General features: G+C 30.7%; 113 protein-coding genes. 10 read left to right on the top strand and 103 right to left on the bottom strand.

The window, feature by feature from the left end; genetic code table 11:
* Nucleotides 1–133: 133 nt before the first annotated feature.
* The 30 genes from GKG00_RS05430 to GKG00_RS05285 form a co-directional block, all read right to left on the bottom strand.
* Nucleotides 134–550 (bottom strand): sigma factor-like helix-turn-helix DNA-binding protein, encoded by a 417-nt coding sequence (locus GKG00_RS05430; protein WP_154254628.1) that lies wholly within the window; start codon nucleotides 548–550, stop codon nucleotides 134–136.
* Between the two features lie 283 nt (nucleotides 551–833).
* Entirely contained in the window at nucleotides 834–2,210 is a 1,377-nt protein-coding gene (locus GKG00_RS05425; protein ID WP_154254626.1) for an MATE family efflux transporter, read from the bottom strand.
* 1 nt (nucleotide 2,211) lies between these two features.
* Nucleotides 2,212–4,692 (bottom strand): PEP/pyruvate-binding domain-containing protein, encoded by a 2,481-nt coding sequence (locus tag GKG00_RS05420; RefSeq protein WP_154254624.1) that lies wholly within the window; start codon nucleotides 4,690–4,692, stop codon nucleotides 2,212–2,214.
* A 23-nt stretch (nucleotides 4,693–4,715) separates the two neighbouring features.
* Nucleotides 4,716–5,312, bottom strand: a complete 597-nt coding sequence (locus tag GKG00_RS05415) for a TetR/AcrR family transcriptional regulator (protein WP_154254622.1) — start codon at nucleotides 5,310–5,312, stop codon at nucleotides 4,716–4,718.
* A gap of 126 nt (nucleotides 5,313–5,438) precedes the next feature.
* Nucleotides 5,439–7,280 (bottom strand): recombinase family protein, encoded by a 1,842-nt coding sequence (locus GKG00_RS05410; RefSeq protein ID WP_143568401.1) that lies wholly within the window; start codon nucleotides 7,278–7,280, stop codon nucleotides 5,439–5,441.
* 39 nt (nucleotides 7,281–7,319) lie between these two features.
* Nucleotides 7,320–8,372: a type IV secretory system conjugative DNA transfer family protein gene (locus GKG00_RS05405; RefSeq protein ID WP_154254620.1), complete on the bottom strand. Its 1,053-nt coding sequence runs from the start codon at nucleotides 8,370–8,372 to the stop codon at nucleotides 7,320–7,322.
* Nucleotides 8,365–9,099 carry a phage antirepressor Ant gene (locus GKG00_RS05400; RefSeq protein WP_000625112.1) on the bottom strand — a complete coding sequence of 245 codons (735 nt, stop codon included), beginning with the start codon at nucleotides 9,097–9,099 and terminating at the stop codon, nucleotides 8,365–8,367. Before GKG00_RS05400 ends, GKG00_RS05405 begins: the two co-directional genes overlap by 8 nt.
* Entirely contained in the window at nucleotides 9,096–9,581 is a 486-nt protein-coding gene (locus tag GKG00_RS05395) for a PcfB family protein (protein ID WP_000606597.1), read from the bottom strand. The genes GKG00_RS05400 and GKG00_RS05395 overlap by 4 nt, the downstream gene beginning before the upstream one ends.
* The gene (locus tag GKG00_RS05390) at nucleotides 9,574–10,401 is read right to left on the bottom strand and encodes an ATP-binding protein (RefSeq protein WP_000793094.1); all 828 of its coding nucleotides are present in this window, start codon (nucleotides 10,399–10,401) and stop codon (nucleotides 9,574–9,576) included. Before GKG00_RS05390 ends, GKG00_RS05395 begins: the two co-directional genes overlap by 8 nt.
* Nucleotides 10,398–11,171 (bottom strand): replication initiator protein A, encoded by a 774-nt coding sequence (locus GKG00_RS05385; RefSeq protein WP_001008418.1) that lies wholly within the window; start codon nucleotides 11,169–11,171, stop codon nucleotides 10,398–10,400. Before GKG00_RS05385 ends, GKG00_RS05390 begins: the two co-directional genes overlap by 4 nt.
* A gap of 83 nt (nucleotides 11,172–11,254) precedes the next feature.
* Nucleotides 11,255–11,536, bottom strand: coding sequence for a CD1845 family protein (locus tag GKG00_RS05380; protein WP_001267200.1), 282 nt, complete (start codon nucleotides 11,534–11,536; stop codon nucleotides 11,255–11,257).
* A 63-nt stretch (nucleotides 11,537–11,599) separates the two neighbouring features.
* A complete protein-coding gene (gene lysS / locus GKG00_RS05375; protein ID WP_154254618.1) occupies nucleotides 11,600–13,510 on the bottom strand; it encodes a lysine--tRNA ligase in 1,911 nt (636 codons plus the stop codon).
* 2 nt (nucleotides 13,511–13,512) lie between these two features.
* The gene (greA, locus tag GKG00_RS05370; protein WP_094207265.1) at nucleotides 13,513–13,992 is read right to left on the bottom strand and encodes a transcription elongation factor GreA; all 480 of its coding nucleotides are present in this window, start codon (nucleotides 13,990–13,992) and stop codon (nucleotides 13,513–13,515) included.
* A gap of 83 nt (nucleotides 13,993–14,075) precedes the next feature.
* Entirely contained in the window at nucleotides 14,076–15,008 is a 933-nt protein-coding gene (dusB, locus tag GKG00_RS05365; RefSeq protein WP_154254617.1) for a tRNA dihydrouridine synthase DusB, read from the bottom strand.
* Nucleotides 15,001–15,789 carry a type III pantothenate kinase gene (locus tag GKG00_RS05360; protein WP_110058073.1) on the bottom strand — a complete coding sequence of 263 codons (789 nt, stop codon included), beginning with the start codon at nucleotides 15,787–15,789 and terminating at the stop codon, nucleotides 15,001–15,003. Before GKG00_RS05360 ends, dusB begins: the two co-directional genes overlap by 8 nt.
* A 5-nt stretch (nucleotides 15,790–15,794) precedes the next feature.
* Nucleotides 15,795–17,393: a CTP synthase gene (locus tag GKG00_RS05355; RefSeq protein WP_154254615.1), complete on the bottom strand. Its 1,599-nt coding sequence runs from the start codon at nucleotides 17,391–17,393 to the stop codon at nucleotides 15,795–15,797.
* Between the two features lie 14 nt (nucleotides 17,394–17,407).
* On the bottom strand, nucleotides 17,408–19,462 hold the full coding sequence (locus GKG00_RS05350) for a glutamine synthetase III (protein ID WP_154254613.1): 2,055 nt from the start codon (nucleotides 19,460–19,462) through the stop codon (nucleotides 17,408–17,410).
* Nucleotides 19,463–19,576: 114 nt separating this feature from the next.
* Nucleotides 19,577–20,041 carry a DUF5673 domain-containing protein gene (locus GKG00_RS05345; protein WP_154254611.1) on the bottom strand — a complete coding sequence of 155 codons (465 nt, stop codon included), beginning with the start codon at nucleotides 20,039–20,041 and terminating at the stop codon, nucleotides 19,577–19,579.
* Complete coding sequence (gene ftsH, locus GKG00_RS05340; RefSeq protein ID WP_154254609.1) at nucleotides 20,041–21,954, bottom strand: ATP-dependent zinc metalloprotease FtsH; 1,914 nt, start codon at nucleotides 21,952–21,954, stop codon at nucleotides 20,041–20,043. The genes GKG00_RS05345 and ftsH overlap by 1 nt, the downstream gene beginning before the upstream one ends.
* The gene (hpt, locus tag GKG00_RS05335) at nucleotides 21,954–22,514 is read right to left on the bottom strand and encodes a hypoxanthine phosphoribosyltransferase (RefSeq protein WP_154254607.1); all 561 of its coding nucleotides are present in this window, start codon (nucleotides 22,512–22,514) and stop codon (nucleotides 21,954–21,956) included. The genes ftsH and hpt overlap by 1 nt, the downstream gene beginning before the upstream one ends.
* Complete coding sequence (tilS, locus tag GKG00_RS05330; protein WP_154254605.1) at nucleotides 22,504–23,859, bottom strand: tRNA lysidine(34) synthetase TilS; 1,356 nt, start codon at nucleotides 23,857–23,859, stop codon at nucleotides 22,504–22,506. The genes hpt and tilS overlap by 11 nt, the downstream gene beginning before the upstream one ends.
* A 37-nt stretch (nucleotides 23,860–23,896) precedes the next feature.
* Complete coding sequence (locus tag GKG00_RS05325) at nucleotides 23,897–24,319, bottom strand: S1 RNA-binding domain-containing protein (protein WP_094224835.1); 423 nt, start codon at nucleotides 24,317–24,319, stop codon at nucleotides 23,897–23,899.
* A gap of 68 nt (nucleotides 24,320–24,387) precedes the next feature.
* On the bottom strand, nucleotides 24,388–24,762 hold the full coding sequence (locus GKG00_RS05320) for a septum formation initiator family protein (RefSeq protein ID WP_154254603.1): 375 nt from the start codon (nucleotides 24,760–24,762) through the stop codon (nucleotides 24,388–24,390).
* Between the two features lies 1 nt (nucleotide 24,763).
* On the bottom strand, nucleotides 24,764–25,009 hold the full coding sequence (locus GKG00_RS05315; RefSeq protein WP_094203802.1) for an RNA-binding S4 domain-containing protein: 246 nt from the start codon (nucleotides 25,007–25,009) through the stop codon (nucleotides 24,764–24,766).
* On the bottom strand, nucleotides 24,996–25,886 hold the full coding sequence (locus GKG00_RS05310) for an HAD family phosphatase (protein ID WP_154254601.1): 891 nt from the start codon (nucleotides 25,884–25,886) through the stop codon (nucleotides 24,996–24,998). Before GKG00_RS05310 ends, GKG00_RS05315 begins: the two co-directional genes overlap by 14 nt.
* A gap of 34 nt (nucleotides 25,887–25,920) precedes the next feature.
* Nucleotides 25,921–27,678, bottom strand: a complete 1,758-nt coding sequence (gene pyk, locus GKG00_RS05305) for a pyruvate kinase (protein ID WP_154254599.1) — start codon at nucleotides 27,676–27,678, stop codon at nucleotides 25,921–25,923.
* Between the two features lie 12 nt (nucleotides 27,679–27,690).
* On the bottom strand, nucleotides 27,691–28,650 hold the full coding sequence (pfkA, locus tag GKG00_RS05300; RefSeq protein WP_094207277.1) for a 6-phosphofructokinase: 960 nt from the start codon (nucleotides 28,648–28,650) through the stop codon (nucleotides 27,691–27,693).
* 9 nt (nucleotides 28,651–28,659) lie between these two features.
* Entirely contained in the window at nucleotides 28,660–32,145 is a 3,486-nt protein-coding gene (locus GKG00_RS05295) for a DNA polymerase III subunit alpha (RefSeq protein WP_154254597.1), read from the bottom strand.
* A 64-nt stretch (nucleotides 32,146–32,209) separates the two neighbouring features.
* Nucleotides 32,210–33,127 (bottom strand): DNA-binding protein WhiA, encoded by a 918-nt coding sequence (whiA, locus tag GKG00_RS05290; protein WP_094207279.1) that lies wholly within the window; start codon nucleotides 33,125–33,127, stop codon nucleotides 32,210–32,212.
* Nucleotides 33,128–33,131: 4 nt separating this feature from the next.
* Nucleotides 33,132–33,536, bottom strand: coding sequence for an NUDIX domain-containing protein (locus GKG00_RS05285; RefSeq protein ID WP_002836712.1), 405 nt, complete (start codon nucleotides 33,534–33,536; stop codon nucleotides 33,132–33,134).
* 163 nt (nucleotides 33,537–33,699) lie between these two features.
* On the opposite strand from GKG00_RS05285, the gene GKG00_RS05280 reads away from it, so the two are divergent.
* The 4 genes from GKG00_RS05280 (at nucleotide 33,700) to GKG00_RS05265 (ending at nucleotide 37,608) form a co-directional block, all read left to right on the top strand.
* Entirely contained in the window at nucleotides 33,700–34,779 is a 1,080-nt protein-coding gene (locus tag GKG00_RS05280; RefSeq protein WP_154254595.1) for a 5-bromo-4-chloroindolyl phosphate hydrolysis family protein, read from the top strand.
* On the top strand, nucleotides 34,779–35,897 hold the full coding sequence (locus tag GKG00_RS05275; protein WP_154254593.1) for a toxic anion resistance protein: 1,119 nt from the start codon (nucleotides 34,779–34,781) through the stop codon (nucleotides 35,895–35,897). Before GKG00_RS05280 ends, GKG00_RS05275 begins: the two co-directional genes overlap by 1 nt.
* Nucleotides 35,898–35,990: 93 nt before the next feature.
* Nucleotides 35,991–37,271, top strand: coding sequence for a DUF1576 domain-containing protein (locus tag GKG00_RS05270; RefSeq protein WP_154254591.1), 1,281 nt, complete (start codon nucleotides 35,991–35,993; stop codon nucleotides 37,269–37,271).
* The gene (locus tag GKG00_RS05265) at nucleotides 37,264–37,608 is read left to right on the top strand and encodes a hypothetical protein (RefSeq protein WP_094207284.1); all 345 of its coding nucleotides are present in this window, start codon (nucleotides 37,264–37,266) and stop codon (nucleotides 37,606–37,608) included. Before GKG00_RS05270 ends, GKG00_RS05265 begins: the two co-directional genes overlap by 8 nt.
* 53 nt (nucleotides 37,609–37,661) lie before the next feature.
* Here GKG00_RS05265 and GKG00_RS05260 read toward each other — a convergent pair whose 3' ends face one another.
* From GKG00_RS05260 to GKG00_RS05245, 4 genes are all read right to left on the bottom strand, one after another.
* A complete protein-coding gene (locus GKG00_RS05260; protein ID WP_094207286.1) occupies nucleotides 37,662–38,597 on the bottom strand; it encodes an ABC transporter permease in 936 nt (311 codons plus the stop codon).
* The gene (locus GKG00_RS05255; protein WP_154254590.1) at nucleotides 38,597–39,697 is read right to left on the bottom strand and encodes an ABC transporter permease; all 1,101 of its coding nucleotides are present in this window, start codon (nucleotides 39,695–39,697) and stop codon (nucleotides 38,597–38,599) included. Before GKG00_RS05255 ends, GKG00_RS05260 begins: the two co-directional genes overlap by 1 nt.
* Nucleotides 39,687–41,219, bottom strand: coding sequence for an ABC transporter ATP-binding protein (locus GKG00_RS05250; RefSeq protein ID WP_094207288.1), 1,533 nt, complete (start codon nucleotides 41,217–41,219; stop codon nucleotides 39,687–39,689). Before GKG00_RS05250 ends, GKG00_RS05255 begins: the two co-directional genes overlap by 11 nt.
* A gap of 65 nt (nucleotides 41,220–41,284) precedes the next feature.
* A complete protein-coding gene (locus tag GKG00_RS05245) occupies nucleotides 41,285–42,361 on the bottom strand; it encodes a BMP family ABC transporter substrate-binding protein (protein WP_154254589.1) in 1,077 nt (358 codons plus the stop codon).
* Nucleotides 42,362–42,600: 239 nt separating this feature from the next.
* On the opposite strand from GKG00_RS05245, the gene GKG00_RS05240 reads away from it, so the two are divergent.
* Nucleotides 42,601–43,626 (top strand): FAD-dependent oxidoreductase, encoded by a 1,026-nt coding sequence (locus tag GKG00_RS05240; RefSeq protein WP_154254587.1) that lies wholly within the window; start codon nucleotides 42,601–42,603, stop codon nucleotides 43,624–43,626.
* Between the two features lie 22 nt (nucleotides 43,627–43,648).
* Here the strand turns inward: GKG00_RS05240 and GKG00_RS05235 are convergent, their stop codons facing one another.
* From GKG00_RS05235 to GKG00_RS05180, 12 genes are all read right to left on the bottom strand, one after another.
* On the bottom strand, nucleotides 43,649–44,998 hold the full coding sequence (locus tag GKG00_RS05235) for a nucleobase:cation symporter-2 family protein (RefSeq protein WP_154254586.1): 1,350 nt from the start codon (nucleotides 44,996–44,998) through the stop codon (nucleotides 43,649–43,651).
* 121 nt (nucleotides 44,999–45,119) lie between these two features.
* Complete coding sequence (arcC, locus tag GKG00_RS05230; RefSeq protein ID WP_154254585.1) at nucleotides 45,120–46,052, bottom strand: carbamate kinase; 933 nt, start codon at nucleotides 46,050–46,052, stop codon at nucleotides 45,120–45,122.
* Nucleotides 46,053–46,180: 128 nt separating this feature from the next.
* A complete protein-coding gene (locus tag GKG00_RS05225) occupies nucleotides 46,181–46,519 on the bottom strand; it encodes a LysR family transcriptional regulator (protein ID WP_094208787.1) in 339 nt (112 codons plus the stop codon).
* The gene (locus tag GKG00_RS05220) at nucleotides 46,503–47,387 is read right to left on the bottom strand and encodes a hypothetical protein (RefSeq protein ID WP_154254584.1); all 885 of its coding nucleotides are present in this window, start codon (nucleotides 47,385–47,387) and stop codon (nucleotides 46,503–46,505) included. Before GKG00_RS05220 ends, GKG00_RS05225 begins: the two co-directional genes overlap by 17 nt.
* A gap of 53 nt (nucleotides 47,388–47,440) precedes the next feature.
* Nucleotides 47,441–49,135 carry a phosphoenolpyruvate--protein phosphotransferase gene (gene ptsP / locus GKG00_RS05215; protein WP_154254582.1) on the bottom strand — a complete coding sequence of 565 codons (1,695 nt, stop codon included), beginning with the start codon at nucleotides 49,133–49,135 and terminating at the stop codon, nucleotides 47,441–47,443.
* A gap of 59 nt (nucleotides 49,136–49,194) precedes the next feature.
* Nucleotides 49,195–49,455, bottom strand: a complete 261-nt coding sequence (locus GKG00_RS05210) for an HPr family phosphocarrier protein (protein ID WP_002836732.1) — start codon at nucleotides 49,453–49,455, stop codon at nucleotides 49,195–49,197.
* Between the two features lie 67 nt (nucleotides 49,456–49,522).
* Nucleotides 49,523–50,530: a LacI family DNA-binding transcriptional regulator gene (locus tag GKG00_RS05205; protein ID WP_094207296.1), complete on the bottom strand. Its 1,008-nt coding sequence runs from the start codon at nucleotides 50,528–50,530 to the stop codon at nucleotides 49,523–49,525.
* Nucleotides 50,531–51,436, bottom strand: a complete 906-nt coding sequence (locus GKG00_RS05200; protein ID WP_154254580.1) for a diacylglycerol kinase family protein — start codon at nucleotides 51,434–51,436, stop codon at nucleotides 50,531–50,533. It lies immediately after the preceding gene.
* Between the two features lie 158 nt (nucleotides 51,437–51,594).
* Nucleotides 51,595–52,035, bottom strand: a complete 441-nt coding sequence (locus GKG00_RS05195; protein WP_094205903.1) for a hypothetical protein — start codon at nucleotides 52,033–52,035, stop codon at nucleotides 51,595–51,597.
* A gap of 7 nt (nucleotides 52,036–52,042) precedes the next feature.
* Nucleotides 52,043–52,666, bottom strand: a complete 624-nt coding sequence (locus tag GKG00_RS05190) for a YtxH domain-containing protein (RefSeq protein WP_154254579.1) — start codon at nucleotides 52,664–52,666, stop codon at nucleotides 52,043–52,045.
* A 91-nt stretch (nucleotides 52,667–52,757) separates the two neighbouring features.
* Nucleotides 52,758–53,999, bottom strand: a complete 1,242-nt coding sequence (locus tag GKG00_RS05185) for a zinc ribbon domain-containing protein (protein ID WP_154254577.1) — start codon at nucleotides 53,997–53,999, stop codon at nucleotides 52,758–52,760.
* 348 nt (nucleotides 54,000–54,347) lie between these two features.
* Nucleotides 54,348–55,169 carry an RluA family pseudouridine synthase gene (locus tag GKG00_RS05180; RefSeq protein WP_154254576.1) on the bottom strand — a complete coding sequence of 274 codons (822 nt, stop codon included), beginning with the start codon at nucleotides 55,167–55,169 and terminating at the stop codon, nucleotides 54,348–54,350.
* 64 nt (nucleotides 55,170–55,233) lie between these two features.
* On the opposite strand from GKG00_RS05180, the gene GKG00_RS05175 reads away from it, so the two are divergent.
* The gene (locus tag GKG00_RS05175; protein WP_002836745.1) at nucleotides 55,234–56,055 is read left to right on the top strand and encodes an NAD(+)/NADH kinase; all 822 of its coding nucleotides are present in this window, start codon (nucleotides 55,234–55,236) and stop codon (nucleotides 56,053–56,055) included.
* A 50-nt stretch (nucleotides 56,056–56,105) separates the two neighbouring features.
* Here GKG00_RS05175 and GKG00_RS05170 read toward each other — a convergent pair whose 3' ends face one another.
* The 16 genes from GKG00_RS05170 to GKG00_RS05095 all read right to left on the bottom strand — a co-directional run bounded on the left by GKG00_RS05170 (nucleotide 56,106) and on the right by GKG00_RS05095 (nucleotide 76,670).
* Nucleotides 56,106–57,524: a penicillin-binding protein 2 gene (locus tag GKG00_RS05170; RefSeq protein WP_154254574.1), complete on the bottom strand. Its 1,419-nt coding sequence runs from the start codon at nucleotides 57,522–57,524 to the stop codon at nucleotides 56,106–56,108.
* Complete coding sequence (locus tag GKG00_RS05165; RefSeq protein WP_154254572.1) at nucleotides 57,514–58,848, bottom strand: FtsW/RodA/SpoVE family cell cycle protein; 1,335 nt, start codon at nucleotides 58,846–58,848, stop codon at nucleotides 57,514–57,516. Before GKG00_RS05165 ends, GKG00_RS05170 begins: the two co-directional genes overlap by 11 nt.
* Complete coding sequence (locus tag GKG00_RS05160) at nucleotides 58,838–59,344, bottom strand: FHA domain-containing protein (RefSeq protein WP_154254571.1); 507 nt, start codon at nucleotides 59,342–59,344, stop codon at nucleotides 58,838–58,840. Before GKG00_RS05160 ends, GKG00_RS05165 begins: the two co-directional genes overlap by 11 nt.
* Nucleotides 59,345–59,432: 88 nt before the next feature.
* Nucleotides 59,433–60,005, bottom strand: a complete 573-nt coding sequence (locus GKG00_RS05155) for a xanthine phosphoribosyltransferase (RefSeq protein WP_094205910.1) — start codon at nucleotides 60,003–60,005, stop codon at nucleotides 59,433–59,435.
* Nucleotides 60,006–60,121: 116 nt separating this feature from the next.
* On the bottom strand, nucleotides 60,122–61,819 hold the full coding sequence (locus GKG00_RS05150) for a phospho-sugar mutase (RefSeq protein ID WP_154254569.1): 1,698 nt from the start codon (nucleotides 61,817–61,819) through the stop codon (nucleotides 60,122–60,124).
* 9 nt (nucleotides 61,820–61,828) lie between these two features.
* Nucleotides 61,829–62,446 (bottom strand): hypothetical protein, encoded by a 618-nt coding sequence (locus GKG00_RS05145; protein WP_154254567.1) that lies wholly within the window; start codon nucleotides 62,444–62,446, stop codon nucleotides 61,829–61,831.
* Nucleotides 62,446–64,254: a type I pullulanase gene (gene pulA / locus GKG00_RS05140; RefSeq protein ID WP_154254565.1), complete on the bottom strand. Its 1,809-nt coding sequence runs from the start codon at nucleotides 64,252–64,254 to the stop codon at nucleotides 62,446–62,448. The genes GKG00_RS05145 and pulA overlap by 1 nt, the downstream gene beginning before the upstream one ends.
* Nucleotides 64,255–64,263: 9 nt before the next feature.
* A complete protein-coding gene (locus GKG00_RS05135; protein ID WP_154254564.1) occupies nucleotides 64,264–66,357 on the bottom strand; it encodes a glycogen/starch/alpha-glucan phosphorylase in 2,094 nt (697 codons plus the stop codon).
* Nucleotides 66,354–67,778 (bottom strand): glycogen synthase GlgA, encoded by a 1,425-nt coding sequence (gene glgA, locus GKG00_RS05130; RefSeq protein WP_094207308.1) that lies wholly within the window; start codon nucleotides 67,776–67,778, stop codon nucleotides 66,354–66,356. The genes GKG00_RS05135 and glgA overlap by 4 nt, the downstream gene beginning before the upstream one ends.
* A 10-nt stretch (nucleotides 67,779–67,788) precedes the next feature.
* Nucleotides 67,789–68,901, bottom strand: a complete 1,113-nt coding sequence (glgD, locus tag GKG00_RS05125) for a glucose-1-phosphate adenylyltransferase subunit GlgD (protein ID WP_094208802.1) — start codon at nucleotides 68,899–68,901, stop codon at nucleotides 67,789–67,791.
* 9 nt (nucleotides 68,902–68,910) lie between these two features.
* Entirely contained in the window at nucleotides 68,911–70,050 is a 1,140-nt protein-coding gene (locus GKG00_RS05120; RefSeq protein ID WP_154254563.1) for a glucose-1-phosphate adenylyltransferase, read from the bottom strand.
* A gap of 8 nt (nucleotides 70,051–70,058) precedes the next feature.
* On the bottom strand, nucleotides 70,059–71,963 hold the full coding sequence (gene glgB / locus GKG00_RS05115) for a 1,4-alpha-glucan branching protein GlgB (protein ID WP_154254561.1): 1,905 nt from the start codon (nucleotides 71,961–71,963) through the stop codon (nucleotides 70,059–70,061).
* Between the two features lie 38 nt (nucleotides 71,964–72,001).
* Nucleotides 72,002–73,621, bottom strand: coding sequence for an MBL fold metallo-hydrolase (locus GKG00_RS05110; protein WP_154254560.1), 1,620 nt, complete (start codon nucleotides 73,619–73,621; stop codon nucleotides 72,002–72,004).
* Nucleotides 73,622–73,702: 81 nt separating this feature from the next.
* Complete coding sequence (locus GKG00_RS05105) at nucleotides 73,703–74,029, bottom strand: YerC/YecD family TrpR-related protein (protein ID WP_094207313.1); 327 nt, start codon at nucleotides 74,027–74,029, stop codon at nucleotides 73,703–73,705.
* 304 nt (nucleotides 74,030–74,333) lie between these two features.
* On the bottom strand, nucleotides 74,334–76,193 hold the full coding sequence (gene typA / locus GKG00_RS05100; protein WP_154254558.1) for a translational GTPase TypA: 1,860 nt from the start codon (nucleotides 76,191–76,193) through the stop codon (nucleotides 74,334–74,336).
* A gap of 90 nt (nucleotides 76,194–76,283) precedes the next feature.
* Nucleotides 76,284–76,670: an ATP-binding protein gene (locus tag GKG00_RS05095; RefSeq protein ID WP_225559831.1), complete on the bottom strand. Its 387-nt coding sequence runs from the start codon at nucleotides 76,668–76,670 to the stop codon at nucleotides 76,284–76,286.
* Between the two features lie 172 nt (nucleotides 76,671–76,842).
* Between GKG00_RS05095 and rd the strand changes: the two genes are divergently transcribed.
* Complete coding sequence (rd, locus tag GKG00_RS05090) at nucleotides 76,843–77,004, top strand: rubredoxin (protein ID WP_002836766.1); 162 nt, start codon at nucleotides 76,843–76,845, stop codon at nucleotides 77,002–77,004.
* A gap of 110 nt (nucleotides 77,005–77,114) precedes the next feature.
* Here rd and yihA read toward each other — a convergent pair whose 3' ends face one another.
* The 3 genes from yihA to GKG00_RS05075 all read right to left on the bottom strand — a co-directional run bounded on the left by yihA (nucleotide 77,115) and on the right by GKG00_RS05075 (nucleotide 78,654).
* Entirely contained in the window at nucleotides 77,115–77,720 is a 606-nt protein-coding gene (gene yihA / locus GKG00_RS05085) for a ribosome biogenesis GTP-binding protein YihA/YsxC (RefSeq protein WP_094205921.1), read from the bottom strand.
* Nucleotides 77,721–77,826: 106 nt separating this feature from the next.
* Nucleotides 77,827–78,318, bottom strand: coding sequence for a ferritin (locus tag GKG00_RS05080; RefSeq protein ID WP_110058041.1), 492 nt, complete (start codon nucleotides 78,316–78,318; stop codon nucleotides 77,827–77,829).
* Between the two features lie 60 nt (nucleotides 78,319–78,378).
* Nucleotides 78,379–78,654, bottom strand: coding sequence for a hypothetical protein (locus tag GKG00_RS05075; protein ID WP_094203845.1), 276 nt, complete (start codon nucleotides 78,652–78,654; stop codon nucleotides 78,379–78,381).
* A 106-nt stretch (nucleotides 78,655–78,760) separates the two neighbouring features.
* Between GKG00_RS05075 and GKG00_RS05070 the strand changes: the two genes are divergently transcribed.
* Nucleotides 78,761–79,954, top strand: a complete 1,194-nt coding sequence (locus tag GKG00_RS05070) for a S41 family peptidase (RefSeq protein ID WP_094223597.1) — start codon at nucleotides 78,761–78,763, stop codon at nucleotides 79,952–79,954.
* Nucleotides 79,955–79,984: 30 nt separating this feature from the next.
* Here GKG00_RS05070 and GKG00_RS08970 read toward each other — a convergent pair whose 3' ends face one another.
* From GKG00_RS08970 to uraA, 21 genes are all read right to left on the bottom strand, one after another.
* Nucleotides 79,985–80,584 (bottom strand): cation transporter dimerization domain-containing protein, encoded by a 600-nt coding sequence (locus GKG00_RS08970; RefSeq protein WP_241673657.1) that lies wholly within the window; start codon nucleotides 80,582–80,584, stop codon nucleotides 79,985–79,987.
* Nucleotides 80,585–80,635: 51 nt separating this feature from the next.
* Nucleotides 80,636–80,881, bottom strand: coding sequence for a cation transporter (locus GKG00_RS09040; protein WP_277752815.1), 246 nt, complete (start codon nucleotides 80,879–80,881; stop codon nucleotides 80,636–80,638).
* Nucleotides 80,882–80,903: 22 nt separating this feature from the next.
* Nucleotides 80,904–81,125, bottom strand: a complete 222-nt coding sequence (locus tag GKG00_RS09035; protein WP_257993122.1) for a cation transporter — start codon at nucleotides 81,123–81,125, stop codon at nucleotides 80,904–80,906.
* A gap of 10 nt (nucleotides 81,126–81,135) precedes the next feature.
* Entirely contained in the window at nucleotides 81,136–81,681 is a 546-nt protein-coding gene (locus GKG00_RS05060) for a glutathione peroxidase (RefSeq protein ID WP_154254556.1), read from the bottom strand.
* Between the two features lie 9 nt (nucleotides 81,682–81,690).
* Nucleotides 81,691–82,140, bottom strand: coding sequence for a MarR family transcriptional regulator (locus GKG00_RS05055; RefSeq protein WP_102163979.1), 450 nt, complete (start codon nucleotides 82,138–82,140; stop codon nucleotides 81,691–81,693).
* A 43-nt stretch (nucleotides 82,141–82,183) separates the two neighbouring features.
* On the bottom strand, nucleotides 82,184–82,915 hold the full coding sequence (locus tag GKG00_RS05050) for an aminotransferase class IV (protein WP_102163980.1): 732 nt from the start codon (nucleotides 82,913–82,915) through the stop codon (nucleotides 82,184–82,186).
* Nucleotides 82,912–84,240: an anthranilate synthase component I family protein gene (locus GKG00_RS05045; RefSeq protein ID WP_154254555.1), complete on the bottom strand. Its 1,329-nt coding sequence runs from the start codon at nucleotides 84,238–84,240 to the stop codon at nucleotides 82,912–82,914. The genes GKG00_RS05050 and GKG00_RS05045 overlap by 4 nt, the downstream gene beginning before the upstream one ends.
* A complete protein-coding gene (locus tag GKG00_RS05040) occupies nucleotides 84,227–84,820 on the bottom strand; it encodes an aminodeoxychorismate/anthranilate synthase component II (RefSeq protein ID WP_094223601.1) in 594 nt (197 codons plus the stop codon). The genes GKG00_RS05045 and GKG00_RS05040 overlap by 14 nt, the downstream gene beginning before the upstream one ends.
* 87 nt (nucleotides 84,821–84,907) lie before the next feature.
* Nucleotides 84,908–86,113, bottom strand: coding sequence for an ABC transporter permease (locus GKG00_RS05035; RefSeq protein ID WP_094223602.1), 1,206 nt, complete (start codon nucleotides 86,111–86,113; stop codon nucleotides 84,908–84,910).
* Nucleotides 86,103–86,786 carry an ABC transporter ATP-binding protein gene (locus GKG00_RS05030; RefSeq protein ID WP_094205934.1) on the bottom strand — a complete coding sequence of 228 codons (684 nt, stop codon included), beginning with the start codon at nucleotides 86,784–86,786 and terminating at the stop codon, nucleotides 86,103–86,105. Before GKG00_RS05030 ends, GKG00_RS05035 begins: the two co-directional genes overlap by 11 nt.
* Before the next feature lie 2 nt (nucleotides 86,787–86,788).
* The gene (locus GKG00_RS05025) at nucleotides 86,789–87,925 is read right to left on the bottom strand and encodes a biotin/lipoyl-binding protein (RefSeq protein WP_094205935.1); all 1,137 of its coding nucleotides are present in this window, start codon (nucleotides 87,923–87,925) and stop codon (nucleotides 86,789–86,791) included.
* A 47-nt stretch (nucleotides 87,926–87,972) separates the two neighbouring features.
* Nucleotides 87,973–89,370 carry a beta-Ala-His dipeptidase gene (gene pepD / locus GKG00_RS05020; protein WP_346962834.1) on the bottom strand — a complete coding sequence of 466 codons (1,398 nt, stop codon included), beginning with the start codon at nucleotides 89,368–89,370 and terminating at the stop codon, nucleotides 87,973–87,975.
* Nucleotides 89,370–89,816: a GatB/YqeY domain-containing protein gene (locus GKG00_RS05015; RefSeq protein WP_154254553.1), complete on the bottom strand. Its 447-nt coding sequence runs from the start codon at nucleotides 89,814–89,816 to the stop codon at nucleotides 89,370–89,372. The genes pepD and GKG00_RS05015 overlap by 1 nt, the downstream gene beginning before the upstream one ends.
* Nucleotides 89,817–89,826: 10 nt before the next feature.
* Nucleotides 89,827–90,456, bottom strand: coding sequence for a phosphatase PAP2 family protein (locus tag GKG00_RS05010; RefSeq protein WP_094209954.1), 630 nt, complete (start codon nucleotides 90,454–90,456; stop codon nucleotides 89,827–89,829).
* A gap of 100 nt (nucleotides 90,457–90,556) precedes the next feature.
* Nucleotides 90,557–91,192 (bottom strand): phosphatase PAP2 family protein, encoded by a 636-nt coding sequence (locus tag GKG00_RS05005; RefSeq protein WP_154254551.1) that lies wholly within the window; start codon nucleotides 91,190–91,192, stop codon nucleotides 90,557–90,559.
* Complete coding sequence (locus tag GKG00_RS05000) at nucleotides 91,189–92,214, bottom strand: molybdopterin-binding protein (protein ID WP_154254549.1); 1,026 nt, start codon at nucleotides 92,212–92,214, stop codon at nucleotides 91,189–91,191. Before GKG00_RS05000 ends, GKG00_RS05005 begins: the two co-directional genes overlap by 4 nt.
* A gap of 90 nt (nucleotides 92,215–92,304) precedes the next feature.
* Nucleotides 92,305–94,260, bottom strand: a complete 1,956-nt coding sequence (locus GKG00_RS04995) for an ABC transporter permease (RefSeq protein WP_154254547.1) — start codon at nucleotides 94,258–94,260, stop codon at nucleotides 92,305–92,307.
* Nucleotides 94,250–95,014 carry an ABC transporter ATP-binding protein gene (locus GKG00_RS04990; RefSeq protein ID WP_154254546.1) on the bottom strand — a complete coding sequence of 255 codons (765 nt, stop codon included), beginning with the start codon at nucleotides 95,012–95,014 and terminating at the stop codon, nucleotides 94,250–94,252. Before GKG00_RS04990 ends, GKG00_RS04995 begins: the two co-directional genes overlap by 11 nt.
* A gap of 92 nt (nucleotides 95,015–95,106) precedes the next feature.
* Nucleotides 95,107–96,012 (bottom strand): sensor histidine kinase, encoded by a 906-nt coding sequence (locus GKG00_RS04985; RefSeq protein ID WP_154254544.1) that lies wholly within the window; start codon nucleotides 96,010–96,012, stop codon nucleotides 95,107–95,109.
* Nucleotides 95,996–96,673, bottom strand: a complete 678-nt coding sequence (locus GKG00_RS04980) for a response regulator transcription factor (protein WP_241673656.1) — start codon at nucleotides 96,671–96,673, stop codon at nucleotides 95,996–95,998. Before GKG00_RS04980 ends, GKG00_RS04985 begins: the two co-directional genes overlap by 17 nt.
* Before the next feature lie 95 nt (nucleotides 96,674–96,768).
* The gene (uraA, locus tag GKG00_RS04975) at nucleotides 96,769–98,025 is read right to left on the bottom strand and encodes a uracil permease (protein ID WP_110058025.1); all 1,257 of its coding nucleotides are present in this window, start codon (nucleotides 98,023–98,025) and stop codon (nucleotides 96,769–96,771) included.
* A gap of 122 nt (nucleotides 98,026–98,147) precedes the next feature.
* Here uraA and GKG00_RS04970 point away from each other — a divergent pair, with 122 nt between their 5' ends.
* Together GKG00_RS04970 and GKG00_RS04965 are read left to right on the top strand one after the other, a co-directional pair.
* Nucleotides 98,148–98,570, top strand: coding sequence for a Fur family transcriptional regulator (locus GKG00_RS04970; RefSeq protein ID WP_094207331.1), 423 nt, complete (start codon nucleotides 98,148–98,150; stop codon nucleotides 98,568–98,570).
* A complete protein-coding gene (locus GKG00_RS04965) occupies nucleotides 98,563–99,408 on the top strand; it encodes an AraC family transcriptional regulator (protein WP_154254541.1) in 846 nt (281 codons plus the stop codon). The genes GKG00_RS04970 and GKG00_RS04965 overlap by 8 nt, the downstream gene beginning before the upstream one ends.
* Before the next feature lie 39 nt (nucleotides 99,409–99,447).
* Here GKG00_RS04965 and yaaA read toward each other — a convergent pair whose 3' ends face one another.
* The 17 genes from yaaA to GKG00_RS04880 form a co-directional block, all read right to left on the bottom strand.
* Nucleotides 99,448–100,182, bottom strand: a complete 735-nt coding sequence (yaaA, locus tag GKG00_RS04960) for a peroxide stress protein YaaA (RefSeq protein WP_154254539.1) — start codon at nucleotides 100,180–100,182, stop codon at nucleotides 99,448–99,450.
* A 94-nt stretch (nucleotides 100,183–100,276) separates the two neighbouring features.
* Nucleotides 100,277–100,927, bottom strand: coding sequence for a V-type ATP synthase subunit D (locus GKG00_RS04955; RefSeq protein ID WP_094205949.1), 651 nt, complete (start codon nucleotides 100,925–100,927; stop codon nucleotides 100,277–100,279).
* The gene (locus GKG00_RS04950; RefSeq protein WP_094205950.1) at nucleotides 100,927–102,315 is read right to left on the bottom strand and encodes a V-type ATP synthase subunit B; all 1,389 of its coding nucleotides are present in this window, start codon (nucleotides 102,313–102,315) and stop codon (nucleotides 100,927–100,929) included. Before GKG00_RS04950 ends, GKG00_RS04955 begins: the two co-directional genes overlap by 1 nt.
* Nucleotides 102,315–104,078, bottom strand: a complete 1,764-nt coding sequence (locus tag GKG00_RS04945) for a V-type ATP synthase subunit A (RefSeq protein ID WP_154254538.1) — start codon at nucleotides 104,076–104,078, stop codon at nucleotides 102,315–102,317. Before GKG00_RS04945 ends, GKG00_RS04950 begins: the two co-directional genes overlap by 1 nt.
* 13 nt (nucleotides 104,079–104,091) lie before the next feature.
* The gene (locus GKG00_RS04940; RefSeq protein ID WP_154254536.1) at nucleotides 104,092–104,403 is read right to left on the bottom strand and encodes a V-type ATP synthase subunit F; all 312 of its coding nucleotides are present in this window, start codon (nucleotides 104,401–104,403) and stop codon (nucleotides 104,092–104,094) included.
* A complete protein-coding gene (locus GKG00_RS04935; RefSeq protein WP_154254534.1) occupies nucleotides 104,396–105,394 on the bottom strand; it encodes a V-type ATP synthase subunit C in 999 nt (332 codons plus the stop codon). Before GKG00_RS04935 ends, GKG00_RS04940 begins: the two co-directional genes overlap by 8 nt.
* 8 nt (nucleotides 105,395–105,402) lie before the next feature.
* On the bottom strand, nucleotides 105,403–105,957 hold the full coding sequence (locus tag GKG00_RS04930; protein ID WP_154254533.1) for a V-type ATP synthase subunit E: 555 nt from the start codon (nucleotides 105,955–105,957) through the stop codon (nucleotides 105,403–105,405).
* Nucleotides 105,958–105,968: 11 nt separating this feature from the next.
* Complete coding sequence (locus GKG00_RS04925) at nucleotides 105,969–106,445, bottom strand: V-type ATP synthase subunit K (protein ID WP_094224889.1); 477 nt, start codon at nucleotides 106,443–106,445, stop codon at nucleotides 105,969–105,971.
* A gap of 9 nt (nucleotides 106,446–106,454) precedes the next feature.
* A complete protein-coding gene (locus GKG00_RS04920) occupies nucleotides 106,455–108,395 on the bottom strand; it encodes a V-type ATP synthase subunit I (protein WP_094224890.1) in 1,941 nt (646 codons plus the stop codon).
* Nucleotides 108,395–108,706 (bottom strand): hypothetical protein, encoded by a 312-nt coding sequence (locus GKG00_RS04915; RefSeq protein ID WP_154254532.1) that lies wholly within the window; start codon nucleotides 108,704–108,706, stop codon nucleotides 108,395–108,397. Before GKG00_RS04915 ends, GKG00_RS04920 begins: the two co-directional genes overlap by 1 nt.
* An 81-nt stretch (nucleotides 108,707–108,787) precedes the next feature.
* Complete coding sequence (upp, locus tag GKG00_RS04910; RefSeq protein WP_094203873.1) at nucleotides 108,788–109,417, bottom strand: uracil phosphoribosyltransferase; 630 nt, start codon at nucleotides 109,415–109,417, stop codon at nucleotides 108,788–108,790.
* Between the two features lie 44 nt (nucleotides 109,418–109,461).
* On the bottom strand, nucleotides 109,462–110,490 hold the full coding sequence (locus GKG00_RS04905) for an L-threonylcarbamoyladenylate synthase (RefSeq protein WP_094208835.1): 1,029 nt from the start codon (nucleotides 110,488–110,490) through the stop codon (nucleotides 109,462–109,464).
* A gap of 1 nt (nucleotide 110,491) precedes the next feature.
* Nucleotides 110,492–111,478, bottom strand: a complete 987-nt coding sequence (locus GKG00_RS04900; RefSeq protein WP_094208836.1) for a YvcK family protein — start codon at nucleotides 111,476–111,478, stop codon at nucleotides 110,492–110,494.
* The gene (gene rapZ / locus GKG00_RS04895; RefSeq protein WP_094205957.1) at nucleotides 111,447–112,304 is read right to left on the bottom strand and encodes an RNase adapter RapZ; all 858 of its coding nucleotides are present in this window, start codon (nucleotides 112,302–112,304) and stop codon (nucleotides 111,447–111,449) included. The genes GKG00_RS04900 and rapZ overlap by 32 nt, the downstream gene beginning before the upstream one ends.
* Nucleotides 112,305–112,312: 8 nt before the next feature.
* Nucleotides 112,313–113,062, bottom strand: a complete 750-nt coding sequence (locus GKG00_RS04890; RefSeq protein WP_346962833.1) for a PHP domain-containing protein — start codon at nucleotides 113,060–113,062, stop codon at nucleotides 112,313–112,315.
* Complete coding sequence (gene murB, locus GKG00_RS04885; RefSeq protein ID WP_154254530.1) at nucleotides 113,052–113,957, bottom strand: UDP-N-acetylmuramate dehydrogenase; 906 nt, start codon at nucleotides 113,955–113,957, stop codon at nucleotides 113,052–113,054. Before murB ends, GKG00_RS04890 begins: the two co-directional genes overlap by 11 nt.
* A complete protein-coding gene (locus GKG00_RS04880; RefSeq protein ID WP_154254529.1) occupies nucleotides 113,944–115,191 on the bottom strand; it encodes a folylpolyglutamate synthase/dihydrofolate synthase family protein in 1,248 nt (415 codons plus the stop codon). The genes murB and GKG00_RS04880 overlap by 14 nt, the downstream gene beginning before the upstream one ends.
* Between the last annotated feature and the right edge of the window lie 152 nt (nucleotides 115,192–115,343).

Raw genomic sequence — 115,343 nt, 5'->3', positions numbered from 1 at the left:
CTTTCTTTTTAATTGTTCTTCTCTTCTTCTAAATTGTTTTTCTTCTTCATTTTATGTTCCTCCATCTAATATTCTTCTGTTCTCTAAAGAAAGGCTAAGCACCTTTCTTTGATATTTAACCTTTCATCATTTTTTAGATTTTATCTTCTAAAATCTTTCTCAGTTTTTCTAAAATTCTATCCCTCCTCCCACTGATTGCTTGATGTGTAACTTTCTCTTTTCTGCTGATCGACCTTAGACTTTCTTCCCTGTAAAAGATGGCTTCTATTAACTCTCTTTCTTCTTTTGTTAGTGTAGCTAATGCCTTGTTTAGTTCTTCAATTTGCATTTTTACTTCTACGATTTTTTCCAAGTCTATTCTTTCATCTGTTATTGTTTCTACAAAGTGTCCATCATGATCCAGTGCTGAAAATGGAATTACATTATGCTTCCAATCTTTTCTTTGGAGATACTTTTTATGCTCTGTTATTTTCCAGTAGGCTTTATAAACCTCTTCACTTACAGGTACGGCTTTGCCTTTTACATAAAGGTAGTATTCTTTCTTATCCATGGTGTGTTCCTCCTTTTTAAGTTCTCTGTTTTGCTTTTTGAGAATAAAAAAGGAGGACTTCTACACTTTGGCGTAAAATGTCCTCTCGGCTCAAAAACTAATGTTTTATATGATTTATTATTTTGTTGGTTTCGATAAAGAGTTATTGCTATGTGTAAGTAATCCCAACCATAAAAAAGGATAAATGTATCTTATGTGAATAACAGAATTTAGTGTTCCCATTATTTATCCCTCCATTACTTAGCTACATATTTTTCCCTCCTAAATAAATCTTTTATAAACTTTAAATGCCATCTTTTTTGCATTTATCATTAGCAAATTTTATTTTCCTAACTAAGATAACAGCTAAACCAAATGACAAAACATCTGCCACTGGTTGAAGCAAATATATTCCAAATTGCCCAAATATATTTGATAAAATATACAATAACGGAATATAAAATATTCCTTGTCGTGAAATTGAAATTATTGATGCCCAAAAATATTGTCCAATATTTTGCATTAGCATACTACTAATCGCAAAGTATCCTAAAAGTGGCATTGTAATACATTGCATACGCAGTATCTCTGTACCGGCTAAAATAACTTCATTATCATTTGACATTGTTCTAATAAGCGGTTCAGAAAAAACATATAACAAAATAGCCGCTATAATTAAAAATAAAGTACCTCCTGTTACTGCAAATTTAAAAGCCTTTTTTACTCTATCATATTGCTTTGCCCCGTAATTCATCGCACAGATAGGCTGAAAACCCTGACCCCAGCCTATCATTATCATATATGCTAATGCTAATATCCTTGAGCTTATTGTTAATGCTGCTATAACACCATCACCGTATTTTGCGGCTACAACATTCAGTAAAATTAAAGCGATACTTGTGATAAATTGTCTTGAAAAATTAGGCATTCCTCCTGCCAGAATATGATATACTCTATCTTTATTTATTCTTACTTTTTTTAAATCAACAGCAGTATTTCCATTTTTTTCTGATAAATTCGTTAATACGATGCAACCTGTAATTTGTCCTATCAATGTTGCATATCCAGCTCCAATAAAGCCGAATTTAAACCCAAACATCAATACAGGATCCAGAACCATATTGACAACCATTCCTATCAATAATCCTATCATTCCATCTTTCACATTCCCACAAAGTCTTAATTGATTGTAAAGAGTAATAGAATAAAGACCAAATGGTATGCTGACAATAATCACCTTTAGATACTGCACTGTAAAATTCAACAAACTTTCAGAAGCACTTCCACCTATAAATTTTGACAACGGTAAAACAAAAAACCATGATAAAATAGCTATTAAAATACCAATGACAATAGCAAAGAGAATTCCAATAGACGATATAATTTCTGCTTCCCTTTCTTCATTTTCTCCAATTTTTTTTGACATTATGTTTCCACTTCCATACCCAAACCAAAATCCAATAGCTTGAATAAAACTCATAAAGCTAAACACGATACCGATAGCAGCTGTCATGGATTTATTATTTAAAATACCGACAAAAAATGTATCAGTCAGATTATAAATTACCATGACAAGCATACCTATAATGGTAGGAATAGAAGTTTTCACTAATAATGGCAGAAGATTATCGTTTAAAATGGCTTTTCTTTTCAATTCTTTTTTATTATTACTTGAGTTCATACTACAAACCTCTAACTACACCTTTATTACCGTCTACTTGAATCATATCCCCATCTTTGTATTTTGTAGTTGCAAAGCCCACTCCAAGCACTGCCGGAATATTAAACTCTCTTGCAACAATTGCAGCATGGCTTAATGCCGCTCCCGTATCAGCCACAACTGCACTTGCCAGCTTAAATAATGGTGTCCACTCCGGATCAGTAAGATGGCAAACTAAAATATCGCCTTTTTGCATCTTATAAAATTCTTTCGGACTATTTATTATGCACACTTTTCCGGCTGCAATACCGGCACTTCCACTTACCCCCTTTAGGACATCGCCATTTGTTTCAAAAATTAACAATTTTGATGCATCCCATACTTTTATTGCTAAAGGAAATTTTTCATTTCTCCTATTTATTTTTCTCTTATCCGATTCATTTAAGCTACCCCTATTCATCACTTCCAAAAGTTCTTTATGAAACAGATTTGCAATCCCAACTTCATAATCTTCACTGCCAAGAAGAATGTAGTTTATTCTTTTGACACATTGTCTTACATAATAAAATAAGGTTTCCCAGATATATTGGCTTTCTTCACGAACCACATGAAAATATCTGAAATATTCTATTTGTTTTTCTATATCTTGATACTTGTTTCCATAAATTTCTTTTAGCCTTATCATTAACTTGGAAAAATCTTTCCCTTGCTTAATCTCATCACTATTTTCATCCGTATTTAATATAGGTCTTAATATATTTATTAGCCTATCAGGATCTTCAATAAATGTTTTTGCAGATAAACAATAGCAATTATAATCAGATTTAAATCCGTTATCTCGCATAAACTTATCTGTTATATCTCTAAAGTCATCATAATTTTCATATAATTCTTTATAACTTTCTCCGGATATAATAGTTCTTTTTAAAGCTTCATTTTTTCTTATCTCACGAGCCATTTTATAGACATCATTTGTAACCACTGATGTTTTATTATCTAAGTCCCAATAAAAATCAAATGATGAATAATTAGCATTTACTTTTTTGATTATTTTAGTGAATTTTTTATCGTTTAAAACAGATGGGAATAAAGCGTATTTGAATCTGTCATAAGCCAATTTTTGTAAAAGAATATAGCTATCTTCCATAAAATTTTTGCATTCTTCTAATGTCATGTTTTCAAAATTTAAATGCTTAATTTTTTCTATTTTAGACTCATATATTTTCATAAAATCGTTGCACTTATGATAGCAACCATTAAAATCTTTCATATTTTTTAAAATCTTAAAAAACTTAAATATATTTTTATTGATTCGCTTACCTGCGTCAGAAAAAGTTTGTATTCCATCATCATCTATAATTGGATTTCTTGGTAAAACAATTCCGCCTTCTAATAAAGTATTAACTTTCTGATCATTTATTGCTGCCAGATAGTCGAAGTCAAGCGCTCTATGTGCAAAAGGCATTTTTTCTAAAAAAAATGACATCACTTCTCGTGTACTTTTATTGATTTTTTTACCCTTTGTATATTTTTGTACTAAACTATCTTCAGATATGTGATTGGTAGAACTTTTCAATGTAGTAATAGCTCTTGCCTGTAAAATATATACTTCATCATCTTTAATTGCCCACTCAATATCCATTGGCATTTTATAATGCTTTTCAATCTTCAAACCAGACTTTATTAGCTCTGATATTTCTCTATCATTTAATGCTCGTTTTTTTCGATCATTGTCATCTACCGTTACCTCTACCGTGTTTTTCTCTCCATATATAATCTGTGTTTCCTTGCTTCCAATAGCTACTTCAATAATTTCTCCATTTTTGCCAACAATATAGCTATCTGCTGTAACTCTTCCGCTTACAACACTTTCTCCTAAACCATAACTCGCATTGATTTGCATCTCATTTTCTTTTTTACTTACCGGATTCACAGTAAACAAAACACCTGCTTTTTCGCTTTCTACCATTTCCTGAATAACAACAGCAATCGAAACGGAGCTTTGGTCATAACCTTGATGTAATCTATAGCTTACAGCTCTATTCCCCCAAAGTGAAGCATAACAATTACGCACCCCATTTAATACACTTTCAATACCTTGAACATTTAAATAAGTTTCTTGTTGCCCTGCAAAACTGGCATCCGGTAAATCTTCTGCCGTTGCTGAAGAACGCACTGCAACTCTTGTATTATTTCCAAGATTAAAATATTTTTCTCTTATTGCATTTTCCAATTGCTCAGGAAATTTCCCAGACTTTATCTTTCCTCTAAAATGCTCAGCTTCATTTAGAAGTGTTTTTTCATCATCTGCTGATTTTTTAATTCCATTTTCAATGAGGCTATCAATATCATTTACTTTTAAAAAATCTCTATATGCGTCTGCTGTTATAACAAAACCACTTGGAACATTTATTTTAGCCGAAGTCATTTCTCCAAGATTAGCTCCCTTACCTCCAACAATTAATACATCTTCCTTTTTTATCTCATTAAAATCCAGAATCATTTCTATCACCTTCCTTTTTACAATTAAATTTCTATATATTTAAAAACAATGCTTTGTATATAAATATTAAGTACTTCCTCAAATGTATCTTCATTAAAATGGAAATAATTTGAACATAGAACAAAGCTTCCAACAAAGGCATTTGATAAACCTTGCTTATCTACACTTTTTACTACATTGTTTTTGTACCAATAATCTATTAACCTATCCAAAAAATCCCCATATAGATTTTCTACTCTATTCACTTTCTTTGAATCTTGACTCGCAAATATTCTAAATGCCTCTTGATAAATTTCCTGATTTTTAATTTTCTCAGTCATGTCTATTGAATACTTGAAAATTACCTCTGAAAGGTATTTTTTAGGATTCGTAAGTGAATTTGAAAATTCTTTTTCAATGTTCTCCAATTTTTGTATTGCCCTATATGCCATTAAGTCAATGACAAGAGATTCTTTATCTTTCCAAAAATTATAGAAACTCCCTTGAGCTATTCCGACTCTTTTTGTTAATTCCGAAATACTAAGTGATTTTGTACCTTTCTCATGAAATAAATCAAGAGCAGTTTCCATAATACTTTCTTTAATTTTTATCTTTTCTTCTTCTGTAAATGCTTTTGCCATTTTAAGCCTCCAAATATTATAAATATATCTATGAATTTTCTATTTTTTATTCATAGATATCATAGCATAAGCAAACACAAAAGTCAATGAATATTTTATTTTTTATTCATTGACTTCCCCGATATATTATTTAATTAAAATGTTCTGCATTTCACATACCGGTATCCCCGCTCTTTTCAAAACCTTTAACTTCTCCTGTTTTTTCTGCTTTCGCCTTGCTTTATACCTTTCCTCATACTCCTGTTGTTTCCCATTTGCTTTACGCTTTAGATAATTTTGATGAAGTCTGTCCCTTCTCTCATTAATTTTTCGTTCTTCTTCCTCAAGTTTTAAACGTTCTTCTTCGCTTAATTCTTCTTTTGGAACTTCATAATTTCCGATGAAGTTAAAATATATTTCTATCTTTTGCTTTGATGTTTGACTGCCTTTTCTATCCCTTTCATGAATGATAATCTTCTCTACAAATTCATTTATCATTGTGTTTGTGAGTTCATCAAAGTTTTCATAACGACTAATAAGGGATATAAATTTTCTTGTCTTGTCTGTTTCTTTTTCATATCTTGATATCGCAAGATCTAAGTCTTCAATCTCTTTGCTTAGGACTCTTTGCTCTGTTTCGTATTGGCTATTAAGTATCTCATATCTACTACTTGGTATTTTTTCTAGTATCATATCCTCGTAAATACGGCACATAAGCCTTTCTAACTCTTGTATCCTCGACTTATTATTAATTAGCCTTACTCTTTGTTTTTCTATCTCTACTTTTTCCTTTTCTTCCATTTCATTTTGAATGGAATGAATAAATGCTTCATTATCCTCATTAAGATAATTTTTTATATCTTTTAATGTTTCTTGGATAAGGTTTATGACTACTTCTGCTTTTATCCTGTGAGCTGATGGACATAGCATTCCGCAAGGCACTTTCTTGTAATTACTACAAACATAATAAGGGATATTCTTATAGTTATTTGTCCTATGAACATACATCTTGCTTCCACAATCTGCACAATACATCAGTCCTGTTAGTGGGTGATATTCTCCCCAGCCATCAGGATACCTTTTTACATTTCCTCTTATCCTTTGCACATTATCAAAGGTTTCTTGGTCTATGATGGCTTCGTGAGTATTTTCAAAGATGAGCCAATTATCTTCGGATACATATTTACTTTTCTTATCCTTGAAATGCTTTCTTGTTTTAAAGTTAACTGTATGCCCTAAGTATTCTTTTTTCTTTAAGATACTTGCAATTGTGGAACTACACCAACGATAAGGATGTTCAAAGTTTTTGCTTTGATGTAATCCATATCCCAATTTTTGCTGATGATAAGCGGGTATATCTATCTTATCTGCTTCCAGTATCTTTGCTATTTTGTATGGTCCTGCTCCGTCCATTGTAAGATTAAATATTCGTCTTACTATCTGTGCTGCCTTTTCATCTACAATCCACTTATCTTTGTCTTTTTCATCTTTTATGTAGCCATAAGGCGGTGTGCTTGCCGTATGCTTTCCGCTTTCTCCTTTTGATCTAAATGTAGATTGTATTTTTCTTGAAGTATCTCTTGCATACCATTCATTCATAATATTTCTAAAAGGGGTAAAATCATCTTCTCTGTAAAAGCTGTCTACATTGTCATTTATAGCAATCAGTCTTACGCCCTTTTGTCTTAATATCTCCATACATTGACCGACTTTGAGATAATCTCTGCCGAGTCTACTCATATCCTTTACGATGATACAACCGATATTTCCAGTATTTACTCCATTCATCATTTCCATAAAGCCTGGTCTATCAAACTGTGTCCCGCTTATTCCGTCATCTGTAAAATGGATGATGTTGGTTAAATTATTCTTACTTGCATATTCTTCAAGGATTTTCTTTTGATTAACGATTGAGTTACTTTCTCCTTCAAGTTCATCATCTCGACTTAATCTCTCATAGAGTGCTGTTATCTTTTCAAAATTCCTCACTTTTTCCTCCTTCCTCTTAATTTCCTAAATAAAAAAGAATTAAGAAGTACATGTTTCACTAAAACAGTGATTAAGTGTTCTCCTTAATTCTATTACTCCTGCTGCCAGCTTATATTTCTTGTATTGCTTAACTGCAAAATGACTTGGATCTTTCTTTTCAAGAGCTTCAAAAAGCCTATCAATTGGGTTCATATAGGTTTCGTCATCTTCTCTAACCTCACTTGCGTCAATCATATCTAAGAGTGTTTTAAAATTCTTTTCTTCTTCAGGTGCTTCATAATAAATATACCCAATAAGAGCAGTGTAATATAACTTTTCAGCCTTTACCCAAAAATCTTCTCCTGCCTTTTCTCCATCTCCCTTGGTGTTAGCAATTATGGTTTGGACAAGCTTTAAAATATCTTTTTCACTTCTCAAGTATGCAAAGGGATTGTATTTCATAGATTTTTTAAAGTTTATTGTGTTTAATATCTTTATGTCGTAACCATTTTCATAAAGCATTTTTCCACATTCTAACACAAGTGTGCCTTTAGGGTCTGTTACTACATAGGAAGAATGCATTTGCATTAGATTTGGCTTTACATAAAATCTCGTTTTACCTGATCCAGAACCACCTATTACTAATACATTTTTATTTCTGGCATATTTAGGGTTTTTAGGTCTTGAGTTCATTGTTAGTCTTTCGGTATTAGTTATGAGAACATTGTTTTCAAACTTAGGGTCAATATATGGAGCAATATCCTTACTTTCTCCCCATCTTGCAGATCCATATTCCTTGCCTTGCCTATATTTCTTTTTGTTTTTACCTTTGCTGTAAACAATTAACTTAACAAGACCAGCAACTGAAATACCTACTAACAAGTCCCTTGGATTAAGGCTTGGTATATAAGATAAAGTTCCTATATCAGAAATTCCCACCATTATTTTATCAATAATATCTCCTCCTACATAAGAATTGATGTGCTTAGAAAAGATATTTCCAATGTAGAAGAATGATAGATAGGGAATGTTTGATAATATAAATTTCTTTGGGTTGTCTATTTTAATTAGGTTTTTAATATCAGAAAGAATGGCTTCTAATATCTTATTCATCGTAGAAACCTTCACTATCTAATAAAATTAGTAGGTAGTGTCTTCCCTTTGGTGTTATTAATGTTTGTATTCCTACAAGTGTACCTAGTGGATCAATCCATTCTTTTACTTCAAAATATCCCTTGTTCTTATCTGCATAAGGTAAGAGTTTCTTTTTCTTATCTCTGTAAATTAATCCCTTATCCATTAGAAAACTTATAAATTGATTTTGTGGTATTCCTAACTCTTTGGCAGTATTTCTAAAGTTTGTAAGTAGGTTATAATCTACTAATTTGTCATAATAATCTGCCTTTGGTCTTAATTCTTCAATTTCTTCTTCTCTTTCAGCAATAATTCTATTGGCTACAAGAATTGCATCTGCAAGTAGATCTTCATTAGTTTTCTTTTCTTGCCCTACTATATATCCTCCGTTTTTTCTAATACTTGGTAAGACTTCTCTAGTTACCCAAGCTTTGAATATTTTTGCTTGTGGTAGTTTTGATGAGAGGATAAGTGAATACAATCCTGATTCGTTAATTATTGAAATATTCTGTATTCCTCCAGGGGTGTTCCATTTCGTTACACCCTTATCTTCTTCGTCTACATGGTCATAAATAGCTTTTCTGGGATTGACATATCCTAGCATAGTTGCTACTTCATTTGCTATAAAGAAAAACTCACCGTCTTTTTCTATAACAGTGAGTTTCCCAAAATTCTTATTTTCAAATGTTTTTAAATTACTTATCATAAGCTTTGCTCCTTATGTTTATTTTTAACCTTATCCTTACTGATGGTGTCCTTAGCCATATCTTTAAACTTATTTATAGTCTTCGTTATTGAATCTTTTCTATCGGCCTTTTTTTCAGAAGCCTTAACTGCTTTTTTAAAGGCGTGTTCCATTACTTTTATATCCTTAGATTGAAAAAACACAGAGTGGTTACCAGTTTCCTTATCTTTCATAACAGAAAACTTCACTCCGTGTTTGTTTAAAATTTTCTTTAATTCTTTTAACTCAGGATCTTTTAGATTAATTTCTTCTAACTGTCCCTTTTTAACCATATCCTTTAGTTTTACTTCTTCTCCATTATTTTTTATTACATTTTTCAAGCCTCCTTGATCTTCTATTTGCTTGTGAACTTTCTTTAAGGCATCAAGAATTGCTTTACTTGTTGCTTTTGCAAGCCTTACTTCAAGGTTAAGACTCGACCTAGATACTTCTTCATTAATCATCTATTCCACCTCCATATAAAAGTAACTCTTTGTATTTTCTTAACTTCTCTTGATGGATTTTTCTTCTAAAATCTTCTCCCGTAACTTTAACTGGTATTGTCATTTCAAGTATTCTTGAATATATCCTCTGATACTCAAGTTCAATATTAGGATTTTGAATAATTTCCAATGATAAGTTTGTAGTAAAAATTGTCGGCCTACCTTTTAAGTATCTTGAGTTTATAATGTTATATACTTGTTCTCTTGCATAAGATGTATCCCTTTCAATTCCAAGATCATCTAAAATTAACAACGGAATGTTTGATAGGTTATCTATAATTTCATTTGAATCTAGCTTAAATGCTGATTTTTGTATTTGATTTATAACCTGAGATAAATTCATAATCTTAACTTTAACTTGTTCTCTTTCAATTAATTCATTTGCAATAGAACAAGCAAGATAAGTCTTTCCACTGCCAACATCTCCATGAAATAAAAGTCCAACATTGTCTTCCTTCATTTGTTCAAAACTTTTAGCATAATTGTAAGCAACCTTGTAAGCTTGACCTTTTTCATTTAAGAATCTCTCAAAATTATATTGGTGTTGGAGTGGCGATGAGAAACAATCTCTTTTTAGCGATGATATTTTCATTAGTCTTTCTCTTTCTTCATTTTCCTTATCTCTTTTTATTTCACATTCACATTTAATTCTGGGAATAAACTTTGTAAAGCCAAGGTCAAGTAATTCTCCATCGACTCTTTTATCACATACCTTACAATAAATATGTCCATTTCTTTCAATATCATTTTCTCTTAATACAAAATCTTTTAAGTTCTTCATAAACTCTCTCCTATATCGTAATTCATTTTCCTTGTTGTATTATCATTAATGTTTTTTGCCTGATCATTAAGATACCAATTGATTATCGTTGCCTTGTAATCTTGATACACTCTGTTATTTGCTTTCATATATGACGACAACCTATCAATGTAGTCACTAATTCTACTTCCTAACTCATTTGTTAAGTCCTTGTATTCTTCATCAGTCAAAAATATGTTTTTATATATTCCATAAGGCTTTTGTCCCTTACTAAAATCATTCTTTCTTAACTCATTATTACTAATATTGTTATAGTTACCTTCCGATTTTCGGAAATCTTGAAGTCTGTTATTAGGAGTTCTTGAATTCCGATTATCGGAAGTCTGGACTTCTGCTTTTCGGAAATCTGGATTTCTATTATTTGAATCGGAGAAAACACTCATAAAATCTTTAACATATATCCTATTTGGTTTTCCAAGTCCTTGTCTTTTCTTTTCTATCAATCCAATTCCTGATTTTATATCAAGCTCATTTATAATCTTTAAGGCTTTATCATTAGCACAGTTAAATTGCTCTTTAATAGCATCCATTGTGTAGTAAATAAAGACTTTTCCATCTTCATCTATCCAGCCATTTTTATATGAAAGACCCATTCGATTAAGCATATATGAATACAAAACTTTAGCTTCAATAGAAATGCTCTCAAAAATCTCATCTTCCATTAATACCATAGGTAACCTAATGAAGTTATACATCTCAGATTGCCTATTATAAAAATAATCAAAATTCATTCCTACCTCCTCTCTTTAAAATAAAAAAAGACGACAGAATTATTGCTTTCTATCGTCTACGGTTGTCTTATATTTATTTTTCTTCAAATTGATTTTATTGTATAGTTTAATAATTCTAATAATCCAATAACATATATACCTAATTTAGGTAATCCAAATGGACTAAATAAAAATGCTAATATTAGTGCTTCAATTACAATTTGCTTGTCTCCTTGAAAAATGCTAGCTATTCCAATTATAAAAATCAAAGTAGAAACTACGCTTAACAACGCAGTACTCAAACTTAATATGAAGGTTAAAAAAGCTATGAGCAAACTCAACACTAATCTTATCGGTAATAAAATTATTCTAATTATCCATCTCATACATACTCCTAAAAATTAAACTGGGATTCATAACAAACCCCAGTTTCATAATTAGCGTGTCCTTTAATATAATTTTGATCCTGCTGGAATATTATCATCCAGCATTATTAAGTTAAGTTTTTCTTCACCGTCATACTCACAAATTGCAGATATAATCATACCTTCTGAGTCGATTCCCATCATCTTACGAGGAGGAAGATTACAAATTGCAAGTAGTGTCTTTCCAATTAAGCTCTCTGCGCTGTAATATTCCTTAATACCAGATAAAATAACTCTTTCTTTTTCAGAACCATCATCTAATGTAAATTTCAAAAGTTTTTTTGACTTAGGAACTTCTTCGCAGTTTTTAACCTTTACAACTCTAAAATCAGATTTTGAGAAAGTTTCAAAGTCTACCATATCTTCAAATAATGGTTCAACTTTCACTTTTGAAAGGTCAATTTCTTCTGTCGTAAGTTTGTCGTAAGTTTCGTAAGTTTCTTTTGACAAACCCCCATTTTCTGCCTTTTCTAAGCCTATTGGCTTCATTGTTGGGAACAACATTATATCTCTTATAGATTCGTTGTTAGTTAACATCATTATAAGTCTATCAACACCAATTCCCAAACCGCCTGTTGGTGGAAGTCCTACTTCTAATGCATTCAAGAAATCATAATCCATCATTTGAGCTTCGTCATCGCCATTCTCTCTAGCTTCAACTTGCTTTAAGAATCTTTCTTTTTGATCTATTGGGTTGTTCAATTCGCTAAATGCGTTTGCGATTTCTTTTGTACATACAAATGCTTCAAATCTGTGAGTATATCTTTCATCATCTGGATTTCTCTTAGCCAATGGACTTACTTCAACTGGATGACCCAATACAAATGTTGGTTGAACTAATTTTTCTTCGCAGAAATGTTCGAAACATTCGTTGATAATTTCGCCACGTGACATATTGTCTGAGATTTCAACATTGTTTGCTTTAGCAACTTCACGAGCTTGTTCATCTGTTTCAATTTCATCAAAATTTATGTCTGCGTATTCTTTTATTGCATCAACCATTGTTATTCTTTTCCATGGTGGTGTAAAGTCTATTTCTGTTTCTCCAAATTGAGCCTTCATAGATCCATTAACTTTTTCACAAACAAAAGCAACTAATTGTTCTGTGATATCCATCATATCATTGTAGTCAGCGTAAGCTTGATACAATTCTATTGCCGTATATTCTGGGTTGTGAGTGTGATCCATTCCTTCATTTCTGAACATTCTGCCCATTTCATAAACTTTGTCGAATCCACCTACAATTAATCTCTTTAGGTATAATTCGTTTGCTATACGCAAATACATATCGATATCTAATGTGTTATGGTGAGTTATAAAAGGTCTAGCATTTGCTCCACCAGCTATTGTGTTCAAAATTGGAGTATCAACTTCTAAGAATCCTTTTGTATCCAAAAATTCTCTGATTGCTGAAATAATTTTAGATCTTTTTATGAATGTATCTTTGATTTCAGGATTCATAATTAAATCCACATATCTTTGTCTATATCTCAAATCCGGATCTTTTAGTCCGTGCCATTTTTCAGGTAATATTTGTAATGATTTAGATAATAAATCTACAGTTTTTGTTCTAATGGATACTTCTCCGCTTTGTGTTTTGAAGATACATCCTTCTACACCAACGATATCTCCGATATCCATATTTTTTACTTTTGCATAATTTTCTTCGCCTAATTCATTTACTTTATTAAATAATTGAATTCTGCCAACAGAATCTTGTAAGTCCATGAAGTTAACTTTTCCATGTCCTCTTTTACTCATAATTCTTCCGGCTATTTTAACTTCTTTTCCGTCAAATTCGTCAAAGTTATCTAGGATTTCTTTTGTATTATTAGCATTGTCAAATTTTTCATGAACGTAAGGATTTTCATTTGCATCTAATAATTCTTGTAACTTTTGTCTACGAATTTGTAGCATTTCGTTTAAATTTTCCATTTTTATCCTTTCTTGACAGTTAATACCTTTAATTCTACGATTCCACCTGGCGTTTCAACTGTAGTAGTGTCACCAACTTTTAGGTTTAACAGAGCTTTTCCTGTTGGTGATTCATTTGAAATTCTACCTTCAAAAGGATCAGCTTCTGCTGTTCCTACTATTTTATATGTCATTTCTTTGTTTGACTTTAAATTTTTATAAGTTACTGTTGATCCCACTGTCACAACGTCTTTTTGATTTTCATCATCTTTAATAACTTTTGCATATAATAGCAAGTTTTCAAGATAGTTAATTCTTTCTTCTACTTGCGCTTGTTCATTCTTAGCTTCATCATATTCTGCATTTTCAGAAAGGTCGCCAAATCCTCTGGCAACTTTGATTTTCTCAGCTATTTCTGTTCTGCGAGTAGTCTTTAAAAACTCAAGTTCTTCTTTGTGTTGATCTAATCCTTCTTGAGTTAATAAAAATTCTTTATCTGCCATAATCTATTCTCCTTATTTTAACCATATATTCTAAAATTATATAACAAAAGGCATAATTGTCAAGTTTTTAGTATATGATTAAACTATTCATTTTTAAATTCATCTAGTATTTTGTATATTTCAACAAGATCTGTCAATTGATTGATTTTGTTCTTAACTTTATTAGAATTTCTAAATCCTTTCAGATACCATTGAATGTGCTTTCTCATTTCCAAAATCGCACGTTTTTCTTCGTAAAATTCCAATTTCAATTGCATGTGTTTTTTTATTGTGTCGATAACTTCTTCTTTAGTTTTGATTTCATCATCACTAAAAATAAATGGATTTTGCATTGCACCTCTTGCCAACAAAACTCCATCGCAATTTGAGTATTCCATATTTTTTCTAATGTCTTCTTTTGTAAAACAATCGCCATTGCCAAATACAGGTATGTCTACATTTTCCACTAATCTTTTTATATGAGACCAATCAGCTTCTCCTGAATAAAACATTTTTCTTGTCCTAGCGTGAAGTGTAATATAATCTACTTTCAATCTCTCACAAATTTGTCCAAGCTGCATGTAATTCATGGAATTTTCATCGATTCCAAGTCTGAATTTTACAGAAACTGGCAAATCAGTGTTGTTCTTACAAGCTCTGATAACATCTTCCGCTAAGTTCAAATCTCCCATTAAAGCTGAGCCGTCACCGTTTTTGAAAATTTTCGGTGCAGGACATCCCATATTTATATCAATTGATTTGAAATTGTAATTTTCAGTCAAAAATCTAGTTGCATATGCAATGATTTCTGGTTCGTGTCCAAATATTTGAACAGATGTATTGTTCTCTCTTGGATCTGTATCTAAAAGTTTTTTAGTTTTCTTGTCATCATAGTAAAGTGCTTTGGCACTTATCATTTCTGTAAAGCACAACCCCGCTCCCAATTCTCCACAGATTATTCGAAATGGAATATCTGTAACTCCAGCTAATGGTGCCAAAAACAAATTACTATTTAAGTTTAATTTTTCTTTAATCATTTCTATTTAATTCGTTAATAATTTTTAAGCCATCTAAAGTGATTAGTTTGTCAATAATTGTAATATACTTTGATTGTTTTGCAATCAAATAAGAAAAACCACCAGTTGCAATAATTGTAACTTCATCTTTTGTTTTGTGTTTTTCTTCTAGGATTTTTTCAATTATATAATCTATTAATCCTATAAATCCAAATACAACTCCTGATTGCATACTTTTTACGGTGCTATCTCCAATAACTTTATCCGGCATTTCTATTTCAATCTTTGGTAGTTTTGCAGTCTTCATAAATAATGCTTCTGATGAAATTGCAATCCCCGGAGCTATTGCTCCTCCCAAATATTCTTTATTTTCAGAAATATAATCAAAAGTAATCGCCGTTCCAATATCTACGATAATAACTGGAGTAGAATATTTTTTACAAGCACTTACTGCGTTGATTATTCTATCTACGCCGACCTCTTTTGGACTTGCGTATTTATTAACTATTCCCGTCTTTATATTTTCATCTACTATCAATGGTTCAATTCCCAAATATTTTTTTACTGCTTTTGGTATAGTTGGCATCAGATTTGGTACTACAGAACCAATAATAGCTTCTTTTATATCAGATTTTTTAATATTTGAATATTCCAAAGCTTGTCTTAATGTTAGAGCGTATTCATCACTAGTTTTGTGCAAATCTGTGGATATTCTCCATTCAAAAATCAACTCATCATTTTTGAAAATACCCAATACAATATTAGTATTTCCAATATCTATTACAAGTAAAATATCTTCCACCTTCTTTATTTGTTTTCAATGGATGCTTTTATGAATCCATCGAATAAAGGATGAATTTTGTTAGGTCTTGATTTGAATTCCGGATGGAATTGGCAACCTAAGAAGAATTTATTTTGTGGTATTTCAAGCATTTCTACCAAGTTGTATTGGTCATTAATTCCTGAGAATACAACATTATTTTGTTCAAATTGTTCTCTGTAATCGTTGTTGAATTCATATCTGTGTCTGTGTCTTTCTTGAATAAATTCTTCACCGTACAATTCTTTTGCCAAAGATTTATCTTTCAAGTGACACTCGTAGTTACCAAGTCTTAATGTTCCACCTATATCTTCAATATCTCTTTGTTCTTTCATTAAACTTATTACAGGGTTTTTGCAATCAGCAACAACTTCCGCTGTATTAGCATCAGCTAAACCAAGTACATTTCTAGCTATATCTATTGCTGCAATTTGCATTCCCAAACAAATTCCGAAATATGGCATATTGTTTTCACGACAATATTTTGAAGTTTCAACCATTCCTTCCATGCCTCTGCCACCAAATCCGCCTGGGACGATAATACCATTCAATCCTTCGAATGATTCTTTTATATTATCTTTACTTAGTTCTTCGGAATTAATCCAACGTATATTTACTTTATGATTGTTTGCATATCCAGCATCTATCAAAGCTTGTTCTACAGAAAGATAAGCATCGTGAAGTTCTGTGTATTTCCCAACTAAACCTATATTTACAGTTTCAGTCGCTTTTCTGTAGTTTTCAATCATTTTTCTCCATTTTCCATCTTCTTCGCCTTTGGATTTTAGTTTCATTTTTCTCATTATATATTTATCCAAATTTTGTTCTTGGAATTTCAAAGGAACTTCGTAGATAAAGTCAACATTAAATGATTGAATAATAGCCTCAACTGGAACATCACAGAATAATGAGATTTTTTCTTTTAATTCATCTGTAACTATTCCCTCACTTCTAAGGATTATTACATTTGTTTTGATACCTAAACTCATCAATTCTTTATAAGAATGTTGTGTAGGTTTTGTTTTTAGTTCATTGCTTCCAGGAATTGTTGGAACTAAAGTTGTATGAATGAATAATACATCTTCTTTTTCGTTTTCAGCGTGGATTTGTCTGATTGCTTCCAAGAATGGCAATGATTCAATATCACCTACAGTTCCGCCGATTTCAGTTATAACAATATCTGCTTGAGATTCTTCAGCTGCTTTGTACACTGCTTTTTTTATTTCATCAGTAATATGTGGAATAACTTGTACAGTTTTGCCGTTATAATCTCCACGTCTTTCTTTTTTGATAACGTCGTTGTAGACTTTTCCTGTCGTAATGTTAGATCTTTGAGTTAATTCTTCGTTGATAAATCTTTCATAATGGCCTAAATCTAGGTCAGTTTCTGCTCCGTCTTTTGTTACAAAAACTTCTCCATGTTGATAAGGACTCATAGTACCTGGGTCTATGTTCAAGTAAGGGTCAAATTTTTGCATGAATACAGAAATCCCTCTATCTTTTAGCATTCTTCCAATACTTGCTCCGCTAATTCCCTTACCTATACCAGAGACAACTCCTCCAGTAATAAAAATAAATTTACTCATTACTCCTCCTATAATTATATTAATGATGAATATATGTCTTGAATATCACACAAACTATAATTTTCTTTGTAGACAAATTTTTCAAGACCGTCGTGTATTTCTCTGATTTCTTCAATTAATGGACTAATTTTATATTGAAAATATTTAGCCTTTTCGTATTTAGATTCAAAATCAGATTTTTGTATCATTTCTTCCAAATTATTTCTTTTGTCAATAATTTCATTCAAACCATTTTTCAATTTTTCTTGTGTAGAATCCAAACTATTAATTCCACATTTTTCGATTAAATTGCTGTTTTGAATAAGTTGCTTTGAGAAAGCATTAATAACGAATTTATCTAACATATAAATCAAAGTCTTCGCTTCAATTTCATGAGTTGTTATTACATCTTCCAATCCAACATCGTAGATTGCGTGTAATTCTTCCTCACTTAGTATACCACAAAAATCCTTGATAGATTCTTCTGAAATCAAGGAATATAAAGAATCAAAATAATGAACTAAATCCAATAAACCTCTCTTCTTTGCTTCTTCTCTCCAAAGTTCTGTGTAGTTGTCTTGTCTGTACAAAATATGTTTGTGATTTTTCAAAATATTGACAACTTCTGATTTAATAAATTGTTCTATATTCTCATTTTGAGATTTGAATTTTTCATATACTCTTTTAATTGCATTTGCATACATTGTATTTAAAACTATGTTCACATCGCTTGCACTATTTGAAGAGCCTAACATTCTAAATTCAAATTTGTTTCCACTGAAGGCAAATGGACTTGTTCTATTTCTGTCTGTCATATTTGGTGGAATGTAATCAAATCTATTTATCGAAAATTCAGGATAATTTCTGACAATTTCTTCTTCATTCATAAGCGAATTAAATGTTTCTTCGATATCTTGTCCCAAATCCATAGATATTATTGATGGTGGAGCTTCATCTCCTCCTAATCTATAATCGTTGGAAGTAGTGGATGATGCTGATCTTAAAAGTGCTTGTGATTTGTCTACAGCTTCTATCAAACATGCTGTGAATATCAAAAATACAAGATCATTTTCCATGTCAGCTTTTGGTGAAAATACATTTCTACCGTGATTAGTAACTAAAGAGTAGTTATTGTGCTTACCCGATCCATTTACTCCTTTAAATGGTTTTTCGTGCAATAAGCATACTAAATGATGTTTTCTTGCAGTAGTTTTAAGTATTTCCATAACTAAGTGGTTATCGTCTACAGAAATATTTGCGTTTTCAAAAAGTATTGCTACTTCAAATTGATTTGGAGCAACTTCATTGTGTTCAGTCTTAGCATATATTCCAAGTCTGAATAATTTCTCGTCAAAATCTTTATAGAATGCTTCAACTCTTTGTGGAATTGAGCCGAAATAATGGTCAGTAAGTTCTTGCGATTTGGGAGCTTGTGCTCCTAAAAGAGTTCTTCCTGTATTAATCAAATCAATACGTTGTTTGTATACATTTTCATCTATAAGGAAAAATTCTTGCTCCAATCCGATTTTGACTTTCATTCTGTAACAGTGCTCATCAGAAATTTCATTGTAAAGTTTAGTAGCATAATCTGACAAGTAGTCCAAACTTTTAAGTAGTGGTAATTTTTTATCTAAAGTAGTTCCATCATAAGATACAAACACTGATGGTATATACATTATATTATCTACTATAAAAGTGTTAGATGTGCAGTCCCAATAAGTATAACCTCTTGCCTCAAACGTAGATCTAATTGATCCTGTAGGAAATGATGAAGCATCTGGTTCTCCTTTAATTAATTCTTTTGCTGAAAATCTATTAATCGGAGTATTATCGTCTCCTCTATCCAAAAATGAATCGTGTTTTTTTGCTGTTAAACCATTTAATGGTTGGAACCAGTGACAAAAATGAGTAGCTCCTCTTTCAATTGCCCATTTTTTCATAGCATGCGCAATTATTTCTGCTGTTTCAATATCAAGTAAATCTTCTTTTCTAACTGCGTTTTTCCATTTTTGATAAATCGGAAATGGTAGTGAATCTTTCATTTGTCTCTTATCAAAAGTGTCAATCCCAAAAATTTTATTTGTATCCATAATACCTCCATGTATTAAAATAAAAAAAATTGGCAATCAAAGAAAGCCAATTTATGAAAAACAAAAATAGTGTTTTTTTTATTATATTTAATCACAGTTTTGTTGTCAAGTATTTTATTGTTTTTTCTTATTCTTTTTTATGATTACTAGCATTTCAGAAGCATCGCTTGGATTGATCGGAATAAGTTTGTTAGTAGCTTTGGAGTTTTTCAAAGTTAATTCCAAAAACCTCTTATCTTTGGAGTATTTCCATTGTTTGATGTCTTCATACTCAGCCAAAAATCCATTGAAATAAATCCCTTTATCTGTGAATGAGATTTTTTCGTATGTTAAATAAATGAATATAACTCCAAGTAATATATAAATTAATGGGAACCATGTTTTTTGTTGGTTAAGATACAATAATCCCAATATTACAATTGAATATGATGCAACCATCATTAAAACTCTTTTTCTTTGGTTAAAGTTTTTGATGACTCTACCAATATTTTTTTTGACTTTATATACATTGTACATTTGCTTCAATCCAAAAAGCAAAATCAATATATACATCACATTAATAATATTTTGTGCGCTCATTATTTCTCCTGATTTTCTATATTGTTTTCTATTTCCTCGTCTTTTTTTCTTACATCGACTAATTCTTTTGGTTCATTTTCGTGAATTTTAGTCTTAGTGTATTTGTCGAATATAGCTTCGAATTCTTCTTGTCCAATAGTTTCTTTTTCTAAAAGTCTGTTTGCCAATGCATGTAACAAATCGATGTTTTCATTTAAAATATTTAAAGCTTTGTTGTACGCTTCATCGATTAGTTCTCTCATTTCAGAATCAATTTCATAAGCTATTTTGTCAGAATATTGCTTGTTCTTACCAAGCTCTTCACCTAAAAATACCTCAGCGTCATCTCCACCGTACATCATAGGTCCCAATCTTTTACTCATACCGTATTTTGTTACCATTGCATGTGCGATTTTTGTTGCTCTTTCAATATCGTTACTTGCTCCAGTGGAAATATCGTCAAGCACAACTTCTTCTGCTGCACGTCCACCTAAAAGCGAAATCAATTTGTGTTGCATTTGTCTTTTAGTCATAAATTTTGCATCTTCTTGTGGAAGATATGCCGTAAATCCTCCGGCTCTTCCTCTAGGAATAATTGTAATCATGTGAACTTTGTCATTATCTTCCAAGAATCCGGATACAATCGCATGACCAGATTCGTGATAAGCTGTAAGCACACGTTCTTTTTCTATTACAACTTGTGATTTTTTTTCTGGACCAGCAACAACTTTTATAGATGCTTCTTTGAACACTTCATTTGAAATTTCTGCTTCATTATTTCTTGCTGCAAGAAGTGCTGCTTCATTGCACAAATTTTCCAAATCAGCTGGAGAAAAACCAGTAGTTGTTTTTGCAATATTCTCCAAATCCACATCTGATTTAAGTTTTTTGTTTTTTGTGTGAACTTTTAATATTTCTAATCTCTCTCTCACATCTGGAAGTCCCACATAAATAGTTCTGTCAAATCTTCCAGGTCTCAACAATGCCTTGTCCAAAATATCAGGTCTATTAGTAGCACTCATTACAATTACACCTTCATTTTTTCCAAAACCATCCATTTCAACAAGTAATTGATTCAACGTTTGTTCTCTTTCGTCATGGCCTCCGCCAAGTCCTGCTCCTCTTTTTCTACCTACTGCATCTATTTCATCGATGAAAATGATACAAGGAGCATTTTTCTTAGCTTGTTCAAACAAATCACGAACTCTCGATGCACCGACACCAACAAACATTTCGACAAAATCAGAACCAGAAATACTGAAAAATGGAACCTTTGCTTCACCTGCGACTGCTCTCGATAAATATGTTTTACCAGTTCCTGGAGGCCCCACTAACAAAACTCCTTTAGGAATTCTTGCACCAATGTCTATATACTTAGAAGGATTTTTCAGAAAATCTACGATTTCCATCAATTCTTCTTTTTCTTCTTTTAATCCCGCTACATCAGCAAACACAACCTTTTCTTTTGAATCTTGGTTGAGTTTTGCTTTTGATTTTCCAAAATTCATAGCCTTAGAATTTCCAGAGTTTTGTGTTTGATTCATAAACATAAACCAAATTATTCCAAGCCCGACTATAATTAATATAGTTGGCATTATATCAACATACCATGGTTTGCCAGGATCTTTTTCAGTCTTCAATACGATCTTGTTGTTTTCAACAGATTCCTTCAGATAATTATTGTAAAAAACTTCCCACATTTCGGGGGGCATATACATTCTAAAAGGAGTACCCTTGCTATCTTTTAGAACGCCTTTTATATCATTTCCTCTTGCAACAATTTCTTTAACATTATCTTTCTTGACATTTACAATCATTTCGTTGACAGTAAAATATTTTGTGCTCAATGTATTGTTTTGAGTCATAGTCACGAAAAAAGCTATTAAAATAATTGGAACAAGATATATCGCTAAACTTTTAGTTACTTTTTTCATTAAATCTCCTTTTCATAAAAAGATTTCTTCAACACGCAAATATCTTCAATATTTCTAAATTGTTGTGCAAAATCTAATCCATAACCAACTATAAACTCGTTTGGTACAGTAAAACCTTTGAATTGAACATCAACTTCGTTAGTTCTTCTTTCAGGTTTATCCAAAAGACTCGCTATCTTAACTGATTTTGCTTTTCTATCCATTAAGTTTCGAACCAAGTAATTTAATGTGCGACCACTGTCCACAATATCTTCAACTATAAGGATATTTTTGCCGGCGATGTCTTCTTCCAAATCTTTGATGATTCTTACAGTTCCACTAGATTCTGAAGAATGTCCATAACTTGATACTGCCATAAAATCTATTCCAACTTCTAAGTCGATATTCAATGTTAAATTACTCATAAACATCGCTGCGCCTCTTAGAATACCAACTACGATAAGTTCTCCCTTATCTCTGTATTCTTCAGTGATTTCTTTTCCTAATTCTTCAATTCTTTTGTCGATTTCTGATTTTGGTATTAGCACCTTTTCGACTGCATCACATAAATTACTTTTCATAAGTCACCTCTATAACTAAAACTTCTTTGCTGTTAGAATTTTTCATGTACAAATTTGATCTTTTCAACGACAAAATGGCATATATATTTTCTTCATCGCTCAAAATGGGATAATTATCGCGTTCAATTTGTAAAACTTTATTATCAATAAATACATCTTTAATTTTCTTGGTAAATCCCTTTAATTTAATTCTATCTCCATTTTCTCTTCTTCGTAAAACAAGATTATGTGATAGAATTTTAGAATCAAAAATCATTTTATTTCTTGAAGGTTTAATATTAGTATTTTTCGTTAGATAACTGCTAATTTTAAAATCCCCAAAAATAATTGTCCCAAGTTCAAATTTAACACTTTGACTTTTTTTGTTGTCTACAATTTTCTTAATTATTACTTTATCATAACTTTTGAAAAAACTGTAGTCTTTAAATATATATTCCCTTCCGTTTTTTAAATCAAATAATTCTATAATATCATCTATATAAGCCATTCTAATGTTTTGGTTAGACCCATTTAATTCAATTAAAAGTTTTCTAATTATATTTCTTTGAATAGAGGTCTTTTCGATTTCAAATAATTTTACATCTATAGAATATTCACCATTTCTTTGACTAACTAATTTTTCGAATTTAAGATTAGTAATATCATCAATTATTTCTTTTGAATCTTGTAAAATATTTATAGTCCTATATATCGATTCATTTATAGAATTATTGAAATTTTCTTGAATATATGGCAACATTTCAAGTCGAATTTTATTTCTTTTAACATCGGCTATGAAATTTGTCTCATCAGTTACATACTCAATATTATTGCTATCTAAATAATTTAGGATTTCATTTTTTGATACATCTAAAAGTGGCCTTATTACATTTTTGTTTCGATATTGTATTCCACACAATCCATCAATTCCACTTCCCCTAAACAAATGTAAGAAAAAAGTCTCCACTTGATCGTCCAAGTGGTGTGCTACAGCAATCTTATTGAAATTCTCTGTTTCTAAAATTTTGTTGAAACAATTATATCTTAAAATCCTACCGCTGTCTTCCAAACTAATAGAATTATCGATGGAAAATTGTTTCATATCTACTTTTTTTGAAAAAAATTGAATATTATTTTCTTCAGATATTTCCCTTGAAAAATTTTCATCTCGATCGGCAGTAACTCTGTAAGAATGATTAATGTGGCATGTTTTTATCTCAAAACCTAAATCATCTTTTAGTTGGTATAAAACATTGAATAATAATACTGAGTCTGCCCCACCTGATAATCCTATCAAAATTTTGTCGTTCTTCTGTATTAAGTTTTCTCTGATGATAGTATTTTTTATTTTGTGTATCAAATCCATAATAATAAAAAAGCCGCATAAATCTGCGGCGTTACTCCTAATTATACTTTCTTTTCTTCGAAAACTTTTTATTCTCTCTTTGTCTAATAGAATCTAATCTCTCGTTACTTTCTTTCATAAACTTAGAAAGTAAATCATCAAAACTTGATTCTTTGCTAGATTCTTTGTTTGAATTCTTATCATCTTCTGAATAAGTTTTCTTTGAAAATTCTTTTTTGTGTTCTTTTTTCGGAAGACATTCCTTTATTGAAAAGCTAACCTTATTATCTTCAATGCTCATAACTTTACATTTTACTACATCATTAACTTTTAACACATCTTCAACTTTTTCTATGTAATCATTAGAAATTTGTGAAATATGAACTAATCCTTTAGTTCCGTCTTCGCATTCTACAAATGCCCCAAACTTAGTAATTCCTGTTACTTTACCTTCAACAATATCGCCCACTGATATAGACATACGCAATATCTTCCTCCTAATATAATACTATATATCAGTATATACTACTAAAAAAACGGTGTCAATAATTATTTATCAGGCTTTTTGTCAAAAGTTGGCGACGGTGTAAAATTTGTATCTTTTTTTGGTTTTTCCTTTTCATCCTTAATCAAAACTTCGTTAGGTTTTACCATACCTAATTTTTCTCTGGCATATTTTTCTATCAACTCAGGATTGTCTAAGTTTTTGGAATCTTCAGATAATTTTTTTATTTCTTTTTCAAGTTCATCCTTTTTTGTTTGTTGTTCCAACTTAACATTATTAATGTTTCTGATTTGAATTTGTTGTTTAAAAATTGTAAATAACAACGTAACACAAGCAAAAATAGTTATTGCAGAAACTATTATTCTAAATTTATTAACGTTTTTTCTTCTTTTTCTTATCTGATTATCCCTGGCATTCATTTTAATCTCCTAAAGTTTCAAACATTTTATCTGCATCGTCTTTCTTTGGATTATCTATCAATTCAGTAACCTTTGCCTTTAAAACCGATTGAGCAAAACTTATTTCAATTATATCTCCGACTTTTACGTTGTCTCCAGGTTTAGCGATTTTGTCATTGATTTTCACTCTTTGGGATTCACAAGCAGTTTTTGCTACAGTTCTTCTTTTAATAATCCTTGAATTTTTTAAAAATTTATCTAATCTCATCTATTTCCTTATTTTCTATTCCTTCTAGTATTAATTTATAATCCAACTCTGATTCTACATTCTTATATATTATTTTATCATGTTTTTTTATGATTGCAGATTTCATTTTATCATTTCGATATAAACAATAAATATCACAATCATCCACATTATCATTGAAAGATTCTCGATCAATAAAAAACATTGCTTTTACAAATTCTTTTGATTTTCTTCTGATTTTGTAAACGCCATTTTTTTCTTTTTCAAATTTTTCCAATATAAGCTTAATATCTTGTAAATTATCGACAATAAAATCAGCTTTGTCTTGTTTAAAATTAAATCTATTCTCTCTTCTGGCAATTACTGTTAATCCTGCATTCTTTGCAGAATCAATACCGTAATCAGAATCTTCAATTGCAATAGCATCTTTGGGACGTACTCCCAAAATCTCACATGTTTTAATGTAAATTTCGGGATTTGGCTTTGATTCTTCAAAATCCTCACCGCTTATTACCGCATCAAATTCATCCTTTATATCTAATTCTTCTAAAACATTGTTAATAGTTTTTTTTGGTGATGAAGATGCTAATGCAATCTTGAAATTTTTTCTTTTTAGTTCTTTTAGTAATGGATAAAATCCATCCATTACTATAGAACTGTAGTTTATTTTATCATCATCGATGTATTTTTTCATCAAACTATATACTTCCTCAGGTTTTCTATGAAGTTTTGATTTCAAAAATTCATCGGTTTTTTGTTGACTCAAACCAGCAAGAGAAAACAAATCTTCTTCAGATATTTCGACGTCAAAATCTTGAAGTACTTTTTTGAAAAAATCAATATAAATTACTTCGCTATCAATTATTACGCCATCCATATCAAATATTACAGTATTCATTTTCTACCTCTAAGTTTATTGTACCACATTACCGTTATAAAATCTTGGCTGCTCCGCGATAAACTAACCCAGCTATTGGATCAATAGTCAAAATTTCTTGATCTTTGATTTTTCTTACAGCATCTTTACATCCTACAATCGTTGGAATTCCCAAATGCAATCCAACAATTGCAGCAGGTGATGTTAGTCCACCTTCTTCCACAATAATTGCAGAAGCTTTTTGAATATATGGAACGAATTCTCTTTCCAAACTGTACAATACAATTGCATTTCCATCTTCAAATTTAGAAGCCAAATCTTCTACACCTTTAGCAACTCTTGCTTTTGCAGTAACGGATTTTTTACCAATTCCTGTTCCTTCAATCAAAATATCTCCAATTGTGTGAACTTTTAATAAATTTGTAGTTCCAGAAACTCCAACCGGAAGGCCTGCTGTGATTATAATTAAATCTCCTTCGTGAACCAAATCTTTTTTAATACCCGCAGAAATTGATCTATCAATTACTTCATCAGTGTTTTCACTTAATTCGCTAAGAACTGGATGAACACCCCAAATTAAAGATAGTTTTCTCATTACACTTTCTGATGTAGTAGCTGCAACTATTGGTGACAACGGACGATATTTTGAAACATTTCTAGCTGTTGAACCTGAAGTTGTCGCAACTACAATTGCATTTGCTCCCAATTGTTCACTAATACTTCTAGTTGCAATACTTATTGCATTCGTTGTTGTAATGTCCAACCATTTCAACCTTTTATTCGCAGCTTCTTTAAACTCTTCAGAATTTTCAGTATTAATTGCAATATCATTCATAACTTTTACTGCATTTACTGGATAATTTCCTGCTGCAGTCTCTCCAGAAAGCATAACAGCATCGCTGCCGTCCAAAATCGCATTCGCTACGTCTGTAACTTCCGCTCTGGTTGGTCTTGGGTTTCTAATCATAGAGTCTAACATTTGTGTCGCAGTTATAACTGGTTTTCCAGCTAATGAAGTTTTCTTGATTATTTCTTTTTGAACAATAGGCATAATTTCAGTTTGAATTTCTACGCCCAAGTCTCCTCTTGCAACCATTATTCCGTCAGAAGTGTTGATTATTTCGTCCAAATTATCTACGCCTTCTTGCGATTCAATTTTAGATATTATTTTTATGTCGTTTCCGTTATTTTGTTCTAAAATTTTTCTAATATCTAATACGTCCTGTGATTTTCTGATAAAAGATGCAGCTATATAATCAATTCCATTTTCAATTCCGAATTTTATATCTGAAATATCTTTTTCAGTGATTGCTGGTAATTTTACTTTTGAATTAGGAATATTGACTCCTTTTTTGCTCTTCAAAATACCGTAGTTGTTAACTTTGCAAATCACATCTGTATCTTTTATTTCTACAACTTCTAATTCAACTAATCCATCATCTATCAATACTTTCTTCCCGATATCCAGATCATCTGGAAGTCCTTTATAGCTCACTGAACAGATATTTTGATCTCCAGTTACATCTCTTGTAGTTAATGTGAATTGATCACCAATTGAAAGTTGAACTTGATCAACTCCAAAATCTCCCAATCTAATTTCAGGCCCTTTTGTATCTAACATTATTGCTATTGGCAAATCCAATTCTTCTCGTGCTTGTTTTATGTTTTTTATTCTTTGTAAATGCTCTTCATGACTTCCATGTGAGAAGTTCAATCTACACACATTCATTCCACTTTGCATCAATGTTTTTAAAGTCTCTAATGAATCTGATGCCGGACCTATAGTACAGACTATTTTAGTTTTCTTTAACATATTTACTCCTATCTATATTGAAATTTCCTTAGATATTTCGTACAAATCTTCTCTGAAATTTCTTTTTGTTGCTACTGCTTCATCTATTGGAACTGTGATTATCTTATTGTCTTTCATAGCGATTGCTAATCCTGTTTTTTCTTCCATGATTAATTTTACTGCCAAATTTCCCATTTGAGTTGCCATTAATCTATCAAAAGTACAAGGTGTACCTCCACGTTGAACGTGACCTAAAATTGTAACTTTAGTCTCAACTCCTGTTTTTTCTTCAATTATGTCTTTAATATCGTAAGCTCCACCGACTCCTTCAGCAAGCATGATTAAATGATGAAGCTTTCCCCTTTTTCTTCCTCGTTCTATCTTTTCTGTAACTTCATCGATATTTAATTCTACTTCAGGAACTAGGATTGATTCTGCTCCAGATGCAACACCTGAATAAAGAGCAATATCTCCACAATTTCTTCCCATAACTTCAATTATATTTGCTCTACCATGGCTTGAAGATGTATCTCTTAATTTTGATATCGCATCACTTACTGTTTCAACGGCAGTAAAAAATCCAATCGTATAATCAGTATAACCCATATCGTTATCAATTGTACAAGGAATTCCAATCGTAGATATTCCTATTTTGCTTAGTGCACTTGCACCTTTAAATGAACCATCTCCACCTAAAACGACTAGTCCATCTATTCCGAAATCCTTTAATATTTGTGCGCCTTTGTTTTGACCTTCTTCAGTTTTAAATTCATTACATCTAGCAGAACCCAAAATAGTTCCGCCTCTGTGGATAATATCTGCAACTGAAGACACATTCATTTCGTAAATATTTCCATTCATAAGACCATCATATCCAGATCTTATTCCCATTACTCTTATTCCATTGTAAATACAAGTTCTTGCTATAGAACGAATGCAAGCATTCATTCCAGGTGCATCGCCACCACTTGTCAATATTGCTATTGTTTTCATAATTAACCTCTATTTTAAAACTACATTTTCTCTTCCTAATAATGAAACTAATTGATCAATAGTATTGTCTTCACAAGAAATTCTAAATTCATTTCCAAGCAAGTAGTTTTGTTTCTTTTCTTCAAAATATATATTTGATTGAGTATTTCCTTTGCTATTGAGTAGTATTGGTTTGACTTTATCCAAGATATAACTTGGCATATTTTTTGTAATTCTTAAAAATAATTTTGGCTGTGTTTCATCTTGTTTTTCAACGTTTGAAATAGTTTTGATACTTTGAATGTTATCTACCAAAATTTTTGGATCTTCTCCTTCAATAATATTCAATCTTCCACTCACAATCAAAATTTCATCTTCATTTAAAATATCTGAATATTGTTCGTACTTTTGTGGAAAAACTATCAATTCCATAGTTCCATATAGATCTTCAAATTTAACAAATTCCATTATCTTTTGATTTTTGGTGAATTTTTTATTGATTGATTCAATTATTCCTACGACTTTAACTCTTTTCCCGTCGAAGTTTTTCTCATTGTAAGCATCATCTTCTAAGTCCCCTGTAGAAAAATTAGAATATTTCTCTATGATGTTTGAGTAAGTTCTTAAAGGATGGTCTGATAAATATATACCCAATACCTCTTTTTCCATTCTCAAAAGTTCTGATTTATCGAACTCTTTTCTTCTAGTAAAATCGTCTCGTTCATCGTCATCTTTGGACTCAAACATATCGAACAAATTTGATTGACCAGGTACGTTGTTTTTTAAACCTGATTGAACTGAGTCAATGATAGATTGGTATTGAAGCATTAATGTAGCTCTTGTTTCACCTAGAGATGTAAATGCTCCTGCTTTTATTAACGATTCAATGGATCTTTTATTTATAGCTGATTTATCTTTTGCATAAATTCTTTCCACAAAATCTCTAAAACTTTTGAATTTACCATTTTCATTTCTTGAAATAATTGTTTGCTCTATTAAATTCGTTCCTACATTTTTTATAGCTTTCAATCCATAAATTATAGAATTATCTTTCACATCAAATTTATCTAGACTGTAATTGATATCTGGCGCCTCAATTTTGATGTCAAGTCTTCTTGCTTCTTCAATATATAACGAAAGTTGTGAAGTGTTTCCCATAACCGAAGATATAAGCGCTGCTAAGAATTCTACTGGATAATAATATTTTAACCAAGCCGTCCTCATTGCTACTAATGAATAAGCTGCAGAGTGAGATTTGTTGAATGCATACTTTGCAAAGTCTATCATCAAATCGTAGATTTTATTTGCAATATCCTCACCGACTCCTCTTCTAATAGCTCCTTCAATCAAAATATTTCCATCTTCATCTTCTTTTCCAAAGATAAATTCTTTTCTACCATCTTCCATAACTTTCATTTTTTTCTTACTCATAGCACGTCTCAAATTGTCAGCTTCTCCCAAGCTAAATCCCGCGATTTTTTGTACAATTTGCATAACTTGCTCTTGGTAAACAATCGTTCCGTAAGTTGGTTTTAAAATATCTTCAAGTAACGGAGATAAATATTCAACATCTTTTTCGTTGTGTTTATTGTGAATGTAAGTCGGAATTTCATTCATTGGACCAGGTCTAAACAAAGCATTTGCAGCAATTAAATCGTCAAATTTAGTTGGCTTTAATTCTTTTAAGAAATTTCTCATGCCTTGTGATTCAAATTGAAATATTCCCAGAGTTTGTGCAACTGTAAACATTGACAAAACTTTAGGATCATTTTCGTCCATATCTTCAAAGCTTACATCTATATTTTTATTTTTTTTGATAAATTTCATGCAATCACTGATTACAGTTAAAGTTCTAAGACCCAAAAAGTCCATCTTCAGCAATCCGAGCTCTTCAAGTTCTGTCATATTGAATTGAGTAATGACAGCATCTTTGTTAATTGCCAACGGAACATATTCCATGATTGGGAGCTTGGAAATAACCACACCAGCTGCGTGAGTTGATGTGTGACGTGGCATTCCTTCAACTCTTCGTGCAACATCGACTAATTTTTTTACATCACGGTTTTCTTCGTAAGCTTTTCTAAATTCCGGAGAAATTTCTAGTGATTTGTCTATATTAATATTCAAAAGATTAGGAACTTTCTTAGCCGTGTCATCCACTGTTTTAAAATCCATAGCAAGAACTCTTCCAACATCTCTTATAGCATTTCTAGCTGCCATTGTTCCAAAAGTTACAATCTGTGCCACCTTATCTTCGCCGTACTTATTAACTACGTAATCTATTACTTCTTCTCTTCTTTCATAACAAAAATCTATATCTATATCTGGCATAGAAACACGTTCAGGATTCAAAAATCTTTCGAAAATCAAATTGTAATCCAATGGATTGATATCTGTAATTTCTAAGCAATAACTTATAATACTTCCCGCTGCAGAACCACGTCCAGGTCCAACAGGAATGCCTTGTGATTTTGCAAATCTAATAAAATCCCAGACGATTAAAAAATAATCGACATATCCCATCTTTTCAATTACAGATAGCTCATACTCGCATCTTTCTTTCGCTTCTTCTAATCTGTCATCATTTGAAAATCTTTTTTCTAATCCGTCAAAAACAAGTTTTTTTAGATAGCTACTGTTTGTAAAGCCGTCAGGAATCGCAAAATAAGGTAGATGAAGATTACCGAATTCAAGTTCAACATTACACATTTCTGCAATTTTTTTCGTGTTTTCGATTGCTTCGGGATAATCTTTGAACAAATCTCTCATTTGTTCTTCACTTCTTAGAAAAAACTCCCCTGGAATGTAGCTCATTTTATTGTCTTCTTCGATTGTTTTGCCTGTTTGAAGGCAAATCAAAATATTGTGTATTTTATAATCTTCTTTTTCGATATAATGAACATCATTAGTACACACAAGTCCGATATCTAATTCCTTAGCGATTTTTGGAATATTTTCCATAACTACCATATCTTCTCGAGAAGAATGGTTTTGTAATTCTAAGTAAAAATCTTCTCCGTAAATATCTTTTAATTCCTTTGCAACATCTTTTGCCTTATCATATCCATATCTAATTAGAGATTCTTGTACTTCTCCTTTCAAACACGCAGACAAAGCAATGATTCCCTCAGAATATTTTCTCAAAGTATCCTTATCCACCCTTGGTTTATAATAAAATCCTTCAACATATCCAAGTGACACAATTTTCATCAAATTAGAATAACCTATTTGATTTTTAGCCAAAAGAACTAAATGATTGTAGAATTTATTTTCTGGATTTTTAATTTTATGATCCTTATTAGTCGTGTAGATTTCACAACCAATAATAGGTTTTATGTTTCTTTTTTTGCATTCCTTATAAAACTTTACTGTTCCAAACATACTACCGTGATCAGTAATAGCAATGGATTTCATTTGCAATTCTTCAACTTTATCTAAAAGTTTTTCTATTGGGGAAAATCCATCTAGTAAACTGTATTCTGTATGAACATGTAAATGCGTAAACGTATCTATCATTTCAAACTCCTTTAGCCTTATTTTATAATAAGTTTGGTTATTTTAAAAGAAAAATTGCTGACAATTATAAATCATCAGCAATTTTTTTAAGTTTATTAAGTCTGTAACTAACTCCAGATTTTGAAATCTTAGGAGTCATCATTTCTCCTAATTCCTTTAATGAAACATCTGGATTTTCTATTCTGGCATAAGCTAATTCCAACAATAGTGGATCTAGCGATTCAAGACCTATCGTGTTTTCAATTTTTTCTATTATAAGCTTTTGTTTCAAAGCAGCATCAACCGTTTTATTCAAATTTGCTGTTTCAAAATTAAACCTTCTGTTGACATTATTTTTTATATCTTTGAATGCTCTGATATTTTCAAGTTTTAAAACACTATTATATGCTTTAGCCAAACTCAAAAAATCAGAAATTGCTTCAGCTTCTTTGATATACAAAACATAATTTTCACTTCTCTCAAAAATAGAAGATTTTATTCCAAAACCTTGAAGTAAATCTTTTACTTGATTACCAACATTTTCTTGCTTGAAAATCATCTCTAAATGATACATTTTTGATGGGTCATAACAAAAACCCGTCCCCAAAAAAGCGCCTTGTAGGAAACTAATTTTCTTGATATTAGAATCAATTAATTCTTCATCAATTCCCAAATCAAAGTCAAAAGGGCTAGTTGAAGTGTGCGTATCTTCACAAAATTGTTTTGATATCTTATCATCAATCAATATTTCGTAGATATTTTTCTTACGAAGATTATTGTTGTGAATAACTTTCATATCACATTCATAATTGTAATGTTTTTTTAAATTAGAAAAGATCAATCTTGCAACTGGATTACTTTCTGTTTTTAATGTAATCTTTACACCTAATGAATTATAATTTAAAGTTCCTATTGTTTTAGTAAAAGCTGATAGCATTGCTAAAACATCATAGTCATCAAGATTACTTATTATTTCAGTTTTAATATCAGATGAAAAGCTCATATCTTTACCTTTTTTCTATAAACGATTTAGCTGTTTTTATCATATTTTTTTCTGCGCTGTGACGCACATATCTTAAAGCTTTGTCGAGATTCATAAAATCTCCTTCTGCAAAGCCTTCTTCTCTTTGTGGGATAATATTATTATCTTTCGTTACCATATAAAAATAGTGAACTGTTTTAAGAACTTTCGTGCCATCCATGTGTCTGTATTTATATTTTACATATCCAATATACTTAACAATCTCAGCTCTTAGTCCCGATTCTTCAAAAACTTCTCTAATTGCAGTTTCTTCTAAGCTTTCTCCTTTCTCTACCCTACCTTTAGGAAGAACCCATTCACCACGGAACTTTTTAAGCACAGCAACATTACCATTATTGATAACAACCCCACCTGCACTTATTTCTTCCATATATCCTCCTGTATTTTATTTTGAAAATCTAATACTATTATAAACTGAATTGAAAATATTTAAAAGTCAAAGCGATATTTAAAAAATCATTTGAATTTTTGTAAATAAAATTCATTTAATTTCAACTACTATATATGATACAATAGTAATAGGAAGGTGTGAAATGAAGAAAAACAAATTAGAAGAATATATAGATAACGCTATAAGCGACAATGATTTTTCAAAAGTTGGTGAAATAATAGAAAAATCTATTGATATGGCGTTGGATTTATCAAAAAACGGTTTAAATGTAGTTATGAACACATTTAATCTAAAACCTAAACCGAAACAACAATATCTGGCAAATAAAGACTCTAAGTTAGTAACCCAAAAAAAGATTAATCCAAAAAGTTATTTTGCACTAAGAAATATTAGTTATGCTATAGGCGCTATGACTTTATTTGGCTCTGTCTCATCGTTGACCCATAGTTTACCCGATCTGTTTTCTGGTATTATGGTAAGCTTAGCTTTTGGTGTTGTGGGATTTTTGTCACATATTCACGCATCAAAATTACAACGATTTTTAAGATACAAAACAGAAATTGGAGACAATAAAATTTTAAACGTAGAAGATTTTGCATCAGCAGTTAATCTTCCAGTTGAAAAATGTAGCAAGGAACTAATTTATTTCATAAACAAAAGATACTTCCCTCAAGCTCGTGTCGTGGAAAACGGTCATTTATTTTTATTGGACAGGACAAGCTATGATGCATACAAGGCTCATTACTTAAATGAAAGCAAATCAGAAGATAATCAAAAAGAAATAGATTCACAAAGAGATATTACTAATTATATTACTATAACTGAAAATTTAATCACATCTGTTAAGGATTTTGATTTCAAACAAGATGTCATTAAATTAAAAGATTTGTTAGTGTCGATAAATAATCAAATTCAAAACGACAACTCAGATGTCAATGGACTTAATAAATTTGTAGATTATTACACTCCAACTGCTATAAATTTGGTGAAAAATTACATTCAATTTGAAAATGAAAAGAATGATATATTAAGCGTAGAAAAATCAAAAAACAATATTAAAAATGCTATTCAAAATATCAACAAAGCTTTTTCAAAACTTTTAACAGATTTGTACAGCGATGATATTTTGAATATTAACTCGGAAATCGAAGTTATGAATACTTTATTGTCACAAGATGGATTGATTGAGAAAAATACTATGTTTAAGAGAGGTGCTGAATAATGGAAGATAAACCTATTAAATTGACTTTGGATGTAGAAGAACCTACACTTGATGAAGTAAAAGAAGATGAAGTTTTTTACCCTGAATTTGAACAAAAAGTTAACCTTACTCCTGAGGAACAAAAAACTGTTGATGAATTTGTTAAACAAATTGATTTATCTAATTCTAACATAGTTTTACAATACGGAGTTGGAGCCCAAAAGAAAATCGCTAGTTTCTCTGAAAAAACATTAAATTCAGTAAAGACAAAAGATTTGGGAGAAGTTGGTAATCTTTTATCTTCCGTAGTTACAGAATTAAAATCATTTGATGAAACTGAAGATAAAGGTGTGTTTGGTTTTTTCAAAAAAGGTGCCAATAAAATTACTGCTTTGAGAGCAAACTACGAAAAGGCTGAAAAAAATGTAGATGAGATTTCAAAAATTTTAGAAAATCATCAAATTACTTTGATGAAAGATATTTCATTGTTAGACCAAATGTATAAGCTAAATGAACAATATTTTAAGGAATTAAGCATGTACATTCTTGCTGGACAAAAGAAACTGGATCAAGTAAGAAATGAAGAACTTCCAAATATGCTCAAAGAGGCCGAAAATTCTCCTAATTCTATCACTGCGCAAAAAGCAAATGATTTAAGAGATTTGGCTACTAGATTCGAAAAAAAATTACACGATCTTGAGCTTACGAGAATGGTGAGTTTGCAAATGGCTCCACAAATAAGAATGGTGCAATCTTCAAATGCTGTTATGGTAGAAAAAATCCAATCTACAATAGTGAATACTATTCCTATTTGGAAAAACCAAATGGTTTTATCATTAGGTGTTTATCATAACTCGCAAGCAGCAGAAGCGCAAAAGAAGGTTACAGACTTGACTAATGATTTATTGCGTAAAAACGCTGACACATTGAAGATGAGTACTATAGAAACTGCAAAAGCAACCGAAAGAGGAATTGTTGATGTCGAAACAATTAGACACACTAACGAGCAACTTATCAGTGCATTAGATGAAGTCCGCAATATTCAAATAGAAGGTCACGAAAATAGAGTAAAAGCAAAACAAGAATTAATGGCAATGGAACAAGAATTAAAAAACAGACTTTTAAACAAACCTAACTAGAATTTTATGGAGTGATATTTTAATATCGCTCCTTTTTTGTTGAAATTTATACTTCTTTATAATAAAATATACTAAATTATAAATGGAGGTCTTATGAAAGATAAAGAAAAAGTTTTTCACTCAATGGGGATTTATAAACTTCTTTACACATTAGCTGGATTACTGATGGTAGTGGCGTTTTTATTTAATTCTCCGACAGAAATTTTTAACGGTTTGATAACTATAATTAAAAGTCCCTGTACTTTAATTACTGATTATATGTATTTAGCAAGTATTGGAGCGGCATTTTTTAATGCTGGCTTGATTTGTCTATTATCAACTATTTTATCACATAGTTTTAATGTTGTTATTTCTGGTCCAGGAGTTGCAGCTATTTTCACTATGACTGGATTTGCTTTTTTTGGCAAAAATATTTTCAACACAATTCCTATAACTATTGGAGTGTTAATTTATGCAAAAATAGAAAATACATCAAGAGCATCTGTAATACTTCCAGCGTTATTTGGTAGCGCATTAGGGCCTTTAATTAGTGAAATAGCATTTGACTCAAATTTATCTATCGTACATTCAATTATATTAAGTTATTTAGTTGGAATAAGTATAGGAATTATTATGGTTCCTTTATCCGGAACTTTTTTGAGATTTCATCAAGGTTATAACTTATACAACATGGGATTTACAGCAGGAATTGTTGGAATGCTTTATGTAGGAATTTTAAGAATGTTTAATGTGACTATAAAATCTGTTAACTTGGTATATCCAGTTAATGATATAAGAATAATAATATTTCTGTATTTACTTTTTATTTCCATATTTTTGTTAGGATTTGTAAAGAATAATTTATCCTTCCATGGATATGAAAATATAATGTACAATTCGGGTAGATTAGCGACGGATTTTATATCGCTTGATGGTTTATATCAAACGATGATTAATATGGGCATTATGGGACTAATTGCGACAAGCTACATCATAATTATAGGTGGCAAGATAAGTGGACCAATAATAGGAGGAATTTTCACTGTAACAGGTTTTTCTGCATTTGGTAAACACCCTAAAAACACTATCCCTATTTTAATTGGTGTATTCCTAGCATCTATTTTAAATACAGTTAATCCTCTATCTACATCAAGCCTTTTAGCTGCTTTATTTGGAACGACTCTTGCTCCAATCGCTGGTGAGTTTGGCTTTTTCAGAGGTATTTTAGCAGGATTTTTGCACATGGCTATGGTTCTAAACATAGGAGTAGTTCATGGCGGAGTTAATTTGTACAACAATGGATTTTCAGGAGGATTTGTCGCTGGTATTTTAGTTCCAGTATTTAGTGAAATGGATAATTTCTTAATGAGAGTGAGGTTAAAAAACGATGATTAGTAACGAAGAAAAAAAAGCTAAATTAATTGTATCAGAAATATTAAGTTATTTTTTCATGTACGACACAAAAAGTATCAGAATTGATTCAGAATTTAAAGATGATAAATTGATAATTATTGCCGAAGGAATGCCAACAAAAACACCACAACATCTTGAAGATATGAAAAGACTTATCAATGTAAGAAGATCTCCTCAAATTGAAGATTATTATGCAAATTTATTGGGATGGGAATCAGATTATAATGATATAAATCTACTTGGTTCAATGGTTGACTCTGGAATAATTTCTTACGACGGAAAAATCTTGAGCTTTTATGTAGAGCGTAATTTAATTTAGATTAAATTTTAAAAAGGTAGTGTGAAATTCACACTACCTTTATTTTTGTTCAATTAAAGTGCTATATCATCTTTCAAATAAGGAATTCCATCTGCTGTAGGTGCTTTTGTTTTTCCACCAAATAGTATCAATACAACTAATGTTGCAACATATGGAATCATTGATATTAATTCTGATGGTATTGGTAGATTTGTTCCTCCCAACACAACAGATATTGATTGAGCGAATCCGAAGAATAACGCTGCTAACATAACACCTTGTGGAGTCCATTTTCCGAATATTACTGTAACCAAAGCTATAAAACCTTGTCCAGCAACTAATGCAGGGAAGAATGAAGATACAAGGGAAATAGACATTGTAGCTCCACCTAAACCAGCCATAAATCCTGAGAATAAAACAGCCATGTATCTAACGAAAAACACATTTATGTTCAAAGTTTCTGCTGCTTTTGGATGCTCACCAACTGCAATCAATCTCATTCCCCATTTTGTTTTGTACATAAATATATAAATCAAACATACTAAAACAAATACCAAATAAACTGTAGCAGGTAATGAAATTACGTTAGCTAAGAATTTATTTTGAATTCCGTCAAATAATACTGGAATTTTGAATTGTGGTTCAATTGGTTTCGTTTGAGTTGCTCCATCGAAGAATATTCTAGAAACAAATAAAGCAACACCAGGTCCTAAATAATTTATAGCTATTGCGGAAATAGTTTGATCTCCTGCAAATGTGATGGATACAACTGCGTGAATTAATGCAAATACCATTCCGCTTAGTCCACCGCACAAAAATGCTAACCAAGGATTGTGAGTGTAGTATCCTACAGTTGCTGCAATTAATGCACCAATTGTCATCATCCCTTCAAGTCCGATGTTTGTAACTCCTGATTTTTCAGAAATCATACCACCTAATCCAGCGTATAAAATAGGAGTCGCATTGATTAATGTATTACCTATTACTAATCCTAAAAGTACTAAGTTCATTATTTGCCTCCTTTGTTTTTAAATCTAGATTTAATTATCCTGAACATCAATGGAATTGCTGTGAACAAAATAATGGTTCCCATTATTATATTAATCATTTCGGTTGGCGCATGCAAAACTCTTTGTACGTTTGCACCGCTGTATTTCAATCCACCAAAAAATAATCCAGAGAAAATACAACCTATTGGGTTATTATTTGCAAGTAAACTTACTGCAAGTCCATCAAATCCAAAGTTCTCCATACTAGATAATGCAGAAATTGTGTATCTGTATCCTAAAACTTGAGTGATTCCGCCAAGTGAACACACTGCGCCACTTATTGCCATAGATAATGTCAATTTTTTATTGACATCAATTCCACCGTATTTTGCCGCATCTTGGTTAAGACCTACAGCCTTTAATTCATATCCTAAATTAGTTTTCTTCAAAATATACCATAATAAAATTGCTGCTACAATTGCTAATATCAATCCCAAGTGAATTGGAGCTTTGAAGAAGTTGTCGATTGCTTTTGGTAGCCCTTTTACATTTTGCATCAATGTAATTTTTGCACTTTCTTGAACTTCGTGAGTTCCCATAGAGTTCGCTGCTTTGAATTTTGGATAATTCGCAACCATATTGTTAAAGTAAAAAGCTATCCAGTTAAGCATTATTGTTGATATAACTTCATGTATTCCAAATTTAGCTTTCAAAAATCCAGCTAATGCTCCAAAAGCTGCCCCAGCTAACATTCCAACAATTATTACTACAGGTACATGAATAAATGCTGGTAAGTGAAGATTATATCCTAATAAAAATGCAACCATTGTTCCAACAATGTATTGACCTTCTGCCCCGATGTTGAATAATCCTGTTTTAAATGCAAACGCAACACCAAGTCCTGTGAATATAATTGGAATGGCATTTACAATTGTCCAGCCAACATTTTTCGGTCTTTTAAATATTCCTTCAAGCATTAGCTTGTATGCTTCTAAAGGATTATAACCTGCTAATATTAAAGCCAAAGCTCCAACTAATAGACCTATCAAAATAGATAAAAGCATGAAGAATAGCTTGTTGTACTTTGTGAATATTGAAATTTTTTCATTGTTATTTTTCATCTACAACACCTCCAGCCATTAATCTACCAAGTTCCATTTCATTAGTTTCTTTTGCTGGTTTTTCTCCAACGATTTTGCCATCAAAAATAACTGCTATATTATCTGATAAATCCATTATTTCATCTAATTCAAATGAAACTAACAATACTGCTTTATTTTTGTTTCTTTGATCCACTAAATATTTGTGAATAAATTCTATTGCCCCAACATCCAATCCTCTAGTTGGTTGAGCTGCTATTAACAAATCAGGATCATTGGAAATTTCTCTGGCGATAATTACTTTTTGTTGGTTACCACCTGATAAATTCTTTGTTTTTTGATGATAATCATTAGGTCTGATATCAAATTTTTCGATTAATTGTTTTGCATTGTCATTTATAGCATCAAAATCTAATTTTAACCCTTTACTAAAAGGTTTCTTTTTAACATTTTCCAAAATTAGATTGTCAGCGATAGAATAATCCAATATAAGTCCGTGTTTTTGTCTATCTTCTGGTATAGTATTCATTCCTGAATCTATAATATCTCTTGGAGAATGATTTGTGATTTCTTTTCCTTTTAATGTAACTTGTCCAGATTCTATTTTTCTAAGACCAGTAATTGCCTCAATCAATTCCGATTGGCCATTGCCATCTACACCTGCAACGCCAACAATTTCTCCTCTCCTTACTTGAAGATTCAAATTCTTTACAGCATCAATATTTCTGGAATCTTTTACAACCAAATCCTTAATATCTAATACAACTTCGCCTGGCTCTTGGTCTTCTTTTTCAACATTAAATCTTACATCACGACCAACCATTTTTTCTGCTAAAATATTTTCATCGATTTCTTTGACGTTTAACTTATCGATAAATTTTCCACGTCTAATTACTGTACAGTAATCTGCCATTGCCTTAATTTCAGATAGTTTATGTGTAATTATTATTATTGATTTTCCTAATTCTGTAAGATTTTTTACAATTTTTATAAAATCATCTATTTCTTGTGGAGTTAAAACCGCTGTTGGTTCATCAAATATCAAAATATCCGCTCCACGATATAGACATTTTAAGATTTCAACTCTTTGTTGCATTCCTACTGAAATATCAGCAACTTTCGCTTCTGGATCAATCATCAAACCGTATTTTTCGGACAATTCTTTTACAGCATCAATGGATTTTTTATTATCCAGAATTCCACCTTTACTTGTTATTTCTTTTCCTAAAACAATATTTTGATAAACAGTAAATGGTTCTATAAGCATAAAGTGTTGATGCACCATTCCTATACCAGTTTGTATTGCTAATTTAGGAGTCATTTGATCAAAAGTTTTTCCTTTTACTGTAACACTTCCAGATGTAGGTTCATACAACCCATAAAGTATATTCATTAAAGTTGTCTTCCCAGCTCCGTTTTCACCTAACAAAGCATGAACCTCTCCTTCATGGAGTGTGAAATTTACATTATCAAGTACTTTATTGCTGCCAAAAGATTTTGATATGTCTTTTAAATCTACAACAATGTTTTTTTCATCGTTCATGTTTTTCCCTTTCATTTTTAAAAACAGTTATAAAAACAGGGATTTTTCAATCCCTGTTCTCAACCTTATTTATCAAATCCGAATTCTGTAAATTCTTTTTCGTTTTGTGGAACTTTGATTTTTCCTTCTTTGATGTCATTCTTTAAGCTTTCTACTTTGTCTTTAACATCTTGTGCTACTAAATCATTTTTAGCATAAGCAATATCTACAGCATCTCCATCTTTTAATGAGTAAGTTACTGTACTTCCACCTTCAAACTTACCGTCTTTAATATCTTTTGAGATTTTTTGTACAGCAACATTTACACCTTTAACTGTAGAAACTAACATGTTTTTAGGAGCATCTTCAGATTGATCTCTATCAACACCGATTACATATTTGTTATTATCAATAGCTGATTGAATAACACCATAACCTGTACCACCTGCAGCGTGGAATATAACATCTACACCTTTTTGGTACATTAAGTTAGCAATTGATTTACCTTTATCTGGTGCAGCATAACTATCAGCATATTGCGATTGGAATTCAATTGGTTGTTTCTTTTGTCTTTCAGCTTCCTTTACTCCAGCTTTGAATCCGTATTCAAATCTGTCAATTACATCACTCTTCATACCACCAACAAAACCAACTTTGTTTGTTTTAGTTGTCATACCAGCAATGTATCCAACTAAGAATGAGTTTTCGTTATCTGCAAATAAAACCCCAATCATGTTTGGTCTTTTTTCTACGTTTGCATTGTCGATTATTGCGTATTTTTGGTCAGTGTTTTCTTTTGCTGCAGCATCTGTTGCTTTAAATAATGCATATCCAATTGTAAATATTACATCACTTTCATCATCCAATGCCGTTTCCATATTTGGTGCATAATCATTTTCTTTGTGTGATTCGATATATCTGTAATCCAACCATCCTTCTTTTTTCGCATTTTCAAATCCTTCATATGCAGATTGGTTGAAAGATTTATCGTTAATTCCACCTTGGTCAGTAACCATAGTTACTTTTACTTGTTCTTTCTTTTCATTAGTATCTGATGATTTTCCATTATCAGATGAATCTTTGCCTGCACCACCACATGCAGTTGCAAAAACCATGCTTAAACAAAGAAATAAAGCAATTATTTTTTTGTAAACTTTTGACATAATGTCCTCCTTAAATTTTTGTGATAACATTTGCTTACAATTAAAAAACTTAATAAAAATTTATCGATTTTCATTTGATAACGTAAACGTTGTTATCGTGTAAATATAGATACCTTCTATACAATATAATCTTAGCAATTATTAACAATATTGTCAAACGAAAAATGAATTTAACATTGCTTTACTTTTTTGATATGATATATATAATTATAAATAAAAAATGTACTGAAGGAGACAAAATGAAGAATTTAGTTTTGTGTGGCTGTGGTCACGGACATATTTTTGTAATCAAAAATATAAAAGAAAAATATCCAGATATTAAAATAACTGTTATAACAGACAACGAATACCAGTATTATTCTGGTATGTATACCGGTTTTTTGGAAGGAGTATACTCTCATGATGAGATATGCTTTGATGTAAGAAAAGTTTGTGAAAAATACGGAGCAGATTTGATTTTCGATAAAATCATAAAAATCGACGATGAAAATAAAAAAGTCATAGCAAAAAATCACACAGTAGACTACGATTACTTGAGCATTAATTTAGGAGCGACTCAAAAAACTATTGGAACTGGAGAAAATATAATAAATTCTAAGCCTATAAACACAATTATCGATTTAAAAGAAAAAATCAAAGACACTGATAAAAATCTCCTTATATTAGGAGCTGGTGCAAGTGGATTGGAATTAGCTTTCGTGCTGAAAACTATTTATCCCGACAAGAATATATCCATATTAACAAGAGGCAGTGTGAATATGGAAGGATTCAGCGAAAAAGCTAATAAAAAAGCTAGAAAGTTATTAAGTAAAAAAGGTATAAAAGTTTACGAAAACAAAAACGTATCTTCTATTAATGAAATTGATATTGATTTTGATAAATTGATTATGTGCATTGGTTCTAGCGGTGTGAATGTTGATTTTGGAAATTTAAATACAACCGATAAAAACTTCTTGATTTCCGATGAGTATATGAGAATTTCGGACAAAATATTTGCCGTTGGAGATTGTGTTAGTATCGACAAATACCCTAACCTACCAAAAGCTGGTGTGTATGCTATAAGACAATCGCCTATTTTAATGAAAAATATAGCACACACATTGAACGATGAAGAATTAGAATCTTATGTTCCAGACACTGATCCTATGCAAATTTTATATTGTGGAAATGAAAAAGCGCTATTATACTATAAAGGATTTACGTTGTATTCTCATCTTTCATTCGTACTAAAAAGATATATCGATAAAAAATATATGAAATATTAAAATCCCTCTCGCGAGGGATTTTTTAGTCTATTTCTTTTCTTTCTTTTTCTTCTTGTTCTAATGTTTTTTCTGGAATAATAATATTCAAGAAAAATACTATCAAAGTTGCAACAACTACAGGTGATGCTGTGAATACCATTCTGAACCATTGTGGGAAATATCTCACAGCGTTTGGTCCAACTTGTGTTATACCCATTCCAAGTGCAACTCCCAATCCAACAATAGTTGTATTTCTTACGCTCATTTCGCTTGAAGTTATAAGTTTCATACCACTCATGGCTATTTGTGCAAATACTGATATAGTTGCTCCACCGATTACAGCTTGTGGAACTGAAAGCATCAATGCTCCAAATTTTGGGATTAATCCACAGATAAATACCATACTAGCAGTAATCAACAAAACTTTTCTTGCAATCACTTTTGTCATTGATACAATTCCAACGTTTTGTGAATATGTGGCAGTTGGAAGCGCTCCTATGAATGCACCAATAACACTTACAAGACCATTTGCTTTTATGCCTCCAGATAATTCTACATCGGTAGGTTCACGATCCATTCCTCCAATAGTTGTACTAGTTAAATCTCCAACTGCTTGAACAGAGTTTACAATGTACATAATTGACATAGTCAATATAGCATCCAAATGGAATTGAAATTTGAATGGATAAATTTGTGGAAGCATAAACCAAGAAGCACTAACAACATTGTCAAATTTAACCATTCCTAAAAATAATGAAATTATATATCCTACAATAATTCCAACCAAAATTGCCGCTAATTTTATGTAACCTTTCATAAACATATTACAAAACAAAACAACACATAAAGTTATAATCGCTACAACCCAGTTTCTGATTTCTCCTTGCATAGGTCCATTTCCACCTGACATATAATTTACAGCCACCGAATACAAACTAAGCCCAATTGTTAATACAACTGTACCCGAAACAATAGGAGGAAAGAACTTCCTAATTTTTCCAATAAATACTCCCGTGAATATCGCCACAATACCACCAACCAACTGTGATGCATACACAGCACCTATTCCATATTGTTTTCCAATTGATAATAAAACTGGAATGTAAGCAAAGCTTACGCCCATGATGACTGGTAATTTTGCACCAAATTTTAAAACTGGATACAATTGTAATAATGTCGCTATTGCAGCAATAAACATTCCTGCTTGAATCAAATAAATTGCTTGTGCATCTGTAATTGCATGTTCACTTGATTTCAAAGCACTCGCCAAGACTATTGATGGCAGCGCATTACCCACAATCATAGCCAATAAGTGTTGCATAGCTATCGGAAATGATTTAAGCATGGAAGGTTTGCCATAATAATCAAATAATGAATTCGAATTCTTTTCCATATACACTCTCCTTTTAATTTCATTAAATTATATTCTATATTAAATTCAAAATAATTTAAAGAGCATTAAAAAAATACTTCCAAAAACAACAAATCAATTTCTTGTTTTGGAAGTACTATTATTATTTTACAAATCTAGTTCCTGTTAAACCATTGATTCCTTCTTTTGCTTTTTCCAAAGAAGTTATCAAAGCAGTTTTACGTTCACCTGATTGGATAAAACTCAAGCAAGCCTTAACCTTAGGTAGCATAGATCCTTCTGCGAATTGTTTTTCTTCTATTAACTTTTGTGCTCTTGATAAGTTTAACTCATCCAAGCCCTCTTCATTTTCTGTCCCGTAATTAATACATACTTTTTCTACTGCAGTTAAAATGATTAATAAATCTGCATCAGAAATTTCCGCTAATTTTTCTGAAGTGAAATCCTTATCTATAACAGCTCCTATACCTTCTAATTGTCCATCATTTTCTACGACAGGAATTCCTCCCCCACCTCCAGCAATAACGATGAAATCTTCTTTAATCAAAGTATTGATTTCTTCTTTTTCAATAATATCAATCGGTTTTGGAGATGGAACAACTCTTCTGTATCCTCTGTTTGCATCTTCTTTAAAAGTATATCCACTTTCTGCAGCAAGTTTTTCAGATTCTTCTTTTGAATAAAATAATCCCACAGGTTTTGTTGGATTAGCAAAAGCTTCATCATTCTTATCCACTTTAACTTGTGTAATTATAGTAGACACTGCGTTTTTCATGTTTCTTTTTGATAATTCGTTTTTGATAGCCTTTTGTAAATGATATCCTATGTATCCTTGGCTCATAGCAACACATTCTGCAAATGGCATGTTAGAAATTTGTGGATTAGAATTATGAGCAGTTTCCATAGCCAAATTAATCATACCAACTTGTGGACCATTTCCATGGCAAACGATAACTTCGTTACCATCTTCAACTAAATCAACTATAGATACAGCTGTTTTTCTAACAGCTTTGATTTGTTCTTCAGGTGAATTTCCGAGAGCGTTTCCACCTAATGCTAAAACTACTTTCTTCATTTTAACTCCTTTTATAAATTAAAAATAGTATCCAAATATAAAATCCCAATGTTAACCATTGAGATTTTAATTATTAAGACACTTCGATAAATATATATTACACTGATTTTATAAAAAATACAAGCTTTTTAGGAATTTTTTGTAATTTTTTCTGTTAAATTGTTGCTAGTTCTGGTAAAATTTGACATACCTTTTTCATATTCTCTGATTAATCTTTCACCAACTTCTGTTAATGTCGATCCTCCGCCATTGGCTCCTCCAATTTCGGTATCCACAAACTTTTCTCCATAAATTTTTTCGCTATTTTTTATAATATTAAAAGCTTTGCTGTAACTCATTTTGAGATTTTTTGAAGCCTTGTTAAGAGATTTTGTCTTGTCAATTTCTTTTAGCAGAAGATAATTTCCTTTACCGAAAAACTTCTTTCCATTGTCATCTTCAAACCAAAACTTACAATTTACCTTCATCACTAAGCTCCCTTATCCTTCCTTCAGTTTCCTTAATCCACACAGGAATTATACAATCAAAATCATTGTAAATGCTTAATATTCTATCGAATTCTCCTGTCAAGTCAACATCATTTTCTCCATTTAATTTTGGTTCCAGAATGTCCAAAATAGTGTATATGGCAAGAATTCTATAAAATAATCTGGGAATTTTCCCATTAAAATAAGATTTTAATAAAGAATAGTAGAAAATCCTATTTTTCTCATCAGCTTCGTTTATTTTTCTAAATTCAAAGAAAGAATCCGCCATATAACTTACATTTTTTGATACAAAATTCAAATTATTTTCGTCTACATAGATAGATTCTAAATTATCAAACAGATAAATATTACTCAACCTTCTCGATTCAATTAAATATCTATTATTTTCAATGTAGTCAAATACAATATAATCCTTATCTCCTCTGAAGTTTGTCATTGAGTAGTTGTATATAAGATTATTGATTTTGTAATTAAAAATCTTCGACCAAGTAGTATCATCGTTAATTTGGCTATTTTCGTGAAGTTTTCTGAGAATTTTGCCTATTTCACTTCCAAGTTGTATTTGCTTTTCAACAGAGATTTGATCTGTAAGATTTTGAATGAATTTTTTAATCACAAAAGTATAACCATTTTCAAATCCACTATCTTCAATCTTTGCAAATTTGTCATTTAACTCATACAACAAATAATTATTTTGTTGGTTGTATTTCAAAAAAGACTCCAAATCCCCTTCGTATATTTCAACGATATATTTACCAGAATCTGTATTTACAATGTACTTATCATCTTGTAAATCACAATCGTAAATATTTTTATCTTTAAAAAATTGTAAATCTTTGATTTCCATATAATCACCAATACAATTTTATCATTAATAATCAGAATTTTAAAACAAAATATTTATTCAGATATTTTTCTTTCAATATCTGTAGTTTTTTTCATTTGTAAAATTTCATCTGCATAAATTTTTGCTTCTTCAAATGAATTGTTAGCAATAACATCCTTTATTTTCGGAATTGAAGCTGCTGGCGCAGAAAATTCATCCAATCCCATACCCAAAAGAAGTTTCGTTGCTTTAGTATCACCGGCAAATCCTCCACACATTCCTGTCCATTTTCCGTGTATGTGGCTAACATCAATAACCTTTTTGATAGATCTAAGAACTGCTGGATTGTATGTGTTATAAAGACTTGAAATTTTATCATTTCCTCTATCACTTGCTAGGACATATTGCGTCAAGTCATTAGTTCCAATACTAAAGAAATCAACGTATTCTATTAAATCTTCGGCGACAATAACACTTGCTGGCGTTTCAATCATTATACCAACTTCTATATTTTCATCGAAATCAATATTTTTATCTCTCAATTCATCTTTATTATTTTCAATTATTTCAAGTGCTTTTTCTATTTCTTCTACTGAAATAACCATAGGAAGCATAATTCGTATTTTTCCAAATGCAGAAGCTCTCAATATTGCTTTGATTTGAGCATCAAAAACATCCTTCATATCAAAACAAAATCTCAAAGCTCTCCAACCTAAAAATGGATTATCTTCTTTAGGAAACTTGTAATAAGGAAGTTCTTTGTCTCCACCAATATCTAAAGTTCTGATAATTACGGATTTTCCGTCTAAAATATCCACTACTTTTTTGTAAGATTTAAATTGTTCGTCTTCTGTCGGGAAATTGTCATTATACATATACAAAAATTCTGTTCTAAATAAACCAACGCCTTCAGCACCAGATTCTAAGCCTTTTTCTAAATCTTCAATATTTCCGATATTTGTCATTACATCAATGTCTCTTCCATCTTTAGTAATTGCTTTGTTATACCTGTTTTTTTCAAGCCTTGACTTTTCATCATCCAATTCAGACTTTTTATTTTTGTATTCTAAAAGAGTTTCTTCATCAGGTTCAATTATACAGATTCCCTTATATGAATCTATAATAACCGTTTGAGAATCCTTAACATTTTCTGTTATATCTTTCATGCCAACAAGACAAGCAATACCTAAGGTTTGCGCAATAATTGAAGTGTGTGCAGTTTTTCCTCCCAAGTCCATTAAAAATCCAACAACATTATCTTTATCAATTATTGATGTTTCATAAGGAGTCAGCTCTTTTGAAACCAAAATAGTATCAGGTTCTAATGAATCTAGTTTCTGATTTTCAATTCCTTTAATTTTGTACAGTAATTGTTGACCGATATCTTTATAGTCGGACGCTCTTTCCCTCATATACTCATTGTCTAGCGACTGCATCATCATAACCATTTCATCAATCGTATCATTTAAAGCTTTGTCGCTTGCAAAATTTTCATTAATTTTTGAAATCACACTTTCTGATAGAAAAGGATCGTCCAACATACTCAAATGGGCTTCTATAACTTGTTTTTGTGTATCATTGTCAACTTTTGTTTCTGATAAGATTGTTTTGTAATCATTCAAAGCTTTATTAAATTTATCAACATGAAGTTTAATTTCATCATCAGAAATTTTTTCGCTACTTATCTTAACTTCTTGTTTTTTCATAAGTTTAATTTTGCCAATAGCTAAATTTTCACTTGCAATAATACCTTTTTTAATTAAACTCATAATACCTCCTGATAAACTAAAGCCGCCACAAAAGTGACGGCTATGAATTCTTGCTTTAATTAGTCTTCTAAGTTTTCTATAAATTCAACTAGTTTTTTTAAGTTTTCTTCTTCGTTTTCACCATCTAATCTAACAGTGACTTCAGTATCTTGAGAAATACCTAAAGCCATAACGTTGAAAATAGATTTTGCGTTAGCTGTTTTACCATCTTTAATAAGTTCAACTTTACCATCAAAATTTTTAACAAATTGTACCAAAGATGCAGCTGGACGAGCATGCAAACCAGTTTCGTTTTTTACTATAACATTTTGTTCTACCATAATAATAATCCTCCTATGACTACTTTATTTATATCCTATTAATTGATTTTTTAAACAGGAAAATATTTTAATTGATATCTTTTACAGATTCTCTCTTCATTATTTGAGAACCTAATATTGCCTTTTCGTTGATAATTTTATTTTCTTTCAAAACCTTTACTAAAGTTCTCATAGATACAGCACCTATGTCATAATAAGGTTCTTGAACTGTAGTAAGAGTAGGTCTGTAAATACTTGTCATTGGTATATCGCCAAATCCAGATACGGAAATATCTTCTGGAACTTTCTTGTTATTATCATAGCAATAATTTATAAATCCTATTGCTTGTGCATCTTCACTAAAACTTACGCAAGTTATGTCTTTCGAATCTTTCATTTCGAAAATCTTATCTCCTGCCTCGTAACCATCTTTAACTGAAACTCCTTCTGATGAAATTTCAATTTTTTCTAATTTCAAATCATCACAAGCTTGTCTGTATCCCTTAAGTTTTTCTTGACCTATTTCAGTATCTTGATTTTCTTTTACGAATAAAATTTTCTTGTGACCTAAATCATAAATATGATTAATCATATTTATCATAGCTTCTTTGTAGTCGATTTGTACTGTGTGCACGTCTTTTATATTCCAGAATTTATCCAATTGAATATAAGGAACAGTTTGATCTTTCAACTTGAATATAACCTCTGGTTCAATGTCTTCTGAAATCAAAATTATTCCTTCTACTTGCTTAGTAAACATGAAGTCTATAATCTTCTTTTCTTGTTCCAAATCGCCGTATGTAGAAGACAATAGTATATCGTATTTGTACATTCTTCCAATTTCTTCAGCACCTCTTACAATTTGTGCCATATATGGAATGCCGATATCTTTCACTACTACGCCTATTAAATTGGATCTTTTCATTACTAAAGATCTTGCCAATTCGTTTGGTTTGAAATCAAGTTTTTCAATTGCATCTAAAACTTTTCTACGCGCTTCTGGACTAACCGGCTTGGAATCATTCATAACTCTAGATACTGTAGAAATCGAAACTCCAGCAAGTTTTGCTACGTCTTTAATTGTTGGTGATGACATTTAATCGCTCCTTACTAAAATATTTATTGGTTTATTATTAATCTCAACTTTCACTGGTAAATTCCCACCATATTCTCCATCCACATCTCCTGGAACTGTCTGATTAGATTCAATGGTTAAAGTATCAGTTTGAAAATATAATACATCTTCAGAATAAATATGCTTTGAACTAAAAGCATCTATTAAAATCTGAGCAACTTCTTTAAGACGGGAATGCTTAATAATTAAAACATCTAGTTTTTGATCGTCAATTTTTGCTTGTGGGCAAATATTTTCAAAACCACCTACAGTATTTGAATTCGAAATAATCATAATAGGAGATTTTACTTCTAAATAATCATCATTTGTTTTAATCTTCAATTCCATAGGTTGATTTAATGTGTTAGGAAGTTCTTTCAAACCTTCAACAATATACGCCAGCCTACCAAAAATCGCTTTTTGAGCTTTATCGGTAACATAACTAACAGAAGCAATATTTCCAACTGCAAAAACATTGATAAAATACCTGTGCGAGTCTTCATTGCTGACTTTTCCAACATCACTTTTAATTATTTTCCCAGTTTTAATCATTCTATATAATTTGTAAGGTGTTGTGGGCAAGTTTAAGTAAGTTGCGAAATCGTTTACTGTACCTGTGGAGTAAATCGTAATAGGAATATCGCTTTCGCTATCGCAAATTCCATGAACAACCTCATTAACCGTTCCATCTCCGCCTGAAACAACTATCAAATCCCATTCATCAGAAGATGTGTTTAACGCTTCATTATATGCATCATTCTTGCCTTTTGTTTTAAAAAGCTGAACTACAAAATTATCGTCAATTAAATAATTAATAAGTTTTGTTAAATCTCTTGCGTGTGTTTGATTTCCTGATGAAGGATTTGAGATAATTTTTATTTTTTTCATTCTATCCCATCTTTCCTTAATAGCATACCAAAAAATTAACTGTTTTTCAATAGGATTTTAACAATTTCTACAATTGTTTTCATGAATTATAAAAGTTTTTAAAGATTTACGATAAGCCAATCAGAAATTTTCCGATTGGCTTATAAAATCTTATTTAATTATCTTTTAGCTAAACTTTTTACGAAATTAATAATATCTCTTGCAGAACCAACATAATCTGTAGAATTTAAGAATCCGTATTTAATATTAGTTGCAGTATCAGTTACAGATTCAGCAACATAATCCACAGTATTTGATACGTTGCTTGAAACTGACTCAACGTGTGATAAAGTGTTACTTACATTGTTTGTAATATTTCTTACATCTGGAGACACATCACCTATTAGTCGATCGGCCTTGTTAGTTATACCAGTTACATTGTCTAATATTTGTGGTACTTCACCAATTGATCTATCGATATCCTTTTTGTTATCTGCTAAAACAGCTTTTATGCTCTTTATTAAGTCAGTAAGTTTGAACAAAAATACGATTAAAGCAATTAAGAATCCAGATAAACAAATATATAATATTATTTTAAATATATATAAAGCATCTACCATTTCTTACCTACTTTTTGATTTCTTTTTTAACTTCTTTTGCTTCTTCTTTTGCAGTATCAGCAGTTTTCTTTGCTTGTTTTTTTCCTTCTTCAGCAGTTTTTTCTGCACCGTCTTTTGCTTCTTCTGCTACTTTTTTAGCTGAATCTCCAACTTTTTCTGCAGAATCTTTTACTTGGTCTTTAGTATCTTTAACGTCTTCTTTGATTACTTTTCCGTCTTTTTTTACTACATCTTTAAGATCTTCACCAAGAACTCCCAAATCAGTTTTAACTTCATCGAATTGATCAGAAACTCTATTTAGTTCAGTCATTCCTCTATCTTGGAAATCTTGATATTTGTCTTTAACACTGTCTGTTACATTGTCAGCAGTTAATTTTACAGTATCTACTGCATCGTTTAAGTTATTTACTGCTGTTTTCTTTGTTTCTTCTGCAAATTTTTTGATGTCTTTTCTAGTTTCTTCACCTGATTTAGGTGCTAATAATAATCCTGCTGCTAAACCTAATGAAGCACCAATAACTGTACCTAAAGTAATTTTAGCTTCGTCTTCATATTTACGTTTAGCAATTTCCCATTTGATTTGTCTTTCCTTTTCTCTTCTTTTATGTTCTAAATAATCCATTAAACTCATAATAACATCTCCTTAAATAAATTTTCTTATGATTATTGTATACCCTCTAATTTCATATCTCAAACATTATTAGTGAATATTTTATAAAGTTTTAATCTTTTAGATACAATCTAACCCAGGTTTCCCAGCCAACAGTTTGTTTTGGCGATTTCAATAAACCATTTTTCCCTTTGGCAACCATTCTTACAAAATCTTGGTCTTCCGTTAAATTCTTTCTGCCTTTTTCATTAAACTTATCAGTAGTAAGTCCAGTGTTTTTGTCATTTACAAATACAAGGCAATCATCATCTATTGTTTTTCTGATTTCATAATTTTTCTCTCCACTTGCTACATCAAAATCAGGCAATGTTTTATTTATATCTACAATATCCCAATTAATCGCATTATTTTTTGAGAAGAAAGATAAATCATAATTTTGTCTCAAAGTTAAATCATTAGATTCTATTAATAAAATTTTCTTTCCTGGAAATGCGTATTGTGAAGCATTTTCTAAACTCAACTTTGCATTTTTTGGATTTTCTATTGTTAACTTTATAGGATCAATCAAAATTTTATATCCGTCATTTTCCTTTACCATTTTTAATGGGTTAGTACTTTTATAAGATTTATCTGATTTTAGATTTGCTTCATCATCTTCTAACCATTTCAAAATAGTTGTTTGATGCTCAGGGTTAGAATTTATTTCGTTAATAAATTCTTCAGCATCTTTGTTTCTAAACGGCACAGATTGATTTGATGATTTTACAATACTCATCATTTGTTCTGAGGATTTAGCTTGTATTGCTTGAATAAATTTAGCTTTTACAGTTTCAGCTGTAATGGTTTTTCCAGCAAGATTTTCTTGGAACATAGGTTTTATGTATTTAATACCAAATACAATACCAATTAATAAAGCCACACCAATAATTGAAAATATAATTTTCTTAAATATCGATGATTTTTCATCATCTTCATCATAATAATCGTAGTAATCATCATAATCTGTATTTGTTTCTTGGAATGCTTTTTCTCTTTCTTCTTTCAATGATTCAGATTCAATATCCACTACATTTAATCTGTCAGTTGTATCTTGATTAGAGTCATTATCTATCTTAGAATAATTTTTCTCATTATCTGTTGAACTATCTTCTTCTTTTTTTATAAAACCAAGATCGTGATTTTGAGTTTCGTTTCTAAATTTAGAAGCCTCTAACAAAAAATCCTCAAATGTTTTTCCTTCAGAAGAAAAATCATCATCTTTTGAAAAATCATGACCACAAACTCTACAAAATCTATCTTCAACGCCAACAAATGAATTACAATTTGGGCATTTCTTTAAATTAGAATCTTTCATAATATCACTCACCTTATCTATCATATATTATACATTCTCATACTACTTTAGTGAATAGATAATCTCAAATTAAACACATAAGAAAAAAGCATGAGATTTTGTCCCATGCTAAGAAGCGAAATCGCTTTTATTTTCAAAATATCCTCAGAAGACCCTAATCAATTAATGACCTTCAGTATGTGAAGGTGGGTTGACTGTCTCAAACATCTGACATCCCTTCAAAGAGGGCTCGTCATCAATTATTGAACGTCCGTCATCCCTTATAGTGTGTGTCGGTTTAATTTTTCAGGGTTCCTCTTCTGAGGTTAATTTAATTATACTACAACATAAAAGTGTTTTCAAGTAAGATTAATTATTCAAAAATTTATTAAATCTTTGTGGAATTTCTGTCGTAATAATATGCTTATTTCTTTTCATATCAACAAATTCTATTTCATTTGCATGTAGCATTTGAGAAAATCCTTCTATTTTTTCTCCGTACAAACTATCTGCGACTATTGGACAATTAATATATTCCATGCTTACTCTTATTTGATGAGTTCTACCTGTCACAAGCTTTAAACTAACCAATGAATAATCCCCATAATTTTTAAGATTTTGTAAAATAGTTACACTATTTTTACCTTTTTCATCAACTTCTGTTTTAATTCCATCGCGTTTTAAGTTTAATTGTATTTTTTGGTTTTTGGGATTTCCTTTTACGATTGCCAAGTATTTTTTCTTAAACGAGTTTTTTTGATAATAGGCTTGAGCTATTTTATTTTTAGCAACCATTACAACACCCGATGTATCTTGGTCCAATCTGCTAATAAATCTAACTTTCTGATTAATATTTCGTTGTTTAAATAAATAAGACACAAAATTAGCTAAGCTTTCTTCTCCTTCTGTATTCATTGTAAGTTTGTCAGGTTTATTTAATACAAAAATATCATCATCTTCATACAAAATTTCAATATCTAAGTTTATTGGTTCGTAATTATTCTCCTCATCTCTAAGATTGATGGTTACTTTGTCACCTTGTTTTAACTTAGAATTTCTCTTTGCATGTTTCTCATTTATAAAAATATCATCTTTGTAAATACTGAGAAATAAATTTTTGGAAATGTGATTTGATTTCAAAAACTCATCTAACCTTATTTTTTTATCTACATCAAAACTAATTTGTTTCATTGTTTAAATCTCCAGTTATTTGGTATAATAAAATTATATCAAATATTAGGAGCTTTTAGTATAAATGAACAAAAACAGCAAAATTATAAATATATATGTAAACGATAACCAAAAATCACTTGAAACAGCTTTAATTGTAAAGGAAAAATTAGAACAAAAAGGATTCAAACCTACATTCGATTTTGATGAGAATGCGCTGATTAATCTTTGTATCGGTGGAGATGGAGCATTCCTAAGAGCAGTTCACAAATACGAATTTTCAACTATTCCTTTTGTTGGAATAAACACCGGTCACTTAGGTTTTTATCAAGAAATTCTTATTCCAAACATCGACAAATTCATTTCAGATTTAATTAATGAAAATTATGGAATTGAGAAAATTTCCCTACTCGAATCAAAAACTGCAATCAGAAATAGCAGCAAAACTTATACGCACAAAGCGCTAAACGAATTCGTGGTAAAAAGCGATGACTCATCGATTGTATATTTAGATGTATACATCGATGATAATCACTTAGAATCATTTGCTGGAGATGGAATAATTGTATCCACTCCTTCTGGGTCAACTGCGTATAACTTCTCAGCAGGTGGATCCGTATTGTATCACGGGCTTGATGGTTTTCAAGTAACGCCTCTTGCCCCAATTAATTCAAAAGCATATCGTTCTCTTTTAAATTCCCTTGTTGTTCCATCAAAAAGTAACGTTACTTTGTATTTTAGAGATCACAATTTCGACAGAAAAAGCTCCATCGTTTTAGCCGATGGATTGAATAGAAGTTATGACAATGTAGATTATGTAAACTTCACTTATTCAGATCAGTATATCAATAAATTAGTTTTCTTAAAAGACTGGTATTGGTTAAATATCAAAGACAAATTCTTATAAGCAATAAAAAAACATGGATTGCAATGAATCATCGCCATCCATGTTTTGTTTTATTTTTCTAATCCTAATTCATTAATTGCTGCGTTGAGCATTTTTGAAGCTATAGGTCCTGCAGTTTTTACACCATAAGAGTTATCATCTTCCAAAATAACTGCTATCGCAAATTTTGGTTTCTTTGCCGGTGCAGCAGCGACAAACCAAGCGTGGGTACTTGTTTTATCTTTAATTTCTGCCGTACCTGATTTTGCGATTACAGATGTACTAACATTTAGTGTATCGTAACTTTCTGCAGTAGATCTCAAATAATCTTTCAATGTTTCCATATTTTGTTTATTGCCAACTTCAGATAATAATTCAGGCTTAGTTTCTTTAATTACTTTGCCTTCTGAGTCTATTATTTGACTAACCAAATAAGGTTTTAACATTTGTCCATCATTTGCTACAGCGCTCATTGCCATCGCCATATTCAATGGAGTCACCAAAGTTTCTCCTTGACCAAAACTTGTTGTTGCAATATCTGCATTACTCTTTGTTTTAGAATATCCATTAACGCTTACTGCTACTGGTAAATCAAAAGGAATTTTCTTGCCAATCATAAATTTTGAAGCATTATCTTCTAAAATTTTGTTGCCTAATTTTACACCCTGCGATGCAAAATAAACATTCGATGATTTTTCAAGAGCTTTTCTCAAATCCGTCTCTCCAAAAACAGCGCCATTATTATTGGAAATAGTGTACTTGTTAAACTCAATTGTACCAGTATTATCTTCTACAACTTTGTCAACTTTGTCTTCATTTTCTAATATTGCATTACCAGTAATTATTTTAAAAACCGATCCCGGAGTATACATTCCCTGTGTTGCACGATTTAATAGTGGAGATGTCTCCCTATTTAAAAGTTCTTGCCATTGTGATGAAACTTCGTTTGGATTATATGAAGGAAAAGTTGCCATTACATAAACTTCACCAGTTGTCGGATTCATCATTACGATTGAACCTTTTTTGCCGTCTAATAAATTGTATGCAAGTTTTTGTAATGTAGAATTTGTGGTCAAAACAAGATCGTTACCTTTATTGCTTGAGCCTACGATATTTCTCAATTGTGATAAAGGCGTGTCTTTGTTAATGTTTAATAGTTCTTTCATGTATGATTTTTCAAGACCAGCTGTACCGTAGGTTTTTGAATTGTATCCAGTTATATTTCCATAAATATCAGCATAATCAAAAAATCTATAATTTTTCCCAGATTGATCCTTCTTGGTTTCTACCAAAACATTTTTATCTCTATCATAGATTGTTCCACGTTCAACCTTATCTTCATCTACCCACAATCTTTTGTTGTATTCATTGTTTGCGATTTTATCAGCTTTTACTATCTGGAAATAAGTCAAATACAAAACCAACAACACAAACAAAGTCATCAAGAAAGATAAAACCACAATAATTCTTTTGTTCATTTTATTTTGCATAAATATCTTCCTCTCCTTGATCAGTTGAACAGAATTGTAAAATCGCAAGGCAAATAAATGACATCGCCATTGAAGTACCACCGTAACTTACGAATGGTATAGTAATTCCTGTTAAAGGAACCAACTTCATAACACCGCCAAACATAACAAGACCTTGAATTGCAAAAATAACAGAAATTCCAAGCGCCACAATCTTGTAAAATTTATTTGATTGATACAAAGAAATTTTCATTCCTCTATAAATCAAAATCAAAAACAACATTATTACACCCATTCCTGTGAAAGTCCCCATTTCCTCACATATCGCTGCAAAAATAAAATCACTTGTGACTACAGGAACTACATCAGGTCTTCCTAATCCAAGTCCAGTTCCAAAAAATCCCCCACTTGCAATCGCAAACAAAGCTTGTGTGATTTGATATCCAATTCCGTCAATATTCTTCCATGGATCTATCCATGTAGACACTCTTATTCGTATATGGGAAAAAAGCATATATGCAGCTACCGCTCCGGCAATAGCTATGAGTAAATTTAACAAAATTAATCTGATGTCTTCTTGATTTACAATTTGGTAAACTAAAAATAACCCGTAAAAAATCATTGCAGTTCCCAAATCTTTTTGCAAGAAAAACATCCCAATAAACAGATACACAACAATCATCAAGAAATATCTTTTGATTATAGGTAGATATTTTTTGTATTTTTGCGCTGACTTTATATTTATCCTATCTAACAAATCAGTGTTATAGTCATAACTAGCTAAGAAAAATACATACAAAATTTTTGTAATTTCAGATGGTTGGAATCCAACTCCAAATATGCTAATCCAGTTTCTAGCTCCGTATTTATCTTCAGCAAGAAGTAATGTAAATAGAAACATCACAACACAACCTATCAAATAAAGTGCTGTGAATTTGTACCACTTTTTGTAGCTTTTTAAAATAAAAAATGTTCCAAAAAACAATAATATCCCTATGGTAAACCACATTATCTGCTTCAATCCTTCATAAGGATTAAGCCTATAAATCACGATTACACCAATACTAAATAGCATACAAGCGATTTGTAATATATATCCATCACCTTTAGTGATTCTCGTTACGTATTTATTTGCCAAAAACATTAAAATTGTAGCAAACAAAAAATAAGCTAAAGCTTTCGGATCTAATCCTTTTTCGTTTGAACCCAAAGCTAGAAAAAAACCAAATATGTTAAACAGTAATATCAAATAAACTGGCTTTATCATTTTACTATTTACACGCATTGGTTTTAAATTATCGATAAATTCTTTAAATCTGCTATTTTTCTTACGTTTAGTTTGCATCTTTGTCACCATTTACAAACATAAATTCAATTTGTCCGATATCTATCAAATCTTTGTCGTTCAATCTTGCAGAATTAATCAATTTATGTCCATTCAAAAAAGTTCCATTAGCAGAATTCAAATCCTCGATATAATAATTATTTTTTTCTTTATAAATACGTGCATGTCTCTTCGATATAAACCTATCCTTTAATGCAACTTGATTGCTGTCGTCTCTTCCTATATTAGCAGTTCTTCCTATAAAATAATGCTCTTGTATTTTAAAAGGCAAATTTTCTTTTCTATTAATTAGTTTTAAATAAGTATTTGAACTGTAATTCATATTGTTTGTTCCTTTTATGTCCAAATAAATCATCTTGATTATGTTGAAAATAAAATAGTAAATTATTATTACAAACAAATATTTAAAAAACATAGAAATTAAATTATATAATTTTAAATTTGGAGTAATTTGTATAGAAAAGAATGCGTCCAATATGTCAATAATGTATTTCATAGGCTCCCATCCTTTCACATTGTATCCTAATCTAATATATCATATTTTGGACTTAAAAAATGAATAATAAAGTTACAATTTGTCAAAATTAATCCTCAAATATAACAGAATCGTCGGTGAACCCTTTAATTCTCGCCAATGATTCTATAGTGTAACCTTGTTGTCTTAAATTGTCTCCACCTTTTTGAAAAACTTTTTCTATCAAGATTCCAATTCCTTCAACAGTTGCATTCGCTTGTGAACAAATATCAATCAAGCCTTCCAATGCTTTACCATTTGCAAGGAAATCATCAATTAATAAAACATGATCATTTTCATCTAAGTACTCTTTTGAAACCATTACTTCGTAGCTTCTATTTTTAGTAAAACTAAACACTTCTGTTCTGTAACAATTATCTCCCAAAGTTTTTGAACTTGTTTTCTTTGCAAAAACAACAGGACAATTAAATCTAATCCCACATGCATACGCAATTGCAATTCCACTAACTTCAATCGTAAGTATTTTGTTTATTTTTTTATCCTTATACTTTTCATAAAATTCATTTGCCAAATCTTCAAAAAGAACAGGATCAATCATGTGATTAATGAACCTGTCTACTTTAAGTATATTTCCTGGTAATACTTGACCATCTTTCATTATTCTTTCTTCAAGTTTTCTCATTTTTCTCTCCTAGAATTTAATATAGTATATTATACATACAATATCAAAAAATCTCAATATTTGCCAATTAAAAAATATCACTTACCCAAGAATGAAAGGGCAAGTGATATTTTAAATTATTTAACATTCATCATTTTTTCTTTTGCTATTTTTTCAATATCCAAAACTTTTTGTTCAGCTTTTTCTTTTGAATCTGCAACAGAATAAATATATAGTTTGATTTTCGGTTCAGTTCCAGAAGGTCTCAAGGCATACCATGATCCATCGTCGTAGTAATATTTCAAAACATTTGATCTTGGAGTTCCATAATCTTTGTAATTTACATCGTAGTCTTTTGTTTCAACTAATTTTGTAGAACCTATTTCATTAATTGGATTATGTCTAAATTCTTCCATAATTCTTGCGATTTTTTCTTGACCATCTAATCCTTCTAACACAACAGAAGAAAGTGAATTTTCATGATATCCAAATTCTTCATACAAATCATTTAAAACATCAATCAATGTCTTTCCTTGTTTCTTATAAAAAGCTAACATTTCTGAAATCATCATTGAAGAGCTTACAGCATCCTTATCTCTTACAAATGTTCCATAGGAATAACCAATACTTTCTTCATATCCGAATACCCAAGATTTTTCTCCAGTTTTTTCGTATTCATTTGCTTTTCCACAAACATTTTTGAATCCAGTTAATGTTTCAATCATTTCAACGCCGTATTTTTTTGCAATTTTAGCAGACAAATCTCCTGTTACAATTGATTTAACAACTGCTGGATTTTCTGGCAAATCGTCTTTTTCGTATCTTTGACTTAAAATATAATTAGTCAATAATGCTCCAATTTTATTACCATCTAAGAAGACATATTCTCCATTACTTAAAACTTCGACAGCGGTTCTGTCTGCGTCTGGGTCTGTTGCCAATAACAAATCAGCTCCAACTTCTTTTCCCAAATTAATAGCATATTCAAATGCTTCTGGGTTTTCAGGATTTGGATAAGGAACAGTTGTGAAGTTACTATCTGGATTTTCTTGTTCTTTTACAACATAAACATTTTTGAATCCTCTAACATCTAGGATATGTCTTACAAATCTATTTCCGGTTCCGTTTAAAGGAGTGTATACGATTTTAACAATTTTATCAATATTATCGTCATTAATTGTAAGGCTTAGAACATCATCAAAATAATCTTTATCTAAATTTTCTCCAAAATATTCTATCTTCCCATCGGCTATTAATTTTTCAAAATCTCCTATCTTCACTTCTGTAAAACTTTCTATTTTGTCCAAATTATTCAAAATTTCATTAGCCTTATCTTCAAGAATTTGGCTACCTTCTTCCCAATAAGCCTTGTATCCATTGTATTCTTTTGGATTGTGTGATGCTGTAATCATAATTCCTGAAATGCAGTTAAATTTTCTGATTGAATAAGACAACATTGGTGTTGGTCTAATATCGTCAGACAAATAAACTTTTATTCCATTAGAAGCTAATACGTTTGCTGATATTTCTGCAAATTCTTTGGAGAATTTTCTTACATCGTAACTAATGCTTACGCCTCTTTTCATAGCTTCATCGCCGTAATTTTTTATAGTATCTGCAAGTGCTTGTGTTGTTTTCATTATGTTGTACTTGTTCATTCTATTTGTCCCTGCCCCGATTTTCCCTCTCAAACCTGCAGTACCAAATTCTAATGATTTATAAAATCTATCTTTTATTTCTTCATCATCATCTTTTATTGACATCAATTCGTCTCTGGTTTGTTGATCATAACAATCATCATTTAACCATTCATTATATTTTTTTAAATAATCCATAAAATCCTCCTATTGATAATAAATTAAACCTTTGTACAAAGACTTTTCCTTAAACCATTTTTCTAAATCATACACTCTCTTTGTTCCCCAGTTTGAGCATTCAATTTTCCAACTATCATCATAATAGATCGAAGTTATCGTAACCCAATGAAATTTAACATCAGGATTTTTATGATTTAACGTCAACATCAAAACCGGATAGCCATTTGCTATTGCGCCAATAATATATGTCACTATATTTCTGATATTCCAAGTAAAATTGTAGTTTTCTACAACAAGGATCACTCCGTTTTTCTTGGCGTACTTTCGAATAGCACTGTTCATTGGAAATAAAAATGGAACGCCATATAGTTTAGGTTTAACAAATGTAGATAACTTGTCAGCAAATTTTATATAATCAGTCTTGTTTATCGGACTGCCAATAAAATTTTCTGGAACTAACTTAGCATATTCTTTTTTTGTATTTGCTATGTAGATAAGAAAATTTGTGATGGCAATTACTGAACAACCTTTTTTAGTAAGATAGTTTGAATGCAAAACATCTTCAAACCATTGTTGATCTCCACCAAAGAAGCCTTCTATACTCAAAATTTTATCTACATCTTGAAGTTCATATCTAGTATCCATTATTTCTCCATACTTATTGAATATACCCCGCTTTTTCTCTCCCCAATCAAAATTATATTTCCGCTTACTTCTGTTTCAATTATTTTTTCATCAAAAATCTTCGTGCAATTTACAAAATGTTTAAAATAATTGCTCAAATCAAATTCAAATTGTTCCCCTGAATTTATAAAAACAAGCAAAAATCCTTTATCATTTTTAATACTAAAACAAATACAAAAATCATTTAAATCGTAAAATTTGATTTTGTTTCTAATCTCATTTTCATCTTTTAGATTAAATTCTGAATATCTTTTTCTAAATTCAATTAACGATTTTACATATTGGTATATTTCATTGTTATCATATTTCAACTTCCAATTCACTGCATTAATATCAAGTGGTAAATTATAAGTATTTTTAAACATCAATTTGCTTCTCAAAAACTCATTTCCACAATGGAAAAATGGTATCCCTTGACTTAGCATTATCAAATCAAAACAAAGCTTTGTAGATGTTGCAATATCAGCATTTGTTTTAAGTAATTTATCTTGAAGTATTAAATTATCGTGTGAATTAAAATAGTTAATAGATTCATTAGAATTTTTGCAAAACCCACGTCTATCTTCATCATAGTATATCGATCCACAAATTCCTACTTCCAAACTAATTTTATCTACATTTTTTTGAACAAAACCTGTAGAAATATCATCGTTATCACCTTTAATGGCATTTCTAAAAAAAGGATTGAATAACGCATAATCTTTTCCTTTTTGACTACCAAAAGTGGTTCTTCTGTTTTTTGGTAGTGGAGATTCATCTGCCATCCATGGCTCTCCGTATATAATTACATTATCATCTTCTTTTCGAAGTTCACTTACGATTTTATCAGTTGTTTCTGAATCTATCAGAGCCATCAAATCAAATCTGAAACCATCAATGTGAAATTCTTTTTGAAAATATAATAAGCTATGAATAATAAAATCTCTCACAAATTCATCTTCTGTGTTTAATTCATTACCAACACCAGATCCATTTGTAAAATCTCCATTATTATCACGTCTATAAAATTGTGGATAAATCAAATTAAATGGATGATCTTTATTTCTAAAAGTGTGATTATAAACCACATCCATAATCACACCGATATTATTAGCGTGTAAAGTTTGAATCATTTTTTTGAATTCAAAAATTCGATTCTTTGGATTTTCTGATTCTGTAGCAAAGCTACCTTCAATACAGTTATAATTTTCAGGATTGTAACCCCAATTGTAATTATCTTCAGAAAATTTTGCTGAATTTCTCTCATCAACGCCTACAAAATCAAATACAGGCATTAAATGAACATGTGTTATGCCCAAATTTTTTAAATGATTTATTCCTGAAACATCATTTTCTTCTACCAATCCCAAAAATTTCCCGCGATATTTTTCATCAACTTTGCTAGAAATATCTGAAGAATAATCTTTGATCGACAATTCATAAATTATAGATTCATTCCTATTTGCTATTTTGTATTGTTCATCTATGAACCCTACTGGATTTGTGGAATTCAAATCTACGACACATGACTTTAAGCTATTGATTGAAGAAGCTTTACAAAACGGATCTACAACTTCAAACTTTTCATCAAGCTGATATTTGTAATATACTCCTTCTAAATCCCCCTCAACCTTGACTTCAAAATATCCATCACTTTTTTTCATATCAACAGAATTGTATCTTACATCATCGTAATTTTCGTACAACAATAATTTTACACTAGTTATTTGCGGAGCATAAATCTTAAAAACTGTATATTCTTTATTATAATTAAATCCTAAATCATACATTTATAACTCCTAAACATCCTTTAAATAGTTAATTCCGAATTTTTTGGATATATCTATATTTTTAATAATTAAACCGTTCCATAAATTTTCATTCAAATACGATTTTTGAATTTTTTCATTAACTTCCACAAAATTATCAAAAGAATTTATCACATTAAAACTATCGTTGTATTTAAGAATCAAATTATAAATCTCATAAAATTCATCTATGAATTTTTTGTTTTCTAATAATTCGATATTTTTTAATATAAAATCCATACAACTGGATTCTGTATTTGCGAAATTTTCTTCATCAAACTTGATTACTCCAATATCTTTTAATCGACTCATATTTTCATAAACATTGGAATTACTTGTCAAAATAATTGAACCGTTATTCATAAATGCGTAAGGATATGTGTTTGAAATATCGAAGTTTTTATATGGTATATAATTGAAAACATCACAAGCTTTGGCGAAATCTGGCATTTGATCTAGCATAATATTTTCGACAAACACTAATTTTATTTTTTCTTGAATTAACTTATCCGAATTAATCATCTTAGATAAGCCAAGACACAAACTAATTGTTTTTTTGCAAAACAAATAATCAAACGAACTCATCCCTCCAATAAAAAACGTCGTAGGAGTAATTATCGTATTCACATTATCTTTTAGTTTTAAGTACAAATACAAAATATAAAAGACATTTAGAACTTGTCTCTTACCCTCGTGAAAATCTGATAATTGCATATTAAAAATGCTCTTATCATTTATATTTTTTAAGCTGTACTTTTCTACAAGTTTTTTCTTGTATTTTAGTTTGCTAGAATACAAATTATCACATTCCAGACTTTTATAGAATAAATCGTCGTTAAACCCATAGGTTTCTGTCACAATTTTACTTTCAACGTTTTTGGTGATATTCACATATTTGCTATTCAATAGATATTTCTTTTGATAATCAGACCCAACAATTATAGAATGTGTTACGAAAGCAATAAGATTAAAGCAATCTAGAAAATTGTCTTTGATAATTTGTGCGTACCCATTTTTATGAGCATTTTCATTTAGCAAATGGATAATATTTTTAATATAATCAAACTGATACAAAAATCTCAAATCCATTGATTCAAATGACTCTCTGTGCAGATTAATATTATAATACTTGAAAATTTTATTAGATTTTTCCAAAGCTTTTTCAAAATCATATCCAAAATCCAATAATTTTTGCAAGAATGCGATTATTACCAGAGCAACATTTGTTTCAACGATATTAATTTGAATATGGTCTTCGATGTTATCTGGATTTTTGAAAAATTTGATTTCGTCATTAAATATGTCTTCCACTATTGAATCTGCAAGAAATTTTTGTTGCAAGAATTTAATATACTTTCCAAATTCATCAATCTGAGGTGTATAAACAAATTGGCAAATTGAGTCTAGCTTGTTTTCTTCAGAATAAATCTCCTCAATTTTTCCGCGAATAAAATTTTCGTAATTAAGATTGGGATTAGCTTTTGGTGCAAATAATCTGATAAAATTCGTATTCCTATTTATATAAGGAATATCGTATATTCGTGATTTAATTTTATTATTATCTAATTCTATGTCGTATTCATTAGATCTTTTAAAAACGACGCTTGTTTTTTGATTATTATATACTGTCTCAATTTGATTTTCATCGATTATTTGTTGTTTAAACTGTGAATTTTTGTAAAAAATAGAATACACTTTACAAAACTTTCCTTGTTTTGAAATTTTCTCAAACAAATCTACTGAGAATCTTCCTATATAGCTTTGTCCTAGGTGCAGATCATTGTCCATATTTACAATATCTTCATATTTTTCTTGTAATATTTTTTGTAATGGAGTCTTTAAATTGAGTTCTTCAATATAATCTTCAAACAAATTTTCTACCATTAGTTCAAACGACACTATATATGTTCTATAAGATTTGTTAGTAGTTATATTTGTGTATTGTTCAGAAATAATTTCTTTAATGACTTCATTTAATGCTATTCTAATTTCATAGACATCCGCATTTTGAAGATCGACTAATGAGTTATACGATAATTTTATCTGCAATAGCTTTCTTAATCGATCTTCGGAAATATCAATCATTTAATAATCTCCTCGTAAAGTTGGATGTATTCTTTTGCAGATTTTTCCCAATCATTTTTTGACTTCATAGCATTTTCTTGAATTATTTTAAAATCATCATTGTAATAAAATGATATTGCACGTCTCAATGTGTACAAGAAGTCATGCGCGTTGATATTTGTAAAAGAGAATCCATTTCCTTCTTTGCTAAATTCGTTAAATGATTGAACAGTATCCCTCAATCCTCCAGTTTCACGCACTACTGGTATTGTTCCATACCTCATAGCAATTAATTGAGATATTCCGCAAGGTTCAAATATTGATGGCATCATCAAGAAATCTGCTCCTGCATAAATCTTGTGTGATTCTTCATTGTTATAATAAATATTTGCTTTTAATTTATCTGGGAATTTCCACTCATAATATTTGAACATTTCTTCATACGAATAATCACCTGTTCCCAGAATTATCACTTGTACATCTTCTGTCGTCAAAAACTCATCCATAATGTATCTTACAAGTTCAAGCCCCTTATTTTCAACTAATCTAGTAACCATGGCGAATATAGGCACATCTTTTTCTTCCAAACCGTACATTCTTTGTAATGCTTTTTTGTTCACGGATTTATCTTTGATATTTTTCAGTGAGTAATTTTTAAATAAATATTTGTCTTTTTCTGGGTTCCAAATAGTTGTATCAATTCCATTTGTAATTCCAGATATTTTGTAGTGATATTGTCTGATAACACCATCCAAACCCTCTCCAAAAAATGAGTATTTAATCTCATCGGCATAAGTTTTAGAAACAGTTGTAACTTTATCGCTAAAAACTATCGCACCTTTCATAAAATTAATTGCATCGTAAAATTTCAATGCATCTTCAGAAAAATACATAGGTGATAAATCTGTTTGTCTAAGTGAATTTGAACTGAATACACCTTGATATTTTAGGTTGTGAATTGTAAAAACAGTTTTAATCGACTCATAGAACGGATCCCCTTTAGCAAAATCTCTAGCATAAACATTTACCATTGCTGTGTGCCAATCATTGGAATGGATAATGTCGCAATCAAAATCGATATATCTTAATAATTGGACACAAGCTTTAGAGAAAAACACAAATCTTTCGCAATCGTCATTTTCTCCATACACATTATCTCTGTTAAAATAATCTTCGTTATCTAAAAAATAAAATTCCACACCTCTATGAATGTATTTGAACACACCAACATAATGATGTTTAAAATCCAAATCTACATAAAAGCTTCCCTCAAATTCAAATTTTTTTCTGTATTCCTCATTTATCAATTTGTACAAAGGGATGACCACTTTCACATCATGACCTTGCTTTTTCATTTCAAGTGGAAGTGTACCTGCAACATCTGCAAGTCCACCAGTTTTTATAAACGGATCAGCCTCTGCTGCACAATATAATATTTTCATTTACTTTCCCCTATTTATCTTCTAATATTGCATTCTTTTTTAATTCGTACGGATAATTTGGATTACCAACCGCAGTTACATTTTCTTTTATCAAAACTCCTTTATCAGTAATCGTATTTACAACTACTGCATTTTTTTCTATAACAGTTCTCTCGAAAATAACGGAATTTTTGATAACAGAACCCTCTTGAATTTCTACGCCTCTAAAAATAATTGAGTTTTCTACTTTACCATCTATTTTGACTCCGTTTGCTATCAATGAATTTTTCACACAAGCAGAATCACCATACAATGCTGACGGCTCGTCTTTTGATTTTGTTAACAACAATCCATTTTTGAAAAATACATTATTGTAAATATCGGCATTCAATAATTTCAAATTCGCATCGTAAAATTGAGTCAAATTTCTGATTACCTCAACATATCCGTCAATCATGTACACACCGATTTTTAATTTATCCAAATTAGAAATAATAACATCAATTAATTCATTAGAATTAGAATTTTTAGCTGCATCGTGAATCAAATTCAAAAAGACTTCTTTTTTCATGTAACCGATGTTAGTCATCAAATTAAATTCATCATCGACTCCTTGATTTGTTCCTATGCTGATTAGATTGCCTTTATCATCCAAGTTTAATCTAGTCTCACCGATGAATAATCCCGTTGCATTATCCATCTTTTTGCAGAACAATAATATGTCCAAATTTTCTTTTATAAATCTATCATGAGAAACCGAAAAATCTTCTCTAAAAATAACCATTGGATCGTAGAAGTACAACTCATCTTCTTTAGATCTCAAATAAAAATCTTTAGTTTCATTATAAGCTACAATTTCCTTACCTGCATTTTCAAAAGTTGGAGGAAATATGACAAGTCCATTTCGTCTTCTGTTCAATTCGTAACTTTCACCATTTCCCAAGTGATCAAGAGTAGACCTCATAATTTTGCCACCATACAAAACAACATTTGAAAATTCATTGTTTGCAAAGTTACTCAAAGCAATATCTATAATTCTGTATCTTGCTCCATAAGGAAGCATATATTCTGGTCTAGAATCTGTTAAATAACCAAAATCTTGTCTACTTTTTCCGCCGTATATAATTCCAATACAATTTTGCATAAATTCCTCCTAACACTCTTCAATTCCATCTTCGCTAACCAAGAAGATTTTGTCGGAGTTTTTATCACCAATTACTTGATTTTCTTCAATAGTCATGGACTCTGCGACTACACAGTTGTAAAGTTTTGCACCTTTTTTGATAACGGTATCGCTTAAAATAACAGAATCATGAACTTCTGCATTCTTTTCTACAGTTATCGAAGAAAACAAAACGGAATTGTTCACATTTCCGTAAATCAAACAATTTTCATTAATTAAAGATTTTTTGACCTCTGCAACTTCATCAACATAATGTGGCGGAAGATTTCTGTTTTTTGTGTAAATTCTCCAATTAGTATCGTACAAGTCAAGTCTATTATCAGGATTTAATAAATCCAAATTAGCCTGCCAGTAACTTCTTACAGTTCCCACATCTTTCCAGTAGCCATCAAATTTCCATGCAAAAACATTTAGTCCATCATTTATAATCTTAGGAATTATATTCATTCCAAAATCGTGCTTAGAATTCTTATCTTCATTGTCTTCGATCAAATAATTTTTTAAAGTATGCCAATTGAAAATATATATTCCCATAGAAGCCAAATTGCTTTTTGGATTTTTTGGTTTTTCTTCAAATTCAACAATTTTTCCGTCTTCATCAGTATTCATAATACCGAATCTACTAGCTTCACTCCAATCTACTTCCATTACTGCTATTGTAAGTTCGCTATTCTTATCCTTATGATATTTTAAAATTTTATTGTAATCCATTTTGTAAATATGATCACCAGATAAAATCACAACATATTCTGCATCTAATTCATCCAAGTAATTCATATTTTCGTAAATAGAATTGGCTGTACCTTCATACCAATTACCACCACTTTCTGTGGCAAATGGAGATAAAATTCTTAAACCGCCAGAATTTCTGGATAAGTCCCAACTAGATCCATTTCCTAAATGTGAATTTAATTTGAATGGTTTGTATTGTGTTAAAATTCCTACATCTCTTATATCTGAATTTGCAGCATTACTCAAAGCAAAATCAATTATTCGATATTTTCCACCAAATGACACTGCTGGTTTTGCAACATTTTTTGTCAATGCTTTTAGTCTTGAACCTTGTCCTCCCGCTAAGAGCATAGCGACAACTCTATTTCGCGCCTTCATAAATCCTCCTATTTTATATTGATATTTCTAAGTTTATTTAATTTTATAAACATCGCAGAAAATGGTTCTATATCAACTTTGATAGAAAATTTTCTGTCATTGTGTCCGTTATTTTTGGAATAATAAGGTTTATTCCTTAGCAAATTACCGCCATATTTTTTCATTGAAGAGTTAAGTACAACTGAATAAAGCGCATAATAATCGACACCTACAGGATATTTCTCTCTTTTTACAGGTGTGAAATTAAAAATACAAATAATTTTTTCGTTTTTAGAATTTATTCTCTCGAAAATAATCAAAGATTCATTTGCGTTGTTCACATCTTCCCATTGAAAACCTGAATAGCTAGTATCCAAATCATAAAACTCGTTATTATCTCTGTAAAATTTATTCAAATCTTTCATGAAATGTTTTAATTGTTGATGTTTCTCGTATTCCAAAACTTCCCATGTGATATCTTTGTATTCATTCCATTCATCAAATTGTCCTATGTCATTACCCATAAATAAAAGTTTCTTACCTGGATGAGCAAACATAAAAGAATACAAAAGTCTTATTTGATCGAATTTTTCATCGTAAGTTCCAGGCATTTTACCAATCATTGAGTTTTTCATATGAACTACTTCGTCGTGACTAAATGGTAGAATGTAATTTTCATTAAAGGTGTACATTATCGAAAAAGTTAATAAATTATGATGGTCTTTCCTGAAGATTGGATCCATCTTCATGTATTTGATTATGTCATTCATCCAACCCATATTCCACTTAAAATCAAAACCAAGTCCATCTTCTTCTACAGGTTTTGTAACATTTGGCCAAGAAGTTGATTCTTCTGCAATGACAAACGTACTAGGAAATTCTTGTTTGATTGTTTGATTTAATTTTTTAATAAATTCGATAGCTTCCTTGTTCTCATAGCCGCCATCTTCGTTTTTGATATCTTTTCCAGCAAAGTTCAAATAAATCATATAAGCAACTGCATCAACCCTTATTCCATCCAAATGATAGTATTTGAGCCAAAATAATGCAGAAGATATAAGAAAATTTACCACTTCTTTTTTTGAAAAGTCAAAGTTCAACGTTCCCCATTGATCATTATCAGCTAAGTATTGGTCAGATTTTTCGAATAAATTACTTCCGTCAAATTTTCTAAGTCCAAAATCATCTCTACAAAAATGAGCCGGCACCCAATCCATGATAACTCCAATATCATTCTGGTGTAATTTGTCAATCAAATACATCAAATCTTTTGGACAACCAAATCTAGATGTCGCTGCAAAAAAACCCGTAAGTTGATATCCCCATGATCCATCAAATGGATGTTCCATTAATGGCATAAATTCAACATGTGTGTAATTCATTTCTTTGAGATAAGATACAAGTTCATCTGCTAATTGAACGTAGGAAAGGTAATTTTCATCACGTTTTCGCCATGAAGAAAGATTTATTTCGTAGATACTCATAGGATTGTGAAATATATCAGTTTCTTCTCTTTTTGTGAGCCATTTTATATCATTCCATTTATAACCATCAATGTCATAAACCTTGCTTGCTGTTTTAGGTTTTAATTCGCTATGAAATGCAAATGGATCCGCTTTATATAAAACTTCTGAATCTTGTGTTACTATTCTGTACTTATATGAATCAAAGATTTTAACATCCCTAATACAAATCTCCCAGATTTGTTCGTCATGTAATTTTTGAAGCGGAAGTGAATAATCGTCCCAATCATTGAAATCTCCAACTAAATTTACGTGCTTAGCATTAGGAGCCCACACCAAAAATCTGGTGTAGGTTCCAAATCCATCTGAGTAAATATGAGTTCCTAAAAATTTGTACAAATTATTATTGTTTCCTTCATGAAACAAATATACATCCGTTTCATTATTTCCCTGATAAAAATATTTTTCCATATTTTCTCCCAGCTATTTAATTAGCCTTTTATACAGACTTATTCTCCAGTTATCATGTTTATTGTCATGATTTTATTCTTCAAATCTAAAATTTGATTGTTAAGTTGATTGTATTCTTCAGAATCCATATTGTTATGGTCGAATAATTCTTTATTTTCATACAATCGATCGATTTTTTTCTTTATCTTTTCTAATTCGGCATACAAATCATTATTTTCTCGGTTTGTAGATATTTCTTGTTCTATATTGTAATTTCCCGCTTCAAATTCTTCTGTTGAATAAATTTTTGGGATAACAGCCTCAACATTATACTTTTCTTTTAACAAATTAGATAAAGTTTCTGCTCCTTCATTTTCACCATGTGTTATGAAGATTTTCTTAGGCTTTACTTTCATATTGTCTACAAAATCCATAAGATTGTTTTGATCGGCATGACCTGAAAATCCGCCCAAATTATATATTTCAGCGTTTACTTTTATTGTTTCGCCAAAAAGTTTAACTTCATCTATACCATCCAATAAAATTCTTCCAAGTGATCCTTGCGCTTGATATCCAACAAAAACAACTGCGTTTTTTTCATCCCACAAGTTGTGTTTCAAATGGTGACGAACACGTCCAGCTGTAGCCATTCCGCTAGAAGAAATAATTACTCTAGGGAATTTTACGCTATTAAGCATTTTCGATTCGTCTACATTTTTAACGTAATGTAAGTTTTCGAATTCGAATACATTATCTCCACTTGAAATATAATCCTTTGCTTTTTGATTAAATAAATCGGTATTTTTCATAAATGCTTTTGTCGCTTCGAGAGCCATCGGACTATCTACGTATACTGGGACTTTCTTCTCATAATGATTTTTTATTTGATAATCGTAATAACTGTTTAGTTCATAAATGATTTCTTGAGTTCTTCCAACTGCAAAACTAGGAATAATTACAGTTCCACCTCTTGATGACACTTTTTCAATTATCTCAATTAAAGAATGTACACTTTCTTTGTAAGGTTCGTGAATTCTATTACCATAAGTGGATTCCATAACTAAATAATCGCAACCAGATAAAACATATGGATTGTTTAAAATAGGATTATTTGAAGTCCCTATATCTCCTGAGAAAATAATTTTTGTAGTCTTTCCATTTTCAGTGATAAATATTTCAAGACTTGACGAACCAAGCATGTGACCTGCGTCTCTGAAAATAACACTTATGTCCTCATTTATTTTAACTACCTCATTATAGTAACGCCCTTGAAATAATGAAATACAACTCATTGCGTCTATCGTCGTATAAAGTGGACTTAAAAGTTTTTTTCCTGATCTTTGTCTTTTTCTATTTTCCCATTCAACATCACTCTCTTGAATCTTGGCACTATCCATTAGCATTATTTCTGCCAAATCTTTTGTAGCTTTTGTGCAGTAGATTGGTTTTCTATAGCCATTTTTATATAAAAACGGAATTCTTCCTGTATGATCAATATGAGCATGAGTCAAAATCATAAACTCCGCTTTACTAAAGTCTATTTCATCATGGTTTTTTTGTTCTAACTCTTTACTTCCTTGGAACAATCCGCAGTCAACCATAAATTTGTGTTTTTCAGTCTCCACAAGATAACAAGATCCTGTTACCTCTTGTGCAGCTCCTAAAAATGTAATTTTCATTAAATCACCTCTTATTTACTATATACCCAAAATGTTATGTCATAGTAAAATATCCGCAAAATAAAGTTTGCGGATAAAAAGTTATTTTTGTTTTCTTTTTCTTTTTTCTTCCAAATTTCTTGCTATTAAAGTATCTAATACAAGTTCATAACCTTGAGCACCGTTTTGTAAAGATCTATTCACTCTACTAATGGTCGCAGTAGACGCGCCAGTATCTTTTTCAATTTCGCTATAAGTTTTTCTTATTTTGAGTAATTTTGCTACTTCTAATCTTTGTGAAATTGAATGTAACTCTCTCATTGTGCAAACGTCTTCAAAAAAACGTTGTAACTCCTCTTTTCCGTTTAACATCATAATTGCATCGAAAAACTCATTTAATGTGTTATCCTTGATATTAATTTCAGCCATAGTTTTACTCCTTAAAATTTTTTTAGGTAACCTTTACCCATTAATAAAATATAATATAATGCATTTGATAATTTAAGTATACACGCTTTTTCTAACTAAAGCAAATGTTTTTTTAAATTAAACTTCTAATATATATCTCTATACTAATTAAATAGAAAAATTATGATACTTTATATTTTTATATACATTATATACCCATTAATGTTAGTGTTTATTCTCGACAATTCAATTTTATTGTTAATTTTATTTTAAAAATTTTAAATTAAAAAAAGGGAACTTATCAACTGATAAATTCCCGCTAAAATTATTTATTATATTTTTTTGATTTGTACCTTAATTGAGTATCCAAAATCTTCTTTCTCAATCTCAAATGATGAGGAGTAATTTCAATTAATTCATCTTCTTCAACAAATTCCATCATTTCTTCTAAACTCATGATTTTTGGAGGAGATAGTTTTAATGCTTCATCTGCTGCAGAAGATCTGATATTTGTTTGCGCTTTTTTCTTACATATATTTACTTCAATATCTAATCCTTTTGCATTAGACCCTACAACCATTCCTTCATATACTTCATCTTGAGGTTGTACGAATAAAATTCCCCTGTCTTGTGCTGCATTTAATCCATAAGCTGTAGCAACTCCTGTATCAAATGAAATCAATGAACCTAATTGACGTTTTGGAATTTCGCCTTTATAAGGCTCATATCCTTTAAGTTCTGTGTTGATAACTCCATTACCCTTTGTATCGCTCAAAAACTCTTGACGGTATCCAATAAGACCTCTAGAAGGAATTTCAAAAGTAAGCCTTGTATATCCGCTAGAAGTATTTGAAATATCTTGCAACTCACCTTTTCTAGTTCCCAATTTTTCGATTACAGTACCAACAAATCCTTCTTCAACATCAATTGTAACTATTTCAATTGGTTCAAGAACTTTTCCATTTTCGTCTTTTTTGAATAAAACTTCTGGTTTTGAAACTTGGAATTCAAATCCTTCACGCCTCATATTTTCTATTAAAACAGATAAGTGAAGTTCTCCTCTACCACTAACTCTAAAAGTATCTGTAGAATCAGTATCTTCAACTTTTAGACTTACATCGGTTTCTAATTCTTTGTACAATCTAGCACGAACTTGTCTACTTGTTACAAACTTTCCATCTCTGCCAGCGAATGGAGAATTGTTAACTGAGAAATTCATCGCCAACGTAGGACTTGAAATGCTTACAAACTCAATAGGTTCACAATCTTCTTCATTTGCTAATGTGTCTCCAATTTCTATTCCCTCTACACCAGTTAAGGCTACGATAGAACCGAATTTAGATTCATTAACTTCGACTCTGTTTAATCCATCGAATTCGTAAATCTTAGTTACTTTAATCTTCTTTTTCTTATCTGGATTATTGTAATTTACTATAACACAGCTATCATTAACTTTTACTTTACCTTGTTCAATCTTACCAATTCCAATTCTACCAACGTAATCGCTAAAATCAGTTGTAGAAATCAAAAGCTTAAATGGTGCATCTTCTTCTCCTTCTGGAGCTGGAATGTAGTCTATGATTTTGTCCAATAAGGCAGTCATATCTTCTGGTCTTTCTTCCAAATCGTCAGTTGCAAATCCTTCCCTTGCAGAAGCAAATACAAATGGAGAATCCAAATAAGATTCATCTGCATCTAATTGAATAAATAAATCCAAAATTTCATCTACTACTTCATCTACCCTAGCTTCTTTTCTGTCAATTTTATTGATACAAATAATTGTAGGTAAATTTAATTCAAAAGCTTTTTTTAATACAAATTTTGTTTGTGGCATAGGTCCTTCAAAAGCATCCACTACCAGCACAACTCCACTTGTCATTTTCAATACACGTTCTACTTCTCCTCCAAAGTCAGCATGACCCGGAGTATCTATAATATTAATTTTATGATTTTTGTAGTCAATTGCGGTGTTTTTAGAAAGAATAGTAATTCCTCTTTCACGTTCTATATCATTACTATCCATTACACGATCTTGTACATCTTGATTTTCTCTAAAAATACCACTTGTTTTTAATAACCCATCTACCAAAGTTGTCTTACCATGGTCAACATGGGCAATAATTGCTACGTTTCTTACATCTTCTCTTTTCAAAATTCCACTTCCCTCTAATTTGTGACACTTCATTATATCATAAATTGAAAAAAATAAAAGAAAAATTTGTGTAAAATCACATTTAGTAATTTTTTGCAATAAAACAAGCTATTAGATCACTAATTAATTAGGTCTTACTAATAGCTTTGCTTCAACACAATTTTCTTTAATTTTTAATTCGTCAGCTAATTTACTTACTATAAATAATCCTCTACCTCTGACATAAATATCATTATTAAAATAACTGTTTGAACAATAATCAATCCCTGTACCTTCGTCCTGTACACATATTTTTATCGAATCATCATTCAATTTTATTTTAAAAGTTATTTTCTTATTTATATCAAACTGGTTACCATGTTCTAGTCCATTAAAGATCAATTCATTAGTTATTAATCGTATATCATAAAGTAGTTCTTCATCTGGTACAACTTTTCTTAATAGTCTGAGCATAGTATGAATATTTTTAGTAGCAATTGTCCTATCGCTGACAAATTGCCTCTTAAACATATACATATTATCACCCAATATTTATATACCCATATGTTCAATAAATTTAACAACTTATCATTAAATATTTAATTTATAAATAAAAAACCGAAAAATGATTAGAAATTTTTACAGTGGGTATATATAATTTGTACCTGATAACAGGTAATTATCTTAAAGGGGGAAATTAAACATGAAAAAATATGTATGTGACGTATGTGGATATATTTATGATCCAGCTGAAGGAGATCCAGACGCAGGTGTTCAACCACAAACAGCTTTTGAAGATTTAGCTGAAGATTGGGTTTGCCCAATTTGTGGCGCTGGAAAAGACGACTTCTCAGTTGTAGAATAATCCAAAAAAATTATATGATTGGCAATAATAATTCATACATGACATAAAATTTATTGTCACACACAAAATATTTAAAAACAAAACCCCAATTACTTGGGGTTTACTTACTTTTATTCTTCAATTCCACTACCATATTTTAGAATCATTTCAAGCTGTTCCATAACAGCTTTTTTATTTGTCTTGGAAGTTGAACTGTATTCGTAGATGAGATTATCATCATCTATGTTGAGTTCTTTTTTTATTATATTCAAATTCTTTTTAATCATTGTTTTTCCGATTTTGTCTAATTTTGTAGCTATTACAAACCCACAAAATCCACTTTGAATAATCCAATTATACATTTCTTTGTCTTGAACGGTTGGTTTGTGTCTAATATCCACAATTAAAAATACTTCGTACAAATTTCTTCTATTATTTAAATAAGTTTCTATAACTTGCGCCCATTTTTTCTTTTCAGATTTTGATGTTTGCGCATACCCATATCCTGGTAAATCTACTAATCTAAACTCATTATTTGCATTGTAAAAATTAACTGTACGCGTTTTTCCAGGTTTAGAGGAAGTTCTTGCTAAGTTTTTCCTATCCAAAATAGAATTAATAAAAGATGATTTACCAACGTTACTTCTTCCACAAAAAGCAATTTCTGGTAGAGATTCATCAGGATATTGTTCTTTCAAAAAAGCGATTTTTTCCAAATCAGAATTAATTATTTTCATATTCACCTCCATTAAATATTTAAGAAATATAACACTTATTATAACAAAACTTTAATTTATTTGCACTAAAAAAGCGACTTCAAAAAGTCGCTTTGATTAATCTAAATTATTGTCTTTGTCCTAATTCTTTGTCTAATATTGCAAGACCAGCATTACTGTTTTCAGTTCTTTCAAGTTTTGCTATGATATTATCAAAAGTAGCTTCTTCTTCGATTTGTTCGTCAATGAATTTTTGTAGAAGAGTGTATACTTCATAGAATTTGATTTCATGAGCTGCATCAAATAATTCTCTGATTCTTCTTGTAACCTCTTTTTCGTGTTCTAAAGCAGCTTTGAAAATGCTTAATACATCTTTATCGTAGTCAGCTTTTGGAGCTTCAATTGTTTTATATTCAATCTTATATCCAACTTCTTGTAACCATTTTCTGAAGTATTCAGCATGTTCATATTCTTCATGGGCTTGCATTTCCATAAAGTGTTCAAATCCATCCCAATCCATATCATTGAATTCAGAAGCCATTTGTTTGTATTCATAGCCTGATTGTAATTCAAAAACTAATTGTTCGTCAATTTTTTTTAATAATTCTTCTCTGTTCATTTTATCATACTCCTTATAATTTAATTTATGTGACTGTTAGTTAATCATTTTACTTAAAATTTAAGAATACAAATCATAAACACCGTAAACTTTAAGATTATTTTCTACCAATAGCTTCATGATTTCAGGAATCAATTTTGCCTTTTGTTTGGTAGTAAATCCATTGTAATTTATTTCGGTGTTATTTAAATCCATATATTCTGATGAGTCAATAACCTTAATTATTTTGTCGTGAACTTCTTGTAAATGCATGTCTGCAATTACAAAAGTAATGTTGCAAATTCTATCGTCATCAATTGTTGGAATTATTCTATTTATCAGTAAAACATTATTCATAACTAACCTCTTTTTCTCTTTCTATATTTATATACCCAATTTCTACTATTTTATTCAATTGACCCTTTCTTTTTTTTATATTATACTGATTAAAAAGAGGTGAGAAATGAAAACATCACATAATAGAGCGAATAAACAAAGAAAAAGAAATAAAATTGCGAATAAAATATTTTTATTGGTTTTATTACTTATCTTTTGCTTTTTCGGTTACAAATACATAAATTCTAGACCAGCTGAGTACAGTCAAATGATTCCCAAAAAATACATACTCAGAGATTTTGATGAGTTATGTAATCAAATTGAAAGTTCATATATGAATTTACCACAAACAAAAAAATACAAAGATATCGACTTTTTATCTTTAAAACCCAACTTTAAGTCTAAAATAAAATTGGAATCAGGCAAGAAGAAAGACGAAATGTCGACACAAGAAGTAGTTGATTTGTACAATGGTATTTTGAAAAAGCTCTATGATTCAAATGTTAGAATAGCGGATAAACACACTTTTAGTGAAATTCTACAACAAGATAATCACAATCAAATATTAAATAATTTATCAATGAAGAGATATTCTAATTTGACTGAAGAAATTCCTGAAAAAACTTTCAGAGCATATTCCATAGATAATTACAAAGATGCATTATATGTAAAAGTATCAGACTTTGATTCAGTAAATATTCAACAGGACGCCCAAATTTTCAGCAGTATCTTGAAAACTAATAAAAAGAAAAATAAAATCATAATAGATTTGAGAGATAATGATTCCGATAATTTAGATTATGCGATTAATGTGATAATCAAACCTCTATTAAAATCAGACATAAATGTTGAGTTTAATGTCGCAAATAAAACTCAACCTATTATCTCAAAAAACATTCTAGATAGAAATGGTATCAGCTTTAAAACTACAGAAAATGTGGCGAACATCAAAATAAACGATAATCAAAAAAGTATAAAATACATTACTAATTTTAAACTAGCAATAAAAAAATCAGAAGAACAAAAATGCGATGTGTATTTATTACAAAACAAAAATACCAGAAACAGTGCTGATTTCGTGTGTCAAATAGCCAACAGAACGAAGTTTGCAACTACTGTAGGAGAAACAACTTCTGGAAATGGTCTGAATATAGTTCACACTTACAAGTCACTTCCTAACACAGGATTAATCGTGGAGTATCCACTTGGACAAGGTCTTAATGAAGATGGCACAACTAATGAAGAAGTTGGAACTATACCAGCTATAAAATTAGATGATAACAGCGAAATCGTAAAATTATTATTATCTAGAATAAATTAAGAAAAACGACTAATATTAGTCGTTTTTCTTTTAAACATCTGTAATATCTATATCTGGAATCATCAGTATTTTGTAATCAGGATACTTTTGTTGCACTTCATCAGTTATAATTTCAACTGCATCTTTAAAATCTTTTTCAAAACTTACAATTACATCAAACCTCATGTTTTTTTGTTCAATATCAATATAAAATCCATGTAACTGTAATGCCCAATCATGTGATAATACAAGCTTTTGAACGTCATTCCTAATTCTAGAAGCTTCATCGTCTTTTGTGTTGTAGGAATCTACCCCTACTCCAATTAAAATAATTTCCATTTTTTTGTAAACTTTCAATTGAAGTCTTCTTGTTAATTGATCTACTTCAGCTACAGACATTGTGTCAGGAAGTTCTAAATGAACTGTAGCGTAGTATTTATCGGGACCATAATTAAAAAGTATCAAATCATAAGTTCCTATTACCTGTTTTTCGTCATTAATTAGATCTTTTATTTTATTTGAAATCTCTTTATCTTGTCTTTGACCAATTATATGATTGATAGTTTCCATCATCATTTCAAAACCGGCTTTTATGATAAATCCAGAAAGTAGTACCCCAACATATGCTTCAAGCGAAATACTCCAAATCATATAAATTATTGCCGAGATGAATACAGATAATGATAGAATTGAATCGAAAATCTAATCTGCACCTGAAGCGATTAATGCTCCAGAGTCAACTTTTTCACCTTGTCTCTTAACGTATTTCCCGAGTATAAATTTCACTACTACGGCTACTGCGATGATAACAATTGAAATAATACTGTATTCAGCTTCTTGTGGATGAATTATTTTCTTTATTGATTCAACCAATGAAGTAATACCAGCATATAAAACAATTGCTGCCACAATCATTGAACTCAAATATTCAATCCTTCCATAGCCCATAGGATGCTTCTTATCTGGTGCTTTAGAAGGCTAACTTTGCTCCAGCAATAGTAACAACAGATGATAACGCATCTGAAATGTTGTTGATAGCATCCAAAATTACAGCAATAGAATTTGTAATGTAACCAATTATAGCCTTGAAAATTGCTAGAAATACATTGGTAATAATTCCTAAAATACTTGTTTTAATAATAATCTTTTCTCGTCTAGAATTGTTTGCTGTTAAATTTTGGTTTTCGTACATAATCAAACTCCTAAAGGACACTTTGAACTTTTTGTTTTACTATATCCATATCTACAGTAGGTTCGAATCTTTCTAGAACATTTCCTTGTCTATCGATTAAAAATTTTGTAAAATTCCATTTTATATAAGCTTTGTCTCCAAATTTATTATTGTTTAACTTGGCAAATTTATCAAGTGCAAGGTTTTTTATTCCTTTACCAAACCCTTTAAACGGTTTTTCTGTAGCTAAATAAGAAAATAACGGATCGGCATTTTCTCCATTTACATCGATCTTATCGAATTGAGGAAATTCTGTTCCGAATTTCATTGTGCAGAATTTTTGAATGCCTTCATTACTTTCAGGAGCTTGATTTGCAAATTGATTACAAGGAAAATCCAAAATTTCAAAACCTTTATTCTTAAATACTTTATACATTTCTTCCAAAGGTTCGTAATGAGGCGTAAATCCACAACCAGTAGCAGTATTAACTATCAGCAATACTTTACCTTTGTATTTTTCTAAGCTTACATCGTTTCCATCCATATCTTTGACATTAAAATCATATACATTTTTCATAGTTTTCTCCTATTTCTTATTGTTATAATTGCTATTCAAAAAATCTTGTAGTAAATCATATAATTGAACTTTTTTCTCATCAGGTAATTCCAAGCAACCATTCATTAATTTTGGAATATCTTTTACTTTTTCTTGTAATTTTTTCCCTTCATCTGTTAGATAAATTATTACAACTCGATCGTCTTTTGAGCTACGTACTCTTTCAAGATAACCTTGTGATTGCATCTTTTTGATAACAGGCGTGATAGTACCGTTATCCAAATATAACTTTTCACACAACTTTCCTACAGTAATTCCATCTTTTTCCCAGAGAACTAATAACACAATGTACTGAGTGTAGGTAAACCCTAGAGGTTTCAAAAATTGTGTGTATGTACTTGTCACCATTCTAGAAGCTGCATAAAGTTTAAAACAAAGCTGATTTTCCAACTTCATGTAGGTTTTGTAGTCTTGATCCATAAACTCCTCCGATTTCAAAAATACGTAATTTTAAAATTGTAAATTAATTTTCTTTCATAAGTTTTTCCGATAATTCGCAAAACAGATTGTTTTTCGAAAACATTATCTCATTAATTTGTTTAACAAATCTCATTTCCATTAAAGAATTCGTGACAAAACAACAATCCATAACTCGTATATCGTTTAACTTAATTGACTTTACAATGATATTATAACCATTTGTCTCTAAAAATTCTATAAGTTTTTTGCGAAAAATTCCTGGCAACATACCATCAGTTACAGGTGGCGTGATGATTGTGTTTTCCTGAATAAAAAACAAATTTGTGTACGTTCCTTCTGTTACATTTCCGTCTTGATTTAGAAAAACCCCCTCATCAAACCCTTCTTTCAATAACTCTTTGTGCAAATAATCATTCAGTAAGTAATTATTGGTTTTGTGATAAACAAGAGGATTGTTTTTGTCTCTTAACTGATTGAGAACTTTTAATTTCAATCCTTGTGTGTACTTTAAATCGGAATAATCTGTGTTTCTAGTGTTAATATATAAATCATAATCGCCATTGTTATCCAATACCATTATCCTCAAACAATCTGCATTCAAATCAATATTTTGTATTTTTTCGTAGATGTTGTCTCTTAAATCATCCGTATTTATTCCCAGAAAATTCATTGAATTTTCAAGTCTTTCAATATGATCTTCCCAATAAATTGGCTTAGAATCTTTAACTTTTATCGTTTCAAAAAGTCCTTTACCGTATTTTATTCCATCGTTCATATCAAAGCCTCATACACTTTTTTTGATTTTTGAATTGTTTCATCATATTCGCTATTCATTTCAGAATCCCAAGTTATAGCACCACCACCTGAAAAATAACAGCGATCTTTTATTTTTAAAATCGTTCTGATTAAAATATTTAAATCGCAATTTTGATTAAATGAAATGTAGCCAATAGATCCTGTATAAATATTTCTGTTGTATTTTTCAACCTTATCAATAGCTTCAATTGATGCAAGTTTTGGAGCACCCGTGATTGATCCTCCTGGAAAAATATTTTTGATTAAGCTAAACACATCTTCATCTTCTCTCAATTTACCAACAATTGTAGCTACTAAATGATGAACATTTTCATAACTTTCCAACGTATAATTGCTAATAGCTTTTATAGTTTCAGCATCACAACTCATTCCCAAATCATTTCTCATCAAGTCCACTATCATCAATAATTCTGAAATATCTTTGTCGCTATTTAGTAATTCTTTTTTCAATTTTTCATCTTCATCTTTATCATCAGATCTTCTAATGGTTCCCTTAATAGGTCTAGCTTGAACAAATCCGTTTTGACAATCAAAAAACCTCTCTGGAGATGAAGATAAAACACAGTATTCCCCAAAGTCCATATAAGCCATAAAATCTGCCTTGTTAACTTCGCGAAGTTTCTTATAAATATCGAACTTATCTTTAGTCGTATCTACAATGAATTGCTGTGTTAAGTTAACTTCGTACACTTCACCATTTTCAATCATAGTTTTTATGTCATCAAAGCTTTTCGCATATTCTTCTTTTGTTACAGTTTTTATAAGTTCAGATGTTTTATATTCCTTATCTACATAATCTGGTTTGACAAATGCTGCTTCAACATCTCTAATATCTGTATCATCCAAGTAATAAATCGTGTATTCTTGTGTATTATTGTCAAACTCTATTATTTTGAAGTAAATTCCAAAATAAGCATCGTATACTTCGGTGTTTTTTTCAGAATTTAAAACTACATTACAATTAGAACTTGTAAAATCATAAGATAAAAGTCCAACCGCTCCACCAATAAATTGATTATCATCTTCTTCAAAATAATCATCCATCAATATTTTGAGTTGATTAAGCGGATTATCACATACTTTTTTGTTCACAAAACCACTGATTTCAACGTTGTTATCCTTTGATTTTAAAACAATTTCCGGATCAAAACCGATATATGATTTGTTACCTTGATTGTAACTTCCCTTTGCACTATCTAATAAAAAAGGTAAACTCTTGTCTTTAATGTTATATAAAATATCTAGAACGGTTACATCTGATTTGATTTTTTTAGAATGAATCATTTCTTACCTCCTTTAAGAAGTTCTCAATCATTTTCAAGCCAAAATCAGTTCCCACGCTTTCAGGATGAAATTGAACAGTTTCTATCTTATTTTTCGAATCTCTAAATCCCATAATTATTCCATCAGAAGTCTTTGATGTTATAACCATATCTTCATACATTCCATTTTCAAATTTGCTATCATCAACGATTAACGAATGGTAACGCATAACCTTTACAGGATTTGGAATATCAGTAAATATTCCTTTGCCGTCATGTTTAATCTCTGTCATTTTCCCATGCATTGGACGTGGCCCTTTTATAATGTGAAGCCCCATTGAGTAAGCCAATGCTTGATGGCCCAAACAAATTCCAAGAATTGGATATTCCCCTTTTAATTTTTCAAATATTTCAAGAGAAATTTTGGATTCTTTTGGAGTTTTAGGCCCTGGAGAAATCACAATAATTTCCGGATTTAATTGTTTGATTTTTTCCAAATTTATCTCATCATTCTTTTTCACAATAACTTCTTCTTTCAAAATTCTCAAATAAGAAACAATGTTATAAGTGAATGAATCGTAATTATCTATCATTAATATCATTTAATCACCCACTAAAAATATATAGGATTTTATGCTAAAAATCAAATAAAAAATGAGCTTATTGATTAATAAACTCATTTTCTAATCTTAAATAATATCTATTACATTTTTGTTTGCCGCTGTATTTGCCGGAGAATAAGTGAACACAATTCCTATGCCCAAAGATATTCCTAAAGATATCAAAACCGGCATCAGTTCTAGTTTGATTGGAAATGGCAAGAATTTGGATGCAATAAATGCAGCTATCATTCCAATAATGTATCCAATTATTCCACCAATAACAGTTACAATAATCCCTTCTAACATAAATTGATACAAAATTTCTTTTTTCTTTGCTCCAATTGCTCTTCTAATTCCTATTTCTTTGATTCTTTCAGCTACTGAAATGTACATCATATTCATCATCCCAATTCCTGCAATTAGAAGAGAAATAGCAGCTATTAAAGATATAAATATAGTAACCGAACCTAACACATTACTAATACCTTCAATTTGTTGCGCAATATCAACGAAGTTATATGATCCTGCAGCTTTCATTGGACCATTTTTTTCAAGATATTCTTGGATTTCTTTTGCTTTGTCTTGAACTTTTGTACCATTTTTCAGAATAACATTAATCATCGATATTGAATTATTATTTTTAGGTTTACGAGATTCAACCGTACCTTTCGGCAGTTCTACATCATTTCCCATGACAAATAAATTTGTAGCAGCATTATTTTCCTTAATACCGACAATAACATAATTATCATTTTTTAAAATCACTGTTTTATTTATCGGATCTTCATTTTCAAATAAATCATCTGCTAATTTTTTTGATATTACAGCGACTTTTTGATTAGTATCTCCGTCTAATTTCGTAATAGCTCTACCATTTACAATTTTGCTTTCAGTTTTTTCGACAGGTTTTGCAAATCCACTTTCTAATTTTCCATCATTTTTTCGTATCGAAACATTTAAAAGATTATTTTGAAATTGTTCTGGATCGGATTCAACTTTTACGACATCTGTCATTTGCTGAATATCTCGAATATTTTTCTCTGTGAAGACGGATGTATTGCTTCCCACTGAATTTGTTGGATTTTCAGGCTGGAAATAAAACGCAACGCTAAGTTCCTTTCCTTCTCCACCCATTAAACTATCAACAACGTAATCTTGGAAACCTCTACCAATTGCGATAATAGTTATTACTGCTGCAATCCCTATAATAATTCCAAGCATAGTAAGTAAAGATCGCTTTTTATTTTTGATGATATCTTTGAAGGCAGTATTTAATAAAATATTAAACTTCATAACTATCCCTCTCTTTTAAAACACCATCTAACATAAAATATTTTCGGTTGCAATTATGTGTAATATTTTTATCGTGAGTAACCATTATTATCGTGATTTTGAGTTTTTGATTCAATTCATTAAAAAGCGCCATTATTTCCTTGCTTGTTTCTGAATCAAGCGCACCTGTTGGCTCATCTGCTATAATAAATTTCGGATTGTGAACAATGGCACGTGCTATAGCTGCTCTTTGTTGTTGTCCACCTGAAAGCTGTTTCGGTCTTTTGTCTGCTTGAGTTTTAATTCCTACCAAATCCAAAGCTTCCAATGCTTTTTCTCTTGCGTATTTATAGGATTTACCTTGATACAATAAAGGTAGTTCTACATTTTCAGCTATGGTGTAATTTTGGATAAGTTGAAATTGTTGGAAGATAAATCCCACGGATTTGTTGCGAAGATCGGACAATTTATTATCTGTAAATTTACCTACCTCAACATTTTCAAACTTATATAGTCCTGTAAATTTTTTATCCAAAAATCCAAGGATATTTATCAACGTAGACTTTCCAGAACCAGACTCACCCATTATTGCGACAAAATCACCACTATTAATGTTAAGGCTAACATCTTTTAGAACGTGAAGCTTGTTTTCTCCTGAATTGTAAAACTTATTGATTTTAATTAAATCTATCATAACTAATCTTCAACCTTTATTTCTTGATTATCTTTCAAATCTTTTACTTTAGAAATAATTTTGTCACCAGATTTCAATCCAGAAATCACAGTATAAGAATTAGTATTTTTTTCTAGTTGAACTTCTTTTTTCACAGCTTTTGAATCCTTGTATTCAAACACATAGTATTTAGAATCTTCTTCTTTTACCATGTCTTTTGCAAGTTCAATCTTATCTGATTTTTTTCTTACTTGAACGTTGAATCCAATGTGTATAGGTTTTTGTGTTTTTATTTTAAATACAAAATTTGAAGAATTACTTCCAGATTGTTCTGTCATGTTTTGCATTTGATTAGCTTCAAATGATCCAGCTTGACTTTCTGGAGTATTAGAAATCTCTACTACAGTTCCTTTTGTTTTTTCGTCCCCATTAATAGGAATTACTTCAACCTCATCATTTTCTTTTAATTTATTGTAGTCGTATTCAGAAATATTTCCTTCAATAATATTTTCATCGCTAGTAACTTCAACCAATGCTCCTTGACTCATCGGATTATCGATGTTTTTTTCATTAACTTTACAAACTCCAGATATAGTTGCATTAATTGTTTTTCTGGAACTTTCTTTTAAATCATTAAGTTGTTTCTTTTGCAACTCTACTTGGTCAAGTGCTTGTTTGTAAGCTCTATTTGATTGGTTAAGTGTCGGTTCCATTTGATCAATTTGCATTTCCAATTCTGGAGAAAAAGTTTCGTTATATTTTTCTACTAATTTATTGTAAGATTTGTATGCACTATTTCGATCCTCAAGTGCATAATTTGCTTGACTTTTTGCTTGTTCTAATTGCAATTGCATCTGATCAATTTGTTTTTCAACTTCCTTGTTCACAAAAGTAATCAGTGAATCTCCTTTTTTAACAGATTGACCAGTTTTTACATGAACTTTTTCAATCTCACCATAAGCTTGATTGTTATAAACTTGTTGTGCATCGCCAGTTTTTGATATTGCATTGAACACCAAATCACTTCCTGCAGATACCGTATACAAGCTATACTTGGTTTCGTTTTTCTGACTAGCTTTAACTAATTTAAAGACCAATCCTCCAACACAGGCTAAAACAATTATGGCTAAAATAATTGCAAACTTTTTATTATTTTTCATACGACCTCCTAATTGTATTTCTGTAATACTATTATAATACAGCATAACTAATTAGTCAACATATTCAAAATTTCATTGTAGAATTTAATAAATCTCTCTAAAGATTCAATATCTAATCTTTCTTTTGTTGTGTGTACATCGTGCATTGTAGGTCCAATTGAAATGCAGTCAATTTTTTTATATTTTTCTGCAAACACTCCACATTCAAGTCCAGCGTGGATTACTTTAACATCTACTTCTTTGTCGTTTACTTTTGAGAAAGCTTTCTTTGCAACTTCCATCAACTCTGATTTTTCATTGAATTCCCAAGTAGGATAATAATTGTAATCGAAGGCAGTTGCATTGTGTTTGTTCGCTTTTGAAACTATATCTTCTCGTAGCGCTACTAATTTGTCATGATTTGAAGATCGCGTAGATAATATGATTTCGAATTTATCGTCCAAAGAATTTACAATCGCCAAGTTACAAGATGTTTCGACTGTTTCATCAAGTCCTTCAATGTAAGAAATCACACCAGAGTTTAATTCTCCAATTAAACCAGAGAAATTTTCTGTTGTATTTTTATCTAAGCATTTTTGGGGACTTACATCTTCAATTAAAAGCCTCAAATCCTTATCAAAATCTTCCAAATCAACCTTAGATATAAATTCTTCTGATTTTTTGTTAAGTGAGTCAATGGATTCATCTGTAGATAAGATTATTTCTGCATTTGTAGGAATAGCGTTGTCCTTTGATCCAGCTTTGAAATCACAGATATAATAATCATCTAATGATTCCAAGAATTTAAACACAACCTTGATTGCATTTTGGTGGTTCTTATCAATTTCCATTCCAGAGTGTCCACCTTTAAGTCCTTTTACAGAAATTTTGTAAAAATTTGACAAGCTTTCTGAACCGTAGTTTTTGTTTATTTCAACATTGACATTTTCCCCACCACTGCTACCTACAATCAATTCATTTTCATCTTCTGAATCTATGTTAATGAAATATTTTCCAGACAAATTAAAATCGAAATTCATCGCACCACTCATATCGACTTCTTCACTTGTAGTCACCACAGCCTCTATTTGAGGAAGTTTGTAATTGGATGTCAAAGTAGCCATGGCTATGGCAAGTCCAATTCCATTGTCTGCCCCAAGACTTGTCTTGTCAGCAAACATGAAGCCATCTTTTTCCATGATTTTGATTCCATCGTTAAAATCATAATCTTCATCAGAAACACAGACCATATCCATGTGCGCTTGTAGAATTATTCCTGGTTTGTCTTCCAAACTTTTGTCTGATTCTCTTTTAATGTAGATATTGTTGAACTTATCCCTTTTGCACTCTAAACTGTTATTATTAGCAAAGTTTTCCAAATAATCCGAGATTTTTTCTTCATGCTTTGAGCATCTATTTATTTTAGAGAAATCTTTAAAATAATTTAATACAGTATTCTTATCCACTACGCACCTATAATCTCTTCAACTACTTTATTAACAGTCTTACCGTCAGTGAATTTTCCATATTCTCCCATGACGTATTTCATTATTTGTCCTCTCGACTTATTTGATTTTTCAAGTGAGTTTTCTTCCATGAATTTTTCTATGATTTCTTTTAATTTATCTTCAGATAACTGTTCTGGAAGATATGATTTAATAATTTCTATTTTTCGTTTTGTTTCTTCAATCGCTTCAACTCTATCTTGTGGAGTTTGTTCCAATGTATCCATTGTTTGTTTCAATTCTTTTTTAACAAAAGCTAATTGTTCTTCGTCTGTCAAATCTCTTTTCTTTTCTTTTTGTTCCAATAAAATGTTGCTCATAATCAAAGAAATAACTCCCGATTTAACTTTATCCTTGTTCTTCATAGCTAACATTTTGTCTTTTCTTAATTTTTCAATTGTACTCATAATTTCACTCCTAACCAAAAATAAATGTAAAATAATAATTCATTTTGAACATATATATAGACCAATATGCACATATTAGCCCAATAAAACTACCTATTATGACATCTGTAAACCAATGTACTCCCAAAATAATTCTGGAAATGGCAATCATAAACGCAAACACAATGGCAATCAACATCGTCACGAAGAAAAATTTATATCCATAACTTAGCACATAAGCAATCGTCAAATAAAAGCTCATACTAACACATGAATGTCCACTTGGAAAAGAATATCCCATATAATTGATACCGGTTGTAACTTTTGGTCTTTTTCTTCTAAATATAAATTTTAAAGTGTGAACCGCTATAACACTTAGCATAACGCTCATAATTATAGCTGAAGCTGATACATAGTTATGCTGACTTACAGTGAAAAAAACTATTGGAATACTTATAATCATAAGTGTTTCAACATTTCCAAACTTCGTAATTTTTGCCATCATCGCAATAAGGGAATTATGTCCCATTTTAGTAAAATGTTCCTTCAATCTTCTATCCAAATTTGTTTCATTGTCTTTTAATACAACAAATCCAAGAAAAAAAGTAATCGATAACAGAACAATGCTACTTATTATTACAAACCAATCGTATTTATTCATTTTTAATCCTTCCTTTAATACTTCATATTAAATTTTATACCAACCAAGTTCAAATGTATAGTAGGAAACTTCCAATAAAAAATGAACCATAAAAATAAATTTATAGTTCATCAACATTTTTATTTGATTTTATTATATATTTTTCTGCCACAAAAATCGTAGCTAGATAACACACATATCCCACTAACATTCCAAAAAACACATCTGTTGGCCAATGTACTCCCACAACCAACCTACTAAAAGCAATTACAAATGGAATTATTCTCAAATAAATGAATTTGTAATTTTTCAAACTGCATAACAAATAACTCAAAGTAAAATAAAAGCTTGTACTTACCAAACTATGACCGCTAACATAACTGTAACCACCTTGTTCTATTTTGAAAAAATCTAACGGTCTTACTCTCACAAAACTATATTTGTACACATTCATAACTATAAGACCAATTAAACAAGAAATTAATGTTATTGAAAAAAATGAATTCTTGCCAATACGTTTTGAATAATATAAGCTAATAGCTAATATCAAAAAATACGTGCTGAAATTTCCAAGTATTGTGAATGATTTGAAAATATAAAAAGTAAAATTATCTGTAAGATTTTGTGCAAAATTCATTATTTTCGGTTCAAATGAAAGACCCGATTGTTTTCTAATGAAAATCCCAAAAATCAACGAAGCTACAATTATTGCCGCTGATAAATATATTTTTTTATCGTTTATTACTTTTCCAATCATAATCCTTTACCAAACTCACAATTTGGGAAGTGACACTCTGCACATTGCATACAAAATCCACCATAACCCAAACTAGTAATCATATCTTTTGTAACTTTAATATTTGCAAAAATGTAAGGCAAGATTATATCGAAAACTGTAGATTTGTTGAACATTACACAACCTGGAAGTCCCATAATTGCAGTATTGTTTTTGTAAGCTAGCATAAACATCGCCCCTGGTAGTACAGGAGAACCATAAGTTATCACTTCTGCCTTCGAATCTTTTATAGCTTTTGGTGTCATATCATCTGGATCGACGCTCATTCCACCTGAAACCAAAATTATATCGGATTTGTTTTCTAGTGCCTTATTAATTTCTCGTGTAATATTTTCACTATTATCGTCGACTATGACGTGATTTATTACTTCACAATTGTAATCCTTCATTTTTTGTTTTAACACAGGTCCAAATTGATCTTTGATTAGACCTTTGTACACTTCAGATCCAGTTGTAATGATGGAACATTTTTTCGTCGTATCAAATGGAATGATTTCCAAAATAGGAACTCCATTCATTATTTTCTTCGCTTTATCCATTACTTTTTCTTTTGTGAAAAGCGGGATAATTCTCATTCCAGCAATTTTTTGTCCTTTTTTGACAGGTTGATTACCAAGAACAGTCGCAATGGAAATGTCATCAATTGAATTCAACCTAAATAATCTATCTCTGTCGACTTTCAAAAATCCATCCACATCGGAAATTATTTCTATCTTACCTTCTTTTATATCAGATGAATTCATGTGTTCATTAATACAAATATCCTTCAAAATAATTGCACAATCATTCTCGTGTAAATCATCATCTTCCAATTCCATAACATAAATATGTTCCTTGCCCATACTTAGAAGAACAGGAATATCTTCTTCTGTAATAACGTGACCTTTTTTAAAAGCTCTTTCCTTAACCACGTCTTTTACAATTCTAGTCATATCGTGCGGTAAAATGTGACCTACCGCATCCTCAGTTCTAACTACTTTCATTTAAAAACCCCTCTTAATTGATATTCCTATTTTATCACGAAATCATTATTTTTTAAAACATACAACGAAAAAACTGGAGTTTCCTCCAGTTTATTCTTCTTCGCTAACCAAATTATAATACACATTACTTGTAATTTTAAAAATTATCAAATATACAACTATTATTATAGCTACAGAAATCGCAAATGGAATTGCAAATTCAGATATACTTCTTATTCCAAAAACTCCGCACAATTGGTATAACATCTTCGATGCAACAGCTGAATGAATCACTGCCACAAAAAGCGGTAAGAAGAACATCCAATATATTTGTTGAGATGATGTCTTTTTAATCATTTTGTTTGACAGTCCGACTTTCTTCATCGTTTGAATGTTTTTTCTATCTTCAATTCCTTCTGACAAATGCTTGTAATACGCAATTATAGAAGTTCCAATTAATAAAACAAAACTTATGATGAAACCAATGTACAAGAACGCTCCAAACAAACTGTACACTCCTGTTTTTGTTTCTTGCCTAGATACAAATTGAAGAGAACTGTCTTTAGATATAAATTCTTTTCCATCAAGTTTTTTGTCTGAATCCAAAAAGTAAGTTACATCTACTTCTAGAGGTTTGTATCCTGCATCATTTTCCATTGGCATTTTGAAATCATTGCAAAATCTAACCAAATCCTCATCAGTTTTCACTACGACGTAGAACATATCCACTGCGATATTTCTTCCTTCAAGCTCATCAATTTTTTTGAATTTATAATCAGCACTTCCTAAAGTTATCTTATCTGATGTTATATATTTCATATAATTTGAATTCAATAAAATTTCTCCATCGTTCAATGAATAATTTTTTGAAAACTTATTGTTAAATGAATCTAAAGTTTGAATCATAATATAGACAGACTTGGTATTATTCTTTCCCATTTTAGAAAATTTATTGCCATCAAGGTTTGCAAACATCATTGTACTAACTTGATAATAATCATTTTTAGGATTTGTTTTTTCTGTGACTAAACTTTTTAATCTTGTTTTTTCTTTTTCGATATTTTTAGAAAAATTCTTATCTGGTGTAATCGTTCCAGTCAATTTATAATCTCTGTTTACAGTTGAATCGACAACTTTTTCTGCACTGTTGTAGATCGCCATTGTAGTCGACAATGATACTACAACTCCTGTGCACAAAATTGCAATACTAGCTAATCCGACAGCATTCGATTTCATTCTGTAAAGCATTCCAGAAATTGTAATAAAATTTTTCGATTTATAGAAAAAATTCTTGTTTTTCTTCATCAATTTTAGTACAAAAATGGTTATTGCAACAAAGCCACAGTACGTTCCAAATAGTACAAGTAGACTTGCCACGAAAAACATCAGCAAGCTTTCCAAGCTTCCTTCGATTGTCAACGCAATGTAATAACCAATTGCTGTTAGAACTATTGCTAGAATGAAAAATACTACTTTGACTTTTGGCTCTGATTCAGATTTTTGTCCTTTTGCAAATAAATCCCTAGTTGTAGCAGATTTTATATTTAATATATCGAAGATAAATGTTAACACGCTAATTACAAGATTAAATGCCAGTGATAATATAACTGCTTTGGTTGAGATTCCAAACTGCATTATGCTGAAATTTTCTTGCATCAATTTTCCAACTGCCAAGAACAATACTTTTCCCAATGTAATCCCAAAAACAATTGTTAGGATTGAAATAATCACAAAAAATATCGCCTTTTCTTTTAGCAAAATTCTATTTATGTGTTTGTTCTCCAATCCAAAAACACGATACAATCCAAATTCTTGAAATCTTCTTTTTATCAAAAACCTATTCGCATACATAATAATCGCAAATGTAAATATCGATATTATAATAGATCCGAATACTATGATCGCTCCAAATTCGTCTTTTTGCATAACATATTTGTTATCTAATAGAGATATCATTATGAACAAAATCGCCACCATAATACTTGTTGACAAAATATATGGAATATTTACGATTTTGTTTGCTTTTAAGTTTTTGAGAGCAAATTTTGTAGATAATTTAGAATTCATTATCTACACCTCTATTATTTATAACAGATAATGACTCATTAATTCTTTGCATAAATTCATTGTTGTCGCTATTTCCCTTGTAAATCTCATGGAACACAACACCATCTTTTATGAATATTACCCTGTTAGAAAACGAAGCTGCCTTCACAGAATGAGTTACCATCAGTATAGTTTGTCCTAATTTATTAATTTTTGTGAATAAATCAAGTATCATATCTGATGATTTTGAATCCAATGCACCTGTTGGCTCATCAGCCAATATCAAATCTGGTTTTGTAATTAAAGCTCTTGCAATAGCAATTCTTTGTTTTTGTCCACCACTAACCTCATAAGGATATTTGCCCACAAAAGATTCAATTCCTAACAAACCTTGAATTTCAGACAATCTTTGCTCCATTTCTTTTGGCTTATAATCTGAAAGTACCATTGGCAAAAATATATTGTCTTTGTTTGAGAAAATATCCAATAAATTAAAATCTTGAAATACAAATCCAAGCTTTTCCCTTCTGAACTTTGCAACTTCCGATTCTTTTAATGTGGAAATATCTTTGCCATTTAACACAACTTTGCCATTAGTTTGCTTGTCTAATGTTGATATTACATTCAGTAAAGTTGTTTTACCTGAACCTGATTCCCCCATTATTGCTATAAATTCATTCTTTTCTACAGAAAAATTCACATCTTTTAATGCTACTGTTTCAACATTTTTCGTTTTGTATACTTTTCTTACGTTGTTTAATTCTAAAATATTCATAACACCCTCCATAACTATATGTTAAATGAATTTAGAAAAAGTAGCATTTATCTAAACTAACAAAAATCATTCAATCTTACAAAATTGTAAGATTAGTTATTCACAATAATATAAAATTTACTACCTTGACCTACAACAGAGTCGACTTTCAATCTAATATCTAGTTTATCTGCGATAGATTTTGCCAAATACAATCCCAAACCACTTGATTTTTGTTTCAATCTTCCATTAAATCCCGAATATCCTTTATCAAAAATTCTATTGATATCTTCTTCTGGAATCCCTATTCCGTGATCTTCTATTAAAATCACAACTGAATTATCTTTTTTGAATGAATCTATAATAATTTGTGAATTTTCAGAATATTTAATCGCATTAGAGAGGATTTGTTCCAATAAAACACTTAACCATTTGCTATCTGTAATGCATTTTATGTCGTGTTTTCTGAAATCTAAGCTAATATGTGAGTTTATAAACAAAAGTGAGTATTTTTTGACCAAAATATTCAGTAAATTATCCACATCTACAATGCTTATATCCATGTCTTTTTCGTGCAAATTTAACTTCAAATAATTTATAGCCATATTCGTGTAATTGTCGATTGATTTTAGTTGCATTTTCATTTCTTTATTATCATCTGTCAGAATTTCCAAGCAAGTTATCGGTGTTTTAATCTGATGTACCCACATAGAAAAATATTCTTGGATATCTTTTTGCCAAGAAATATACTGATTTCTAATATTTTCAATTTGAATTTCCAAATCTTCTATTTTCTCATCTTTTGACAATTCCTTTTGAAAATCTAAGTATTTAATCACCAAATAAATTAAAAATACTATCAAACAGATTTCAAAACCTTGTAAAAACACTTTTAGGTCTACATTGTTCAAATAAACAACCATAAAATAAATAGCATTTATTGACACAAAAAAGAAAATAGAATTGAGATTTTTCTTTAAAAAACACATTAATTTATCCATTTTAATTTCTTCCATCATTTAAATAGTATCCTGAATATTTCTTAGTCAACAAGAAATCGTCCAAGCCAAGTTTGTTTAATTTTTTTCTTATTCTATTGATATTCACAGCTAAAGTATTATCATCTATGAAAAAATCATTTTGCCAACATTTATCCATCAATTTTTCCCTAGTGACTATTTCACCTTTAGCTTCAAATAGCGATTTTAAAATTAACATTTCTGTTTTTGTGAGATTAATTTCATTGTCATTGAATTCTAATCTGAATTCATTCACAAAAAGCATGACATCATTAAACTCCAAAACGCTTTTGATGATGTTATTGCCGTAATATCTTTTCATTACGGCGTTGATTTTTACCATAAGTACATCAAAATTAAATGGCTTAGTAATATAATCGTCAGCTCCCATCTGCATTCCCATTATTATATCCAAATCCTCTGATTTTGAAGATATGAAAATTATTGGAATATCAGTTGTTTTTCGTATTTTTTCGCACCAAAAATATCCGTTAAAACTAGGAAGTATAATATCCATCAATATTATATCTGGCTTTATATTCTTGACATCCTCCATAATATCTATTCCAGAATTTGTGAACACTTCGTATTCCCAATTTTCTAAATATTCTTTAAGCGAATTTAAAATTATTTTATCGTCTTCTATAATTAAAACCTTCATACTAAAATTATACATAAACTTGCGAAAAAATGATACGAATGCTATTTTTCAATAAAAAAATTAGTGAACTAATAAAAGTCCACTAATTATACTTACTAATCGTTCATTATTCCCAATCTATCAAATACATAGAATAGTAAGCTCAATACTACTGCAACAACTGATGCTAGAACCATTCCTGATAATGATACTCCCAAGAAGTTTATTTTCAATCCTGAAAGTCCAGTTACAAATATTACAGAAGTTAATATTAAGTTTTTGGATTGTGAGTAATCTACTTTTTGGTCTACTAATAATCTGATACCACTTGTTCCTATCATGCCGTAAAGTAAGAATGTTACTCCACCTATTACATTTCCTGGTATCGATGATATTAATGCTGATAATGGTCCAATAAATGCCATTAAAATTGATATACAAGCAGCTCCTGCAATTACATATACCGAATAAACTTTAGTAATTGCCATTACGCCAATATTTTCACCGTAAGTTGTTGTTGGAACTCCGCCTATAAATCCAGATAATGCAGTTGAAAAGTTGTCTGCAAAAATCGATCTATGAAGGCCAGGTTCTTTTAATAGATCTCTTCCTATGATATTACTTGTAACTACTTGGTGTGAAATATGTTCACTTGTTATTACCAAAATTACAGGCAACATTGTGATTATAGATTTTAGGTCAAATATTGGAAGTTGAAATTTAGGCAATGTAAATAATGATGCTTGCATTACCGGTGTAAAATCAACCATTTTTAATGCTACACTGACAATATAACCTGTTATAATTGCGATTAATATCGGTATTGTAGCTAAGAATTTTTTGAATAAAACAGAACCTAAGATCGCTACTGACAATGTAACCAAGAAAACTATAACATCATTTGTAGTTCTTGTATCTGTCATGATATTTGCACCGATCTTACCACCAGAAACAGTTGCTTGTGCAAGTTCAAATCCTATCAAACTTACAACACTTCCCATAGCAGCAGGAGGCAGAACAACGTCAATCCAATCCGTTCCAAATTTATAAATTATGTATGCTAGAATACATCCAATAAGTCCTATTGCAACGAAAGCTCCCTGTGCATAACGAAATCCCGATTGTCCAATTATTATAGTTGCTGGTCCTAAGAAGGCAAAACTACTCCCCAAATACGCCGGTGCTTTTCTTTTTGTTATCAAAATAAATAACAGTGTACCTATACCATTCATCAATAAAACAATACTAGGATTAATCCCCAAAACTATAGGCACCAATACACTCGCTCCAAACATAGCGAAAGTATGTTGAATACTTAGAGGTATTAGCATCTTTGGAGATACTTTTTCGTCTACTCCAATAATTCTTTTCATAAAACACTCCTTTGATTTTTTATCCTATATATTCTACATTGAAGTCAAATATATTTCAAGTGGTTTGACTTGTATATCTTCTAGCTGATATAATAAAAAGCGTTATTTGAAAGGAAATTATTATGGAAAACAATGGAAATTATTTAAGAACAAAATTATTAGACAATGGTATTAAACCTACATATCAAAGAATTGTAATTTTAGATTATTTGGAAAATCATCATATTCATCCAACTGTAGATGATATTTACAGAAATTTAGCTCCCAAATTGACTACATTATCTAGAACAACTATCTATAATACAGTTAAAGTCTTCGTGAAAGCTGGTATTGTATCTGAACTTAATATCGATAACTCAGAGCTAAGATACGACATAACGACTGAAACTCATGGACATTTTAAATGTGATAAATGTGGCAAGATTTACAATTTTAATACGGAAAATACAGTTGAAAGTTCCGATTTGAAAGGATTCAAAATCAATTCTACAAATATTTTGATTAACGGAATATGCAAGGATTGCTTGGAAAAAGAAAATGAATAGTGAATTTTACAAGATTGAGCCTAGAGATGATTTATACATCAAGTTATTATTTATTTCTAAAACAGAACTTAAAATGAATGAAGAAATGAAAAGAGGAATACTTCCTTTTTATCAAATGTACTATTGTCTTAAAGGAAATGGAACTTTTATTGTAAATGACAAAAAGATAGAAATTCTTCCTTTTGATGTATTAATAGTAAATCAAGGTTCCAGAATTACAGAAATTTCTAAATCAGAAAGTTTTGAGTTCTATACACTAGCTATTTCTGAAGTATCTTTCGATACAGAACAAAAAGATAAAGCAGTCCTTAGTATCAAACACAATCACATCAACGACCGTGATATGGTAATTTTGTACTATATCAACAAAATATTGGAAGAAGCCAAGTACAAGAGATTTAGATATCAAAGAGTGTGCTCTTGTTTGATTAGTATTTTGATTACAGAAATTCAAAGACGTGGCGATTTAAAATTCACAATGGATGATCCTGCACAAGATTCATTTACTAAACATGTCGAAGATTATATTTATGAAAATTTCAATCAAGAAATCACACTAGATTCTATTTCAGAAAAATTTATGGTCTCTAAGTCACATTTAATCCACGAATTCAAAAATCATTACGGTAAAACTCCAATGCAATTTTTGCTAAACAGGAGAATGGAATCTGCGATGTTGTTATTAAAAACATCAAACAAGCCAATCAACGATATAGCAAAACTCTGTGGTTTCAATTCCCAATCATATTTCGATCAGGCATTTCGTAGAGTGGTGAAAGTTACACCTAACGATTATAGAAACAAATACAAAACAAAAATCAAAAAAATCAAAAAATAGACTTTGTTTAACACATGTTACAAACAAAGTCTTTTTTAATTAATCAAACACTTTTGATTTCACAAAAACAAGTTTATTTGTATCACTGTAATCTTCAGAATAATTATATCCATCACAAGAGAACTTCTTCAATTGTTCAATATCTTCAACATTATTTCTTGCCATATAATTTACCATTCTACCTCTAAGAATTTTAGATGGAGTTGCTTTTGTCTTTAATTTAATATCTCCTTCTACAAATACTTCTTCTTTAAAATCAATCTTAACTGGTGTTTTATCTAAGTATTTGTAAATATTCTGCCCATACTCTTTTGATGCCAAATCGATTATTTCCTCACCTTTAAAGTGATTTCTTATTTCATCTTCCCAAAATTCATACAGATTAATTAATTTGTCTTCAAAATCCAATCTATATTTTGATATTTCATCTAATGGTCTAAGTATTCCGTAAAGTCCCGATAATATTCTGAGATGTTCTTCCAGATATTCTAATTGATTTTCATCCAATGAGTTAACATCCATGTATTGATATTGTATTCCGTCAAAGCTTAATATCGCACAACCTTTTGGTGCCTCATCGAAATTTTGATAAAGGTTGTAACTTTCCTCTGCTATTTTGTCGGAACATTTCCACAATTCTTTGAGTTCTTCGATGGATTTTTCTTTTATAATTGAAACTAGCTCATTTTTCTTGCTTTCATATAGACAATCACAATTTTTGTTTTTAATTTTTCTAATTTTAAAAGTTTTTGCGGGTGAAATTATAATCTTCATACTGTCCTCTACATATTTTTCATTCTACTAATTATATTACCATAAAAAAAGACTGAGTAATCTAATTCTAAGATTATTTTACCCAGTCTTATTTTTATGCTTCGTTTTCTTGTTTTGCGATAATATCTTTGACTTTCATAAGTCTTGTAATATTAGCACGTTCGTTTTCATCAAGCTTTGCTCTGATATATTTAATTGTTTCTTCCAAATCAGGAATTGTTCTATATTCCAAAGCATTTACTCTTCTTCTAGTTTGCTCAATTTCATCCGCCATTAATTGTGTAGCTTTTTCGATTTGAGCTAATGCCAACATATCATCCATAACTGAATTCAATGAGTCAATTGCCAAGTCCAAATCTTGTGATGTTTGAGCATATCCATAAGGATATATTTCACTAGAATCAGCTTCACCTTCACGAGAGAATTTCATTTGTGGAATAATTACACTCATTACGTTTTTAGTTTCAATATCTACATTTACCTTTGTTTTAGGAAATGATACTGCTTCATCCAAAAACTCTGGACTCATTATTGCACTTGCCATTAGAAAATCGCTGAATGAGTTTTGAAGTTTTTCTTCAACTTTTTCTCTTAGAGCTTTGTTCTCTTTTATCATGTCGATGAATTGTCTCATAAGTTCATCTTGTTTATCTTTTAATAACTTATGACCTCTGGAAGATGTTTTGAGTCTAGCTTTTAGCTCCGACAGAGCCATTCTTGTAGGATTGACGTTGAGTCTTGCCATTACTCATCAGTCCCTTCACCATTTCCAATATATTTATCTATCAATTCGTCTTTAATTCTCTTCAATTCTGTACGTGGTATTTCTTTTAATAAATCCCAGCCGATATTAAGAGTTTCTTCAATTGATCTATCAGTATAATAACCTTGGTCTACATATTCTCTTTCGAATCTTTCAGCAAATTTTGCAAATGCTTTGTCAGCATCGCTCAATGCAGATTCCCCAAGAATTGCAGATAATTGTTTTGCATCAAGTCCAGACGCATATCCTGCGTAGATTTGGTTCATAGTATCTGCATGGTCTTCTCTTGTTTTGCCTTTACCAATACCTTTATCTTTAAGTCTTGATAATGATGGGATAGCATTGATAGGAGGTTCATATCCTTTCTTGTATAATTCACGAGAAAGTATGATTTGACCTTCTGTAATGTATCCTGTCAAGTCTGGTATTGGGTGAGTAATATCATCTTCTGGCATTGTCAAGATAGGAATTTGTGTAATAGATCCTTCTCTTCCAACGATTCTTCCAGCTCTTTCATATAAAGTTGCAAGGTCAGTGTACAAATATCCTGGATATCCTCTACGACCTGGAACTTCTTTTCTGGCAGCAGATACTTCACGAAGTGCTTCTGCGTAGTTTGTCATGTCTGTCATGATTACTAATACGTGCATTCCCTTTTCAAAAGCCAAGAATTCTGCACAAGTAAGTGCCATTTTTGGAGTTGAAAGACGTTCAATAGCTGGGTCATCAGCTAAGTTCATGAACAATACTGCTCTGTCGATAGCGCCTGTTTTATTGAAGTCTCCGATGAAATATTGAGCTTCTTCAAATGTTATTCCCATCGCAGCAAATACTACGGCGAATTTATCATCTTTACCCAAAACTTTTGCTTGTCTTGCTATTTGAGCTGCCAATTTGTTGTGAGGAAGACCTGATCCTGAGAATATAGGAAGTTTTTGTCCTCTAACAAGAGTGTTCAAACCATCTATTGTAGATACGCCTGTTTCGATAAATTCTGATGGATAGTCTCTAGATACTGGATTGATAGATGAACCATTGATGTCTACTTTATCTTCTGGAATAATTTTAGGACCATTATCTATTGGTCTACCTAAACCATCGAATACTCTACCGATCATATCTTCGGATACTCCAAGTTCCAAAGGTCTTCCCAAAAATCTTACTGTAGTTTCTTGTAAGTTAATTCCTGATGTACCTTCGAATACTTGAACCATCGCTACATCGTGGTCAATTTCTACAACACGACCACGTCTTTTTTCTCCATCTTGTAATTCTATTTCAACAAGTTCGTCGAATTTTACGCCTTCTACACCTTCTACCGCCATTAATGGTCCGACTACTTCTGTTACTGAATTATAATCTTTAATCATTAACGTTCACCTCCATTAACTAAATCGGTAATTTGTGATTTAATTTCTTGTTTAATTTCTTCAAATCTTTGTAATTCATCTTCTGGAATATTTTTAGCACGTGTGATTTTTTCTCTTACAGCTAGTTTTGAAATTTCAGATACATAAGCTCCTTCTTCCAAAGCTTTCAAAGATTCCTTGTGGAATGTTAAGATTAAATCCAACATTTTTGCTTGTTTGTCCAATGAACAGAATGTATCTGTTTCATGGAATGCGTTTTGTTGTAAGAAATCTTCTCTTACTGATTTTGAAGTTTCAAGTTTGATTTGGTCTTCATCGCTTAATGAATCACGTCCAACCAATCTTACGATTTCTAGTAAAGATGATTCTTCTTGTAATAACTTCATAGCTTGTTTTCTAAAATCTGAGAAATTACTATCTACGTTACCATCCAAATATTCGTCAATTTTATCTTGATACAATGAATAAGAGTTAATCCAATTTATAGCTGGGAAGTGTCTCATATAACTTAATGCGTAATCCAATCCCCAGAATACTTTTACAATTCTAAGCGTAGATTGTGTAACTGGTTCTGAAATATCTCCACCTGGAGGAGATACCGCACCGATAACTGTCAATGATCCGTCTCTTCCATCACTACCCAAACATTTTACTTTTCCAGCACGTTCGTAGAAGTCCGCAATTCTTGATGCCAAGTATGCAGGATAACCTTCATCGCCTGGCATTTCTTCAAGTCTACCACTCATTTCACGAAGAGCTTCTGCCCATCTTGATGTTGAGTCGGCCATCATAGCTACTGAATAACCCATATCTCTGTAATATTCAGCGATTGTAATTCCAGTGTAGATACTAGCTTCTCTGGCTGCTACTGGCATGTTTGAAGTGTTCGCTATCAAAACAGTTCTCTTCATCAATGATTGTCCAGTCTTAGGGTCAATCAATTCAGGGAATTCATTAAGAACGTCTGTCATTTCGTTACCACGTTCTCCACAACCTACATATACAACTATTTCAGCATCTGCCCATTTAGCTAATTGGTGTTGAACTACTGTTTTACCACTACCGAAAGGTCCTGGAATTGCTGCAGTACCACCTTTTGCAACTGGGAAGAATGTATCGATAACTCTTTGACCTGTGATCAATGGTCTGATTGGATCTTCCTTTTCTTTGTAAGGTCTACCATTTCTTACAGGCCATCTTTGAATCATATTTATTTCAATATCTTTAGAATCTTGTTCTACAACGCAAACTGTTTGATCAACAGTGAATTCTCCAGATTCAATTGATTTGATTTTACCAGATACATTAGCTGGAACCATTATCTTGTGAACAATTACTTCAGTTTCTTGAACTTCACCTATAATATCTCCTGCTTCTACTTCATCACCTACAGATTTAACAGGCTTGAATTCCCATTTCTTTTCTCTGTTTAATGATGGAGCGCTAACTCCTCTTAACAAGAAGTCTCCAGCTTTTTCTTGCAATGATTTTAACGGTCTTTGAATACCATCAAACATTTGCTCTAATATACCAGGTCCCAATTCAATTGATAGTGGGTGACCTGTAGATACAACTTTATCCCCAGGGCCAATTCCTGTTGTTTCTTCATATACTTGAATTGAGGCTTTATCGCCTCTCATTTCAATAATCTCTCCAATGAGCTTATCGTCTGAAACCTCAACAACGTCATATACGCTTGCGTTTTCCATTCCTTCAGCAACTACCAAAGGTCCGGATACTTTTAATACTTTACCTTCTTTCAATATAAGCTCTCCTTTACAAAATGTTCGCTCCAACAGCTTTTTCGACATTGGTATTGATTCTGTTCATTCCAATGTTCAAGCTACCTTGATTAGAAGGTATCAAGATAATAGCTGGTGAAACTTTATCATTATATCTATCTATTGTTTCTTTGATTTTTTCTGCTATTTGTTCAGTAATAAAAATCACTCCGTAGTCTTCTTTTGCTAATCTATCAACTGTTTTTCTAGCATCAGTGCTTTCAATAGATTCAAAAACATGTACTCCCAAAGCTTTGAAGACCAACACAGAATCTCTATCACCTACTACAGCTACTTTTTTACGCATAACTTAACCTCAACTTACTCCTGATATAATCAGGTTTCAATGAGTTAATCTTTCCTACAAAAATAATCCTAAGATTCTTAATTTCAGTTTCTTTTGCAAATAAATATCCAAACAAAACCTCAGGTCCATAAGTAACCTTTTTGATTTCTTTGATTTTTTCCATCAAATAATCATCCATTGCTTTTTCAAAGACAGATAAACTATTTGATTTCTTATACTCACTGATAGCTTCTTTTACATAATAGTAAATTCTAGCTTGTTTGAATAACGGACTATCTTCGGTAATTTCAGAATGCAATTCACTTTCAAACTTTTCAGATTCAATACTACCATTAGGAATAATGACTTTTTTCAAAAATTCTAAACTTTTCTTTTGGTTTTGAACTCTAAGTAAAGTTTTAATATTAGTAAAATCTATCAAATCTTCGACGTATTCATTTATCAAATCTGAATCAATTTGTTTTGCAATTTCTGAAGTTTCCACAAAATACTCTCTGTCAGCATAAATATCTACCATTTGAGGATCTTTGTTTTCTTCGTAATCAGCGATTGACTCTTTGATAACTTTATCAAAATGTTCCATTTCAATTTCAGTATTTTCTCTAATTGAATCTCTCATGCTTTTGAATTCAATTCTAGTTATATCGCTTAACATTGAAGAAAAATCTTCATCTTTTAGATATTCTTTAATCAACACTTTTAAATTATGATAATCGTATTTTAATGCCATTAAATCGACAGGAAATTGGAAACTACTCATATCATACATGTATTTATAAGTCTTTTTTAACTCATTTTTCAAAGCAACATCGTAATTCTTATAATTATCAAGCTTTGCAAATTCTGATTGATACACTGAATCCGAAAGTAATCTTACAGTTTCTTCTAAATTACTTGCATCTATCAGCCTTTCATAATCATTCTTACTCAACAATTCCTTTTCTTTGACACGAGTTAGAGCAGATTGATGTATGAAATCTTCTTTTTTCATATTATCACCTACTTCTTAAAAAGAGTTTTCGCAATTTCTACTTCCAATTCATCTTTCATTGAATCGACCAGTGAAGAAAAATTATTATTGATTAATACATTACCTCTTTTAATACAAAATCCGCTGTCAACAGTTTCATCTGATATTTTTACATTAAAGTTTTCATTCTTCAAACTATCATACTTATCAGATTGTAATACTAACAAATAATCACTATTCAAATCCATTTTGGATAAACTATTTGTTAGGTATTTTTTATAATCTTCAAGTGACATATTCTTTAATTTATCTTTAATTTTTTGTAAAACACTATCGATTACTTCTTGTTTTGCAAAAAGCGCATTATCTCTTGATTTTAAAACAACTTGGGATAAGTGTCTATCGTACACGCCTTTTGCTTCAGATTCTGCTTTGTTTAATATTGTATCTTTTTCTTGATTAGCCTGGTCTATTTTAGTTTCAATGATTTTTTCTTTTTCTTGATTTGCATTATTTAGAATTTGTTCAGATTCTTTTTTTGCATCTTCAAGAATTTCATTAATTATATTATCTAAATTAGACATCTAAATCACCATTAAGCTTGGATTTGGTTCATTAATAAGAATGAAATAGCGAATGCTAAGATGGCATATAACTCAACCATTACGGAATATATAATTCCTTTTGCTTGTTGAGGTTCATTCTTTGCTAAGATATTGATACCACTAACTGCTACCTTACTTTGAGCAATTGCTGAGAAATATCCAACAACACCTACTGGTATAGCTGCTGCAATGTAAACATATCCTTGTGCTAATGAAGTATCCCCACCAACAAGTTTGAATAGAATTAAAATACCAATTACGAATCCGTACAAACCTTGTGTACCTGGTAATAATTGAAGTACTAATGACTTACCGAATTTTTCTGGTTCTTCAATAACTACTCCAGCTGCAGCTTCCCCTGCTCTACCTACACCTTTTGCAGATCCCATACCTGAGAATAAAACTGCTATTACTACTGATAATACTCCTAAAACTAATCCACCGTTTTCTAAAAAGAATTTTTCCATAATATCCTCCTATTTGTTTGTTATATTAAAATATTCTGATTCTGTTATAAGTTTCTTGAATGGCACTCCACCACCTTCGTAGAACTTGTTAAACATTTCTACGAAAATCAATCTAGCAGAGTGAACGTATGCTGACAAGTACGATAAGAATGCGTTGAATGCTTGGAATACCACGAATACGATAAGTCCAAATATGAATCCAATAATACTTGATCCAGCCATCATTTTTACAATCATATTAATTGCTACTGCAATGTATGCTCCTGATAAACCTAATGCCATAAGTCTCATATATGATACGAAATCTCCAATCCAGCCAGATATTCCGTACAACGAATACAATCCTGAGCCAAGCTTACCACCAATACTTTTTGCATCTCTTCCTGCGGTTAGAACTATCCCCACAGCTGATGCTATGGCAATCCATTTTGCTACTGTCATTGCCACTGCAGGTAATCCTAATAGGTTACCACTTAATAATATCAATATACTAATAATAATTAAATACCATAGTCCTACATCATAAAATGCATCTAAAGGCTTGTGATCTCTAATCAACATGTAAGCCTTGATTCCCAATGCAAAGAATAAATGTATAAAAGCAAATATTAAGCATAAAACTATTAAAGTCATTGCATTTTTGCTCGTATCGATGATTGGAGTCATTGGTATAATTCCACCAAAGAACGATCCGTAAATGTATCCCCAGAACATCGAAGCAATCGATATGAACATAAAGAATTTCAAGAATTGCTTTTTCTTTTCATCAAGATTAAAAATCTTGAGAGCTACTATTATTGCTAAAAATACAATCAATCCATATCCCAAATCACCAATCATCATTCCTGAGAAGAAACAATAGAAAGGTGCCAATAATGGTGTTGGATCAACTTCGTTGTATTTTGGCAATGAATACATTCCCGTTATGCTTTCAAAAGCTTTTGCAAATCCTCTGTTTTTCAAAATAATCGGTACATTTGGATCATTTTTATCTGCTGGATTCATTTCCAAATAGTACTTGTTATTCAATGAGTTTTGTAGTACATTTTCAAAATCTTTTTCTTTGTCAGTAGGAACATATCCTTCGATTATATCAATCTTATCAGTCCTCTTAATTTTGCTTGTAGCTTCTTCTTTTAAGCTGTTGTTTTCAAGATAATCATGATAAATCTTAAATTGTTCAGTCAAATCTGTCTTTGATTTAATTTGATCTTCTATTTCTTTGTATTGCTTTTTGTTTTCAATGATTTGCTCGTCAATATTTCTGATTTCATCTTTTACAAGTCCATGTGATTTAATATTAATATTGACAAATCCATTGTCTCTTAGGATATCTTGTGCTTTTTCATAATCCTTAGCGATAACAAGCAAGTAAACAAAGCCTGAATTACGAGAAATTTCTTCGATATAAATATCTTCAATGTCTTTTGTGTTTAATTTCAACTGATCGATGAATTTATCACTTACAGTTCCTGTAACTACCTTAACCCTTTCAAAATCATCAATCTTTGAAATATCCAAATCTAACTCCTCCCATGGAGTTAATTCAGATTTTTTTTGGTTCAAAGTTTGATTATTCTGATCTAATTCAGTTAGTCGTTTATCCAAAGATGAAAGTTCTTTGTAGTGTTCATCAAAGTCAAAATCAAGTGCTTTTTTAGTAAGCTCATCTAGTCTAAATGTTTTCTTACCTTGTTTTAATTCGTCTATCTTATTGTGCTTTTCTGAATACTTTTCAAGCAAATCTATAGCCCATTTTACTTTGGTAAGCTTTTCACTAGTGCTAACAATTTGTTCAGAATTATCTAAATTCCTTACACCTTGATTTTCGTCATCTACCTTCTTTTCATCAATATGAACATAATTAAACTTTTGAAGATCTTCGAGTAATTTTTCCCTATCATAATCAAATGAATACAAATCAAATTTGCTCATTTTTACAATAGCCATTAACTCACTATCCTTTCAACGATTTTGTCTACAAGTCCTTCAACTGTATCAATGTCGATGTTTTTAATACTTTCGTTATTCATCTTAGCTTTTTGTTCCAAATCTCTTGATTCTTCAATTGCTTTATTCTTTGAAGATTCAAGTTTTTCATTTCGAACTTTTTGTGCTTCGTTGATAATGTCGTTGTATTTTTGTTCAGCTTCTGATTTTGCATCCTCTAAAATGCTTTTTCTTTTTTCATTAGCTTCCTCGACAATAAGCTTAGCCTTCTCTTCAGCTTCTTTGATTTTTGATATAGCAGTATCTGACATTGTTTCACCTCCTAATTAGAGATGGTTTTAGAATATGAAAAATACTCTAAAACCATAAGTATATAACTAAAAGCTTTAAAGCTATTTAGTACCAAATAATCTATCTCCTGCATCACCTAAACCAGGTACGATATAACCGTGTTCATTTAATTTTTCATCAAGACCAGCTACGTATATATCTACATCTGGATGCTTTTCTTGAACCATTTTGATTCCTTCTGGAGCTGCTATGATATTAACCAATTTGATGTTCTTACATCCATGCTCTTTTAAAAAAGTAATCGCTGCCTCTGCAGAACCACCTGTTGCAAGCATTGGATCCACAACTATAATATCTCTTTCTTCAACATCTTTTGGCAATTTACAATAATATTCAACAGGTTTTAATGTTTCAGGATCTCTGTACAATCCGATGTGTCCAACCTTTGCTGCTGGTAGTACACTCAAAAATCCTTCAACCATTCCCAAACCTGCTCTTAAAATTGGAACTACTCCCAACTTTTTACCACTAAGAGTTTGGCCGGTAGTCGTTCCTATCGGAGTTTCTACTTCGCAATCTTCTAATTTAAAGTCTCTAGTAACTTCATAGCACATTAAAGTTGCTATTTCTGAAACTAACTGTCTAAATTGATTGCTTCCTGTGTTTTTATCACGTAAAATTGTTAATTTGTGTTTAATCAACGGATGATCAAATACAGTTACTTTACTCATAATTCCTCCTATAAAATAAACTTTATACTCTTTATTATAACATACTAAATTAGTTCTATGTTATTGGCACAAGATTTTTTAAGCCTGTTCATTATACTTATACCCATTTTTTGTTCATTTACCCCTTCACAAATTAATAATTTATAATTTAATTTATCTAACTCCCTGAGGTAAGAAAAGATATTGTGTGCAAAATTCAAATAATCATTTCTTTTTGAAATAATTTTTACATTTTCGAAATTTACATTCGTTGCAGTTTCTTCGCACAGTATAAATCCAATTTCTTCTGTATTTATTCCTAAGCCATCAACATAATTTTGTATGTTATCCATGTTTCCTTTGATTACTATGAGTTTTGTTTTAGGTGCATAGTGCTTGTATTTTTGTCCTGGGGATTTCGGAACAGTGTTAGAATCAATTAATGATTTATCATACACAACCTCATCCAAATATTCTTCCAGATCTTCTTTTGTGTAAAAACCAGGTCTAAGTATGGTATACGGTTTCTCCGTCAAATCGACAACAGTGGATTCAATTCCAATGTTACAACTTCCTCCATCCAAAATCATTTCAATCTCACCTTGCATATCACTATAAACATCTTGTGCATTAGTTGGTGATGGCCTTCCCGATTTATTTGCAGATGGAGCTGCTATTGGACAATTTGATTTATCTATCAAAAATCTTGCGATTTCATCCGATGGATTTCTAATTGCAACTGTATTTCCTCCGCAACTTACAACGTCATTAACTTTGTCACTTTTTTTGAAAATTATAGTCAATGGACCTGGCCACAAATTATCCATCAATTTTTTTTGATCTTCAGTGATTTCTGACGATAAATTTCTGACCATTTCATCATTAGTTACGTGCAAGATTAGTGGATTGTCTCTTTTTCTTCTCTTAACATCGAATATTTTTTTGCAAGCTTCTTCATCTAATCCATTTGCTCCTAATCCGTATACTGTTTCTGTTGGAAATGCAACTACACTTCCATTTTTTATTAAATCTGCAGCTTTTTCAAGTGCATGTATTTTGTTTTGTCCGTCTAATTTTTCAATAATCGTATTCATACTAATATCTTTCTAATATAGTTTTCATCAATTTATTCGAATCATGCACAATATAATCATAGCTAATATCACATATATCAGCTTCTATGATTTCTATGCCTAATTTTTCCATATTTTCACGATCTTCTTCTGTAATATAAATCGGCGTAGAGTTTTCAATTGATTTGTATCTGTATTTCGCATATTTGTCTACTTCCTTGGAATTAACGACGATTTTATCGATAATATTTGAATTTGCGTGATCGATAATGGCAACTACATGATCTGTAACGTTGTAACCATTAGTTTCTCCAGGTTGAGTCATAATATTTAATATGTACACAACTTCTGCCTTTGTTTCTTTTAGTGCTTTTGATATATCTGTTACTAAAAGATTGGGAATTATTGATGTGTACAAGGAACCTGGTCCTAATATAACAATATCAGCATCCATTATACTATCTATGGATTCTTTTAATGGCAAAAGCAATTTAGGTGATGTGTATACCCTTTTGATTTTACCTCCGTTTTTTCTATTCAAAAACGTGATGTTCGATTCACCTTCAATAGTAGATCCATCTTCCAATTCAGCAAATAATTTGACATTATCCAAAGTCATTGGCAGTACTTTTCCTGTAATCGCAAGTACGTTACTTATTTCTTTTATTGCCTCGTTGAAATCGCCACATATATCATTCATCGCAGCTATCAATAAATTCCCTAAGCTCTGACCTTTTAATTGACCATTTGAAAATCTATAATTTATTAATTTTTCCATTATAGGTTCAGTATTAGCAAGTGCCACAAGACAGTTTCTAATATCACCGGGAGGTAACATTCCCAAATCTTCTCTAAGAACTCCACTTCCTCCACCATCATCAGCTACAGTTACAATAGTCGTTATGTTTGATGTGAAATTTTTGACGCCTCTTAGCAATATAGAATTGCCTGTTCCTCCGCCTATAGTTACTATTTTTTTACCAAAATTTTTGGTCTCTGTGGGATACATAAACTTTTTCTCCATTTCCTTCAAGCCTTGTTGTCAAAGCTTGTGCTATTGCAACGGACCTGTGCTTTCCGCCGGTGCATCCTATTCCTATAACCAAGTTTGTTTTTCCTTCTTTTGAATATTTGGGAATCAAAAATTCCATCATATCCACCAATTTATCCAAGAATTCATTTGCTTCTTCAAATCCAAATACATACTCTTTTATATCTGTATTTAGTCCAGAAGATTTTTTTAATTCTGCTATATAGTAGGGATTCGGAAGAAATCTGACATCAAATATCAAATCTGCATCCAGCAAAATTCCATGCTTAAATCCAAATGATACTACAGATATTGCTAGTTTTGTGTCTACATCTTTAAGTGAAAATGCAGATAATATTTTTCTTCTCAATTCTCCCAGTGTCAAATTAGAAGTGTTGATGATTGAATCTGCTGAATTTCTGACTTCACTTAGAAGTTCTCTTTCATTAGCTATACCTTCTAAAATATTTCCATTGACTGCCAAGGGATGTGGCCTTCTATGTTCTTTGTATCTTCTGATTAGAATTTCATCTGATGCATCCAAATATAAAATTTTAACATCAATACTTTGATTTTTCAAAAGTGTTATGGACTTCATCAAATCAGCGAAGAATTCTCCACCTCTAATATCTACTACGCAAGCTATTTTGTTGATTTTTTTCTTGCTTTTTGTAGTCAAATCGATAAAACTTAATAAAAGAGATGGCGGCATATTATCCAATGTATAATAACCCAAATCTTCAAAAATATCGCTACTGGCGCTTTTGCCAGCTCCACTCATTCCTGTAATAATTACAACTTCCATGAAATCTCCTAATCGATGTTTATAATTCTACTAATATCCAACCCTGATTCAATTACTCTTTTGATGCTGTCATTCACATTTGCAATATTTTTTCTGTGATGAGCATCACTCCCTAAACTAAATTTAACATTATAATGTGAAGAAATTTTGATTTCTTCTACAGATAAGTGTGGATGATGGTTGTTAATCTCCATAACTGTGTTTGTTTTTTCGCATGTTTGTGCGATTTTTTCGATATCAACATCTATTTTATCTCCTGGATGAGTTATTATAAAAATATCGTTGTTCTCCAATGCTTTTACCATTGTATTTGTATTCAAATCAATCATTTTTTTCCTGACCGATTGTCCCATCCAGCTCATTCTTTTTAAAACATGATAATTATAAAAAGATTTTTTGTCTACAAATCTAACTCCATCATGAAATCCAAGATTTATAAAATCAAAATACTTTTTCTCTTCTTCTCTAATATCTATCTCTCCGTCGTAGCCAATTACGTTGGCTTCAACTCCCATCAGAATTTCAATATCGTCGTACTTTTCTTTGAGCCTATCAATTTCTTCACGTTGTACAGGAATTAATTTTCTTTTTATTCCGTACATTAAGTGTCCAGGACCGTGATCAGTTATGCTTATAGTCTTTAATTTTTTTGCTCTCGCTTCTTGTACAATTTCTTCGATTGTACTTTTCCCGTGATTGTTACGACTATAAACTGAATGCACGTGATATTCTCTGGTTAATTTTACTTTATCTTCCACCGATAATTCTCACTTCTGGTTCTAACTTCACATTGAACTTATCAAACACAACTTTTTGCACATGTTCTATAACCTCTACAACGTCAGAGCATTTTGCATCTCCAACATTGACTATGAATCCACAGTGTTTTTCACTAATCATTGCATCATTGTATCTGTATCCTCTAAGCCCTGCTTCATCAATCAATTGTCCCGCAAAATGTCCTTCTGGCCTTTTGAATACAGAGCCACATGAAGGAAGTTCCAATGGTTGCTTTGATGTTCTTCTTTCTGTGTAATCGTGAAAATTATTGAGGATTTCTTGTTGATCACCTTTTTTTAGCAAAAATTCAACTTCCAAAACGACTAATTTTTCATCTTGAACCCTTGAATGTCTGTAGGAAAAATCCATCTCATCACAGTTAAAATATTTTACATTCAAATCTGTATCAATAACCTTAACTCTGTGAACAATATCTTTCATTTCTGTTCCATATGCACCTGCATTCATTGTAATAGCCCCTCCAATGTCTCCGGGTATGCCGCTAACAGCTTCAAAACCAGCGTAAGAGTTATTAATAGCTAATTTACTGACAGTGCTCAATAACGCCCCTGATTTTGCAGTTAAAATATCACCATCAATTTTCATGTCGTTGAAATTATCGTGTAATTTAATTACGACTTCTCTCAACCCTTCATCGCTAACTAACAGATTCGATCCATTACCTATAATTCTGTAAGCAAAATCATTTTGTTTTATTAATTGAATGGCATTTATTATTTGTTCTTCATTTTTAGGAAATATCATAACATCACAACTACCTCCAATTTTGAAAGTAGTGTGATTTTTCATTGGCTCATCGTATAAAATTTCTCCGATATTTTTCCCATCAAAAACTTTTTTATAAATGTTCATAAGCTTGCTCCGCACTGTACAACGTTCCAAAAATTATAATTACATCGTCTTTGAAATGTTCAATTGCATAATCCACAGCGTCATTTACGTTTGATTTTGCGACAACATTATCGCTATAGGCTTCGATTTGCTTTTTCAAATCTTCTGCTTTTAATGCTCTTGGTGAATCTGGCGTAAATGTCACAAATGCTTTGGCATTTTCATGGATTAGTTTGATTTCATCGTTATAGTCCTTGTCTTTCAATACACCGTAAACAAATACGATTTTCTTATCACCAAACACAGATTCTATTGATGATTTCAAAGCTTTAACCCCATCGGCATTGTGTCCGCCATCGTATATTACTGTTGGGTTGTGTCTAATCACATCAAATCTTGCAGGAATGTATGCGTTTTTGAAACCATTGACGATATCTTCATCAGACAAATCGAGTTCATTTCTTAATACATCAATAGCACTCAATGCTAATTGTGCGTTAAATAATTGATATCTTCCAACCAATCTAGTTTCAATATGCAAATTTTTCCAATCAAACGAATTATGTGTAGCGTTGATTTCAATATTTTTCGCCTCATCAAAATCGCAAATGTATAGTTTGTTATCTCTTTCTTCTGCAACTTCTCTGAATACATCCAATACACTTTCTTGTTGATTGTAAACAACACATCTTCCATTTTGTTTCATGATACAAGCTTTTTCATATGCGATTTCTTCCAAAGTATTTCCCAAATATTCTTGGTGATCCAAGCCAATTTTTGTAATTACAGATAACAAAGTTTCTTCTGTAGCGTTGGTAGCATCCAATCTTCCGCCCATTCCAACTTCAAGAACCACATATTCGCATTTTTGTTCTGCAAAATAATAAATCGCGCACAAAGTTATAAATTCAAATGTGGACACCTTTATATCATTTTCTTCAATAGTATACTTGATAATTTCGAAAATTCTCATAAAATCTTCTTCTGAAATTTCTTTGTCGATTTTTATTCTATCGTAAAAATTAATAATGTGAGGTGATGTAAAAAGTCCAGTTTTATAACCATGTTCTTTTAGTGTTTGATATATAAAAGTTGATGTAGAACCCTTGCCATTAGTTCCTGCAACGTGGATTATTTTAAAACTTTTTTCGGGATTACCTAGAATTTTTAAAGTTTTTTGCATTCTATCAAGTCCCAACTTGTAACCATCTCTTCCAATTTTATCCAAATATTCATAAATTAATTCACTATTCATTTTTATCTCCTAAATTTAAATATATATCTAATTATATCATTACTTGCTATAATATAAAAAACTCGAGCATTTAAATATGGTGACCCCAAAAAGTTGGACTTTGTACCAGAGACATTTAGAAATATTTGTCTCTGGTTTTTTTGTCCTATTCT

The sequence above is a fragment of the Finegoldia sp. BIOML-A1 genome (assembly GCF_009678325.1).
GTDB classification, from domain to species: Bacteria; Bacillota; Clostridia; order Tissierellales; family Peptoniphilaceae; genus Finegoldia; species Finegoldia magna.
This window is presented reverse-complemented; position numbering and strand designations above follow the sequence as displayed.

Excerpts from the sequence above, each read along its gene's own strand:
- GKG00_RS05280 (WP_154254595.1), top strand. The coding sequence starts at position 33,700 with ATGAAGAAAAACAAATTAGAAGAATATATAGATAACGCTATAAGCGAC.
- GKG00_RS05120 (WP_154254563.1), bottom strand. The coding sequence starts at position 70,050 with ATGAAGGCGCGAAATAGAGTTGTCGCTATGCTCTTAGCGGGAGGACAA.
- GKG00_RS05160 (WP_154254571.1), bottom strand. The coding sequence starts at position 59,344 with ATGAAATACATTATTGACATATTGGACGCATTCTTTTCTATACAAATT.
- glgA (WP_094207308.1), bottom strand. The coding sequence starts at position 67,778 with ATGAAAATATTATATTGTGCAGCAGAGGCTGATCCGTTTATAAAAACT.
- GKG00_RS04965 (WP_154254541.1), top strand. The coding sequence starts at position 98,563 with ATGAATAGTGAATTTTACAAGATTGAGCCTAGAGATGATTTATACATC.
- GKG00_RS05170 (WP_154254574.1), bottom strand. The coding sequence starts at position 57,524 with ATGCAAAATAAAATGAACAAAAGAATTATTGTGGTTTTATCTTTCTTG.
- GKG00_RS05325 (WP_094224835.1), bottom strand. The coding sequence starts at position 24,319 with ATGTCTATATCAGTGGGCGATATTGTTGAAGGTAAAGTAACAGGAATT.
- GKG00_RS05195 (WP_094205903.1), bottom strand. The coding sequence starts at position 52,035 with ATGGTAGATGCTTTATATATATTTAAAATAATATTATATATTTGTTTA.
- GKG00_RS04880 (WP_154254529.1), bottom strand. The coding sequence starts at position 115,191 with ATGAATAGTGAATTAATTTATGAATATTTGGATAAAATTGGAAGAGAT.
- pfkA (WP_094207277.1), bottom strand. The coding sequence starts at position 28,650 with ATGAAAACAATAGCAATATTGACAAGTGGTGGCGATGCACCTGGAATG.
- GKG00_RS08970 (WP_241673657.1), bottom strand. The coding sequence starts at position 80,584 with ATGATTTGGAGTATTTCGCTTGAAGCATATGTTGGGGTACTACTTTCT.
- GKG00_RS05220 (WP_154254584.1), bottom strand. The coding sequence starts at position 47,387 with ATGGAAATCAAAGATTTACAATTTTTTAAAGATAAAAATATTTACGAT.
- GKG00_RS05295 (WP_154254597.1), bottom strand. The coding sequence starts at position 32,145 with ATGATAGATACGTTTACGCATTTACATGTTCATACAGAATACAGTTTA.
- GKG00_RS05095 (WP_225559831.1), bottom strand. The coding sequence starts at position 76,670 with ATGTTTAAGAGGCAATTTGTCAGCGATAGGACAATTGCTACTAAAAAT.
- tilS (WP_154254605.1), bottom strand. The coding sequence starts at position 23,859 with ATGGATTTGATACACAAAATAAAAAATACTATCATCAGAGAAAACTTA.
- GKG00_RS05005 (WP_154254551.1), bottom strand. The coding sequence starts at position 91,192 with ATGATTGGAAAAGTAATAAACGATAAAAAAATATATTTATCAGCGGCA.
- GKG00_RS05255 (WP_154254590.1), bottom strand. The coding sequence starts at position 39,697 with ATGAAAAATAACAATGAAAAAATTTCAATATTCACAAAGTACAACAAG.
- GKG00_RS05225 (WP_094208787.1), bottom strand. The coding sequence starts at position 46,519 with ATGAAGGTAAATTGTAAGTTTTGGTTTGAAGATGACAATGGAAAGAAG.
- GKG00_RS05155 (WP_094205910.1), bottom strand. The coding sequence starts at position 60,005 with ATGAGAAAACTTGAAGAAAGAATAATGAAAGATGGTCAAGTATTACCA.
- GKG00_RS04980 (WP_241673656.1), bottom strand. The coding sequence starts at position 96,673 with ATGAAGGTTTTAATTATAGAAGACGATAAAATAATTTTAAATTCGCTT.
- uraA (WP_110058025.1), bottom strand. The coding sequence starts at position 98,025 with ATGAAAAGAATTATTGGAGTAGACGAAAAAGTATCTCCAAAGATGCTA.
- GKG00_RS05050 (WP_102163980.1), bottom strand. The coding sequence starts at position 82,915 with ATGAACGATGGAATAAAATACGGTAAAGGACTTTTTGAAACGATAAAA.
- GKG00_RS05145 (WP_154254567.1), bottom strand. The coding sequence starts at position 62,446 with ATGGATACTAGATATGAACTTCAAGATGTAGATAAAATTTTGAGTATA.
- GKG00_RS04990 (WP_154254546.1), bottom strand. The coding sequence starts at position 95,014 with ATGAATATTTTAGAATTAAACAACGTAAGAAAAGTATACAAAACGAAA.
- lysS (WP_154254618.1), bottom strand. The coding sequence starts at position 13,510 with ATGGAAAATTTAAACGAAATGCTACAAATTCGTAGACAAAAGTTACAA.
- GKG00_RS05200 (WP_154254580.1), bottom strand. The coding sequence starts at position 51,436 with ATGAAAAAAATAAAAATTATCTCAAATCCTTCATCAGGAAATCAAACA.
- GKG00_RS05070 (WP_094223597.1), top strand. The coding sequence starts at position 78,761 with ATGAAAACATCACATAATAGAGCGAATAAACAAAGAAAAAGAAATAAA.
- GKG00_RS04925 (WP_094224889.1), bottom strand. The coding sequence starts at position 106,445 with ATGGAAAAATTCTTTTTAGAAAACGGTGGATTAGTTTTAGGAGTATTA.
- GKG00_RS05060 (WP_154254556.1), bottom strand. The coding sequence starts at position 81,681 with ATGAAAAATGTATATGATTTTAATGTCAAAGATATGGATGGAAACGAT.
- GKG00_RS05350 (WP_154254613.1), bottom strand. The coding sequence starts at position 19,462 with ATGGATACAAATAAAATTTTTGGGATTGACACTTTTGATAAGAGACAA.
- GKG00_RS05265 (WP_094207284.1), top strand. The coding sequence starts at position 37,264 with ATGATTAGTAACGAAGAAAAAAAAGCTAAATTAATTGTATCAGAAATA.
- GKG00_RS05355 (WP_154254615.1), bottom strand. The coding sequence starts at position 17,393 with ATGAGTAAATTTATTTTTATTACTGGAGGAGTTGTCTCTGGTATAGGT.
- GKG00_RS05175 (WP_002836745.1), top strand. The coding sequence starts at position 55,234 with ATGAACAAAAACAGCAAAATTATAAATATATATGTAAACGATAACCAA.
- yihA (WP_094205921.1), bottom strand. The coding sequence starts at position 77,720 with ATGAAAATAATTAATTCTGATTTGGAAAAAATCGCTTTTTTGAAAGAA.
- GKG00_RS05075 (WP_094203845.1), bottom strand. The coding sequence starts at position 78,654 with ATGAATAATGTTTTACTGATAAATAGAATAATTCCAACAATTGATGAC.
- GKG00_RS05430 (WP_154254628.1), bottom strand. The coding sequence starts at position 550 with ATGGATAAGAAAGAATACTACCTTTATGTAAAAGGCAAAGCCGTACCT.
- typA (WP_154254558.1), bottom strand. The coding sequence starts at position 76,193 with ATGAAGTGTCACAAATTAGAGGGAAGTGGAATTTTGAAAAGAGAAGAT.
- GKG00_RS04920 (WP_094224890.1), bottom strand. The coding sequence starts at position 108,395 with ATGGCTATTGTAAAAATGAGCAAATTTGATTTGTATTCATTTGATTAT.
- whiA (WP_094207279.1), bottom strand. The coding sequence starts at position 33,127 with ATGAGCTTTTCATCTGATATTAAAACTGAAATAATAAGTAATCTTGAT.
- GKG00_RS05055 (WP_102163979.1), bottom strand. The coding sequence starts at position 82,140 with ATGGATCAAGACTACAAAACCTACATGAAGTTGGAAAATCAGCTTTGT.
- arcC (WP_154254585.1), bottom strand. The coding sequence starts at position 46,052 with ATGAAGAAAGTAGTTTTAGCATTAGGTGGAAACGCTCTCGGAAATTCA.
- GKG00_RS05275 (WP_154254593.1), top strand. The coding sequence starts at position 34,779 with ATGGAAGATAAACCTATTAAATTGACTTTGGATGTAGAAGAACCTACA.
- GKG00_RS05015 (WP_154254553.1), bottom strand. The coding sequence starts at position 89,816 with ATGAGTACAATTGAAAAATTAAGAAAAGACAAAATGTTAGCTATGAAG.
- GKG00_RS04940 (WP_154254536.1), bottom strand. The coding sequence starts at position 104,403 with ATGCGTAAAAAAGTAGCTGTAGTAGGTGATAGAGATTCTGTGTTGGTC.
- GKG00_RS05415 (WP_154254622.1), bottom strand. The coding sequence starts at position 5,312 with ATGGCAAAAGCATTTACAGAAGAAGAAAAGATAAAAATTAAAGAAAGT.
- GKG00_RS09035 (WP_257993122.1), bottom strand. The coding sequence starts at position 81,125 with ATGTACGAAAACCAAAATTTAACAGCAAACAATTCTAGACGAGAAAAG.
- GKG00_RS04930 (WP_154254533.1), bottom strand. The coding sequence starts at position 105,957 with ATGTCTAATTTAGATAATATAATTAATGAAATTCTTGAAGATGCAAAA.
- GKG00_RS04950 (WP_094205950.1), bottom strand. The coding sequence starts at position 102,315 with ATGATTAAAGATTATAATTCAGTAACAGAAGTAGTCGGACCATTAATG.
- GKG00_RS05010 (WP_094209954.1), bottom strand. The coding sequence starts at position 90,456 with ATGAATAAATACGATTGGTTTGTAATAATAAGTAGCATTGTTCTGTTA.
- GKG00_RS05150 (WP_154254569.1), bottom strand. The coding sequence starts at position 61,819 with ATGGATTATTTAAAAAAATATAATGAATGGTTAAATGATGATTGTTAT.
- ptsP (WP_154254582.1), bottom strand. The coding sequence starts at position 49,135 with ATGAGTTTAATTAAAAAAGGTATTATTGCAAGTGAAAATTTAGCTATT.
- GKG00_RS04905 (WP_094208835.1), bottom strand. The coding sequence starts at position 110,490 with ATGAATACGATTATTGAAAAATTAGACGGACAAAACAAAATACATGCA.
- GKG00_RS05110 (WP_154254560.1), bottom strand. The coding sequence starts at position 73,621 with ATGAAAATTACATTTTTAGGAGCTGCACAAGAGGTAACAGGATCTTGT.
- dusB (WP_154254617.1), bottom strand. The coding sequence starts at position 15,008 with ATGATTAAAGAAAAATTAAACTTAAATAGTAATTTGTTTTTGGCACCA.
- GKG00_RS05185 (WP_154254577.1), bottom strand. The coding sequence starts at position 53,999 with ATGAAAGATTCTAATTTAAAGAAATGCCCAAATTGTAATTCATTTGTT.
- GKG00_RS05080 (WP_110058041.1), bottom strand. The coding sequence starts at position 78,318 with ATGAACAGAGAAGAATTATTAAAAAAAATTGACGAACAATTAGTTTTT.
- GKG00_RS05320 (WP_154254603.1), bottom strand. The coding sequence starts at position 24,762 with ATGAATGCCAGGGATAATCAGATAAGAAAAAGAAGAAAAAACGTTAAT.
- GKG00_RS04995 (WP_154254547.1), bottom strand. The coding sequence starts at position 94,260 with ATGAATTCTAAATTATCTACAAAATTTGCTCTCAAAAACTTAAAAGCA.
- GKG00_RS05205 (WP_094207296.1), bottom strand. The coding sequence starts at position 50,530 with ATGTCATCACCAACAATTAAAGACGTAGCAAAACTTGCTGGAGTTTCG.
- pyk (WP_154254599.1), bottom strand. The coding sequence starts at position 27,678 with ATGTTAAAGAAAACTAAAATAGTCTGTACTATAGGTCCGGCATCAGAT.
- GKG00_RS04915 (WP_154254532.1), bottom strand. The coding sequence starts at position 108,706 with ATGTCAGATACTGCTATATCAAAAATCAAAGAAGCTGAAGAGAAGGCT.
- GKG00_RS05045 (WP_154254555.1), bottom strand. The coding sequence starts at position 84,240 with ATGATTCATTCTAAAAAAATCAAATCAGATGTAACCGTTCTAGATATT.
- GKG00_RS05030 (WP_094205934.1), bottom strand. The coding sequence starts at position 86,786 with ATGATAGATTTAATTAAAATCAATAAGTTTTACAATTCAGGAGAAAAC.
- GKG00_RS05000 (WP_154254549.1), bottom strand. The coding sequence starts at position 92,214 with ATGAAAGTAGTTAGAACTGAGGATGCGGTAGGTCACATTTTACCGCAC.
- GKG00_RS05405 (WP_154254620.1), bottom strand. The coding sequence starts at position 8,372 with ATGAATAAGATATTAGAAGCCATTCTTTCTGATATTAAAAACCTAATT.
- pulA (WP_154254565.1), bottom strand. The coding sequence starts at position 64,254 with ATGTATGATTTAGGATTTAATTATAATAAAGAATATACAGTTTTTAAG.
- GKG00_RS05235 (WP_154254586.1), bottom strand. The coding sequence starts at position 44,998 with ATGGAAAAGAATTCGAATTCATTATTTGATTATTATGGCAAACCTTCC.
- GKG00_RS04985 (WP_154254544.1), bottom strand. The coding sequence starts at position 96,012 with ATGATGGAAGAAATTAAAATGGATAAATTAATGTGTTTTTTAAAGAAA.
- GKG00_RS05425 (WP_154254626.1), bottom strand. The coding sequence starts at position 2,210 with ATGAACTCAAGTAATAATAAAAAAGAATTGAAAAGAAAAGCCATTTTA.
- greA (WP_094207265.1), bottom strand. The coding sequence starts at position 13,992 with ATGGCAGATAAAGAATTTTTATTAACTCAAGAAGGATTAGATCAACAC.
- GKG00_RS05035 (WP_094223602.1), bottom strand. The coding sequence starts at position 86,113 with ATGAAGTTTAATATTTTATTAAATACTGCCTTCAAAGATATCATCAAA.
- GKG00_RS05250 (WP_094207288.1), bottom strand. The coding sequence starts at position 41,219 with ATGAACGATGAAAAAAACATTGTTGTAGATTTAAAAGACATATCAAAA.
- GKG00_RS05040 (WP_094223601.1), bottom strand. The coding sequence starts at position 84,820 with ATGATATTAATGATAGATAATTACGATTCATTCACTTATAACATTGTT.
- GKG00_RS09040 (WP_277752815.1), bottom strand. The coding sequence starts at position 80,881 with ATGGGCTATGGAAGGATTGAATATTTGAGTTCAATGATTGTGGCAGCA.
- GKG00_RS04970 (WP_094207331.1), top strand. The coding sequence starts at position 98,148 with ATGGAAAACAATGGAAATTATTTAAGAACAAAATTATTAGACAATGGT.
- upp (WP_094203873.1), bottom strand. The coding sequence starts at position 109,417 with ATGAGTAAAGTAACTGTATTTGATCATCCGTTGATTAAACACAAATTA.
- GKG00_RS05165 (WP_154254572.1), bottom strand. The coding sequence starts at position 58,848 with ATGCAAACTAAACGTAAGAAAAATAGCAGATTTAAAGAATTTATCGAT.
- GKG00_RS04935 (WP_154254534.1), bottom strand. The coding sequence starts at position 105,394 with ATGAAAAAAGAAGATTTCATACATCAATCTGCTCTAACTCGTGTCAAA.
- GKG00_RS04900 (WP_094208836.1), bottom strand. The coding sequence starts at position 111,478 with ATGTATCCCACAGAGACCAAAAATTTTGGTAAAAAAATAGTAACTATA.
- GKG00_RS05400 (WP_000625112.1), bottom strand. The coding sequence starts at position 9,099 with ATGATAAGTAATTTAAAAACATTTGAAAATAAGAATTTTGGGAAACTC.
- GKG00_RS05245 (WP_154254589.1), bottom strand. The coding sequence starts at position 42,361 with ATGTCAAAAGTTTACAAAAAAATAATTGCTTTATTTCTTTGTTTAAGC.
- rd (WP_002836766.1), top strand. The coding sequence starts at position 76,843 with ATGAAAAAATATGTATGTGACGTATGTGGATATATTTATGATCCAGCT.
- GKG00_RS05420 (WP_154254624.1), bottom strand. The coding sequence starts at position 4,692 with ATGATTCTGGATTTTAATGAGATAAAAAAGGAAGATGTATTAATTGTT.
- GKG00_RS05180 (WP_154254576.1), bottom strand. The coding sequence starts at position 55,169 with ATGAAACAAATTAGTTTTGATGTAGATAAAAAAATAAGGTTAGATGAG.
- GKG00_RS05395 (WP_000606597.1), bottom strand. The coding sequence starts at position 9,581 with ATGATTAATGAAGAAGTATCTAGGTCGAGTCTTAACCTTGAAGTAAGG.
- GKG00_RS04955 (WP_094205949.1), bottom strand. The coding sequence starts at position 100,927 with ATGGCAAGACTCAACGTCAATCCTACAAGAATGGCTCTGTCGGAGCTA.
- GKG00_RS05105 (WP_094207313.1), bottom strand. The coding sequence starts at position 74,029 with ATGGCTGAAATTAATATCAAGGATAACACATTAAATGAGTTTTTCGAT.
- ftsH (WP_154254609.1), bottom strand. The coding sequence starts at position 21,954 with ATGAAAAAAGTAACTAAAAGTTTAGCGATATATCTTGTTCCAATTATT.
- GKG00_RS05260 (WP_094207286.1), bottom strand. The coding sequence starts at position 38,597 with ATGAACTTAGTACTTTTAGGATTAGTAATAGGTAATACATTAATCAAT.
- hpt (WP_154254607.1), bottom strand. The coding sequence starts at position 22,514 with ATGAAAAGTAATTTATGTGATGCAGTCGAAAAGGTGCTAATACCAAAA.
- GKG00_RS05025 (WP_094205935.1), bottom strand. The coding sequence starts at position 87,925 with ATGAAAAATAATAAAAAGTTTGCAATTATTTTAGCCATAATTGTTTTA.
- yaaA (WP_154254539.1), bottom strand. The coding sequence starts at position 100,182 with ATGAAGATTATAATTTCACCCGCAAAAACTTTTAAAATTAGAAAAATT.
- GKG00_RS05390 (WP_000793094.1), bottom strand. The coding sequence starts at position 10,401 with ATGAAGAACTTAAAAGATTTTGTATTAAGAGAAAATGATATTGAAAGA.
- rapZ (WP_094205957.1), bottom strand. The coding sequence starts at position 112,304 with ATGGAAGTTGTAATTATTACAGGAATGAGTGGAGCTGGCAAAAGCGCC.
- GKG00_RS05135 (WP_154254564.1), bottom strand. The coding sequence starts at position 66,357 with ATGATTGATATTTCCGAAGATCGATTAAGAAAGCTATTGCAGATAAAA.
- GKG00_RS05345 (WP_154254611.1), bottom strand. The coding sequence starts at position 20,041 with ATGAGCGCACAAAATATTATTAATGTGATGTATATATTGATTTTGCTT.
- GKG00_RS05385 (WP_001008418.1), bottom strand. The coding sequence starts at position 11,171 with ATGAATTTTGATTATTTTTATAATAGGCAATCTGAGATGTATAACTTC.
- GKG00_RS05190 (WP_154254579.1), bottom strand. The coding sequence starts at position 52,666 with ATGAGTTTAATGGATTATTTAGAACATAAAAGAAGAGAAAAGGAAAGA.
- murB (WP_154254530.1), bottom strand. The coding sequence starts at position 113,957 with ATGAACATTTATAAAAAAGTTTTTGATGGGAAAAATATCGGAGAAATT.
- glgD (WP_094208802.1), bottom strand. The coding sequence starts at position 68,901 with ATGCAAAATTGTATTGGAATTATATACGGCGGAAAAAGTAGACAAGAT.
- GKG00_RS05315 (WP_094203802.1), bottom strand. The coding sequence starts at position 25,009 with ATGAGATTAGATAAATTTTTAAAAAATTCAAGGATTATTAAAAGAAGA.
- GKG00_RS05270 (WP_154254591.1), top strand. The coding sequence starts at position 35,991 with ATGAAAGATAAAGAAAAAGTTTTTCACTCAATGGGGATTTATAAACTT.
- GKG00_RS05285 (WP_002836712.1), bottom strand. The coding sequence starts at position 33,536 with ATGGAAGAAATAAGTGCAGGTGGGGTTGTTATCAATAATGGTAATGTT.
- GKG00_RS05380 (WP_001267200.1), bottom strand. The coding sequence starts at position 11,536 with ATGAGATGGATAATTAGAATAATTTTATTACCGATAAGATTAGTGTTG.
- GKG00_RS05240 (WP_154254587.1), top strand. The coding sequence starts at position 42,601 with ATGAAGAATTTAGTTTTGTGTGGCTGTGGTCACGGACATATTTTTGTA.
- glgB (WP_154254561.1), bottom strand. The coding sequence starts at position 71,963 with ATGGAAAAATATTTTTATCAGGGAAATAATGAAACGGATGTATATTTG.
- GKG00_RS05210 (WP_002836732.1), bottom strand. The coding sequence starts at position 49,455 with ATGGTAGAACAAAATGTTATAGTAAAAAACGAAACTGGTTTGCATGCT.
- GKG00_RS05310 (WP_154254601.1), bottom strand. The coding sequence starts at position 25,886 with ATGAATACTGTAATATTTGATATGGATGGCGTAATAATTGATAGCGAA.